Genomic DNA, 113,908 nt, shown 5'->3' with positions numbered 1-113,908 from the left:
CTGGCGCTGTCGGCCCTGATGTTCTTCACCGAGGGCTCCCGCGCCACCCGCTACGCCCTGATCGCCCGGATCGGCCCGGAGGGCGGGGTACGGCTGCGTGGCCGTTCGACCGTGGTGTCGAATGTGGCCGTGGCCGTGGGCGTGGGGGTCGGTGGCCTCCTGGTCGGGATCGGCGACCCGTGGCTGCTGCGCTGCGGCCTGTGGGTGAACGCGGCCACCTTCCTGGTCGCCGCCCTGATCCAGCAGCGCCTGGCTGAGCTCCCCGCCGCGCCCGGCGCGGGCGGCACGGCTCCGTCGGCGACGCGACCGACCGCGGGATCGCCGTTCCGGGACACGGAGTACCTGCGCGTGGTTCTCGTGAACGCGGTGCTCATGATCCAGGCGCAGATCCTCACCATCGGCTATCCGCTCTGGGTGGCGAGCTCCGGCCGGGTGCCGCTGTGGACCACCTCGGTGCTCTTCGTCCTCAACACCCTCCTGGTCGTCACCTTCCAGATGCGAGTGGTGGGGCGGATCGGATCGCACGGCGACGCCGCCGCCGGCTGGCGCCGGGCAGGCCTTCTCTTCCTGCTCGGTTGCACGGTGATGGGCGTGGTGGTCCGGTTTCCCGCGCTGCCGTGGGCGGTGGCGCCGGCCCTGGTTCTCGCCGCTGTGACGGTGCACACCTTCGGCGAGATATGGCACGGCAGCGGCCAGTTCTCCCTGGCGCTGGGGCTGGCCGAGCCGACGCAGCAGGGCCGCTACCAGGGCCTGTTCAATCTGGGTGAGGGCCTCGCGGGCTTCCTGGCACCGCTGTTCGTCGGCTACCTGTGCACCGGTGCCGGAGCTTGGGGCTGGATCGGCCTGGGCGTGGCGCTGGCGTCGGCGGGTCTGGCAGCCGGTCCGGCGGTGCGGTCGGCCGAGCGGACCCGGCCGTCCCCCGACGCAGAAGCCGGCTGACAGCAGGCGACCTGTCAGCTGGTCAGCTTCCACTGCTGTTCCGGGGCGGTCCACTCGGTGATGCAGGTCGACTGGATGGCCTGCGCGCCGTTGGCCGTGCTGCCGCCGCCTTCGATCGACAGGCACCTGGCGCTCTTGGCGTTCTTGAGCTGTCCGCCCGTGGCGCGGGCCCACCGCTGTTCGGGAGCGTCCCATTCGGTGACGCAGGTGGACTGGACGGCCTGGGCGCCGTTGGCTGTGCTGCCGTGGTTGGCGATGGACAGGCACTTACCGGTCTTGACGTTCTTGAGCATGTTGGACGAGGGGCCCGCCCAGTACCACCGCTGCTCGTCACCGCCGTTGCAGGCCCACTGGACGGCGTGGGTGCCGTTCGCTGCGCTGCCGCCGTTGTCGAGGGACAGACACTTCCCGCTCTTCGTGTTGATGAGCCGGTACGTGGTCCCGCTCCCCGTCGACCCGGAGGCCGATGCGCTCGGCGCTGCCTCCGTACCGTCGGGGGAGCCGGGGGAGCCGGGGGAAGCAGAGGGATCGGCCGCAGGTGCCTGGCTCTGCGCGGGGTCTGTTCCTGCCTCGCCTTGGCCTCCCGCCTCTTTCCCTTCCTTCCCTTCCTTCCCGTCCTTCCCTTCCTTTCCGTCCATGTCGCCGGGCTTGCTCGCACGCGCGCTGCCGGGCTGCTGCGACGCGGTGCCGTCGGCCCCTTGGGACGAAGCGCGTTCGTTCGCGGAGGCGGCGGCCGCGTCCTTGCCGCCGTTGTCGTCGGAGCCGGCGCCGATGGTCAGGTAGGTGACGCCGCCACCGATGAGGAGCATCGCGACCGCGGCCGCGGCGATCGTGAGTGAGCGGTGGCCGCGGCGCGATCGAGGAGCGGTGGAGGACCGTTGGTCGGCGTTCACCGTCTCGGGTTGTGCCGGGAACGGCACGGCATCTCGGTTCACGGCGGGCGGCGGGCCGAGGCGCATTGTGCCTGATGGTTCGGGCCGCACGGGGGCGGGGGCCTCGGGGGACGCGGGCGGCAGGGGCTGGTCCGTGGCGATCGCGGTGAGGAGCCGTGCCGCCTGGGCCGCGTCCGGGCGGGACATGGGGTCCTTGGCCAGCAGGGTGTGCAGGACGGGGGTGAGCGGGCCGGCCCGGCGTGGCTCGGGCAGCGGTTCGGTGACGATCGCGGTGATGGTCGACCAGGTGGAGGTGCGGCGGAAGGGGGTACCGCCCTCGACGGCGGCGTAGAGGGTGGCGCCCAGTGACCAGACGTCCGAAGGGGGGCCCGGCTGCTCACCGCGGGCCCGTTCGGGCGCGAGGTAGTCGAGGGAGCCGACGAGTTCACCGCTGCGCGTGAGTTGGGTGTCGGCGTCGTCGCCGGGATCGTCGAGGGCGGCGATGCCGAAGTCGGTCAGCACCACCCGCCCTCCGTTTTCGAGCAGGATGTTGGCGGGCTTCACATCGCGGTGGAGTACGCCGGCCCGGTGGGCGGCGGCCAGGGCATCGAGGACCTTGGCGCCGATCTCGGCCGCGTGCCGGGGGTCGAGGGTGCCTTGGCGGCGCATCACGTCGTCCAGCGAAGCACCCTCGATCAGCTCCATGACGATGACGGGGTGGCCCTCGTGATCGGTGACGTCGTGCACGGCCACCACTCCGGGGTGATGTATCCGGGCCGCCGCACGGGCCTCGCGCTGCATGCGCAGCCGTAGCCCGGTCAGTCTGTCTCCGTCGTGCTCGTCGGTGAAGTCACGGAGCTCCTTCACCGCGACCTGACGGCCGAGGGTTTCGTCGACGGCCCGCCATACGGTGCCCATGCCACCGCGTCCCAGCCGCTCCACTGTGCGGTACCGGCCGGCGATCAGCCTGCCGTCACCGTTCGCACGACTCTCCCCCGTCACTGCCACTGCCCGCCTCGAGGTTGGATTCCCTTGCGCGAATGGCAGCCTAACGGGCTGTCCGGGGCTGGTCGGTTGACGGGTCCCCGCGCTTCCGTGTGGTGCGCGATCAGGTCGTACATCTTGCGGGTCAGGGCGATGTAATTGATCAACTGCTGTACATCTCAGGGATGTTGACCCACAAGACGCGTAGCAGCAGAATGAGCGCGCATTCGTGAGAGCGCTCTCAAGGCTGAGGGAGACACATGACCGGCAAGCAAGGCCCGGCGCTGACCCGTCGCACGCTCATCGGTTCCGGTCTCGGTCTCGGCCTCGGTGTCGCGGGCTTCACGGCGGCCGGTTCCGGTGCCGCTCGGGCCGCCGCAGGCGACGCCTCCGCCGCCTCCGGCACCCCCGCCGTCTCCGCCGCCCCCGCCCAGCGCCGCGCCCACGCCTTCCTCGCCGCCGCCATGGACGCCTACCCCGACCACGGCAGCACCCGGCTCGCCCAGAGCTACGCCGACCAGGCCGGGCTGTTCAGCACAGCCTTCACCTACGACAACGCCCTCGCGATCCTCGCGCTCCTCGCCACCCGCAGCACCGACGGACGCGCCCGGGCCGGCGTGCTCGGGGACGGACTGCTGTATGCGCAGGAGCATGACCCGGTTCACGGCGACGGTCGGCTTCGGCAGGCCTACAACGTCGGGCCGTACACCTTCTACGACGGCTCGCGGCAGCCGGACGGGTTCGTGCGGGCGGACGGGACCGTCAACGTCGGGACGCAGTTCGGGTTCACGGGGACGGCCGTGGGTGACATGGCCTGGGCCGGGATCGCGCTCAGTGCCCTCGCGCGGCGGACCGGGGAGCGGCGGTTCCTCGACGGCGCCGTGCGGATCGGGGAGTGGATCGAGCGGAACGGGCGTACCGAGGAACCGCTCGGGGGGTACAAGTTCGGCGTCAACGGGGCCAACGAGAAGCTTCCCTTCACCTCCACCGAGCACAACACCGATCTCGTCTGTCTCTTCGGACGGCTCGCCCGGCTCACGGGAGACGTGGTGTGGCTGGAGCGGCGCGCTCGTGCCCGGGACTTCGTCGAGAAGATGTGGGACGTGGACGGTGGCTTCTTCTACACCGGGACCAACGACGGGGTGACGATCAACACGTCGCCCATCCCCGAGGACACCCAGACCTGGACCCACCTCGCCCTCGACTCCCGTGTCCACGCCCGGTCGTTGGACTGGGCCGCGCGTGAACTGGCCGTTGTCGACCATGCCGAGCGGCGCAACAGCACGGTGCCGGCGGGGCAGTCGTACGAAGGTGTCACCTTCAGTTCGGCCAGTCTCCTCGCGAACGAGGACGCCCCGATCGCCGACTCCCAGCCCAAGCCGGACCGCAACGGTGTGTGGTTCGAGGGGACCGCTCATCTCGCGCTCGCCCTGCGGGAGCGGCACGGGCGGGGTGACGAGGCGCGGGCAAGGCGGCTGATCGACTCCATCGAGCGGGCTCAGGCTCTGCTCGGGGGCGGCCAGACCGTCGGTGGGCGGGCGCTGCCCGAGCGGGCGGGGGTCGTGTCGGCCAGCAGTCCGCTCGACACCGGGTTCGGGTTCGGCTACTACCCCTATCGGCATACGGGGGCGACCGCCTGGTACCTGATGGCGGCGACGCGCTCCAATCCGCTCGGGGTCTGAAAGGTCGGGGGGTGTGCGGGCGACTTGACCCCACACCCCCCCGCGGTCAGCTCCGCGCACCCGCTGCGGTCAACCCCGCACACTCCCCGCGGTCAGCCCGCCGACGATGAAGCGCTGGAACAGGGCGAACACGCAGACCACCGGCACGCTGATGAGGGTGGCCGTCGCCATCAGGGCGCCCCACGCCGTGCCGTGCCGGCCGACGAAGGCGTTCAGCAGGACGGTGACGGGCTGGACGTCCGGGCCCTCGGCCAGCGTGAGGCCGAACAGGAACTCGCCCCAGCCGATCAGGAAGCACAGCGCGGCCGTGGCGACCAGGCTCGGCGCCATGATGGGCAGGACGACCCGCAGCAGTACGCCGGGCAGCCCGCAACCGTCGACCAGCGCCGCCTCCTCCAGCTCCGGCGGAACGGCCCGGAGCACCGGGCGCAGCACGATCACCGCGAAGGGGAGGGTGAGGGTCGTGTCGGCGGCGATCAGACCGAGGTAGGTGTCGTCGAGACCGGCCCGGCGTTCGAGGATGAACAGCGGCGCCGCCAGCACGATGGCGGGCGGCAGCTGGGCGACCAGCAGGGCCAGCACCATCGCGCCCGAGCCACGCATCCGGACGCGGGCGAGCGCGTAGGCGAGCGGAACACCGAGCAGCAGCGTGAGAGCCACGACTCCGCTGGAGATCACCACGCTGTTGAGCAGGGCTCGGGGCAGGCCTTCGTAGTCCAGCGCCGTCCGGTAGTTCTCGCCGGTGAGCGGGGTGGGCAGCCACTGCGGGGTCGGGGTGAGAATGCGGTCCGGGCGGGTGAGGCTGGTCTTGGCCATCCAGTACACCGGCAGCAGGAAGGCCGCGGTGAGCAGCGTGGCGACCGCGGTGAGCAGCCAGGGATGGCGGGGAGGTTTCACGTGGCTCCTCCCCTCGCGTCCTCGTGGCGCAGTCGTCGTACGTAGAACACACCCGTGAGCAGCGGTACGACGAGCAGCAGCAGGCCGGCCGCGGCGCCCTCGCCGAACCGGAAGAAGCGGAAGAAGACCTCGTAGACGTAGAGGGAGAGCACGCGGGTGGCGTCGACGGGGCCGCCGCCCGTCATCACGAAGACGAGGTCGAAGACCTTGAAGGTGTAGATGAGGCCGAGCAGGAGGACCGTCACGGAGACCGGGCGCATCAGGGGCAGGGTGATGCGGCGAAAGCGCTGCCAGGGGCTCGCGCCGTCGATCGCGGCGGCCTCGTGCAGTTCGGGGTCGATGGTGTGCAGTCCGACCAGGAGCAGCAGCATGTTGAAGGGCACGCCGACCCAGATGTTGGCGAGGACGACCCCGGCCAGGGAGGTGGACGGGTCGGTGAGCCAGTCGCGGGAGAGGGTGTCCAGGCCGACCGCCCGCAACAGGGCGTTGTAGGCGCCGGACTCCGCGTCCAGCAGCCAGCGGAAGAGGGTGCCGCTGACCACGGGAGGCAGCAGCCAGGCCACCAGGAGCAGGGACCGCAGGAGACCGTTCAGCGGGAACGGGCGGGCGAAGAGCAGGGCCAGGGCGAAGCCGAGCGCGAACTGGCAGGCCAGGGAGCCCAGGGTGAAGACCAGCGACAGGCGTACGGAGTGCCAGAACGCCGGGTCGTCCAGCACGGTGCGGTAGTTGGCGAGGCCGTTGAAGCGTTCGGCCCCGCCGAGCAGGCCGCTCAGCCGTACGTCGTGGACGGAGGTCCAGACGTTGTAGAAGAGCGGGTAGGCCAGGAAGAGGGCGAGGAAGGCCAGCCCCGGGAGGCAGAAGAGGTAGGCGGCGCGGCGGCGGCGTGCGGAGGGGGAGGCGGAAGGGGAGGTGGAAGGGGAGGGGTGGGTCGGCGGGCGGTGGCCCCTCCTCCGGCGCCCCTCCAGCTTCCGGTGGACTTCCTGCGCGAGGCCCTGACGTCCGCGCATCACCCGCCCAGCGCCTTGTCGATCTTGCCGGCCGCCGTCTTCGCAGCCGCCGACGGGGACGCCGAGCCGGTCAGTACGGCCTGTTCCGCCTCGGCGATGGCCTGCGAGGCGTCGGCGTAGTGCGCGCCGTACTGGCGTGGACGGGCCAGGGGCAGCTGGCTCAGGAAGAGCCGCAGGGCCGGGTCGGAGGCCCAAGTGCCCCGGTCGGCGAGGTCCTTGCGGGCGGGCAGGTTGCCGAAGGAGACGAGGTACGGCGTCAGGACCGACGGACGCTGGGTGTACTCCAGCACCTCCCACGCCTTGTCCAGATGGTCGCTGCTCGCCATCACCACCCAGTTCTCCCCGCCCAGACAGGTGGCCGCCTCCTTGTCGCGGGGCAGGGCGACGACGGCCCAGTCGAAGTCGGCCTCCTTCAGCGTGGGGATCTGCCAGGGGCCGTTGATCTGCATGGCGGCGCGCTGGTTGAGGAAGCGGGTGTTGACGTCCTGCTGGGTCCAGCCCACGCACTGCTCGGACAGGGAGCCCTTGGCGATCAGGTCGTCCAGGAACGACAGGGCGGTGGCGCCGTCCGTGGCGAAGGTGTCCAGGTCACCGCCCGCCTGCCACAGGAACGGCAGGAACTGGAAGACGCCCTCCTCCGTCCTGATCGCGCTCAGCGCCAGCCCGTACCGGTCCCCGCTGGTCAGCCGCTCGGCCGCGGAGGCCAGCTCGTCCCAGGTGGTGGGCGGTCGGGCGCCGGCGTCCTGGAGCATCCGGGTGTTGTAGTACAGGGCCAGGCAGTTGCTCTGGTTGGGGATGCCCAGGGCCCTGCCGTCGACCTGGCAGCCGTCCCAGGGGCCCTTGTAGTACTGGTCGGCCTGGCCCCACTGCTCGACCCGGTCGGTGAGGTCGGCGAGCAGGTCGCTGCCGCCGAGCGTGTTCATGGAGACGTTGTCGACGATCGCGATGTCGGGCAGGTCGCCGGAGATCGCGCCCAGGGTGATCTGCCGTTCGAGCTCCGCGAACGGGAACGTCCGCCGCTCGATCCGCACATCGGGCACCCCGGCCTCGATGTCCTTGATCAGACGGGTCATGCCGGGCTGGAAGTTGTCCAGCGTGAAGTAGTCCCACCAGGTGAGGGTGGTGGTGCTCGGCTCGTCGGAGCCGCAGGAGGCCAGGGCCCCACCGAGGCCGAGGGCAGCGGCTCCCGCACCGGCGGTACGCAGGAAGCCGCGGCGGTCGAGCGGGTACGGCATGCTCCCCTCCCGGGGGTTGTGATCAGGGGTTGTGACAGGGGTTGTGATCAGGGGACGTGCGGGAATCAGCGGACATGGCGGAAACCGGCGTATCAGAAATCCACGTCGAAATCGGGGAATTTCGGCTCGGGTTCCGAACCGGGCACCGGAAGGCACCGCCCCGTGCTGGAGCGCAGGGTGATCAGGGGCTTCAGCAGGACGTGCCGGGGTGTCGAGCCGGGTGAGCGCAGGCGTTCCACCATCAGCTCGACGGCGACCCGGCTCATCTCCTTGGCGGGGATCTCGGCGGCGGTGAGCTGCGGCGTCACCTGCTCGGCCCAGGGGCTCGCCGCCACGCCGACGACCGAGAAGTCGCGCGGCACGCTGCGCCCGTGGCGGGTCAGGCCGCGGTAGACGCCCTCCAGGGCCGCCTCGTTCATGGTGACCAGCGAGGTGGTGGCCGGCTCGTCCGCCAGGATCCGTGTCACGACCTCCTCGCCCGAGGCGAGGTCGTCGCCGCAGAGGTAGGTGTGCGGCTCCTGGCCCAGGTCCGCCATCGCGGTGACGTAGCCCTCGTGGCCGAGCCGGGCGAACCCGTAGCCGATTTTGTAGAGCTGCTCGGACCGGTTGACGAAGGCGATCCGGCGATGCCCCAGGTCGGCGAGGTGCCGTACGCAGCCGATCGCCAGCCCGGCGAAGTCCAGATCGACCCAGCCGGCCTCGTCGGCGCGGTGGTTGCGGCCGATTGCCACGAACGGGAAGCCCGCCTCGGCCAGATGCTCGACCCGGTCGTCCTCGCGGCGGATCTCCATCACGATCACACCGTCCACACGCGCCCGACCGCCCCCGCGCCCCTCGCCGTCCTCGCGTGGCTGTCCCTCCCCGGGCCGGTCGCCGCCCGCACGCGGCTGCCCCTCCCCGCGCCGGTGGCCGCCCGCCCGCGATTCGCCGGTCCCCCGCCATTCGCCGCCCGCACGCGATTCGCGGGCCCTCCGCCATTCGCCGTCCGCACCCAGCTCGCCGCCCCCGTGCCGCTCCCCATCCACCCGCCGCTCCCCGACCATCCGCCGGAACGAGGCGTCGGTGTCCGTGCCGGCGGGGGAGAGCAGCACGTCGTAGCCGTACGGCGTCGCGGCCTCGGCGACGCCGCCGATGAAGGCGAGCTGCATGGTGGTGTAGTTCCCGCCCCGACCGGACGGGGGATAGAGCAGTCCGAGCGTGTGTGTGGCGTCGCCGCCCCCGGCCGGCGGTGCCGTCGCCTCGCCCGTGCGCTCGGTCATGGTCAGCCGACGGGGAGGGGCTGTTCGGCCCAGATCGTCTTGCCGGTGGGGGTCTGGCGGGTGCCCCAGCCCTGTGTGAGCTGGGCGACCATGTGCAGCCCGCGGCCGCCCTCGTCGAAGGTGCGGGCCCGGCGCAGATGGGGGGCCGTGCTGCTGGCGTCGGACACCTCGCAGATCAGGGTGCGGTCCCGGATCAGGCGCAGTCCGATCGGTACGTCGCCGTAGCGGATGGCGTTGGTGACCAGCTCGCTCACCACCAGCTCGGTGACGAACGCCGCCTCCTGAAGGCCCCAGGCGGCGAGCTGCCGGGAGGCCTGTGCGCGGGCGTCGGCCACGATCGCGGGGTCGGAGGGCAGGGCCCAGGCAGCGACCTGGTCGGCGTGCAGCGCGCGGGTGCGGGCGAGCAGGAGGGCCACGTCGTCGGAGGGGCTCTCGGGGAGCAGGTCCTTGAGGATGGCGTCGCAGGTGATCTCCAGCGACGGCACCGGGGAGGCCAGGGCCGCGCAGAGCCGTTCCAGGCCGACGCCGATGTCCCGCTCGTGGGCGATCAGGCCGTCGGTGTAGAAGGCGAGCAGGCTGCCCTCGGGCAGCTCCAGTTCGGTCGGCTCGAAGGGCAGCCCGCCGACGCCGAGCAGCGGACCGGGCGTGAGGTGGACGATGCTGACCGAACCGTCGGGGAGCAGTACGGCGGGCGGGACGTGGCCGGCGCTGGCGAGGGTGCAGATCCGGGAGACCGGGTCGTAGACGGCGTACAGGCAGGTCGCGCCGACCCCGCCGGTGTACGGCAGCTCCCGGACGATGCTGTCGTCGTCCGAGGTGAGGTGGGAGACCAGGTCGTCGAGGTGGGTCAGCAGCTCGTCGGGGGGCAGGTCCACATCGGCCAGTGTCCGTACGGCGGTGCGCAGCCGCCCCATGGTGGCGGAGGCGTGGATGCCGTGCCCGACGACATCGCCGACCACCAGGGCCACGCGGGTGCCCGACAGCGGTACGACGTCGAACCAGTCGCCGCCCACGCCGGCGCCCGTGCCGGCCGGCAGATAGCGGTACGCCACCTCGACCGCCGCCTGTTTCGGCAGGTCACGGGGGAGCAGGCTGCGCTGGAGGGTGAGCGCGTTGGTGCGCTCGCGGGTGTAGCGGCGGGCGTTGTCCACGCCGACGGCCGCCCGGCCCGCGAGTTCCTCGGCGAGGATCAGGTCGTCCTGCTGGAAGGGCGGGGACCCCTTGCCGCGGACGAAGACCGCGACCCCGAGGGTGATGCCGCGGGCCCGCAGCGGGGTGGCCATCACGGAGTGGAATCCGTGCTCCCGGACGATCGCGGCCCGCGACTCGTGCTCGGCGACCCACCGGGCGAAGTCGGGGTCGTCCGCGCCGCTGAGCACCGGCCGACCGCTCGTGAGGGAGCGGGCGGGCGGCGAGAACGGGGGATAGGTGTCGATCCCGCCGAGGTCGACCGCGGCCTCGGGCACGTCCCCGCCCTCGGTGGTGGACTGGTGAGCGATCCGGCGCAGCACCACGGCGGCGTCGACCGGCCCCGGCACCGGCTCCTCCCCGCGGATCACCGAGTCGAGCAGGTCCACGCTGGCGAAGTCGGCGAGCCGCGGAACGGCCAGATCGGCGAGTTCCTGGGCGGTTCGGCCGACGTTCAGCGTGGTGCCGATGCGAGTGCCCGCCTCGTTCAGCAGGGCGAGCCGCTGCCGGGCGGCGTACTGCTCGCTGCTGTCGAAGGCGGCGGTGCCGACCCCGGCCACCTCGCCGGACTCGGGGTCTCGCACGGGCCACAGCTCGACGATCCAGGAGCGCTGCCGGGCAGCCGCGGCCGGCGCCGGGGCGAACCCCTCGTAGCGCATCGGCATGGCCTCCTCGGCGACCCGCCGGACACACCTGAGGAACCCCTCGTCGGAGCGGGCCTCCCCGAGCGGGTCGACCTCCGCGCCGGCGTTCAGCCGCCACGATCCCGACGCGGCGCTGTAGGTGGACAGGGCGATCGAGGACTGGGCGAAGGCCCACTCCACCATCCACCGGTCGCGCTGGGACGCGGGGGTTCCGGTGGTGGCGGTGACGACGAACGCCTGGGTCGCGCCGTCGCCGTCCAGGGAGGGCTGGGCGTGCAGGGTGAGTTCGACGCGGTGGCCGTCGCGGTGCCTCAGCGCCGCCGCGCCGCTCCATTCTTGGGAGCCGACGGGGGAGAAGCCGGTCGCCTCCCGATCCACGAGGAGGTCCGCGGCGGCCCGCCCCACGACCTCGGAGGCCCGGTAGCCCAGCAGCCGCCGGGCACCTTCGCTCCACCCCGTGACGATGCCCTCCAGGCTGATGGTGGCTGTCGCGGCATCCGGTGACCACCCGTAGTGACCGAGGTTCTGATCGAAAGTGGTCATTATTGCTCAATTCGCGCCGGTGATGTTACTCACGGTTCCAGCGTGCGCGTTGCGCGAGAATCGGACAAGTCGGATTCCTGTGCATGAATTTCGTGCTGGAGGATGGTGCGGGGACGACGCCGACACGGCACGTGGATGGTCCCTGGATGGCGCCTGGATGGGTGGAGGAGTTCGCGATGGGTTACTCCGGTACGCCGCTCGCGAGGAAGATCGGCATCAAGCCGGGCCACCGGGTCCGGCTCCGTCACGCGCCCGCACGCTGGGACATTCCCGGGCTGCCGGAGGGCTGCGACGTGGCCGAGGGGAGCCCGCGGGGCGCGGACGTCGCCGTCGCGTTCTATCGGTCCTACGGGGATCTCGTCGCCGAAGGCCCGGGGCTGGTCGGCGGCCTCGCCGACGACGCGATGCTCTGGATCGCCTGGCCCCGCCGGTCGGCCGGCCACATCAGCGACATCACCGAGAACGCGCTGCGGGACCGCTTCCTCCCGCTCGGCGTGGTCGACGTGAAGGTCGCTGCGCTGGGGGAGGACTGGTCGGGCCTGAAGTTCGTACGACGCAGGGAGAACCGCCGTACGTGACTTGCCCGGCAGAAGAGGGGGGAGGGGAAGGGACGCGGGTCCCGGTCGTTCACCTCCGCCGACCGGGACCCACATGCGTCCCCGGATCCGGCCGCGGCGGCGACACTCCCCCGAGTTGCGCGTCGTACGCGCGCACCGTCGGGCCAGATCCGATGAAGTGATCACATCAGGTCGCACCAACGGATCGCTAACATGTGGCCAACGGCGCTCCGTTTCGAGGCCCTTCGGTTGGCGTGAAGTCGACGGACGGTATCGGGAAACGGCCCGGAGGGGAACGGTTTTCCCGCCGAGCACGTCGAGAAGGGTGGCGGGAAACCGTCGTACAAGGGGCGGATCTCCGCCAGGCGCGGTGCTTTTCCGTGCCGTCTGGATGTTCGTTCGTCGTGGAGCGTGAGTGCGGGTGCGAGTGCGGGCCCGCCACGGGAAGGCAGTGGGCGGCGTGAAGCGGTGCGGGCTGCGGTTCGGACTGCTGGGGCCGCCGGTTGTGTACGAGGTCGAGAGCGAGTCCTGCGGCGGTCAGGACTCTGACGTCCGGGACCATGACGGCGGGGGCTCCGACGCCCGGGACTCCGACGGTGCCTCGTCGGCCGCGACCGACCGCGCTGTCCGGACCATCCGCAGCCCGAAGGTGCGTGCCCTGCTCGCCGCGCTGCTGCTCGAAGGCGGCCGGGTCGTCTCCGTGGAGTCGCTGACCGACGCGCTGTGGGGCGGGGCGCCGCCCGCGTCCGCGCGTGCCTCGCTGCACAACCATGTGGCCCGGCTGCGGCGGCTGCTCGACGACCCGGAACGGCTGCGTGCGGTGCCGCCCGGCTATGTGCTGCGCGTCGACGAGGGTGAGTTGGACGTCGACGTCTTCGTGAGCCGCGTCGCCGCAGCCCGCGCCGCGCATGTCGCGCGGGACTGGGAGCGCACGGTGCGCGAGTGCACGGCGGCGCTCGCGCTGTGGCGGGGCACGCCCCTGACCGGCCTGCCCGCCGAGGTGGGCGGCTACGCGCTCGTGCAGCGCCTGAAGGAGGCGCGGCTGCTGCTCCTGGAGTGGCGCTACGACGCCGAGCTGACCGTCGCCGGCCCACGACTCGACGCCCTCGTACCCGAACTGGCCGCACTCGCCGCCGAGCACCCCCTACGGGAGTCCTTCCACCGCCACCTGATGCTCGCCCTGCACCGCACGGGCCGGCGCGCCGAGGCCTTGGCCGTCCACCGCGATCTGCGCACCCGCCTGGTCGAGGAGCTTGGTGTGGAGCCGGGGGCGGGGGTGCGGGAGGCGCATATGGAGGTTTTGCGGGGGTCCGGGGATGTCGGTGGTACGGGGTGGGCAGTGGGGCCGGGGCCGGGCGCCGGGGACGAAGCCGATCGGGGGGCGCGTGGTGTAGCGGCAGGCTCGGGCGGGCACGGGGTGCGTGGTGTGGCCGCGAGCCCCGGTGGGCGCGAGGGGCGCGGGGCTGAGGAGGGTGCGGTCGATCGGGGGCCGCGACAGGCTGCGGGGGGTTCGGCCGACCTTGAGTTGCCGGGGCCCACGGCGGCTTCGGCCGACCTTGAGCTGCTGGCGCCCACGGAGGGCTCGGTCGGCGGTGACGATGACGCCCTCCGGGGCGCCGACGCCGCCACCTTCCACGAAGGCGACGTGCCCCACAGCGCCGCGACCCTTGCAGCTACGCGCGATGAGGATGCCCCCCGGCCCCCCGCGCCTGGCGACGGCTTCCGCGATACCGACGCGTCGGCCGCTCCGGCCCTTCGCGAGACGGACACGCCGGCCACCCCGCCCCGCCGGGAATCCGACGCGCCCGCCACCCCAGGCACCCCCGCCCCCCACCAAGCGGAGGACACGCCACCCACCCCACCCCACCAGCACACACCCCCACCCCCACCCCGCCCTGCCCAACTCCCCCCACCTCCGGCCTACTTCACCGGCCGCACCGCCGTACTCACCGACCTGCGCCGCACCCTCGCCCCCGCTCCCACGCGTCAGCCCACCGTCGCGGTCGCCGTGATCAGCGGCATGGCCGGCGTAGGCAAGAGCGCGCTCGCGGTGCAGGCCGCGCACGGGCTGGCGAACCGTTTCCCCGACGGCCAGCTCTACGTCAACCTGCACGGCGCCACCCCCGGCATGCCCCCGCTCACCCCCGGCCAGGCGCTCGCCGCACTGCTCCGCGACCTCGGTGCCGACCCCCGCTCCATCCCCGAACACCTGGACGCGGCAACCGCCTTGCTGCGCTCGCTGCTCGCTCCGACCCGCACGCTCATGGTCCTGGACGACGCCGCGAACGCCGCGCAGGTACGCCCGCTGCTCCCGGCCGGCCCCGGCTGCGCCGTGATCGTCACCAGCCGCTCCCCGCTGACGGCCCTGGACGGCGTCCGCCGCTTCCCGCTCACCCCCCTGACCGCGGAGGACAGCGCGGCCCTGCTGAGGGCGGCATCGGGGCGCGACGCGCGAGACGCGCAGGACGGGCACAGCACGAAGCACCGGCACGATGAACGTGACCGGCACGACGAAGGTGACCGTCATGCTGAAGGCAACCGGTACGACGAGGGCGACCGTCACGACGAAGGCGACCCGCACACAGCACCCCGCCCCCACGCCCATCACGACGGCCTCGACGCCGCCCACCCCCTCATCGAGCTCACCGGCCGCCTCCCCCTGGCCCTCCGCGTCGTCGCCGCCCGCCTGGCCGCCCGCCGCGCCCTCACACTCGACGTGCTCGCCGGTCAACTGGCCGCCGCGGAGAGCCGGTTGCACCACCTGGAGTACGACGATCTCAGCGTCCGCCGCTCCCTCGCCGTCGCCCACGACGCCCTCGCCGCCTCCGACCATGAGGTCGATCGCGACGCGGCCCTCGCCCTGCGCCGCATCGGTGCCGTCGACCTGCCCGCGTACGGCGCACCCCTGCTGGCCCGCCTGACCGGCACCGATGAGCGCCGGGCCGAGGCCGCCCTCGACCGACTCGTCGACGTGGCCCTCCTGGAGGAGATCGCGTACGGCCGTTACGCCCCGCACGACCTGGTGCGCGACTTCGCCCGTGAGCTCGCGGGAGCGGACGGCGAGGTGGACACCGCGGAAACCGCCCTGCGCTGGTACGCCGCCGTCGCCGAGCGCACCCTCACCGCCATCGTCGAACCCGGCCTCGACCAGGAGGACCGCTGCAGGCCGACGGCCGCACAGCCGCCGGAGCACACGGCCGATGTCCTCGCGGCCGCTCCCTTCGGCAGTTCCGAGGAGGCCTTCGCCTGGGGCGACCTGGAGCTGGAGAACGTCGTCGTGCTGGTCGAGCGGTATGCGAATGCCGCCGACGACGGCACCGCCGCCCACCTCTCCACCCTCATCCGTCTGCTCTTCCCGTGCGTCCAACGGGCCGGCCGCGTCGCCGAGATGGAGGTGCTCGGCCGGGCCGCCCTGCGTGTGGCGCGACGGCTCGGAGACGAGGCCGCCGAGGCGTACGCGCTCGGCGACCTCGCCGGCCTGCACTTCCTGACCGGCCGCAACAACGAGGCCCTCACCCTCAACGACCGTTCCCTGGCGATCTGGCGGCGGCTCGACGTGGCCTCCCGGATCTGGCGCTGCCTCAACAACCGGGGCCTGTTGCTCGAAAACCTCGGCCGGTACTCCGAGTCGGGGCAGGCGCTGTACCAGAGCCTGGAGTACTCACGGCAGTTGGACGACCCCTACGGCGAGGCGGTCACATACCAGCACCTCGGCAACCTCTACGAGCACACCGACCCCCGGGCCGCCATCGAGCAGCACCGGCGCTCCCTCGCGATCGGCGACCGGATCGGCAACGTCGTCGTGCGGCACTCCGCCCACTGCAACATCGGTTACGCCCACGTCACCCTCGGCGAACCGGCCGCCGCCGTACCCCACTTCGACGAGAGCCTGCGCATCCTCGGCGGCCACAGCGACTGGCACGGTGAGTCGCAGACCCGCCTCGGTCTGGTCCGCGCCCTGCGCCTCCTCGGCCGCAGCGAACGGGCCGACCGCGAGTGCGCCGAGTTGCTCCACCGCGCCGACGCCCGCGCCGACCGCTACACAGCCGGCCTCGCCCGCCACCAGCACGGCCTCCTGCTGCACGAACGCGGGCGTATCGAGGAGGCGTACCAGGCATGGCGCACGGCCCTGGACGCCCTGGACGGCACGGACGAGAAGACGGTCCTGGCGGAACTCAGGAAACTGCTCGCCGACGAGGGGCCCACCGACATCGAGTCCACCGACACCGAGCCCCGCGACCCCGAGCCCACCGACACCCAGTCCCGCGACACCGACCGGCATTGATCACTTGGCGTCCGCATAACACTCCACCACCGCCGTAGTGAACGGAAACCGCACCGGCGTCTGACCGAACGTCAGCCGCCCCGCCAGCTCCGCCGCCTCGCGGATCGCCGTCACGACCGCCTCGGCCTCCTCCTCGGGACAGTGCACGATCACCTCGTCGTGCTGGAAGAAGACCAGTTCCGCTGCCATGCCCGAGCAGGCCTGCCGCAGCGCGGCGAGCAGCAGCAGGGCCCAGTCGGCGGCGCTGCCCTGCACGACGAAGTTGCGGGCGAACCGGCCCCGGGCACGGGCGTCGGAGGAGGCGTAGCCCGGCACCCACTCCCGTGCCCCCTGCGCCCCCGAGCCCCCGGTCGTCTCGTCCTCCGCTTCCAGGACCGGGATCCCCGCCTCCTCGGCCGCATCGTCCGCCGCCCCGGCCGCCGGCGGACAGGTCCGCCCCAGCCACGTCCGCACGAGCCGCCCCTCCTCGCCGGCCCGCGCCGCCTCGTCGACGTACGCCACCGCCTTGGGGAAACGGCGTCTGAGTGCGGCGAGGTTCTTGAGTCCGTCGCCGGAGGTCTGGCCGTAGACGGCGCCCAGCACGGCGAGCTTGGCCTGCGCACGGTCGCCGGAGAAGGCCCGGTCGGAGACGGACTGGTAGAGGTCGCTCTCCCGCCCCGCCACCTCCATCAGCCCGGGGTCGCGGGAGATCGCCGCCAGCACCCGCGGCTCCATCTGGTCGGCGTCGGCCACCACGAGCCGCCAGCCGGGGTCGGCGACCACGGCACGCCGGATCACCTTCGGGATCTGCAGTCCGCCCCCGCCGTTGGTCACCCACCGCCCCGTGACCGTCCCGCCCGCGAGGAACTCCGGCCGGAACCGCCCCTCCCGCACCCAGTCCTGCAGCCAGGACCAGCCGTGGGCCACCCAGATCCGGTACAGCTTCTTGTACTCGACCAGTGGCTTCACGGCCGGATGGTCGAGGGACTCGATCTCCCAGCGCCGGGTCGATCTGATCTTGATCCCGGCCTGCGCGAAGGCCTTGATGACATCCGCGGGCAGATCGGGCCGCACCCGGCGCCCGAACGCGGCCGACACCTCGTCCGCCAGCTCGGCCAGCCGCCGCGGCTCCCCACCGCCCGCATACCGCTCGCCCAGCAGCTCGTGCAGCACCCGGCGGTGCACCTCGGCGCTCCACGGCAGCCCGGCCCGGTTCATCTCGGCGGCGACGAGCATGCCCGCCGACTCTGCCGCCGTCAGCAGCCGCATCCGCTCCGGGTGCGCGGCCCTGTCGTGCCGGCGCTGCTGGTCGGCGTAGACCTCGACGAGGTCGGCCAGCGGGACGTGCACGGCCTGCGGCTCGAAGAGCGAGGACTGTGAGCCCGGCTCGGCCGCCCGCTGAGGCGGATCGGGCGGTACGGGACCGCCGCGCAGCCGGGCGAGGGCCGCGGCGGCCGATCTGGGCTCCCCGTACCGCCCCTCGTGGCCGAGCAGGAGTGTCTCGGCGTCCTCGATGTCGTAGCACCGCTCCACTCGCACCCCCGTGGCGAGCAGCCGCGGGTAGACCTCGGCGGTGGACCGCCACACCCACCGCGCCACCTCCGGCCGCCCCCGCACGGCCTCACCCAGGTCCGCCTCCCGGCGCACCGGCCCCGTGGGCAGCCCGTCCGGACCGAGGGGGGCGATCTCCACGCCACCGTCCTCGGCCGGAGCGAGCGCCCACCGGTCGGTCATGCTGCGAGTGTGGCACCCGGGTCTGACAACGCCCTCAGCTCTGCGCCTCCCCCTCCTCGCGGGCCGCCTTGCTCGTCTGCTCACCGCTCTTCAGGAACTGGGAGAGCATCTCGACGACGTACTCCTCCACCGCCTGCTTGGTGAGGCCGAGGCCGGACAGGACGCCGGTGCCGTTCTCGAACTCCAGCAGGGCCAGCAGGATGTGCTCGGTGCCGATGTAGTTGTGGCCGAGGCGCAGCGCCTCGCGGAAGGTGAGCTCCAGCACCTTCTTGGCGTCGGAGGCATAGGGGACGAGGTCGGGGACCTCGTCGGCGGCGGGCGGCAGTGCGGCGGTGGCGGCCTGGCGTACGGCGTCCAGGAGGATGCCCTGCGCGGTGATCGCCTTCGCCGCCAGGCCGTTGGGCTCGGCCAGCAGCCCGAGGACCAGGTGCTCGGGGCGGCCCTCGGCGTTGCGGGCCGCGATGGCCTCGTTGTGGGCGGCCATCACCGTGTTGCGGGCGCGCGGTGTGTAGCGGCCGAAGCCCTGCTGCGGGTCGAGGTCGGTCGACTCCTTCGGCACGAACCGCTTCTGCGCGGCCTGCCGGGTGACGCCCATGCTCTTGCCGATGTCGGTCCAGGAGGCACCGGAGCGCCGGGCCTGGTCCACGAAGTGGCCGATCAGGTGGTCGGCCACCTCACCGAGGTGATCGGCAGCGATCACCGCGTCCTGGAGCTGGTCGAGGGGCTCTTCGTGGACCTTCTTGATGGCCGCGATGAGTTCGTCGAGACGTACGGATGACGTGATGGTCGGGTTCGTCGACATACGTCAACCGTAGGTTGACACTCCAGCGCCGTCAACCCGTGGTTGACAGTCGACCGCTCAGAGCGGCTTGGCGAAGCAGCGGCTGTCGGAATAGCCCCTGTAGGGACCGAAGTTGGCCGTCGGTTCGTACCCGCAGTCGGCGTACAGCGCCATGGCCTCGTGCAGCGGCGTCCCCGTCTCCAGCACCATGCGGACCCGTCCGGCGGCCCGCGCGCTGTCCTCCAGCGCCCGAAGAATGCCGCGGGCGAGCCCCCGCCCCCGCGCCTCGGGCACCACGAACATCCGCTTGATCTCGGCGTCCCCGTCCGCATACCCCTCGTCGCCCGCCACCTGGGCACGCCAGCCGCCGCAGGCCACGGGCTCGTCGTCGCGGTAGGCGATGAGGAAGAGGCCGTCCGGCGGGTCGAAGTGGGTCGGGTGCAGCGGGGTCATGTCGTCGTAGCCGTAGCGCCGCAGGTACTCGGCCTGCACGAGGGCGGAGAGCTGCACGGCGTCGGGATGGTCGAAACGTACGGGGCGAATCTCCTCCATGGGGCCGGAAGCTAGGCGCGGCCCACCCCGCGTCACAACGGAATTTCCCCGGCCGCCCCAGCCGGGCCGCGCTCGCCCCGTGGCACCATCGCCGGGTGAGCAGCACGAACAGTTCGAGCGATACGCCCGGCCCCGTCGACCGGGCCTTCGAGTACGCCCTCTACGCCGACACCGACACCGCCCTCGACACCGGCGCCTCCCTCCTCGCGGCCGACCCCGCCGCGGACGCCGAACTCGACCGGCGCGGGCAGGAGTTCCTCGCGGCGGCCTGGCGACGCGGCTGGCAGCCCGCCGACGTCGTACGGCTGGTACGCCGCGACCTGGACGACGTACACGTACGACTGCTCGCGGCGCTGATCCGCTCCCAGGCGCCGTACGACCGCCCCCGCGGCCCCCGGTGGACGGCGCAGCTCGACGACCTGCCCGCCGAAACCCCACCCCGAACCGACCGCTTCTCGCACGCGACGGCCGTCCTGGAGCTGTACCGCCTGCTGCTGCGTCTGCCCGCGCTCGAACCCCTGGATGAGCAGGCCGGGCCGCCGACCAGGCACCCCAAGCCCGCGTCCCGCATGCTCACCCGCATCCGCGCCCTGCTGGCGAAGGCGGAGGCGACCGGCTTCCCGCAGGAGGCGGAGGCGCTCACCGCCAAGGCGCAGGAGCTGATGGCACGGCACAGCATCGACGAGGCACTGCTGGACGCGCAGGCGCCGTCGCACGACGCGCCCGGGGCCTGCCGGATCGGGGTGGAACCGCCGTACGAGCAGGCGAAGGCCGTCCTGCTGGACGCGGTGGCGACCGTCAACCACTGCCGGGCCGTGTGGAACGAACCGTTCGGCTTCTCCACGGTCGTCGGTTTCGAGGCCGACCTGGAGGTGGTCGAACTCCTCTACACCTCGCTCCTCGTGCAGGCCACGACGGCGATGACGAAGGCGGAGGCGGCCCAGCGTGCGGGCGGCCGCAAGCGGACCAAGACCTTCCGGCAGTCGTTCCTGGCGGCCTACGCCCACCGCGTCGGAACCCGGCTGCGGGCCGCCGCCGAGACGCCGGTGACCGACGACCTGCTCCCGGTCCTCGCCTCCCGCGAAGTGGCGGTCACCGACCGGCTGGACCGCATGTTCCCGGAGACGACCACGACCCGCCTGCGCGGCGTCAGCGACGAGGCGGGCTGGGTCGAGGGCGCGGAGGCGGCCGACCGGGCGCAGATGGCCCACCGCCGGCCGCTCGACTGAACCGCGTCGGTCGCCTCAGTCGCCGGACTGCTGGAACCCGCTCACCGAGGCGTTCGGGGCCTGCCCGTCGCTCTTCAGCGCGACATCGCCGTACGACCACTTGAAGCTGTGCGGCTTGCTGGACCCGGGCAGATGGATCTCCACCTTCCCCACGGCGAGGCTCGTGCTGCCGCCCTTCTCGCCCCGGACATAGGTGAGGGTGAAGGACGTGGAGGCTTCCTTCACGAGGGTCGTCTTCTTCGCCCCCGCGGCCTTGTCGGTCGGGACGTCGGTCACGGTGTCGCCCGCGGAGAGCTCGACGGCGGGCAGCCCGTCCAGGGTGCACTCGGCGCCGCTGCGGTTGGTGATCGTGACGGGCACGTTGCCGGTGTCCCCGGCGGCGGGGGCGGCGTTGGCGGGCCCGAACTGCACGGCCACCTTGTCGGCGCAGGAGGAACCGGCCGTACTGTCCTTGCTGTCGGCCTCGCCCCCGCCGTCGTCGCAGCCGGTCAGGAGCAGGGCCGCGGCGAGGGCGGCGACGGTGAGGGAAGTGGCGCGCATGGGTCCTCTTGGAGTTACGCCGGTGACCGGACGGCAATCACCGAACTGATCGGGCGGACGTTCACTGATCAAACATCACGATCCCAGGCCGGCCGTAGGCAGCCCCGTAGGCAGCCCCGTAGGGAGTTTCCCGCCCTGCGCCTTGGTGTAGGTCTCCGCGCCGAGAGCGCCCTCCCAGGTCACCTTCAGCTGCGTCTTGCCGACGGAGTCGACCATCCCGACCGCCCGGTCCTTGTTGCCGTCCGGGCACTTGAGGCGGACCATCCGCATCCCGTCCTGCTCTCCGGCGCTCCCGCTGCACACGGTCCCGCCGGTGGTGAAGAGGGCGGCCTCCGTGCCGGTGACGACCAGCACGACCGCCTTGCCGTCGGTCGTGGCCAGCCAACTGCCCTCCAGGTCACCGGAGGCCGAGCCCGACCCCCCGGTCCCGCCGCCGGTGTCGGCACCGGCGGTCGCGGAAGCACTGGGGCTGGTGTCGTCCTTGGAGTCGGAGTCGCCATCGCCGCTGCACGCGGTCAGCGCGAGCGCGCCCGCCAGGGACGCGGCCACGACCGCGACCCGCATCCGTCGGCCCGACATCGTGCGCGTACGCGAGAAATTCGCCGAGGTCACTGGAGGCTCCCAAGCTGTAGCGGTCGGCATACGGCCGAGCCGGCCCACCGGGCCGAAACGACCGCAGCAAGTTACCAGGGAGTCGTAGCCGGATCTTCAGGACCTGCCGGACTTACCAGGACGCCTTGCGCACCCCCGGCAGATACCCGGCGTGAGCCTGCCCGCGCAGGCTCACGCGGGACAGCCCGAACGCACGGAAGTACCCGCGCGGCCGCCCGTCCACCTGGTCCCGGTTCCGCACCCGCGTGGCGCTCGCGTCCCTCGGCTGCCGCCGCAACTCCCGCTGCGCGGCGAGCCGTTCGGCGTCCGTGGACGACGGCCGACGGATGATCCCCTTCAGCTCGGCCCGCCGCTCGGCGTACCGTGCGACGACCTCCTGCCGCTGCTCGTTCTTGGCGATCTTGCTCTTCTTGGCCATCAGACCTTCACTCCCCGCGCGCGGATACGGGCGACGGCCGCCTCGACGCCGATGACGTCGACCGTCTTGATCCCCTTGGCGCTCAGCCGCAGCCGCACATGGCGGCCCTCGCTCGGCAGCCAGTAGCGCTTGGTCTGGATGTTGGGGTCGAAACGGCGGGAGGTCCGCCGATGTGAGTGGGAAATGGTGTTGCCGAAACCGGGCTGGGCGCCGGTCAGCATGCAGTGGGCGGACACGGTGACGAACCTCTCCTCAAGCGCAGCTGTTAATGGAATTCATTTTCAGTAAGATAGCAGCATGGCACGCAACGAACTCCGCCCGGTCATCAAGCTCCGGTCCACCGCCGGCACCGGCTTCACCTATGTGACCCGTAAGAACCGCCGCAACGACCCGGACCGCATGACCCTGCGCAAGTACGACCCGGTCGCCGGCCGCCACGTCGACTTCCGAGAGGAGCGCTGACCACCGCCATGCGCAACGGAATCCACCCGTCCTACGGCCCTGTCGTCTTCCGCGACCGCGCCGCGAACCACGCCTTCCTGACCCGCTCCACCCTGGCCGGTGTGCCCACCGGCAAGACGATCGAGTGGGAGGACGGCAACACCTACCCGGTCGTGGACGTCGAGATCTCGAACGTCAGCCACCCCTTCTACACAGGCACGGCTCGCGTCCTGGACACCGCCGGCCGCGTGGAGCGCTTCGAGCGCCGGTACGGGAAGCAGGGCTGAACCGTGCCCGACCTCTCCGTCGTCATCGTCGGCGGGCTGCACACCGACGCCCGCCGGGCGGCCGTGGCGCACCTGCTCGCCGACGTCCCCGACAGCGTCGTACTCCACCACGACCTGGCGACGGCCACCGCCGGCACGGTCGTACGCACGATCCGCGACGCCACCGGAATCGTGACCGCCGGCGAGACGCCGCTCGTCAACGACTGCGCATGCTGCGCCCTGCGCGAGGACCTGGTGCCGGAACTGATCCGGCTCCGGGACACCGGCGGCACCCGTATGGCGATCGTCGAACTGTGGGACTCGGTCGAACCCAAGGCCATGGCCGAGGTGGTCACGGCCGGCGGGCTCACGCTCACCGGCGTGATCACCGCGGTCGACCCGGCGCTGGTCCTGCCCTACCTGGGCAACGGCGACGACTTGGCCGAGCGGGGCCTGGCGGCCGCGCCGACCGACCAGCGCACGGTGGCCGACACCTTCGCGCGCCAGCTGGAGTACGCCCCCGTCCTCGCCATCGCCGACTCCGAGGAGGCCGACGAGGAGGACCGCGAGCTGCTCGCCCAACTCCACCCCACGGCGCGCCAGGTCCCGATCGCCCACAGCGACCCGGCGGACACACCCGCCCTCGGGTCACCCGCCGACCTGACGGTTCCGCCGCCTCGCCGCCGCCGACTCTCGCCCCTCTCTCAGGCAGCCCTGGCCGGCTTCGACGTCGAGTCGGCCGCCGCCGCCCAGCACCCGGCGTGCGCCCTGCTCCCCGCCGAGGCCGACGCGCACGGCGTCGCCACCCTCGTCTGGCACCGCCGCCGCCCCTTCCACCCCGAGCGGCTGTACGAGGCACTGGAGGACCTGACCTGCGCGGCAGCCCGCAGCCGGGGCCGATTCTGGCTCGCCGACAAGCCCGACGTCCTGCTCCACTGGGACGCCGCAGGGGGTGCCCTGTGCGTGGAGAGCGCGGGCCCCTGGCTCGCCTCGCTCCCCGACGCGGCCTGGGAGATGGTCCCGCCGGTACGCCGGGCCGCCGCCGCACTGGACTGGCACCCCGAGCACGGCGACTGCTGCCAGCACCTGGTCTTCACGTCCCCCGCCCTGGACCGCGACGGCCTGGAGCAACTCCTCGAATCCTGCCTCCTGACCGACGCCGAGTACGCCGCCGGCCGCGACGCCTGGAAACAACTCCCGCCCGCCTTCGACACCCTCCTGGAGGTCTGACTCCCGATGCCCCGCAAGCCCGACCGCAAGCCCACCAAAAACCGCCCCAACCCTCTGGACCAGGCCAAGATCACCTACATCGACTACAAGGACACCGACCTCCTGCGAAAGTTCATCTCCGACCGCGGCAAGATCCGCAGCCGCCGAGTCACCCGAGTCACGGCCCAGCAGCAGAAGCAGCTGGCCAGGGCCATCAAGAACGCGAGGGAAATGGCCCTCCTGCCCTACGCGACCCGCTGAGCCCACCCCGCGCCGCCAGCCACCGCCGACTGGCCAGCGCCAACGCGCGGCCCTCTGGGGGCCTGCGGCCCCCAGACCCCCGCTTCGGCCCTGAAGGGGCCTCGTCCTCAAACGCCGGACGGGCTGGATGATGCGGGCCTGCGCCGGGAAGTGACCGTCAGCGCCGCAGGGCAGATCAGACACCGGACGGGCTGGATGATGCGGGCCTGCGCCGGGAAGTGACCGTCAGCGCCGCAGGGCAGATCAGACACCGGACGGGCTGATTTGCCTGGGCCGGCACTGCGAAGGGGCCGCGAAGTCCCCCGGCCCTCGGCGGGCGTACCCCCACGGGCCCGCAGTCGCGTACGGCGGGAAGGGGACGTGTCGGGGGGTGTCCGCCCGCAGTGGCCGGCGTCAACACGCGGCACCTCTTGGCTTAAGGGGACCGCCGGTCCGAGGACGGACACCCCCCGGCGCGGCCCCGACCCACACCGCACCCGCAGGCGCTACGCGCACCCCCACCGGATGGCAACGGGCCGCCGCAGGCATCCCCATCTCACAGCCGGACAGCCGTAACCGCTTGAAGTGTGGAACAGAAAGGGCGCGGAACGCGTCTGTTCCTAATACACGGGGGATTTGAACCGGACGCATGTGATGCGCACCCTGGGGCATGCGCTGGAACGCATGAAGAGCCGCGTACGTCACAGGAGTAACCGCAGGAACACCCCGCGTGCACGTGCATCTGCTCATGCAGCTGCAAGTGAACAGAGCTATGATCCGGGAGCAGTTGACCACTGCATCACCACTGCACTCACTGCACTCACTGCACTCACTGCGCATCACTGCACCACCTCTCGCATCAATGGCCTCGAGCCACCGCACCACCGGGGAGCGACCTGTGGACCACGACGTGTACAACGGCATGGCAGCCACGGATCTGAACGGGGTGGCCTGGCAGAAGAGCAGGCACAGCAACTCGCAGGGCTCCTGCGTGGAGTTCGCGCGACTGCCCGGCGGCGACGTGGCGGTGCGCAACTCGCGCTTCCCGGACGGCCCGGCCCTCGTCTACACCCGCGCCGAGATCGAGGCGATGCTGCTGGGCATCAAGGACGGCGAGTTCGACCACTTGGTCGCGGGCTGAAGAAACATCCTGCAACCGGGGCACAATGCAGGGCATTCGGCGCCAATCGGAGCCGTAACGCGCGTAGAACCGCGACGCCATCGAGCGCCGCGCTTCATCAGTCCGTCGGCCCCGCTCCAGCCCCGGACCCCGCCACCGCGACCTGCCCCGCCTGCAGCCGGAACAACGCCCAGACCACCTTCCCGCTCAACGTCCCCGCAAGCGGATGCCAGCCCCAGCTGTCACTGAAGGAGTCGACAAGGAACAACCCCCGCCCGGACTCCGCCGAGAAGTCATCGGAATCGCGCGCGACCGGACTGTCGTGGCTGGGATCGCGCACCGCGCACACCAGCCGCTCGGTCCACCGCATCAGATGCAGCCGCACGGGCGGCGCCTGCTCGCACATTCGCTGCGCGCCCGCCGGCAGCGCATGCCGCAGCGCGTTGGTCACCAGCTCGGAGACCACGAGGCAGACGTCGTCGAAGCGATGGCCCAGTTCCCACTGGTCAAGGGTGCGACGCGTGAACTGCCGCGCCTCGCGCACCGCTTCGTAGCGGGCGGGCAGAGCACAGGAGGCGGCGTTGGAGACGGCTGCGGGATCCAGCGGCGGAAGGCCCTGCCGTAACGGCTCGAGCATGGTCGATCCATTCGTCCCCATGCGAGGCACTCCCGGGAGTTCGCGGTCGTTGCGATGCAGCGGTTGCGCGGGACCATGGTTTCCGATGCGCAGAGCAGATGCAAGGGCAGATGCACGTGCACGTGACCGAATTGGACGTTCCCGTACCGCTTGTTGGCCATTTTTTCCGCCAACTTCACTCCCTCTCCTTGTCTTCTGCTTGCTCCTCCCTGACAGGAATCCTTCTCTTCTTTCCATCTCTGTAATCGGACGAGTACTGCTCGAAGTGATTTAGTGGCAGACTGCGGGCCCTGAAGACGGTTGGGGAGGCTGGCGAACGTGAGCGCGGGAGAGCCCGGATCGGTGGTGCGGCGCATGCTGCTCGGCTCGCAACTGAGGCGACTGCGGGAAGCGCGCGGGATCACGCGCGAGGCGGCGGGTTACTCGATCCGCGCCTCCGAGTCGAAGATCAGCCGGATGGAGTTGGGCCGGGTGAGCTTCAAGACGCGAGACGTCGAAGACCTGTTGACGCTGTACGGCATCACGGACGAGGCGGAGCGCACCTCGCTTCTCTCCCTGGCCCGCGAGGCCAACGTCGCGGGCTGGTGGCACAGTTACTCGGACGTCCTGCCCAGCTGGTTCCCCACCTACGTCGGCCTGGAGGGCGCGGCCAGCCTCATCCGCGCGTACGAAGTGCAGTTCGTGCACGGCCTGTTGCAGACCGAGGCGTACGCGCGCGCGGTCGTGCGGCGCGGCATGCAGGGCGCGAGCCAGGCAGACGTCGAGAAGCGGGTCGCGCTGCGCCTGGAGCGGCAGAAGTACCTCGTCTCCGAGAACGCTCCCGAGTTCCACATCGTCCTGGACGAGGCGGCCCTGCGCCGCCCCTACGGCGACCGCGAGGTCATGCGCGGGCAGCTCCAGCATCTGATCGAGATCTCGCAGCATCCGAACGTGCGCCTGCAGATCATGCCGTTCAGCTTCGGCGGTCACTCCGGCGAGTCCGGCGCCTTCACCATCCTCAGCTTCCCCGAGTCCGACCTCTCGGACGTCGTCTACCTGGAACAGCTCACCAGCGCGCTCTACCTCGACAAGCACGAGGACGTCGCCCAGTACGAGAAGGCGCTGAAGGAGCTTCAGCAGGACAGCCCGGGTCCGGACGAGAGCCGGGATCTTCTCCGAGGTCTCCTTCAACTCTCTTGAAACACAAGTACGATGACGTGTGATCAGACCGTGGAGACGATCAAGGCCGGTCAAGCCCGATCAAGGCGATCAAGGCGTCCGTGATCAGTCGATCGGGTGTCCGCTAGGGATTGAGGGATCACATGTCGTCCTACTTCACCGACCTGGCTCAGCAGTACATCGACGGTGAGTGGCGCCCGGGCACAGGCTCCTGGGACATCATCGACTTCAATCCGTACGACGGCGAGAAGCTGGCGTCGATCACCATAGCCACGGTCGACGAGGTGGATCAGGCCTACCAGGCGGCCGCCCGCGCCCAGAAGCAGTGGGCTGCGACCAATCCGTACGCCCGTCGCGCCGTCTTCGAGAAGGCGCTGCGTCTGATAGAGGACCGCGAGCAGGAGATCGCCGAGGTGATCATCGCCGAGCTCGGCGGCACCCGGCTGAAGGCGGCCTTCGAACTCCACCTGGCCAAGGAGTTCCTGCGCGAGGCGATCCACCTGGCGCTGCGCCCCGAGGGCAAGATCATCCCGTCGCCGACGGACGGCAAGGAGAACCGCGTCTACCGCGTGCCGGTGGGCGTAGTGGGCGTGATCAGCCCCTTCAACTTCCCCTTCCTGCTCTCGATCAAGTCGGTCGCCCCGGCCCTCGCGCTCGGCAACGGCGTGGTCCTCAAGCCGCACCAGAACACCCCGATCTGCGGCGGCTCCCTGGTCGCGAAGATCTTCGAGGACGCGGGCCTGCCCGCAGGTCTCCTCAACGTCGTCATCACGGACATCGCGGAGATCGGCGACGCCTTCATCGAGCACCCGGTCCCGAAGGTCATCTCCTTCACCGGCTCCGACAAGGTCGGCCGCCACGTCGCCACCGTCTGCGCCTCGCTCTTCAAGCGCTCGGTCCTCGAACTCGGCGGCAACAGCGCGCTGGTGGTCCTCGACGACGCCGACATCGACTACGCGGTCGACGCGGCGGTCTTCAGCCGGTACGTCCACCAGGGCCAGGTCTGCATGGCCGCGAACCGGGTCCTCGTGGACCGCTCGGTCGCGGACGAGTTCACCGAGAAGTTCGTCGCCAAGGTGAAGACCCTCAAGGTCGGCGACCCGCGCGACCCCGAGACCGTCATCGGGCCGGTCATCAACTCCTCCCAGGCGGAGGCGATTTCGGCCACGGTCGAGCAGGCGATCGCCGAGGGTGCGACGGCCCTGGTGCACGGCACGACGACGGACAACCTGGTAGAGCCCTCCGTCCTCACGGACATCCCCGCCGACTCGGCCCTGCTCCAGCAGGAGGTCTTCGGCCCGGTCGCCTTCCTCGTCCCGTTCGACGGCGAGGAGGAGGCCGTACGCCTCGTCAACGACACCCCGTACGGCCTGAGCGGCGCCGTCCACACCGGGAACATCGAGCGGGGCGTGAACTTCGCCAAGCAGATCGACACCGGCATGTTCCACGTGAACGACGGCACGGTCCACGACGAGCCGATCGTCCCCTTCGGCGGCGAGAAGCACTCCGGCCTCGGCCGCCTGAACGGCGAGACGATGCTGGACGCGTTCACGACGATCAAGTGGATCTCGGTGCAGCACGGGCGGAGCGGGTTCCCGTTCTGAGGCGGTTGACGCCGGTACGTCCGGCAGGCATGCATCCAGGTGTTCACCAGGTGCATGTCTGCTACGTATCCCGTCGCTGAGGCGCGGGCCAAGCTCGACGAACTCGCCCGCCGAGCTGCCCAGTACGAGCGCATCACGCTGACGGACCACGGGGCCCCGGCGGCCGTTCTCATCTCCCCGGCCGAGCTGGAGGACCTCGAGGACGCCCTTGTGCTGGCTCACCTGGAGCGCGACCGGGCGCTCGGTCGGACCAAGCAGCCCGCCCGCACGCCGAGGCACGCCGCGCACTGCTCCAGGCCGCGGGGAGGGCGATCCCATGCGTGCCGGCGAGCTCCGCGGGCCCCTGACCAGCCCGCCGAGTCCCGGGCCCGAGAGGACCCGCGCCTGGGGTGGACCTCCACCCCGACCGGCCCCGGCTCTAACCTGGACCGCATGTCAGCGATCCGTCTCCTCGTGCTCGGCGCGGTCCGGCAGCACGGGCGGGCCCATGGGTACCAGGTGCGCAACGACCTGGAGTACTGGGGCGCGCACGAGTGGTCCAACGCCAAGCCCGGCTCGATCTACCACGCCCTGAAGCAGATGGCGAAGCAAGGGCTGCTGCACGCGCACGAGATCGCGCCGTCCACGGCGGGCGGACCGCCGCGCGTGGAGTACGAACTCACGGACGCGGGCACCGAGGAGTACTTCGCGCTCCTGCGGGAGGCGCTGGTCACGTACGACCAGCGGGGAGACGTGAAGACGGCGGCCCTCGGCTTCATGGTCGACCTGCCGAGGGCCGAGGCGGTGACGCTCCTGAAGGAGCGGACCCGGCGGATCGAGGAGTGGCGGGCCTCCGTAGTGGCCCACTACGTGCCCGAGGACGGGCCCGAGCAACTCGGCCACATCGGCGAGATCATGAACATGTGGGTCCACACGGCGGACTCCGAGGGTGAGTGGACCAGCGGGCTGATCGAGCGGCTCGAGCGAGGTGCCTACACGTTCACCGGCGAGGGCGACCCGTTCGTCGGCGTCCTGGCCGAGGATCAGGAGAACCCGTACGCGACGGGGGAGCGGCATCCGGAGGATGGGCGCTAATCAAGTTTGACCAATCGAGTGCGGGGTATTAGCTTCGAGCTGGTAGTCAAGTTTGACTAGCGAGGGAGTCTCAGTGGCCGACACGGCGATCACCGTCGAAAAGGCACGCAAGAAGTACGGCGGCACAGCCGACAGATACGCACTGGACGGGCTCGACCTCACGGTCGCGCGCGGCACGGTGCACGCAGTGCTCGGGCCGAACGGCGCGGGCAAGACGACCCTGGTCCGGATCCTGTCCACCCTCCTGCGGCCGGACAGCGGCCGGGTGGAAGTGGCGGGGCACGATGTCGTGCGCCAGGCGTATGACGTACGCCTGCGCATCGGGCTCCTCGGCCAGCACGCCGCCCTGGACGAGGAGTTGGGCGGCCACCAGAACCTGGAGATGTTCGGCCGCCTCTACCACCTGGGCGCCCGCCACGCGCGCGTGCGTGCCGCGGAGCTCCTGGAACGCTTCGGCCTCGCCGACACCGGCCGCAAGCCGGTGAAGCAGTACAGCGGCGGCATGCGGCGGCGCCTGGACCTGGCGGCCTCACTCATCACCGACCCGGAGGTGCTCTTCCTGGACGAACCCACCACCGGCCTCGACCCCCGGGGTCGCGCCGAGGTCTGGTCCGCCGTCCGCTCCCTGGTCGGCGGCGGCACGACGGTCCTGCTCACCACCCAGTACCTGGAGGAGGCCGACCAGCTCGCCGACCGCATCTCGGTCGTCGACGCCGGCCGCGTCATCGCCGACGGTACGGCGGACGAGCTGAAGGCGTTGACCGGCGGCGACCGCATCGACGTCGTCCTGCGCGACGCCGGCCACCTGGGCGCGGCCGTCGCCCTGTTGCCCGTACCGAAGGACGACGTGCGCGTCGACCCCGACCGCCGCCTGCTCAGCGCCCCGGTCACCGACCGGATGGCGGCGCTCTCCGGCGTCGTACGGGCCTTGGAGGAGGCCGGAATCGAGGCGGAGGACGTGGCGCTGCGCCGGCCGACGCTGGACGAGGTGTTCCTGCACCTCACGGGAGACGACCGCCGAGTGAAGGAGCCCGCATGAGCATGAGCACCTACGCCCTGACCGACTCCTGGACCATGACCCGCCGCGAACTCGCCCACTGGGCGCGGCAACCCGTGCAGGTCGTGGTCAACCTGGTCTTCCCCGTGATGCTGCTGCTGATGTTCGGCTACCTCATCGGCGGTGGCCGGGGCGTCCAGGGCTCCTACATCGACTATGTCGTCCCCGGCATGCTCGCGCTCACCATGGCCTTCGGCCTGGAGGGCACGATGATCGCCGTCACCCAGGACCTCAACAAGGGCGTGGTCGACCGTTTCCGGTCCATGCCGATGGCCAACGGGGCGGTACTGGTGGGCCGTTCGGTCGCCGACATGCTCCAGTCGGCGCTGGCCCTGTTCGTCCTCATGGGCGTCGGGTACGCGCTCGGCTGGCGCGCGGACGGCGGCCCGGGGGCCTTCCTGGGCGCCGTAGGGCTTCTTCTGTTCTTCCGGTTCGCCATGCTGTGGATCGGCATCCACCTGGCCCTGGTGGCCGGCAAGCCGGAGATGGTGCAGGCGGTGCAGATCCTGGTCTGGCCGATCGGTTTCCTGTCCAACGCCCTCGCGCTGCCCGAGACCATGCCCGGCTGGCTGGGCACGGTCGTCGAGTGGAACCCGATGTCGCACACAGCGACCGCCGTGCGGCACCTGTTCGGCGGTACGGGCACGGAGCACGTGGCGGCGGCGATCGTATGGCCGTCGGTGCTCCTGGCCGTGTTCTTCCCGTTGGCGGTGCGGCGGTTCGCGCGCCTGAGCCGTTAGCGGCCGTCGGTAGCCGTCCCGCAGCCGCCTAGTGGTGGAAGCCGGTGGCCGCCCCCTTGTCCTGCGTCAGGGGATGCGGCTGCCGGCGCAGCTCCGGCAGCAACAGGCCCAGGTCCTCCACGAACAGCTCGGCGAGGTCGGCGGAGAAGCCGTTGCGGCAGACGACCCGCAGGACGGACAGGTCCTCGCGGTTCGGCGGGAAGGTGTACGCCGGGACCAGCCAGCCCTTCTCGCGCAGCCGCCGGGAGACGTCGAAGACGTCGTAGGCCGTCACGTCCGGCCGGGTCGTGAAGGCGAACACCGGGAGTTCGTCGCCCCGGGTCAGCAGCCGGAAGTCGCCGAGGGCCTCGACGCGTTCGGCGATGCCTCGGGCGACGTCCCTGGTGGTCTGTTGCACGGCCCGGTAACCCTCGCGGCCGAGGCGCAGGAAGGTGTAGTACTGCGCGACGACCTGGGCGCCGGGCCGGGAGAAGTTGAGCGCGAAGGTCGGCATGTCGCCGCCCAGGTAGTTGACGTGGAAGACGAGTTCCTCGGGCAGGGCCGCCTTGTCGCGCCACAGCGCCCAGCCGACACCGGGGTAGACCAGCCCGTACTTGTGCCCCGAGGTGTTGATGGAGACCACCCTCGGCAGTCGGAAGTCCCAGACCAGGTCCTCGTCCAGGAAGGGCGCGACCATGGCGCCGGACGCGCCGTCGACGTGCACCGGGATGTCGAGACCGGTGCGTTCCTGGAGTTCGTCGAGGGCGGCGCACAGGTCGGCGATCGGCTCGTAGGAGCCGTCGAAGGTGGAGCCCAGGATGCCGACGACGCCGATGGTGTTCTCGTCGCACAGCGCGGCCGCCGCCTGCGGATCGAGGTGGAAGCGGTCGCCGTCCATGGGGACCTGCCGGGCCTCCACCTCCCAGAAGTTGCAGAACTTGTCCCAGCAGACCTGGACGTTGACACCCATGACCAGATTGGGGCGGACGTCATGGGCGGGATAGCGGTCGGCGTTGCGCTGCGCCCACCGCCGCTTGAGCGCCATCCCGGCGAGCATGCACGCCTCGCTCGACCCGGTCGTCGAACAGCCCACGGCGGCCGACGGGTCGGGTGCGTTCCACAGGTCGGCGAGCATCGCGACACAGCGCCGCTCCAGCTCTGCGGTGCGCGGGTACTCGTCCTTGTCGATCATGTTCTTGTCCCGGCACTCGCCCATCAGGACACCGGCCTGCGGCTCCATCCAGGTGGTGACGAACGTGGCCAGATTGAGCCGGGAGTTGCCGTCCAGCATCAGCTCGTCGTGGACGAGTTGGTACGCCGTCGTGGGCGACAGGGGAGTGTCCGGCAGCCGGTGCTTGGGCGGGGCCTGAGTCATGCCGCCGACCGGATTCGCCTCCCCGTAGAAGGGGTTGACGGACAATGGGCGCTCGTCGGGCTTTTCGGGGCCTTTGTGCAGCGGCATGGGCTTTCTCCTGAGTCTCCTGGAGGGGTTCGACGGGGGTCGGCGGGGGTCGGCGGGGTCAGCGGATCGGGGTTCCGTCGCCGCGCAGCTGCATCTGGGGGCGTCCGGTCACGAGCAACCAGGCAGGCAGCGAGGCCATGCACAGCAGGGCGATGACCGTCGGCGAGGACACCAGCACGGCGGCCGTGAACAGGCTCACCCAGCCCTGCCGGGTGATGGCGAGCAGCATGCCCAGCACGCCGCAGGCGACACCGACGGCGGGATGGACGTCGGGCACGAGGGCGTGGGCACACAGTCCGAGGGCGGCGCCGGCGAACACGGCCGGGAAGATCCGCCCGCCGCGAAAGCCGCAGGACGCGGCGACCAGCAGTGCGGCCAGCTTCACCACCGTCATCGTCGCGAACTCCCCGGCCGACCAGCGGTCGGGATCGGCCGCGATCTCCCCGACCTCGTCCAGCCCCTTGAAGAGCGTGAGATGGCCGCCCAGCGCGGCGAGCAGGCCCAGCACCAGCCCGCCGACCGGAAGCGCCACCATCGGATGCCCCAGCCGCGCGAACGCGCCGTGGACATACGGAAAGGCGCGGACGGCGCACATACCGAGCAGCGTGGCGACGGACGCGACCACCAGCGCCGCCAGCAGATCGCCCCAGCCGGGCCGGCCGAAAGCGGGCAGGTGCAGATCGAAGCTCGGATGCGCCACCAGGGTGGTCGTCAGTGCGCCCGCGGCGGCGGCGACGAGCGGCGCGAAGACGTTGTCCCACAGCGCCCCCTTCAGCTGCCGCCCGGCCAACGCCTCGGACAGGAGCAGCGCCGCCGCCACCGGCGTACCGAACAGGGCGCCGATCGTCGCCGCCTCCGCCAGCGCCGCCCACAGGCCGCCGGGCGCCCGGGGAACCAGCCGTCGACCCAGCCAGAAGGCGAGGCCCACGTTCACGGCGATGATCGGGTTCTCGGGGCCCAGACTCGGCCCGCCCGCGAGCATCAGCGCGGTCGCCAGCACCAGCCCCGGCAGTACGGCGGGCGGCAGCACGGGCGCGTCAAGGCCGGTCGTGGCCGGGTCAGGCCCGGCATGCCCCGGAACCTTCCACACCACCAGCCCGACCGCCACGCCGGTCGCGGTGAGCATGGCGACCATCCACAGCGCGGAGTACCGGCCCACCCCCAGCGCGTCGGGCAGGTTCCGCCACAGCACGTCCTGGAGCTCCTCGGCCGCCACGCTCACCCCGAGCAGGAGCAGACTCGCGCCCACACCCACCACGAGAGCGGGCAGGATCAACGGCAGCAGCGCGCGGGCCGGGGTCGCCGGGGCGGCGGCGGGTAACTGCTGCACGGTCTCCTGGGCCACGGGCTCACGATAAACGGGCAAAACGGGCACTACACCCTGAGGGAGGCGGGCACGACACCCGGAGGAAAACGGGCTTGCACCTCACGTGGCGTGAGGACTCACCGTGGAGTGCGTACCGAGAAAGGAGCGGAAGTGAGCTACTCCGTGGGACAGGTCGCCGGCTTCGCCGCAGTGACGGTGCGCACCTTGCACCACTACGACGACATCGGCCTGCTCGCGCCCAGCGAGCGCAGCCACGCGGGCCACCGGCGCTACAGCGACGCCGACCTCGACCGGCTGCAGCAGATCCTGTTCTACCGCGAACTCGGCTTCCCGCTCGAGGAGATCGCCGCCCTGCTCGACGACCCGGCCGCGGACCCGCGCGCACACCTGCGCCGGCAGCACGAGCTGCTGACCGCCCGGATCGAGAAGCTGCAGAAGATGGCGGCGGCCGTGGAGCACGCCATGGAGGCACGCAAGATGGGCATCAACCTCACGCCGGAGGAGAAGTTCGAGGTGTTCGGGGACTTCGACCCGGACCAGTACGAGGAGGAGGTGCAGGAGCGCTGGGGCGACACCGACGCCTATCGGCAGTCGCAGCAGCGGGCGGCCTCCTACACCAAGGAGGACTGGCTGCGGATCCAGCGCGAGGCCGACGAACTCACCCGGCGTTTTGTCGCGCTGATGGAGGCCGGTGAGCCGGCGGACTCCGAGGCGGCCATGGACGCCGCCGAGGAGCACCGCCAGGGGATCTCCCGCAACCACTACGACTGCGGGTACGAGATGCACACCTGTCTCGGCGAGATGTATGTCGCGGACGAGCGGTTCACCCGGAACATCGACAAGGCCAGGCCCGGTCTCGCGGTCTACCTGAAGGACGCGATCCTCGCCAACGCGGCCCGTCGCACCTCGTGATACCTGGCCCGGGAGCCCTATGGCCCTACGGCCTACTCCCGGGCCAGGACCACCGCGGTCCCGTAGGCGCACACCTCGGTGCCCACGTCTGCCGCCTCCGACACGTCGAAGCGGAACGCCAGTACGGCATTCGCTCCACGCGCGCGTGCCTGCTCGACCAGCCGCAGCATGGCCTGGTTGCGGGTCTCCACGAGGGTCTTGGTGAGCCCCTTGAGTTCACCGCCGACCAACGACTTCAGCCCGGCGCCGATCTGACTGCCGAGATGCCGTGAGCGCACCGTCAACCCGAAGACCTCGCCGAGAACCTCTGTGACCCGGTGGCCGGGAATGTCATTGGTGGTCACTACCAGAACGTCGGGCTGGGGCTCCTGCCCGCCGCCGTACTCATCGATGCCCATGAATCACAGCTTTGACCCAGCAGGGGCACAGTGCATCCTGAGGGGGTCCATGGAACCTGGGCGGCCAGTGCAGCGTTGATAATTTGACCAGCCAGCCCCAGCCCGCCCGTCCCCACCCAGCAGGAGCCACAATCCCGTGACCACGCTTGCGCTCGGCCCCGAGTGGCTCGACCCGAACTATCTGATCGAGACCTTCAGCCTCCCCGGCATCCTGCTGATCGTCTTCGCCGAGTCGGGCCTCTTCGCGTTCCTGCCCGGCGACTCCCTGCTCTTCACGGCGGGCCTCTTCGTGGCGCAGGGGCAGTACATCAGCCAGCCGCTGTGGCTCGTCTGCACGCTCATCGTCCTGGCCGCCGTCATCGGCGACCAGGTCGGCTACATGATCGGCAAGTTCCTCGGCCCGAAGCTCTTCAGCCGCCCCAATTCCAAGCTCTTCAAACAGGAGAACCTGGACAAAGCGCACGAGTTCATGGAGAAGTACGGCCCCAAGGCGATCGTCCTGGCCCGCTTCGTGCCCATCGTGCGCACCTTCGCCCCCATCGTGGCGGGCGCCGGCCGCATGCGGTACCGCACGTTCCTCACGTTCAACGTCATCGGTGGCATCGCCTGGGGCACCGGCGTCACCCTCGCGGGCTACTGGCTCGGCCAGATCGATTTCATCAACAAGAACGTCGAGGCGATCCTCGTCCTGATCGTCTTCGTCTCCGTGGTCCCGATCATCATCGAGTACCTGCGAGAGCGCGCCAAGAAGAAGCGCGCGGCCGCGGAGGCCCCCGCCGCACAGACCCAGCAGGCCCCCCGCATGGACGACGCGACGACCCAGCTCCGCCGCATCCCGTCCGACGACCAGCCCCAGCAGCAGTACGGCAACCAGCCCCAGCAGTACGGCAACCAGCCCCAGCAGCACGGCAACCAGCCCCAGCAGCACGGCAACCAGCCCCCGCAGCAGTACGGCAACCAGGAACAGCAGTACGGCAACCAGGGCCAGCAGTACGGCTATGACCAGCAGTACTACGACCAGCAGCCCCAGCAGCAGCCGTACGCCCAGCAGTACCCGCAGGGTTACGGCCAGCAGAACCAGCAGTACCCGCCGAATCAGGGCTACTGAAGCGCCCTCAAGGGGCGCGGGGAACTGCGCGACAAGCCACCAACAACCCGCAGCCGCCGTCGGAGAGAACCAACCGAGTTCATAGGCGTCCGGCGCTCAGAATCCCCGCGTCCGCTTGGCAGCCCGCCGCTTCTCAGGCGACCCGATCCGCAGGAACAACCGCGAGATCTCAGACCCGAGGTTGACCCCAATAGCAATGGCCATGGCCAAAGAAGCCGCCGTGGCCAGCGAGACAAGCCCCGAATCCACCTTGTTCTGCGCGATCGACAACAGCCCGAAATACGTGGCTGACCCTGGCAACAGGGGCCCGATCGCCGCCGTGGTGTACGGCAACGCCGACGCGAACCGATACCGCGCCATCAGCTGCCCGAACAACCCCACCAACCCCGCCGCGACAGCCGTAGAGGCAACCGGCGACAGCTCACCGGCGTAGTGCAGCGCGCCGTACACCACCCACGCGACACCGCCGTTGAGGGTCACGGCGAGCACGGTGGACCGTTCCTGCTGGAGCAGCACCGCGAAGGTCAGCGACAGCAGCATCGACGCGCCGATCTGCCAGTACGGCCGCTCCGAGATGTTCAGCGCCGCGTCGGGGTCGAGCTTGGCGCCCAGGTTCACGCCGAAGTACAGGATCACCAGCACACCGACGACGATGCCGACGAAGAAGTACATGACCTCCAGCAGGCGCGCGGACGCGGTGATGTAGAAGCCGGTCAGCCCGTCCTGCACGCCTGCCACCAGCGCCCGCCCGGGCAACAGCGCGAACAGCCCACCGGTGATGACCGCGGAGGCCTTCACGTCGACGTGTGCCAGCGTCAGCGCGACCCCGATCGCGGCCGGCGGCATCGCGGCCACCGTGAACTGGTAGAACTCCGGCAGCCCGCGCCCCGCGCACAGCCACGCCAGCCGGTCGCCGAGCATCGCGCCCAGCATGGCCGCGATGAAGACGATCACGTCACCGCCGACCAGCACGGAGGCCGCGCCCGCGAGCAGCCCGCTCGCTCCGGTGAGCACCCAGGTCGGGTACGGGTGCCGGTTGCGGCGGATCTCCGCGAGCCGACCGTAGGCCTCCTCCAGGGAGATGTGGCTCTCCGGGTCGCTGAGGTCGTCCACGAGCTGGTACACGGCGGCCAGGCGCGTGTAGTCGGTGCCGCGCCGCCGTACCGTGCGCGACGCCGACACCGGATCGTCCACCAGCGACGGCTGGTACGAGATCGACAGCAGGGTGAAGGTGACGTTCGGCTCGCAGCGGTCCAGGCCGTAGGACCGGCAGACCGCGAACATCGCCGCCTCGACGTCCTCCGCGCCCTCACCGCCCGCCAGCAGCAGCTCGCCGATACGCAGGGTCAGGTCGAGCACGCGCGGGACGGCCGGACCCTCCTCCTCCGCCTTCGGCATCCGCTCCGGCGCGGGCCGCTCGGCCACCGGCATGCGCAGCATCGTCCGCATCCGGTCCTGCCAGGGCAGGTCCTTGGTCAGGCTGATCTTCGGTATGCCGGTCGCGGGCGTGAACGCGGGTGAGGCGTCCTCGACGCTGTAGAGGCTCGGCGTGCTGAACGCCGAACCCTCGGGTTCCGGAGACGGCGACTGCGGTACGCCCAGCCCCTTGGGGAGGGCGAACTCGGACGTGGTCTCCGACTCGCTGTCGCCTACTACCTCCACACCGGCGGGTGGCGTGAAGGCCATCCTCGCCTCGTCCGACTGCGGCTTGCGATCCTCCACGTCCGTCACGTGCGTAGCACTCCCTGTACGACACCTCCTGCCGCACTCAGTATGCGCACAGACACGCGAACGGGCTGCACGCGCACGCGTGCAGCCCGTTCACATGGCCGGAAGCCAGTGGCGCCTCAGTGGCCGCCCTGGTCCTTGAAGCGCTTGTAGGACCGCTCGATCTCGGCCTCGGCCTCGGTGCGGCCCACCCAGTCGGCGCCCTCGACGGACTTGCCGGGCTCCAGGTCCTTGTAGACCTCGAAGAAGTGCTGGATCTCCAGGCGGTCGAACTCCGACACGTGGTGGATGTCACGCAGGTGCTCCACGCGCGGGTCCGTCGCCGGCACGCACAGCAGCTTGTCGTCGCCGCCGGCCTCGTCCGTCATCCGGAACATGCCGATCGCGCGGCACTTGATGAGGCAGCCCGGGAACGTCGGCTCGTCCAGGATGACCAGCGCGTCCAGCGGGTCGCCGTCCTCGCCGAGGGTGTTCTCGACGAAGCCGTAGTCGGTCGGGTAGGCGGTCGAGGTGAAGAGTCGACGGTCCAGGCGGATCCGACCGGTCTCGTGGTCCACCTCGTACTTGTTCCGCGAACCCTTCGGAATCTCGATCGTGACGTCGAACTCCACCGGTGGCTCCTCCATGATCAGCACATAGTTCTGGTGGTTAAGTGTCCCTCACGCAGGTGTGTGATCGCGAAAGGGGCTGGTGGTCGTGCCAGAGCTGAGGCCGTGGCGAGCCGCGAGACCGCATGTGACGCGGGTCGCGGGCGCCGTACGACCCCGTCTGACACGGGCCGCAGAGGCCGTACGCCCACGTCTCGCACGCGCCGCGACGGCCGCCAAACCACGGGTCGCACGGCTCGCTCGAGCCGTCTCCCCGCAGGCCGCGCGCATCGCGAGGCCGAAGACCTGGCAGTACACCGCGGGCGCCGCCACCGCCGGACTGGCGCTGGCCGCCGGAGTGGTGACCGCCGCCGGCCCCTGGGACTCCACCGGTCAGCGTACGGCCGAGCGGGACCGGGCGGTCGCCCTGGAGCGCACGGGTGGCACAGATCACGGCCGTAATGCTGATACGTCCGATACCTCCGACACGGCGGCCGAGGCGCCCCGTCCCGCCCCCAGCGCGGCCTCCGTCCTCACCGGCCTGGGCGGTGGCATCAGCACCGTGAAGCCGGCCCCGAACGCCAAGGCCCTCGCCGGCCTCCTGGGCCCGCTCCTGGACGTCCCGGAGCTCGGCGCCCACCGGACGGCGGCGATCGTGGACGTGGCCACCGGCAAGCGCCTCTACGGCGACGGAGCCTCCGAGGCCCTTACTCCCGCCTCGACGACGAAGATCGCCACCGCCGTGGCCGCCCTGGCCGCGCTGGGCCCCGACCACCGCCTCACCACCCGCACCGCCCTGGAAGCCGACACCAAGGAACTGGTCCTGGTCGGCGGCGGCGACCCCACGCTGACGGCCCGCAAGGAGCCCGAAGGCTGGGCGAGCCTGCGCGAGCTGGCCGACCGGACGGCCCAGGCGCTGAAGAAGCGGGACCTGCGCGAGGTCACCCTCTCGTATGACAAGACGCTCTACGCCGGCCCCGAACTGCACCCCATCGGAAAGAACGGCAACCTCGCCCCGGTCAGCGCCCTCACGGTCGACGAGGCCCGCACGGACGACTCCACCAGCGGCCCGGTGAAGCGGATGGACGACCCTGCGAAGGACGCGGCGGCCCAGTTCGCGGCGCTCCTCGCGGACCGCGGCATCAAGACCACCGCGCCCGGCCTGTCGAAGGCGACGAACCGAGCCGAGTCCCTCGCCGAGGTCACCTCGCCCCCGCTGTCCTCGCTGGTCGAGCGCATGCTCACCAACAGCGACAACGACCTCGCCGAGCACCTGGCCCGCCAGACCGCCGTGGCGAGCGGCGTGCGCGCCGACTTCGACGGCGCCGGCGACGCGATCGGCGCTCAGCTGAAGAAGCTCGGCCTGCCGGTGAAGGGCGCCGACTTCAAGGACGGCAGCGGCCTCAACCGCGACGACAAACTCACGGCGGACCTGCTCACGGCCCTCCTGGCCAAGGCGGCCGACCCGACCCACCCCGAACTCCGCCCGGCGCTGACCGGCCTCCCCGTGGCCGGCTTCACCGGCACCCTGACCAGCCGTTACACCGATGGCGCGGCCGGCATCGTCCGAGCGAAGACCGGCACCCTGAACGGCGTGAACTCCCTGGCCGGCACGGTCGTGGACCAGGACGGCCGCCTGCTCGCCTTCGCGTTCCTGTCCACGGGCGCGGACACGGAGGCGGCCCGAGCGGCACTGGACCGAACAGCAACAGCCCTGGCGTCGTGCGGCTGCGCCTAACCACCGGCACGGCCTGATCCCACCCCGCCACACCACAGCGGGCCCGCCACTGCCGCGGCAAGTCCGCTACTGCCGCACCGCAGCGGGGCCCGCGCTTCCGCCGCGCCGCAGCCGGCCCGCTTCCGCCGTGCCGTAGCGCGTCTGCCGCTGCCGTGCCGCAGCAGTCCGCTCCCGCGGTGGGCAGCGTTTCGCTCCCTCCGTGCGGCAGCTGGTCCGCTCCTGCCGTGTCGTAGCGGTCTGCCGCTGCCGTGCCGCAGCAGTCCGCTCCCGCGGTGGGCAGCGTTTCGTTCCCGCCGCGCTGCAGCGGGTCTGCCACTGCCGCGCTGCAGCGGGTCCGCTCCCGCCGTGGGCAGCTCGCTCCGGCCGCGCCGCAGCAGTCCCCTCCTGCCGTGGGCAGCTCGCTCCGGCCGCGCCGCAGCAGTCCCCTCCTGCCGTGGGCAGCACGCTCCTGACGCGCCGCAGCAATCCGCTCCCGCGTGGGCAGCGGCCCGCTCCCCGCCGTGCCGTAGCCGGCCCGCTCCCGCCGTGCCGCAGCCAGTCCGCCACCGTCGCGCGCTGCTGCCCACCGCAAGCAGTCCCGCCGCTGCCCACCACAGGCAGTCGCGCCGCTACCGCCGTGGGCAGTCGTTCCGCAGGGCGGAACGGGTGGGCACGGCCTGCAGCGCCGGGTGCCGGCCGAGCAGACGCCCACCCCTGCCGACCCATGTACGCCACCCACAACCCCGAGCACCTTCAAAGCGCACCGACGACCCCGCAAACCCCCACGGCCTGCCCCAAGTGGGAACGCTCACGTACGGTTGACACATGACGAGCATCGGTGGTGCCGAGATGGTCGACTGGAATCTCGCGGTGGCGACCGCGACCCGGCTCGTACGGCCGGGCCCCGAGGTGAGCCGCGACGAGGCCCGGGCCGTCGTCGCCGAGCTGCGCCGACATGCCAAGGCCTCGGAGGAACACGTCCGGGGCTTCACTCGTATGGGCACGGAAGTCACCCACGACACCCCCGTCCTCGTCGTCGACCGCCCCGGCTGGGTGCGGGCGAACGTCGCCGGGTTCCGCGAAATCCTCAAGCCCCTCCTCGACAAGATGCAGGAGCGCCGCGGCGGCAGCCCCGGCGGCGCGGTCCTCGGCGCCGTCGGCGGCAAGGTCACCGGCGTCGAACTCGGGATGCTGCTGTCCTTCCTGGCCTCCCGTGTCCTCGGCCAGTACGAGACCTTCGCCCCGGCCACCCGCGAACTCCCGGCCGGCGGCCCCCCTGATGCACCGAGCGGCGGCCGACTCCTGCTCGTCGCCCCGAACATCGTGCACGTGGAGCGCGAACTCGACGTACAGCCCCACGACTTCCGCCTGTGGGTGTGCCTGCACGAGGAGACGCACCGCACCCAGTTCAGTGCCGTGCCCTGGCTGCGGGACCATCTGGAGGGCGAAATCCAGTCTTTCTTGGGGGAGACGGACGTCGACCCCATGACCGTCCTGGAACGCATCCGCGAGGCCGCGCAGTCACTCGCCGGTGGCCGGCCCGAGGCCGAGGAGGACGACGGCGGACGGTCCTTCGTCGAACTGGTCCAGACCCCGGCCCAGCGGGAGATCCTCGGCCGCCTCACCGCCGTGATGTCGCTCCTGGAGGGCCACGCCGACTTCGTGATGGACGGAGTCGGACCGCAGGTCGTGCCGACCGTCGCCGAGATCCGCGAGAAGTTCCAGCAGCGACGCGCCAAGGGCGCCTCGCGACTGGACATGGCCCTGCGCAAGCTGCTCGGTCTGGATGCCAAACTCAGGCAGTACCGCGACGGCGAACGCTTCGTACGGGCCGTCCACGACCAGGTCGGCATGGACGGCTTCAACCGCGTGTGGACCTCCCCGAACACCCTCCCGACCAAGGCGGAGATCGCCAAACCGGCGGATTGGATCGCGCGGGTGCACCGCAAGGCCGAGTCGTGAATCGCGCGCCGCGTTGTGCATCTCATACGAACGTCGTGAACCGAATCCGGCCGACGGCAGGCGAACGCCCCTTCAATCACCCGTCCGAGGGACCGTGAGCCATGGGTAGGCGTGCAATGCTCGGGGAACGGCCCGGTTCTGTCACCATCTACACACTCTGAGTGACCGACCTCGGGCTCACCCCCCGACAATTTCATGAAGGGAACCGGACAATGGGTCCCCATCCTGCGGTCGCGGCGATACGCCTGGCGGTCCGCCGCGTCCTCCACGACATCCTCATCGAACACAACCGCACCGACGCTCCCGCGCCCAGCGCGTCACGCGCGACCTCGCACGAGATCCCGCACATGACGCCGCACATGACGCCGCCCGTGGCGCTGCCCGTGGCGCTGCCCGTGACCTCCACCGGCGCGTACGTCACGGCGCGCGAGCCGTCGTACGAGCTCCCCGGCCAGGCCCCGCAGGAGCCCCCGCGCGCTGCCCCGCACGAGCGACCCCCCTCCCCGCTCGTGCTCGTGGCATGCTCCGGCGGCGCCGACTCCATGGCCCTCGCCTCCGCGCTCGCCTTCGAAGCCCCCAAACTCGGCATCCGCGCCGGCGCCGTCACCGTCGACCACGGTCTGCAGCCCGGCTCCGACGTGCGCGCCGAGGAAGTCGTCCTGCGCATGCGCGAACTCGGCCTCGACCCGGTCGAGTCCATCGCCGTGACCGTCGGCCGCCAAGGCGGACCCGAGGCCGCAGCCCGTGACGCCCGCTATGCCGCCCTCGACGCCGCGGCCGTCCGCCACGGCGCCGTCGCCGTCCTGCTCGGCCACACCCGGGACGACCAGGCCGAAACCGTCCTGCTCGGCCTCGCCCGCGGCTCCGGCATCCGCTCCCTGTCCGGAATGGCCGCGGTCTCGGGGGCCGGCGGCCGCTACCGGCGCCCTTTCCTCCAACTCGACCGGCAGACCGCCCGCAAGGCGTGCATGGTCCAGTCCCTCCCGGTCTGGGACGACCCCCACAACTCCGATCCCGCGTACACGCGGTCGCGGTTGCGCCAGGAGGGCCTGCCCGCCCTGGAGAAGGCGCTCGGCAAGGGCGTCGTGGAGGCCCTCGCCCGCACCGCCCAGCTCTCCCGCGACGACGCCGACGCCCTCGACGCCTGGGCCGGCCAGGCCGAGGCCGCCGTACGCGACTCGGCCGGCCTCCTGGAGTGCGCCAAGCTGTACGCCCTCCCGCCCGCCGTGCGCCGCCGGATCCTGCGCCGCGCCGCCATCGAGGCCGGGGCCCCCGCCGGTGCGCTGTTCGCCCGCCACATCGAGGAAGTCGACCGCCTGATCACCGGCTGGCGCGGCCAGGGAGCCATCAATCTCCCCGGCAAAGTCGTCGCACAGCGCCAGGGTGGCAGACTGGTGATTCGGCAAGGCTGAAATCCGGACCCTCCCACCGGCCCTCGAGCGGGTCGTGAGAGCGGCACGGACCGGCCGGTGGGACGACCGAAAGTGATGCGGGTGGACGCGAAAGACATGGGTGCCGAGCTCCAGCAGGTGCTCATCACCAAGGAAGAGATCGACGCGAAGCTGGCCGAGCTGGCCGCGAAGATCGACGCGGAGTACGAGGGCAAGGACCTGCTCATCGTCGGCGTCCTCAAGGGCGCGGTGATGGTCATGGCCGACCTCGCCCGGGCGCTGTCCACCCCCGTCACCATGGACTGGATGGCCGTGTCGTCGTACGGCGCCGGCACCCAGTCCTCCGGTGTCGTGCGGATCCTCAAGGACCTCGACACCGACATCAAGGGCAAGCACGTCCTGATCGTCGAGGACATCATCGACTCCGGACTGACCCTGTCCTGGTTGATCAACAACCTCGGCTCCCGCGAGCCCGCCTCCCTGAAGGTGTGCACGCTGCTGCGCAAGCCGGACGCCGCCAAGGTCGCCATCGACGTGGAGTGGGTCGGCTTCGACATCCCCAACGAGTTCGTCGTCGGCTACGGCCTCGACTACGCCGAGAAGTACCGCAACCTCCCGTTCGTCGGTACGCTCGCGCCCCACGTCTACGGCGGCTGAGGCCGACGGTCCGCACCGCCGGACCCGAAGGGCCCAAGCGCCGTACGAAGATCGGGAACCCCGGCGGGCCTCGCGCCGTTGGAGCATGCAGACGGGCTTGCCAGCCGTCCCGTGCGGCTACGGTCGTCGAAGCTGGGGTACCGTCAGAAGAACTGTCTTATCAAACTCACTATGGCAGGAGGGACGGGGCGGCACCGCTCCGTATGGATGGACGTGAAGCGATACTTCCGTGGGCCGGTCATGTGGATCGTGCTGGCCGTCCTTGCCGTGGTCGTGTTGATGCAGGTCGTCGGCTCGTCCGGCGGCTACAAGACGGTGGACACCGGCCAGGTCGTCCAGGCGATCAACGACAACAAGGTCGAGTCGGCCAAGATCACCACCGGCGACGAGCAGATCATCAAGGTCCAGCTCAAGGACGGCGAAAAGGTCGAGGGCGCCACCAAGATCCAGGCGAGCTATATCGGCGACCAAGGCGTGACCATCGCCAGCACGCTGCAGAACAAGTACCAGGACAAGCAGATCCCGGACGGCTATACGGTCTCGCCGTCCAAGCAGAACCCGTTCGTCGGCATCCTGCTCTCCCTGCTGCCCTTCGTCCTCATCGTGGTTGTCTTCCTGTTCCTGATGAATCAGATGCAGGGCGGCGGCTCCCGGGTCATGAACTTCGGCAAGTCCAAGGCGAAGCTCATCACCAAGGACACCCCGAAGACGACGTTCTCGGACGTCGCCGGCTCGGACGAGGCGGTCGAGGAGCTCCAGGAGATCAAGGAATTCCTCCAGGAACCGGCGAAGTTCCAGGCCGTGGGCGCCAAGATCCCCAAGGGCGTACTGCTCTACGGGCCTCCTGGCACCGGTAAGACGCTCCTCGCGCGCGCCGTCGCCGGCGAGGCGGGCGTCCCCTTCTACTCGATCTCCGGTTCCGACTTCGTCGAGATGTTCGTCGGTGTCGGTGCCTCCCGAGTCCGTGACCTGTTCGAGCAGGCCAAGGCGAACGCCCCGGCGATCGTCTTCGTCGACGAGATCGACGCGGTCGGCCGCCACCGCGGCGCCGGCCTCGGCGGCGGTCACGACGAGCGCGAGCAGACCTTGAACCAGCTGCTCGTCGAGATGGACGGCTTCGACGTCAAGGGCGGCGTGATTCTCATCGCCGCGACGAACCGGCCCGACATCCTCGACCCGGCCCTCCTGCGCCCCGGCCGCTTCGACCGCCAGATCGCGGTCGACCGCCCGGACATGCAGGGCCGTCTGGAGATCCTCAAGGTCCACCAGAAGGGCAAGCCGGTCGCCCCGGACGTCGATCTGTCGGCGGTCGCCCGCCGCACGCCGGGCTTCACCGGCGCGGACCTGAGCAACGTCCTCAACGAGGCCGCGCTGCTCACGGCCCGCTCGGACAAGAAGCTGATCGACAACCACATGCTGGACGAGGCCATCGACCGCGTCGTGGCGGGCCCGCAGAAGCGGACCCGGATCATGTCGGACAAGGAAAAGAAGATCACCGCGTACCACGAGGGCGGCCACGCCCTGGTCGCGGCGGCTTCCCCCAACTCCGACCCGGTCCACAAGATCACGATCCTGTCGAGAGGCCGCGCGCTCGGCTACACGATGGTGCTCCCGGACGAGGACAAGTACTCGACCACGCGCAACGAAATGCTGGACCAGCTGGCCTACATGCTGGGCGGCCGCGCGGCCGAGGAACTGGTCTTCCACGACCCGACCACGGGTGCCGCGAACGACATCGAGAAGGCCACGGCCACCGCCCGCGCGATGGTCACGCAGTACGGCATGACCGAGCGTCTCGGCGCGATCAAGTTCGGCGGCGACAACACCGAGCCGTTCCTCGGACGTGAGATGGCTCACCAGCGCGACTACTCGGAAGAGGTCGCCGCGCTGGTGGACGAGGAAGTCAAGAAGCTCATCGAGAACGCGCACAACGAGGCCTGGGAGATCCTGGTCGAGAACCGCGACGTCCTCGACAACCTCGTGCTTCAGCTGCTGGAGCGGGAGACGCTGGGCAAGGAGGAGATCGCCGAGATCTTCGCCCCCATCGTCAAGCGTCCGCCCCGGCCCGCCTGGACCGGTTCCTCGCGGCGCACGCCGTCCACCCGTCCGCCGGTGCTCTCCCCGAAGGAGCTCGCACTGACGAACGGCGCCAACGGCGCGACGCCGGCGATCAGCACCGCGAAGTCGACGGCGACGGAGCCCGCGCCGGCGACCGAGCCGGCTCCCGAGGAGCGCCCGGAGAGCTGACACCCCGGCCCCGGTGACGCCACCGGCCCGGAATGGATGCCGCGCCCCCCTGGTTTTAGCCTGGGGGGCGCGGCATTTTGGTATGTCCGCAGATCAGACGCGCACGTGGCCCACACGCGCGCGACCCGCACAGGAACGAGGCACCACATGACTGACCCCGTGACGCTGGACGGCGAGGGCTTCATCGGCGAGTTCGACGAGAAGCGAGCCGAGAACGCCGTACGCGAACTGCTGATCGCGGTCGGCGAGGACCCGGACCGCGAGGGGCTGAAGGAGACGCCGGCGCGAGTGGCACGGGCTTATCGGGAGCTTTTGGCGGGGCATACGCAGGAGCCCGAGGATGTCCTGACTACTACGTTCGATATCGGGCATGACGAGATGGTCTTGGTCAAGGACATCGAAATCGTATCTTTGTGCGAACATCATATGTTGCCGTTCCATGGTGTGGCTCACATCGGGTATATCCCGGCGGAAAGTGGAAAGATCACGGGCCTGTCGAAGCTTGCGCGGCTGGTTGAGGTGTTTGCCCGCCGCCTGCAGGTGCAGGAACGACTTACCACACAGATCGCCGACTCCCTCATGAAGATCCTCGAGGCCCGGGGCGCGATCGTCGTCATCGAGGCCGAGCACATGTGCATGTCGGTGCGCGGTATTCGCAAGCCCGGCGCCAAGACCACGACGTCTGCGGTGCGCGGTCAGCTTCGGGATGCTACGACCCGGGCCGAGGCAATGAGCCTGATACTGGCGCGCTGACCTGATTGTCAGTGGCGCCCGATACCGTCCTTGATCAGTGGGAGTCGCTGATCAAGGGGGATTGCGGTGGGGTATGGGCTGCCCAGCAAGCAGACGGTGAATGGGGTTGGCGGGCGCTTGCAGGCGCGGAATGTCCGAGTGGGCTGTCGACTCTGGACGTTGGATGGGGTGCGCACAGTCCAGACGACAGTTACTGAGGTGGTGACGGTCAAGGTCCGTGAGGTCGTGGACGTTGTGACCGACCACCTGACGTTCACTGTGGCGCCCGATCAGATGCTGGGAACGCCTGATGGGTGGGTCCACGCGAGAGACACGGAAGGAACCGTTCTCGCCTGGACACACGCGCGGAAGTTGTGTCGCGAGCGGTTGACCATCAAACCGGGCTACGAGTTCGGTTACATGCTCGGGGCGAATTGCTCGGATGGGACAGTCGGCAAGAACTACGTATCGCTGGTGGTCAACGACGAGGGTTTCGCCTTGCGCTTTGCGGCGTGCCTAACCGCAGCAACCGGGTTGCCCGCTCGCCTGGAAGCAGTCACGCGTCCCTCCGGCTACCTTCAGCGGGACGCGCCTGGCTTCCGCGTGCGTGTCGTCTCGTCGTACTTGGCTGACCTGATGAGGCAGTACGTGGGTGGGGACGCGCATCATATGCGGCAACGGTTTCCTCGCGTTGTTCTCCGGGACAGCGAGACGTTCGAAGGCTTTCTCGACGGCTACACGGACGGGGACGGATTCCGTCCGAAGACCTGGGCCGCTCGCATGCTCGTCAGCTCCAATGCGGCGTTTCTGTCCGAGTTGGCACAAGTGGTTGGCGCAAAGTTCACGCCCCGGGGCAACGGGCTGGCCTCGCACCTGGTCGTAGCCGACAGTTGGCCGTCACGAGGAACGTTCAAACCCGAGCAGCATCCGCTGGGACTCGCCGAGGCGACGTGGGTCGAGGTGCGGGACGTACGGCTACGCAGGGCCGAAAGCCCGAAACCGTTCACCCTCTACAGCTACCGTCTGGATCCCTACCCGGGTTTCCTGGTCAATGGCCACCTAGCACGCCAGCCCTGGTAAACCCAGCAGCGTCACACCGTCGGCGCCGCCCCCGCCCCGTTGTGCTCGTCGTCCTCCGGGAGCTTGCACACGCGCTCCAGGAAGATGGCTGCCGCTATGACACCGATGCCGGCCACGACCGAGAAGCCGGCGTAGATGGCCTGGTCGCGGCGGGCGGGGATGTCGAGGAGTTCCAGGAGGAAGACGCCCGTGCCGCCGTACATGCCGGCGACGAGGGCGGCGACCAGGGCGCTGGCCTGACCGAAGACGACCGCGCGGGCGGCCATCAGGGGGTCGACGCCCTTGGCCTCGGGCCGGCGTTCGCGTTGGGCCTTGAGGCGGGCGCGGATCGACAGCGCCGTGGCGAGCAGGACCACGGCGATCACGGCGAGGACGATGGGGGCGGCCAGGGGGACGCTCGGAAGAGTCCCGATCGAGTTCCAGAGGCGGGCGCCCGCCCAGGACAGGACTCCGGCGACGAGGAAGATGCCCGCCAGCATCCTGATGCGCAGCTCTCTCACAGTGTCCCTTCAGCTCCCCCGGATCCCCACGGACTGTGGTCGATCGTCTTGACCTTAACGACTACTCGGGCAGCCGGAGTTCCAGGTCCCTGCGCGCTTCGACGCCATGGCGCGTGATGCCGGCCAGGAGGTCGGCCACCGGGCCGCGGCCCGGAAGCTGTGCCTGCGGCTCGACGTCGTGCCAGGGGGCGAGGACGAAAGCGCGTTCGTGGGCGCGCGGGTGGGGGAGGGTGAGGGTCGGGTCGTCGGAGACGACGTCGGCGTACGAGACGATGTCGACGTCGAGGGTGCGGGCCCCCCAGCGCTCGTCTCGTACCCGGTGGAAGGCCTCCTCGACCGCGTGCGCGCGCTCCAGCAGGGAGGACGGGGGGAGCGTGGTCTTGAGGACCACGACCGCGTTGAAGTAGGACGGCTGGCTTCCCGGCTCCACGCCCCACGGCTCCGTCTCGTACACCGGGGAGACCGCCTTGATGCGGACGCCGGGGGTGTCCTCGAGCGCGTCGATGGCGCCCTGGAGGGTCTCCAGGCGGTTGCCGAGGTTGGAGCCGAGGGAGATCACGGCCCGTTTCGGGTTGTGGAGGGTGGTGTCGGCGGCGTCGACCTTCTCGACGACGGAGGCGGGTACCGGCTGTACGGTCGGGTCGCTGTGACCCTCGGTGAAGAACGCGGTCATACTCGGCTCCGGGTGATGGTGACGGTCACGTCGTCGAAGGGGACCGTGATCGGCGCGTCCGGCTTGTGGACGGTGACTTCGACCTCCTGGACCCCTTCGTGCTTCAGGCAGGCCTGGGCGATGCGCGCGGCGAGTGTCTCGATGAGGTTGACCGGCTCGCCCTCGACGACGGCCACGACCTGCTCCGCCACGATGCCGTAGTGCACGGTCTTCGCCAGGTCGTCGTCGGCAGCGGCCGGCCGGGTGTCCAGGCCGAGGACGAGGTCCACGACGAAGGTCTGGCCCTCTCTGCGCTCCTCGGGGAACACACCGTGGTACCCGCGGGCCTTGAGGCCGCGCAGCGCGACACGATCCACGCGAATCACTCCTGCAATCGTCGGTGACGGCCGGTCCGTGTCGCGTGCGGGCTCCACACCGGCCTCGAACGAATCTACCTGCGGGCACTGACAGGGCCGGGCCACGGGGGCGTGGGTCCGGTCCGGGGCCAGGAGGATTCATCGAGTGTTTCCCCTGGGGAACCCGGCGGCTCACGGCTTGGTAGCCGCGCCTACCCGCAGGCGCGTGATTCCAACCACTCCTTGGTCCCGGCGGGGCCACGCAGGCCCTCTTGCGGGTGGCCCTGTGGGGTGCCTACCCGCTCAGGAGGGGGTGTCGTCGCTCTCTTCCTCGTCGTTTTCGGCCAGAACGGGCGAGGCGTGGTGCGACCAGATCTTCCAGCCGTCGGGTGTGCGGCGGAACACGTTCGTGGCGACCACCAATTGGCCCACGAGCGGGCCGAGCTCCTCCCCGCCCTCGGGGGCGGGGCCGCCGCTGAGGATGTTCTCGGTGCAGTTCACCAGGGCGGTGTCGCCGGTGACCGAGACGTGCACGTCGGTGAGGAAGAACTGGATGTAGTCGGTGTTCGCCATGATGAGCGCGTACGACCTGAGGACCTCGCCGCGTCCGGTGAGCACCGGCCAGCCGGGGTGCACGCAGGAGATCACGCCGGCGTCGGCCGGGTCGTGGTACGTCTCGTCGATGCCCAGGTCGGACGGGGTGAGCCAGAGCGAGGACAGCTTTTCGAAGTCGCCGCTCTCCAACGCCTCGTAGAAGGCGGTGTTGGCGGCCTCCACCTGCTCGACGTCGGTGTGGGGGGCGCTCACCGGGCTCCTTCAGAGTCGTGCGCGCGGCTGTGGTCGGCGTTCGCGCCGGGCGCGTTCTCGGCTTCACGCGCCTCCTCGATCGCGTGCGCGACGCGCACCGCGTCCGCCGTGGCGCGCACCTCGTGCACGCGCACCGCCCACGCGCCGGCCTGCGCCGCGAGCGCCGAGACGGCGGCCGTGGCGGCGTCGCGCTCACGGGCGGGCGGCGGTGCGCCCTCGGGCCCTGCGAGGACGCGGCCGAGGAACCGCTTGCGGGAGGCGGCGACGAGGAGGGGGTGGCCGAGGGCGAGGAGCCGGTCGAGGTGGGCGAGGAGGACGAGGTCGTGCTCGGCGTCCTTGGAGAAGCCGAGGCCGGGGTCGACGACGATGCGGTCGGGGGCGATGCCGCCGGCCAGCACGGCCTCCACGCGCGTGTGGAGCTCGTCGACGACTTCGGCGACGACGTCGTCGTACACGCCCTTGACGTTCCCGCCCTGCAGGAAGCCGCGCCAGTGCATGACGACGAAGGGGGCGCCGGCGTCCGCGACGACCGGGATCATCGCGGGGTCGGCGAGGCCGCCGCTGACGTCGTTGACGATGGCTGCGCCGGCGGCGAGGGCCTGTTCGGCGACGGAGGCGCGCATGGTGTCGACGGAGATCGTGACGCCCTCGGCGGCGAGGCCGCGGACGACGGGGACGACGCGGCGCAGTTCCTCGGCCTCGTCGACCCGGGTGGCGCCGGGGCGGGTGGACTCGCCGCCGACGTCGACCAGGTCGGCGCCTTCCTCGACCAGGGCGAGGCCGTGCTTGACGGCGGCCGTCGTGTCGAACCAGCGGCCGCCGTCGGAGAAGGAGTCCGGGGTCACGTTGACGACTCCCATGACCGCGCACCGGTCCCACTGCGGAAGGCCCGTGACGTGCCCGCGTCCGCTCTGCTTGCTCATATGTTCAGCGTAGGCCCATGGCAGTGCCGGGACGTGCGGTGGCCCGAGCGGGAGCCCTGGGGTGGGGGTGGGGTGGGCTGCCGCTCGGGCCGGTCCTGGAGGGCCGCGTCACGCCGCGCGGACGTCCCGTTCCGCCACCGAGTGGGGACACGGGCGCGGGGCGGTCGTACGGCGGCGCAGGAAGCGCGGCAGCGGCAGGGCGAGGTTGACGAAGCCCTCGGCCTGCATGGCGGCGAAGCCGAGCCGGGGCAGGTCGCCGGAGGCGCGGTAGACCACGAAGCGGGGCTCCCAGCGGGGCTGGAACTTGGCGTTGAACTTGTACAGGGACTCGATCTGGAACCAGCGGGAGAGGAAGACGAGCAGCCCGCGCCAGGCGCGCAGCACCGGACCGGCGCCGATCTTCTCGCCGCGTGCCAGCGCCGAGCGGAACATCGCGAAGTTGAGGGACACGCGCGCGATGCCGAACTTCGGGGCGGCTTGGAGTGCGGCCACGATGAGCAGTTCGTTCATGCCGGGGTCGGCCGCGCGGTCGCGGCGCATCAGGTCCAGGGAGACCCCGTCCGTGCCCCACGGCACGAAGTGGAGGATCGCCTTGAGGTCGCCGTACGGCCCCGGCTCCTCGTCGGCCTTGTGGGCGGTGGCGATGAGACAGTCGCCGTCGGCCGGGTCGCCGACGCGGCCGAGCGCCATGGAGAAGCCGCGCTCGGTGTCGGTGCCGCGCCAGTCCTCGGCGGCGCGGCGGATGCGGTCCAGCTCGGCCTCGCCGAGGTCACCGATGCGCCGTACCCGGGTCTCGTAACCGGCGCGCTCGATGCGCTTGACCATCTGGCGCACGTTGCGCATCGCGCGGCCGGCGAGCGAGAAATCCGGGACGTCCACCACCGCCTCGTCGCCCAGTTCGAGGGCGTCGAGTCCGGTCTCGCGGGTCCACACCTCGGCGCCGGTCTCGGAGCAGCCCATGACGGCCGGGGTCCAGGAGTGGGCCTTGGCCTCGTCCATGAAGCGCTCGATGGCGCCGGGCCAGGCCTCGACGTCGCCGATCGGGTCGCCGCTGGCGAGCATCACGCCGGAGACGACGCGGTACGTCACCGCCGCCTTGCCGCTGGGCGAGAAGACGACCGCCTTGTCGCGGCGCAGCGCGAAGTGGCCGAGGGAGTCGCGGCCGCCGTGCTTGACCAGCAGGGCACGCAGGCGTGCCTCGTCGTCCTCGGTGAGGCGTGCGGCGGGGTGTTCGGGGCGGAAGGCCAGGTAGATGGTGGTGACCGCCGTGATCCAGCCGAGGGCGCCCAGGGAGAAGGCGACCGTCCACGAGGTGTTGCCCTGGTAGTCGACGGGGCCCTCGAAGCCGAACAGGCCGTAGATGACGTGCGCGATGCGGTCGGCCAGGCTCGGGTCGCCGACCAGGGTCTCCGGATGGGCGCTGACGATGACCAGCCCGAGGGCGAGGGAACCGGCGCTCATGAGGACGAAGTTGGCCAGCGCCCGCCACCTGCTGCGCGGGTCGGGCAGCGCCGCGAACTGGTCGCGGTGGCGCAGCAGCGCCGCGAGCAGCACGAGCGAGATGACCACGCCCACGAAGGAGTGGCGGTACGTGAACTGCGCGACTGCTCCGGCCGGCAGCAGGACGACGGCTGCGCGCCACGCCCGCCGCTTGCCGCGCTTGAGGCCGTGCGCGAGCAGGAGCAGCAGCACGCCCGCGCTGAGCGACAGCGCGGCCGCGAACGGGCCCGTCGAGCCCGGCAGCACCTCGGCGATGGCGTGCATACGGCTGTGCCGGAAGCGCGGGAAGACGCCCGCGGCGATGTCCAGCAGGCCCACCAGGGCGCAGGCCCTGCCGACGAGAACGGGAACGGCTTCGGGGCGCGGGCCGCGCAGCACGTGCCGTACGCGGCTCGACAGATCCCTTACCTGGCTCGATCGTTGAGGAACCTTGCCCGACATTTCCACATCTGTCCTGACAGACATCGCATCCCATAGTTCTGCGAGAGACCTTGGATCCGGTGCCGATTCGGGCATCCGGCGACATTGCGCCCTCTAGGACGGTGTCTCGAGGGGAGAGGTTCACTCGGCTCCCCAAAACCGTTTCAAAGGCCAAGGAAAGTCCGGGGCAAGCCCTTGCGAAGGAGCGGGGGAGGCAGCGCACAGGAAGCGCGAACCGGGCGGAAAGTGCGGACAGGTAAACATCGATGGGTCTCACGAGCGGCAAGGTGCTGGCGCTGGCGGTCATGGCTGCCGTAGGGCTGTTCGTCGGCACGGTGTGGCTGTGGCCACGACTGGCACGGCGCGGCTGGCGGAACGTGAGCGGCCGCGTCGGGCTGCTGCTCTCCACACAGTTGATGCTCTTCGCGGCGGTCGGTCTCGTCGCCAACCAGGCATTCGGGTTCTACGCCAGCTGGGCCGACCTGTTCGGGCAGGAGACCGACCAGGGCGTCGTCGTGGACCACACGCCGACCGGCGGGCCGCTGGAGGTCGTCGACACGCGGCGGGTGCCCGGGGCGGCCAGTGCCCGGCCGGACATGGGCGGGCAGATCCAGAAGATCGGCATCGTGGGCCGTACGACGCACATCGCGACGCCCGCGTACGTCTATCTGCCGCCGGAGTATTTTCAGCCGCAGTACCGCACGCGTACGTTCCCGGCGGCCGTCGTTCTCACCGGTTATCCGGGTACGGCCCAGGCGCTGGTGGACAAGCTCGACTATCCGCGTACCGCCGCGAGGCTTGCGCAGGACGGCCGTATGCAGCCGATGATCCTGGTGATGATGCGGCCGACCGTGGCACCGCCGCGGGACACGGAATGCGTGGACATCCCGGGCGGCCCGCAGACCGAGACGTTCTTCGCCAAAGATCTGGTCGATGCCGTGAGCGGCCAGTACCGGGTGGGCAGGAAACCGGGCAGCTGGGGCATCATCGGTGACTCCACGGGCGGCTACTGCGCGTTGAAGCTCGCCATGCACCATCCCGGGGTGTACGCCGCCGGTGCGGGGCTTTCCGCCTACTACAAGGCGCCGATCGACCCGACGACGGGCGATCTCTTCCACGGCGACAAGGAACTGCGCAATCGCGCGAACCTGTGGTGGTACCTCAAGCACATGCCCGCGCCGGACACTTCACTGCTCGTCAGCAGCAGCAAAGTTGGAGAATCCAACTACAAGGCCACGTTGAAGTTCATTGAGCGCGTGAAGGCCACGAAGCTGACGCGGATCTCGTCGATCATCCTGGAAAGCGGAGGGCACAACTTCAACACCTGGCGGCGGGAGATTCCGGGGACCCTGGAGTGGATGAGCGGGCGGCTGAGCGGCAGGTGACTCGACCGGTGACGTGGCCGATGAAGTGGCGGGTGAAGTGGCCGTCGGGGCTTTGTGATCTTGGTTCTTGGCCAATTCGGTGTCGGATCTGATTCCTGATGCTGTGTGAACGACTGGGATGGCTGTGTTTTTGCGGGCCGGGGCAACAAGATTCGCCTACGCGCGGTAAGTTTCTGGCCATGCCACGTGGACGTCACCGTCATTCCCCGCCCCTGCACAGGCTGCTGCCCCCGTCGGCGATCGCAGGCGTCTCCGTCGTCTGCGCGCTCGCCCCCTGGGTGTTCACCGAGCCCGTGGTGCTGCGCGGCCTTGCCGCGGCCGCCGCGGCGACAGCGGTCGTCGGCGCGGTCGTCATGCGCCGCTGGGACACGCAGGCGGGCAAACGGGTCGCCGACCTCACGCGCGCGCGTGCGAGCGACGAGTGGCGGTACGAGGAGCGGGTCGCCGAGCTGGAGACCGACCTCGAGGAGTCGCGCGAGCTGCGCGTCAAGCTGGAGCAGCGGCTGCGGGCCAAGCGCACGGAGCTCGCGGGGCTGCGCAACGAGCACGCGGCGCTGCTGCGTCGGTACGCCACGGCGGAGGCCGACCGGGCGAGCGTCCTGGAGGAACGCCGGGTTCTGGAGATAGAGGCGGCCACGCCCGCGCGCGCGTTGCCGCCGGCGCCGGTCGCCGGTGCGGCTTCCGCCGCCGCGGAGGGGGCTGTGGCTGCCCCGGACGAGGCGGAGGACGTGGACACCGAGGCCGCGGAAGCGTCGGCGGAGACTCCGGCCATCTTCTCGCCGGAGGGCTCCCGGCTGTTCCTGCGGGCCGGAGCTGCGTTGGCGCGGTTCGACAGGGACGGGTTCCAGGGGACGCCGGAGGGAGACGGTCCGGACGGTCCCGGGAAGACCGGGGACGGCTCGGTGGAGGACAGCGAGTCCTCGAAGGACGAGTCTCACGGCAACGAGAACCCCGTCAACGAATCCCACGGCATCGAGACGTCGAAGAACGAGAACTCGAAGAGCGAGCGCTCGAAGAACGAGAACTCGAAGAGCGAGTCCTCGAAGAACGAGCCGCCGAAGAACGATCCCCCGAAGGGCGACGGTCCCTCCGACGACGAGTCGGTGGAGGCCGGTTCGGGCGCCGTCGAGGCAACGGTCACCGGCGGGTCCGAGACGGAGCCCGCGCTGGAGGACGAGGCGCAGGGGAAGCCCGAGGCGGTCGACGGGCACGAGCGCGCGGCCGCCACCCCCACGGCAGGCGCGGTCGCCGAGACCCAGCCGGCCCTGCCCCCGGCCCGGCAGCCCTCGGGGCACTTCATCGCGCCGACCGCGGTGGCCGTTGTACCGGCGACGCCCGTACGGCGTGCGGCGATCGAAGGTGGCTTCGACTTCTTCGGTACGAAGCAGGGGGCGGCGCCCTCCGCGTTGGAGTCCGTCCAGAACGAGGACCTCGCCGACGTCGTCGGCCAGGAGGCCCTCGCCCTCCACAAGGCCGAGTCCGAGGCCGACTTCAAGCCGGCCGACGAGGAGTCCCGGGGCATCGGGCAGGTCATCGACCTGACGGCTCATGACGAGACGGAACAGATCGACGTGCAGGGGTTGCGGAGCGCGGTTTCCTGACGATCACTCGGTCACGCACGCTGTCACGCAGGGACGCTCAGGCCATCCACCGATCCGGCCGGGCGTCCCTGCGCCCCGTGCGTGACCGCTCCGCCTGCCCCCGCAGCAGCTCCGCCGCCTCCCCGGTGTCCCGCAGACGGGCGGTCACCGTCTTGTTGGCCCCGGTGTCCACGCGTACGTCGGCGACGCCCCACAGCCGCTCCCAGGGGCCCTGAGCCAGCCGTACGCTCTGGACCTTCGCGTGCGGCACCAGGGCCAGGCTCCGCCGGAAGAGGCCGGTCCGGGCGGCGAACACCGCGTCCGTGACGGCCAGGCCGTATCCGCGCCACCACACCGGCACGCACCGACCCGCCCGCCGCGGCGGACGTGACAGCGACGCGCGCGGCGGCACCGTCACCCCGGGCAGCACGCGCGCGACGACCGATTCGGCGACCTCGCGCGGGGCGACCGGAAGCAGGACCGAGTTGGACGAGCCCGCCACGTCCAGTTCCACCCGCACCCAGCCGCGCCGCCGCCACAGCAGCGGCTCGACGATCCGTACGGTCTGGACGCGGCCTGGCGGCACCGTCTCGTGCGCCCGGTCGAGCAGGCCGTGGTCGAGGCGCAGCCCGTCCGGTGACTCGCCCACCGTCCAGTCGTACTCGGCGACGAACCGCCCCACGCTGCTCGCCCCCGCCGCGCCGAACAGCGGAACCGCGGTCGCGAGGACCGTCCACGGGCTTTCCGTGGCCAGCCAGAGGATGGTCGGTACGACGATCGCGGCGGCCAGCGTCGCCCAGGTGGCGCCGGTCAGGACGAGTGAGACGGCCAGCACGCCCGGTGGCACGCGCAGCAGCTCCTGGGACGGCGCCTCGCCGACCTCGTGCGCCGTCTCGGGCGCGAAACCGGCGGCGCGCGCGAGGAGTTCCGCGCGGAGCGCACGCGCCTCCTCCGCGCCCAGGAAGGCGAGTTCGTCCTTCTTGTCCGCGCCTATGACGTCGAGTTTGAGCTTGGCGACGCCCGCCACGCGCGCGAGCAGCGGCTGGGTGATGTCGACGGCCTGGATGCGTTCCAGCCGGATGTGCGCCGTGCGCCGGAACACCAGGCCGGTGCGGATGCGCAGTTCGGTGTCGGTCACCGCGAAGTGCGTGAACCACCAGGTGAGGAAGCCGTACAGGGCGGCCGCGGGGACGAGCACGGCGAGCGCGAGCAGAAGCGTGGTGGTCGTCAGCCTGGTCAGCTGGCGCTGAGCCTGGTCGGGGTCGTGCACCGCCCAGCCGATGAGCACGGCGACCGGCGCCCACGCGCGCCTGAGCGGCGTCACGGGGTGCAGCCGCCGGTCGGTCACGGGTCGCTGCTCGCGTATGGCGTCGTCGACGCCGGGCGTCGTCACAGCCCCGCCGAACGGGCCTCGCCCAGCTCGGTGAGCCGGTCGCGCAACCGTTCCGCCTCGGCCGGGTCGAGGCCGGGGATGGTCGCGTCGGTGGCCGCGGCGGCCGTGTGCAACTGCACGCTGGCCAGGCCGAAGTGCCGCTCCACGGGGCCGGAGGTGACCTCGACCAGCTGCATCCGGCCGTATGGCACGACCGTCTCCTCACGCCACAGCACGCCCCGGCTGATCAGCAGGTCGTCGGCGCGCTCGGCGTACCGCCACGAACGCCAGTTGCGGCCGAGCATCACCCAGCCCCATGCCATCAGGGCCAGCGGCAGCAGCGCGAAGGCGGCCCAGCCGGGTCCGACCAGCAGCCCGAGCAGCAGGGCCAGGCCGATCGTCAGCAGCCCCAGCCACACCACCAGCAACAGCCGCCGCATCTTCAGCAGCCCCGGGGGCAGCCCGGTCCACCCTGGCTCGGCCCCGGCCTGCTCGGCCTCCATTTGCTCGTCCCCCACCCGCTCGTCTCCCGCCGTCCCCGTGTGCTCCGGGCTCCCCGTCTCCATGGGGCCAGCGTACGTAGGGGAGACTGTGTCCATGACTCCTACGACGGAGACCATGGTCGGTATCGGCGGCGCCGCGGAGAGCACCGACATGGTGCTCAACATCGGGCCCCAGCACCCGTCCACGCACGGCGTGCTGCGCCTCAAGCTCGTCCTGGACGGCGAGCGCATCACGCACGCGGAGCCGGTGATCGGCTATATGCACCGCGGTGCGGAGAAGCTGTTCGAGGCCCGCGACTACCGCCAGATCATCATGCTCGCCAACCGCCACGACTGGCTGTCGGCCTTCTCCAACGAGCTGGGCGTCGTCCTCGCCGTGGAGCGCATGCTCGGCATGGAGGTGCCCGAGCGGGCGGTGTGGACGCGGACGCTGCTCGCGGAGCTGAACCGGGTGCTCAACCACCTGATGTTCCTGGGGTCGTACCCGCTGGAGCTGGGCGGGATCACGCCGATCTTCTACGCCTTCACCGAGCGCGAGGAACTCCAGCACGTCATGGAGGAGGTCTCCGGTGGGCGGATGCACTACATGTTCAACCGGGTCGGCGGCCTGAAGGAGGACTTGCCGGCCGGCTGGACCACGCGTGCGCGTGCCGCCGTCGCCGATGTGCGCTCGCGCATGGACCGGTTCGACGACCTGGTCCTCGGCAACGAGATCTTCCGCGGGCGCACGCGGGGCGTGGGTGTCCTCGCGCCGGAGACCGTGCACGCGTACGGCGCGAGCGGGCCGATCGCGCGCGCCTCGGGCGTCGACTTCGACCTGCGCCGTGACGAGCCGTATCTCGCCTACGGCGAGCTGCGGGACGTCCTGAAGGTGGTGACTCGCGAGGAGGGCGACTGCCTCGCCCGGTTCGAGTGCCTGCTGGAGCAGACCCACAACGCCCTCGACCTCGCCGACGCCTGCCTCGACCGGCTCGCCGGGCTGCCGCCCGGGCCGATCAACCAGCGGCTCCCCAAGGTCCTCAAGGCGCCCGAGGGCCACACGTACGCGTGGACCGAGAATCCGCTCGGCATCAACGGCTACTACCTCGTCAGCAAGGGCGAGAAGACCCCGTACCGGCTCAAGCTGCGCTCGGCGTCGTACAACAACATCCAGACGCTGGTCGAACTGCTGCCGGGGACGCTGGTCGCCGACATGGTGGCGATCTTGGGGTCGATGTTCTTCGTGGTGGGGGACATCGACAAGTAAGCCCACGTTCGACGGCTCAATCCGCCAGTACGTCCGGAATCCCGACCGGCTGCACCAGCCACCCGAAGTCCCCCAGCCCGCCCTTCGCGGTGAGCTCGGCGGCTTCGCCCGCGCTTGCGAGGGCTCGTACGTACTCGGCCGGCCGCGTGGAGGCCAACTCGAGCGGGGGGCGTGCGCCCGTGATGCCCAAGGCGCGCAACGCGTCACGTTGGGACAACAGGCGCGCGCCGGGTAGCGCACACGCCGTCGCGCACGCGTCCAGCGCGACATGCGCGGTGATGTCGCACGACCCGTCCGGCACGGGCGCCGTCTCGCGCCCCTCGCGGAAGCCGGTGAGCGTCCCGAAGGGCGGCCGGGCGTGCGCCGTGTGCGCGTAGTCCACGGCGACCGCGAGCCCCCGGTCCAGTGTCGCGACGGCGCCGGACCAGGCCTCGTCCCGCGGCAGCCCGATCTCGGCCCGCAGCCCTTCCACGCCCGGTGCATCCTCCACGCCCGGTGCATCCTCCACGCCCGGTGCGTCCTCCACGGCCCGCGCCCCCTCCGAGGCCCGTGCACCCTCCGCGCGCCCCGGCGGCCACCATCGCGCGAGCCACTCCGCCTCCGCCCCGGCGACCGGCTCCCCGAGGCGCTCGGTCCCGTCCCGTCGTACGAGAACCAGGCGCGGTACGCCCGTCGGGTCCACCTCCGCGACGTCGACGGGGACGTTGTCCAGCCACTCGTTCGCGAACAGCAGGCCCTGGAGCCGCTGAGGCGGCTCCGGCAGCCACTCGATCCGGTGATCCAGGGTCTCCGGCCGGTCGGCGATCTCGACGGCGTACGCACGCGTGCGTGCCGCCACCTCGGCGGGGAGGGCGGCCAGTACGCGGGTGACCAGCTCGCCCCGCCCCGCACCCATGTCGACGAAGCCGAGCGAGGCGGGCCGGCCCAGGGCCTCGTCGACCCGGCACAGCAGCCGGGCCACGGCACCGGCGAAGAGGGGCGACGCATGGACGGACGTACGGAAGTGGCCGGCCGGTCCCTCGGGGCGGCGGTAGAAGCCGTCCGGCCCGTAGAGGGCGGCTTCCGCTGCCGCGCGCCACCCGAGCCACTCGTCCGTCGCCTCTGCTGTCACCGGCCCAGGCTAAGCGCACAGGGGAACGCAGCCTCCACCTTGCGGAGTACGCGCGCGTGATGCGGATCGGCCCTCCGGTTGACCCCTGCACGCATCTCGCTTCCCTACGCTGGGTTACGTGCAGCGCCTCTATGACTTCCTCCGCCGGCACCCGACATGGGTCGACAGCTTCTGGGCCGTCCTCCTTCTCGGGATCTCCGCGATGGTCGAGGCCGTCCGGATGGAGGCGGCGGAGGCTCCGGGCACCGACTCCCCGGCGGCCATCGTTCCGGTCGTCGTCCTGCTGTGCCTGGTGATCGCGTTGCGCCGGCGCATGCCGGAGAAGATGCTGCTGCTGGCCATCGGCGTGGGAGTGGCGCAGCTGGCGCTCGACGTGGCGACGACGCCCGCCAACTTCGCCTTCCTGGTGATCACCTACACCGTGGCCGTGACCGGCGCCCGCTGGGCCTCCAGGCTCTCGCTGGCCGTGTCCCTGTTCGCGGCGCCCCTGGCGCAGGTGCGCTGGCCGGAGAGGGACTCGAGCGTCCTGGGCACGGTGGCCCTGATGATCTTCATGACGGTGCCGTTCGTGCTCGCCTGGGTGCTCGGCGACTCGATCCGCACCCGCCGCGCCTACTACGAGCAGCTCGAGGAGCGCGCGACCCGGCTCGAAAAGGAGCGGGAGGCGCAGGCCAAGGTCGCGGTCGCCGCCGAACGCGCCCGGATCGCGCGCGAGCTGCACGACGTCGTCGCGCACAACGTCTCGGTGATGGTGGTGCAGGCCGACGGCGCCGCCTACGTCCTCGACGCCGCCCCCGACCAGGCCAAGAAGGCTCTGGAGACCATCTCCTCCACCGGCCGCCAGGCCCTCGCCGAGATGCGCCGCCTGCTCGGGGTGCTGCGGACCGGCGAGCACCAGGAGGGCGGCGAGTACGTCCCGCAGCCCGACGTCGAGCAGATCGATGACCTCATCCAGCAGTGCCGCACTTCCGGCCTGCCGGTCGACTTCAAGGTCGAGGGCACTCCGCGCCCGCTGCCCAGCGGCGTCGAGCTGACGGCGTACCGCATCGTGCAGGAGGCGCTCACCAACACCCGTAAGCACGGCGGGCCGAACGCCGGCGCGAGCGTGCGCCTGGTCTACTTCGACGACGGTCTCGGTCTGCTCGTCGAGGACGACGGCAAGGGCGCCCCGCACGAGCTGTACGAGGAGGGCGGCGCCGACGGGCAAGGGCACGGCCTGATCGGTATGCGTGAGCGGGTCGGCATGGTCGGCGGCACCCTGGACGCGGGGCCGCGCCCGGGCGGAGGATTCCGCATCAGTGCGCTGCTGCCGCTCAAACCAGCACACTGACGCCTGAGCATGCCCATCGTTGACACCTGTAACGCACTCGTAGAACGCCTTGTACAACGCCCTGTAGACGGATACGGAAGACACGGAAGAGGACCCCGATGACGATCCGCGTGATGCTCGTCGACGACCAGGTGCTGCTGCGCACCGGGTTCCGGATGGTGCTTGCCGCCCAGCCGGACATGGAGGTCGTCGCGGAGGCGGGCGACGGCGTCGAGGCCCTCCAGGTGCTGCGCTCGACCCCCGTCGACGTCGTGCTGATGGACGTGCGCATGCCGAAGTTGGACGGTGTGGAGACCACCCGCCGCATCTGCTCGGAGCCCGAGCCGCCCAAGGTGCTGATCCTGACCACCTTCGACCTCGACGAGTACGCCTTCTCCGGGCTGAAGGCGGGCGCCTCCGGCTTCATGCTCAAGGACGTGCCGCCGGGCGAGCTCCTCGGCGCCATCCGCTCCGTGCACAGCGGCGACGCGGTGGTGGCCCCGTCGACGACCCGGCGCCTGCTGGACCGGTTCGCGCCCATGCTGCCCTCCAGCGGCAAGGAGGCCCAGCACAAGGAGCTGGAGCGGCTCACCGACCGCGAGCGCGAGGTCATGGTGCTCGTCGCGCAGGGCCTGTCCAACGGCGAGATCGCCGCCCGGCTGGTCCTGTCCGAGGCGACCGTGAAGACCCACGTCGGCCGCATCCTGACCAAGCTGGGCCTGCGCGACCGCGTACAGGTGGTGGTCCTGGCCTACGAGACGGGGCTGGTCCGGGCCGGCGGGCACGGTTGAGTCGAGCCTGGCGGGCACGGGCGAGTAAGCCTGGCGGGCACGGCTGATCACAGCCCGGCGGGCATGGCTGACCACGGCTGGCGGGTGCGTCGAGACCGGGGTGTCACGCGTGCGTGACCGGCGCGCACTAGGGTCTGCGCATGCTCCTGTGGATCAACGGCCCCTTCGGTGGCGGCAAGACACAGACCGCACACGAGATCCAGCGCCGTCTGCCCGGCAGCGTCATCTGCGATCCCGAACACCCGGGCTTCGGCTTGCGCCGTATGCTCCCGCCCGAACTGCGCGCAAACTTCCAGGACTTGACGTCCTGGCGGCAGGGCGTCGTCGAGGTCCTCGACCTCGCCCTCACCAAGCACGACGGCGTGGTCATCGCCCCGATGACGGTCACGAACTCCGACTACTTCGCGGAGACGGTCGGCCGGCTGCGTGAACTCGGCCACGACGTACGGCACTTCACGCTCCTCGCCGAGCGTGAGACGGTCATGAAGCGGCTGCGTGAGCGCGGTTTCGGGCACCTCCTCGGGTACGTCGGCGGGAAGAACGCCGGTCTGCGCCGCGAGACCTGGGCCGTCCAGCAGCTCGACCACTGTCTGGAGCGGCTGCGCGAGCCGGAGTTCGCCGAGCACCTGTGGACGGACCACTCGACCGTGCCGAAGACGGCGGATCGCATCGCCGTCCTGGCCGGGCTGAAACTCCGGCCGAACAACGAGGGCGCGCTGCGGACCCGGCTGCGGCAGGTGGGGGTCGGGATCAGGCACATCCGGTTCGACTGACGGCCCTGTGGGTCGGCGATCTACCGGAGCAACGCTTCCAGGAAGTCGCTGCCGAGCCGGGCCACCGCCGTGACGTCCAGCTGATGCAGGACATAGCGCCCCCGGCGGCGGGTGGTGATCAGGCCCGCCTTCTTGAGGACGCCCAGATGCCGGGATATCTCCGGGGCCGTCATGCCGTGGATCTGCACGAGCTCGCTCGTGGTGTACGTGCTGCGGGCGAGGTTGCGGCACAGCTGCATCCGCACCGGGTGGGACAGTGCGGTCATCCGCAGGGTCAGCTGCTCGACCGAGGGCGGTGACGCCAGCTCGGGGGAGCGGGCGGGGTAGTGCAGCACGGGCTGCCAGCCGTGCCGGTGCAGCACCATCAGATGCGGCCAGCCGAGGCTCGTCGGCACGAGCAGCAGACTGCCGTTCCTGATCAGGCTGTGGCCCTGGCGGAGCTTGTCGATGGTGATCCGTCCGGCGGCCTCGTCGAGCACCACCGCCGCGGAGATCGAGGTCAGCGCCTCGGTCAGCCCCTTGTGCCGGAGGAGGTCGGTCCTGTGGCGGGCGTCCGCCGCGAGCTGGTGGCGCAGCCGGGACCAGGTGTCGGCGAAGAACGCCTCGTCGCAGTCCTCCAGGAACTGCCGCAGCCAGGCCCGGATCCGCGGTGGGTCGTCGAGCAGCCGCTGGCTGAACCGCAACTGCTGCGGCCCGCGCGCGGCGGCCAGGTCCAGGGCGCGGCGGCGCAGCTCCTCGTCGGCCAGCACGTCCTGGCTCGGCGTGGCGTAGGGGAGGGCGCAGGTGAACTCCAGGGCCGCGTCCACGAACTGCTCGTCCGTCAGCTTGTCCAGCAGGTCCAGCTCCTCGGCGAGCGTCGCGCCGGGCAGTGCTCCGCCCGGGACGCCCGCGCAGGGCAGGAACAGATCCGAGAACGTCGTCCGCCACAGGAAGTCGGCCTCGCACATCCGGTCGGCCAGGTGCGGATCGAGCCGGGCGGTGACGCTCGTCGCCCAGCCCTGCAGGCCCGGATGATGCCCCGTCTCGGCCAGCGCGTGCAGCGCCATGCCGAGCTCGGCCAGGGGCGAGGGAACGACGGCGACCCTCTCCGGCCGCAGCCCCGCGATGTCGATGCTCACGCTCATGCCCTCATGGTGCACCCCGCCACTGACAACGCCCCCGTCGATTGACGGTCGCCGTCAATCGACGCGACGCGAGGGCCGGTTGGGCGCAACCTGGGATCACCGGGGCAGCCGCGGAGCCCGAACCCCAGACCTTCGACGTCCCTGATCTCTCCTACGCCCGAGGTCTCTGATCTCTCGTCGTGCCCGAGGTCCCTGATCCCTCGTTACGGCAGAGGTCTCCGATGTCCCCAACGTCCGAGAAGGCGATCCGCCATGAGCATCACCCAGCACCACCTCCTCGACATCTACCGCGCCCAGCGGCTCGGCGAGCCCGCCCCGCCCGCGCCCGGCCTCCACGACTGGCAGGTCGTGCGCGAGTGGCGCGACCACCGGCAGTTCCGCGCCGTCCTGGCGGAGCGTCCGGCCCATGGGCGGATACGGCAGGCCCTGGGCCGGTGGCTCCACCCGCGGCGGCGTTCTACCGGCTGACCTCGTCGCTGACGTTCTCGGTCAGCCGGGCCACGAACTCCGCGACCGCCGCCTTCACGTCATCGGCCGTCCACTCCAGGCCGGCGGCGCGGACGGAGACCTCCGTGAAGGACAGGCCCGGCCCGCCGCGGTCCCAGGCGGCGGCGAACAGATACGTGCCCGTCTCCTCTGCCTGCCGCACCGCCGCCTCCGTCAGCACATCGGCCTCGTACGGCAGCCAGACCTGGAACTCGTGGGTGTGCGGCTCCTCGGGGTGTACGCGCGCCCACGCCACGCCCGCCTCGGCGAACCCCTCGCGGAGCGCGGCGGCCACCACGCGCGCGTGGCGGACGTACTCCGGCAGCCGGGGCAGCTCCCGCTCCAGGCCGACGAGCGCCGACAGCACCGTGGGGAACTGCTGGAAGACCATGCCGCCGTATCGGTGCCGCCAGGTCTTCGCCTCCTCCACAAGCGTCTTCGGGCCGGCGAGCGCGGCGCCGCCGAAGCCGTCGAGGGACTTGTAGAACGACACGTAGACGCTGTCGGCCAGGGCTGCGATCTCGTCGAGGGGGCGGCCGAAGTGGGCGGTGGTCTCCCACAGGCGCGCGCCGTCGAAGTGCACCACCGCGTCACGCTCCCGCGCCGCCTCCACGACCTCGGTGAGTTCCTCCCAGGAGGGCAGGACGAAACCGGCGTCCCTGAGGGGCAGCTCCAGCATCAGCGCCCCGAAGGGCTCCTCGAAGTCGCGTATCTCATCAGCGGTGGGCAGCCGCGGCTCACGTGTCACCCGCACCGTTCGCAAGCCACTGACCTGACTGAACGCGCCGCGCTCCCACACTTCGGGGTGGGCCAGCGCATGCAGGGCGACGGTGGGGTTCCCGGTGCGGGACGCCCAGCAGCGCAGGGCCACCTGCTGGGCCATCGTGCCGGTCGGGAAGAACGCGGCGGCCTCCGTCCCCAGCAGCGCCGCGACCCGCTCCTCCAGGGCCGCCACGACCCCGTTGCCGTACATGTCAGACGGTTCGTCCAGGTCGTACACCTCGGGTGCCGCTTCCGTCAGCAACGCGAGCCGTCGGCGGATCGTGCCGCTGAAGCCCCCACGCGACAGCACGCGCCGCGCCTCCCGCAAGGCAGCCGACCGCCGCTTGCGCAACCGCTCCGGTGCCGACAGCTCTTCGCCCTGTTCCGCCGTATCGCTCATGCCCGGATCATGCCGTGCGCCCACGCACGCGAGCACCCGCATTTCCACCCACCCGCAGCCCCCAAACCGCCGTCCGAACGGCGTGCGATAACCCACAGCCTGTGGACAACCGGACGCCCCTCCAACCGATCGCGTTAACATGACGAGAAATCGTCCGGTACCCCGAGCGGACTGGAACGGGAAGGCCTCCGTCGCGTGAGTACAAGCCAACAGCCAGATCCCAAGGACCGCCCCGCGCGGCTCACCGTCGGTGTCGTCGGCGCAGGCCGCGTGGGCCCCGCGCTCGCCGCGTCCCTCCAGCTCGCCGGGCACCGCCCGGTGGCCGTCTCCGGGGTCTCCGACGCCTCCCGGCGACGGGCCGCGCAGCTCCTCCCCGACGTGCCGCTCGTACCGCCCGCCGAAGTCCTCGCCCGCGCCGAGCTGGTGCTGCTGACCGTCCCGGACGACGCGCTGCCCGGGCTGGTCGAGGGCCTCGCCGAGACGGGGGCCGTACGGCCGGGCCAGCTGCTGGTGCACACCTCCGGGCGGTACGGCGCGAAGGTCCTGGACCCCGCCCTGCGCGCGGGCGCGCTGCCTTTGGCCCTGCACCCGGCGATGACCTTCACCGGCACCCCGGTGGACGTCCAGCGCCTGGCCGGCTGCTCCTTCGGCGTCACCGCGCCCGAGGAGCTGCGGCTGGCCGCCGAGGCCCTCGTCATCGAGATGGGCGGCGAACCGGAGTGGATCGCCGAGGAGATGCGCCCGCTCTATCACGCGGCGCTCGCGCTGGGCGCCAACCACCTGGTGACGCTGGTCGCCCAGTCCATGGAGCTGCTGCGCGAGGCCGGCGTGGCGGCCCCCGACCGGATGCTCGGCCCGCTGCTCGGCGCCGCCCTCGACAACGCGCTGCGCTCCGGCGACGCGGCCTTGACCGGCCCCGTCGCGCGCGGGGACGCGGGCACCGTCGCCGCGCACGTGACGGAGCTGCGCCGGCACGCCCCGCAGACCGTCGCCGGCTATCTGGCGATGGCACGCGCGACCGCCGACCGGGCGCTCGCCCACGGACTGCTCAAGCCGGAACTCGCCGAGGACCTTCTCGGGGTACTCGCCACCGGGACCAACGGCGCCGAGGGAGATGCCCGATGACCACCGCCCTGCTGCGCACCGCCGACGAACTGCACGCGCGCGTGCGCAGCGGCCGCCGCGCCGTCGTGATGACCATGGGCGCCCTGCACGAGGGCCACGCCACCCTCATCCGCACCGCGCGCGGCATCGCCGGACCGGACGGCGAGGTCGTCGTCACCGTCTTCGTGAACCCGCTGCAGTTCGGCAAGGGCGAGGACCTCGACCGCTACCCGCGCACCCTGGAGGCCGACCTCAAGATCGCCGAACAGTCGGGCGCGGACGCCGTGTTCGCCCCTGCCGTCGACGAGGTCTACCCGGGCGGCGAGCCCCAGGTGCGCATCAGCGCCGGCCCCATGGGCGAGCGCCTGGAAGGCGGCTCCCGCCCCGGCCACTTCGACGGCATGCTCACCGTCGTCGCCAAGCTGCTCCACCTCACCCGCCCCGACGTCGCCCTGTACGGCCAGAAGGACGCCCAGCAGCTCGCCCTGATCCGCCGCATGGCGCGCGACCTGAACTTCGGCGTCGAGATCGTGGGCGTCCCGACCGTGCGCGAGGAGGACGGCCTCGCGCTCTCCAGCCGCAACCGCTACCTCTCGCCCAAGGAACGGCACACGGCACTCGCGCTCTCCCAGGCGCTGTTCGCCGGCCGCGACCGGCATGCGGCCCAGGAGGCGCTGCGCGCGCGTGCACGTGAAGTTCCCGCCACGCGCGCGCGTGCGGAAGCGCTCAGTGCCATAGGGGAGTCCCGCGCGGCGGCCGACGCACATGCCGTCGCCAAGGCCGTCCCCGGCGCCGCGGCGGCCGTCCGCGCCGCCGCCCGCCTGGTCATCGACGAGGCCGCCCGCCTCGACCCGCCGCTCGAACTGGACTACCTCGCGCTCGTCGACCCGTCCGACTTCACGGAGATCGAGGACGACTTCACCGGCGAGGCCGTCCTCGCCGTCGCCGCCCGGGTCGGGACGACCCGGCTGATCGACAACATCCCCCTCACCTTCGGAGCCGCCTCGTGACCAGCACAGGCATACGACTGCACGCGCCCGCGCCCGGGTGGTCCATCTCCGCGGACGTCGTGGTCGTCGGCTCCGGGGTCGCCGGCCTCACCGCAGCCCTGCGCTGCGAGGCCGCCGGCCTGACGACCGTCGTCGTCACCAAGGCCCGCCTCGACGACGGCTCCACCCGCTGGGCCCAGGGCGGCATCGCCGCGGCCCTCGGCGAGGGCGACACCCCCGAACAGCACCTCGACGACACCCTGGTCGCGGGCGCGGGCCTGTGCGACGAGGACGCGGTCCGCATCCTCGTCACCGAGGGCCCCGACGCCGTACGCCGCCTCATCGAGACCGGCGCGCACTTCGACGAGTCCGAGGAAGGCGGCCTGGAGCTCACCCGGGAGGGCGGCCACCACCGCCGCCGTATCGCCCACGCCGGCGGCGACGCGACCGGCGCGGAGATCTCCCGCGCCCTCGTCGAGGCGGTACGCGCGCGTGGCCTGCGCACCATCGAGAACGCGCTCGTCCTCGACCTCCTGACGGACGCAGAGGGCCGTACGGCGGGCGTCACCCTGCACGTCATGGGCGAGGGCCAGCACGACGGCGTAGGAGCGGTCCACGCCCCCGCCGTGGTCCTGGCGACCGGCGGCATGGGCCAGGTCTTCTCGGCCACGACGAACCCGTCCGTGTCGACGGGCGACGGAGTCGCTCTCGCCCTGCGCGCGGGCGCCGAGGTGAGCGACCTGGAATTCGTCCAGTTCCACCCCACCGTCCTGTTCCTCGGCCCGGACGCGGAGGGCCAGCAGCCCCTGGTCTCCGAAGCCGTACGCGGCGAAGGCGCCCACCTGGTCGACGCAGGCGGCGTCCGCTTCATGATCGGCCAGCACGAACTCGCCGAACTGGCGCCCCGCGACATCGTCGCCAAGGGCATCATGCGCCGCATGCAGGAGCAGGACGCCGAGCACATGTTCCTCGACGCCCGCCACTTCGGCGCCGACATGTGGGAACACCGCTTCCCGACGATCCTCGCCGCCTGCCGCGCCCACGGCATCGACCCGGTGCACGACCCCATCCCGATCGCCCCGGCCGCCCACTACGCCTCCGGGGGCGTCCGCACCGACTCCCAGGGCCGTACGACCGTCCCCGGCCTGTACGCGTGCGGCGAGGTGGCCTGCACGGGCGTGCACGGTGCCAACCGCCTGGCCTCCAACTCCCTCCTGGAGGGCCTGGTCTACGCCGAGCGCATCGTGGAGGACATCGCGGCGTCCCGGGCGGCCAACGGCCTCCACGCGCGCGTACCGCACCCGGTGCCGTACCCCGAGACCCCCGAGCACCCCCTGCTCGCGGCCGAGGCCCGCTTCGCGATCCAGCGGATCATGACGGAGGGCGCCGGTGTCCTGCGCTCCGCCGATTCCCTCGGCAAGGCCGCCGAGCAGATCCAGCAGCTGCACACCGACGCCCGGGACGCCCTCGTGGAGAACGGCAAGACCGCCGAGCCCGGCGTCGACACCTGGGAGGCCACCAACCTCATGTGCGTGGCCCGAGTCCTGGTCGCCGCCGCACAACTGCGCGAGGAGACACGAGGCTGCCACTGGCGTGAGGACGAGCCCGACCGCGACGACACGACCTGGCGCCGCCACATCGTCGTACGTCTGAACCCCGACCGCACACTGGCCGTGCACACCACCGACACCGCAGACTTCCCCCCGACCCGGCCCCAGGAGCAGTGACAGAAGTGACCACCCCCGACCTTCCCCTCGCCTCGACCGGCGGCTGCGGCGACGACTGCGCCTGCGGTGCCGACGAGGAGTACCTGGAGTGCGGCCTCGACCCCGCGCTCGCCCAGCTGCTGGCCGACGCGGGCCTCGACCCGGTCGAGATCGAGGACATCGCCAACGTCGCCATCCAGGAGGACCTGGCACACGGCGTGGACGTGACGACGGTCGCCACGATCCCCGAAGAGGCGACCGCCACCGCCGACTTCGTCGCACGTGAGGCGGGCGTGGTGGCGGGCCTCAGGGTCGCCGAAGCGGTCGTCTCGATCGTCTGCGAGGACGAGTTCGAGGTGGAGCGCCACGTGGAGGACGGCGACAAGGTGACGGCAGGCCAGAAGCTCCTGTCGATCACCACCCGCACCCGAGACCTCCTCACGGCCGAACGCAGCGCACTGAACATCCTCTGCCGCCTGTCGGGCATCGCGACGGCCACGCGCGCGTGGGCGGACGTACTGGAAGGCACGAAGGCGCGGGTCCGCGACACCCGCAAGACGACACCGGGCCTGCGCTCCCTGGAGAAGTACGCGGTGCGCTGCGGCGGCGGAGTCAACCACCGCATGTCCCTGTCGGACGCGGCCCTGGTGAAGGACAACCACGTAGTGGCCGCAGGCGGCGTGGCCCAGGCCTTCAAGGCGGTCCGCGAAGCCTTCCCCGACCTCCCCATCGAGGTCGAGGTGGACACCCTGCACCAGCTCCGCGAGGTGGTGGACGCGGGCGCGGACCTGATCCTCCTGGACAACTTCACGCCGGGCGAGTGCGAGGAGGCGGTGGCGATCGTGCACGGCCGGGCAGCACTCGAGGCATCGGGCCGCCTGACCCTCGCCAACGCCAAGGCGTACGCGGACACGGGCGTCGACTACCTGGCCGTAGGGGCCCTCACCCACTCCTCGCCGATCCTGGACATCGGCCTGGACCTGCGAGCGGCGGAGTAGGTAACGGGCATGCTCCTCACAATCGACGTAGGCAACACCCACACCGTCCTCGGCCTCTTCGACGGCGAGGACATCGTCGAGCACTGGCGCATCTCGACGGACGCCCGCCGCACGGCCGACGAACTGGCGGTCCTCCTCCAGGGCCTGATGGGCATGCACCCGCTCCTCGGCGAGGAACTGGGCGACGGCATCGACGGAATCGCCATCTGCGCCACCGTCCCCTCGGTCCTCCACGAACTACGCGAAGTGACCCGCCGCTACTACGGCGACGTCCCCGCGGTCCTGGTCGAACCGGGCGTCAAGACGGGCGTACCGATCCTGACGGACAACCCGAAGGAGGTCGGCGCCGACCGCATCATCAACGCGGTCGCGGCCGTGGAGCTCTACGGCGGCCCCGCGATCGTCGTCGACTTCGGTACGGCGACGACGTTCGACGCGGTGAGCGCGCGCGGCGAGTACGTCGGCGGTGTCATCGCCCCCGGCATCGAGATCTCGGTCGAGGCACTCGGCGTCAAGGGTGCCCAACTCCGCAAGATCGAGGTGGCCCGCCCGCGCAGCGTGATCGGCAAGAACACGGTCGAGGCGATGCAGGCCGGCATCATCTACGGCTTCGCAGGCCAGGTGGACGGCGTGGTCAGCCGCATGGCCCGCGAGCTGGCGGAGGACCCCGAGGACGTCACGGTCATCGCGACGGGCGGCCTGGCGCCGATGGTCCTGGGCGAGTCCTCGGTCATCGACGAACACGAGCCGTGGCTGACCCTGATCGGCCTACGCCTGGTCTACGAACGCAACGTCTCCCGCATGTGACTCCGTCGGTCGGGCCGCGCCTGCCAGTCACCCCCGACTGCCAGGCGCCCGGCGCCAACGCGCGGCCCTCTGGGGGCCTGCGGCCCCCAGACCCCCGCTTCGGCCCTGAAGGGGCCTCGTCCTCAAACTCCCCCAGAGGGGGCACCCCCAGACGGGCTGGATGATGCGGGCCTGCGCCGGGAAGTGACCGTCAGCGCCAGAGCCCTCGGCGGGCGTACCCCCACGGGCTCGCAGCCGCCCATGGTGGCAAGGGGACGTGTCGGGGGGTGTCCGCCCGCAGTGGCCGGCGTCAACACGCAGCATTTCTTGGCCTAAGGGGACCGCCGGTCCGAGGACGGACACCCCCCGGCGCGGCCCCGACCCACCCACCGACCGTTGGCGCTACGCGCACCCCCACCACCCGAGTGGCTCCCCACGCCACACCCACCCCCCTTATGCCGCGTTTGTCTGATTAGCGCGTATCGTCGGCGCATGCCCACGCCATACGGATCCCGCGGCGGCATGGCGTTCGGCGTGGAGGAGCTGCGTGTGCTCCGCCGCGCTCTCGCCCTCGCCCTCCACCCCAGCCCCGCCTCGGCCGAAGACGTCCAGGACTGTCTCCGCCTCGCCGAGTCGCTCGACGAGGCGATCCGCGAGGGCGCCCGGATGCGTGCCTTCCTGGTGGCCGACCTCGCCCGCTGCCGTGCCACCCTCCCCGGCACCGCAGCCGGCTACCTCACCCTCCTCGAGGAGGCCCTGGCCGCCGGGTACCACCCGACCCCCGACGATCTCGCAGCCCTTCGGGCCCTGCGCGGCAACCCCACCGCCGCAACCCTCCTGGGCCGCTGCCGGGCACTCGCCGAGCAGGACGTACAAGCCCGCCTCACGCGCGGTGTCACCCACCCGGCTCCCCGCGTCACGCCGACCATCCCCGGCTCCCGTACGCGCTTCCTGGCCCTCCCTGGAGGCCTTTCCGACGGTGCGCCCAGCCCCGCGGTACACCTCCCCGGCCAGGATGCCGGCCAGGAACCCGGCAAGCAGCCCCGGAAGAGGCCCGCCGAAAAGCCGGCAGCCCCCAGGCCCGCCCCCGGCCCCGAGCCCACCCCCGCCGCCCCGAAGCCGACGCGCCCCATCCCCACCCCCGGCGAGGTCTTCCCGCGCCGCAAACCGACCCCACCACCCACGAACCCGCCCCAGCAGCTCGCCGCAGGCTGACGGCGACCACAGGGCGGAGACCACTCGAACCACCCCCAACCCCCACCCCGCCCGAGCCCCACCCCCTGGCTACCCTGGACGCATGGACTACGTCTCCGCACTCCTCCCCCCGGCCGTCATGGCCGTGTTCTTCATCGGTCTGATCAGGGTGATCGTGAAGACCCAGGGCGGAGCCAACAAGGCCAAGGAGGACGCGGCCGTGGACGCCGCCCTCGCGCGCGTGGAGGCCACCCGCCAGGCCCCCGCGAACCCGGACGCCTGAGTCAGGGGCGCCGGCCCGCTCAACGGCGTACGACTCCAAGCCCCAGCGCTTTCCGAGTCGTACGCCCTTTTTCTTCCCGTTTGCCAGGTGAAGTGCCCGTTCGAGGCGCAAACATCCAGATCTCCCACTATTGTGCTGAACTGTGCCTCGCCCATTGGGAGAACTCGAAGACGCGGTCATGACGCGGGTGTGGAAGTGGAACCGCCCGGTGACCGTTCGAGAAGTCCTGGAAGATCTCCAGCAGGAACGGTCCATCGCGTACACCACGGTGATGACCGTTTTGGACAATCTCCATCAGAAGGGCTGGGTACGCCGCGAAGCGGAAGGCCGGGCCTATCGATATGAGGCGGTCTCCACACGAGCCGCCTACGCCGCCGCCCTGATGAACGACGCCTGGTCGCAGAGCGACAACCCCGCCGCCGCACTCGTCGCCTTCTTCGGCATGATGAGCGAGGAACAGCGCACAGCCCTGCGGGCCGCCGTACGCATGGTCCAGGGCCCGGAAACGCCCGAACCCGCGCAACCGCCCGATACACGCGTTACGAGCACCGATACCGGCGGCACCGATACAACCGGCACCGATACGGCGCCCCATACCAGCGGCGATACCAGCGCCGATACCAGCCCGGATACCCGTACCGATACCCGCAGTGAGAACCCCGGCTCGGCGCAGGAGCCCGACGGGCGATAGCGTCCGCTCATGTCAGCAGAGAGCCACTCGGCCGAGAGCTCCTCGGCGGAGAGCCCAGAAGTCACCGCAAAAGCCATCACCGTCCGGCGGGCCCGCACCAGCGATGTCGAGGCGGTGCGTCGTCTCCTTGACGAGTACGTCCAGCGTCGCATCCTGCTCGACAAAGCCACGGTGACGCTTTTCGAGGACATCCAGGAGTTCTGGGTCGCCGAACGTGACGACAACGGCGAGGTCGTCGGCTGCGGCGCCCTGCACGTGATGTGGGAAGACCTGGCGGAAGTCCGCACTCTGGCGGTGAAGCCCGGCCTGAAGGGGGCCGGCGTCGGTCATCAGTTGCTGGAGAAGTTGCTGCACACCGCTCGCTGGCTCGGCGTTCGCCGGGTTTTCTGCCTGACCTTCGAAGTGGACTTCTTCGCCAAGCACGGCTTCGTCGAGATCGGCGAGACTCCGGTGGACACCGATGTCTACGCGGAGCTGCTGCGTTCCTATGACGAGGGCGTGGCGGAGTTCCTCGGTCTCGAACGAGTGAAACCGAACACCTTGGGCAACAGCCGGATGCTTCTGCATCTGTGATCGCCGCCCTCTATTCCGGCGGGTGACCCTGCCCAGGTGCCCTATGTCCGAAACGCGCATGTTTCCGGACCGGGGTCGGACCATGGGTCTCTCCCGGGGGTTTGTGTTTTTCCAGCAAAAGCGGTTTGCTTTCCGACGTACTGCAGTACTGCATATAACAGGGGACGGCGAAACGGCGGACGCCGCAGACCCCCGGCCCTCAAGTTATCGATGAAAGGAAATCCGGTGGCACAGAAGGTTCAGGTCCTTCTTGTCGACGACCTCGACGGCGGCGAGGCGGACGAGACCGTGACGTTCGCGCTGGACGGCAAGACGTACGAGATCGATCTCACGACTGCCAATGCGGACAAGCTCCGCGGCCTTCTCGACCCTTACGTGAAGGGCGGTCGTCGTACCGGAGGCCGCGCTTCGGGTGGGCGTGGAAAGGCGCGCGCCGCTTCCGGTGGCAGCCAGGACACCGCGCAGATCCGCGCGTGGGCGAAGGAGAACGGTTACGAGGTCAATGACCGCGGCCGCGTTCCGGCGTCCATTCGCGAGGCTTACGAGAAGGCCAACGCCTGATCTACGGACAGGCCGAAGACTGGGCGCACCCGCGTCGCAGTCGCAGGCGGTGGCACTGCGTTGCCACCGTGTTCAGAAGACGCACCAGGTCGGGGGCGCCCCCACCGCCCCCCATGGCCGACAGTGTCGGCAGCGAGGCCTCGACCTCGCCCCCAGGCTCGGGGGGCCGCAGCCACACGGCGGCCCCCTGCACGGCATCGGAGCGGCTCAGGGGAAGCGGCCGCACCGCGCCGGGCTCTGGCACGCAAGGACGTCGTACGGCCTGCTTCGATCGCGTATCGAATCGCGTATCGAGAGGCCGTACGGTCATGACCGGCCCCTGCTCGGGTGGCAGGGGCGCCTCCATGAGGTCGCCCTCGCCGAGCGTCGTGAGGTCCAGGGGCAGCGTGCCCCACTCCAGCCAGTCCAGCACGCCCGGCACCTCCTCCGCGCTGCCCGCGGACATGAGCAGCCGCATCCGCTCGCCCCGGACGGCCACCGGGGAATGAGGCGTCAGATGGCGCAGTGCTGCGCGGCCCGCCTCCGCCGGGACGTCCAGGACGTCGAAGCGCAGACCCACGCGAAGGCTCAGGGGGATTCCCGGAGTGGCGGGCACCACCGGCCAGCCCAGTTCGTTCTCGTACCACCGGCGGACCTGATCGCTCGGATCGAGCGGCCGACGGGGAAGGGGGATCGTGGCGAAGTCCGTGGTGACCGCGGAGCGGGTGCCGACCATGCCAGGTGCAACCGCCGAATGGGCGTGCGGGTTACGCTGGGTGTTCTGGTGAATGCGCAGAGTGCTGAAAGAGGGGGCGCTCGGGGGTGTGGGGTGGCGCAAGGTTGTTCGCCCGTAGCGGAGGGAACCGGGGGGCGCGGCATGGAGTGTCAGTCCCAGCGGGTAAGACATCCCTAGTGGGAGGGGGCGACACGCAGGACAGTGGGTCTTACGTTCGCCATCGGCGTACTGATGGTGAGGGTAACCACCTGGCCTGCGGGAACATCGTCTCGCACCATCGGGTTGGAGCAGATGTCGGCGTTAGCGGGGTCAGGAGGCCATCGACGGTGTCGGCAGTTGGAATGAGCGGTCCCCGCTTGCGGGACTAAGCTGCGGAAGGACAGGGAGGGGAAGTTCCCCCCACTGCCTGACCGCTCTGAGGAGCGATTAACGATGTTCGAGAGGTTCACCGACCGCGCGCGGCGGGTTGTCGTCCTGGCTCAGGAAGAAGCCCGGATGCTCAACCACAACTACATCGGCACCGAGCACATCCTCCTGGGCCTGATCCACGAGGGTGAGGGTGTCGCCGCCAAGGCCCTTGAGAGCCTCGGGATTTCGCTCGAGGCGGTCCGCCAGCAGGTGGAGGAGATCATCGGGCAGGGGCAGCAGGCCCCGTCCGGGCACATCCCCTTCACCCCCCGTGCCAAGAAGGTCCTGGAGCTGTCGCTCCGCGAGGCCCTTCAGCTGGGCCACAACTACATCGGCACGGAGCACATCCTGCTCGGCCTGATCCGCGAGGGCGAGGGCGTGGCAGCCCAGGTCCTGGTCAAGCTGGGCGCAGATCTCAACCGGGTGCGGCAGCAGGTCATCCAGCTGCTCTCCGGTTACCAGGGCAAGGAGACCGCCACCGCCGGCGGGCCTGCCGAGGGCACCCCCTCGACGTCCCTGGTCCTCGACCAGTTCGGCCGGAACCTCACCCAGGCCGCTCGTGAGTCCAAGCTCGACCCGGTCATCGGGCGCGAGAAGGAGATCGAGCGGGTCATGCAGGTGCTGTCCCGCCGTACCAAGAACAACCCGGTCCTGATCGGTGAGCCCGGCGTCGGCAAGACCGCCGTCGTCGAGGGCCTCGCCCAGGCCATCGTCAAGGGCGAGGTGCCCGAGACCCTCAAGGACAAGCACCTCTACACCCTGGACCTCGGCGCGCTGGTCGCCGGCTCCCGCTACCGCGGTGACTTCGAGGAGCGCCTGAAGAAGGTGCTCAAGGAGATCCGCACCCGCGGCGACATCATCCTGTTCATCGACGAGCTCCACACGCTGGTCGGTGCGGGTGCCGCCGAGGGCGCCATCGACGCGGCTTCGATCCTGAAGCCGATGCTGGCCCGTGGAGAGCTGCAGACCATCGGTGCGACCACGCTGGACGAGTACCGCAAGCACCTGGAGAAGGACGCGGCCCTGGAGCGCCGCTTCCAGCCCATCCAGGTCGCGGAGCCGTCCCTGCCGCACACGATCGAGATCCTCAAGGGTCTGCGCGACCGTTACGAGGCCCACCACCGGGTCTCCATCACGGACGAGGCGCTGGTCCAGGCCGCCACCCTGGCCGACCGGTACATCTCGGACCGCTTCCTGCCGGACAAGGCGATCGACCTGATCGACGAGGCCGGTTCCCGGATGCGTATCCGCCGGATGACCGCGCCGCCGGACCTGCGCGAGTTCGACGAGAAGATCGCCGGTGTCCGCCGGGACAAGGAGTCCGCGATCGACTCGCAGGACTTCGAGAAGGCCGCCTCCCTGCGCGACAAGGAGAAGCAGCTCCTGGCCGCCAAGGCCAAGCGGGAGAAGGAGTGGAAGGCCGGCGACATGGACGTCGTCGCCGAGGTCGACGGCGAGCTGATCGCCGAGGTCCTCGCCACGGCCACCGGTATCCCGGTCTTCAAGCTGACCGAGGAGGAGTCCAGCCGCCTGCTCCGCATGGAGGACGAGCTCCACAAGCGGGTCATCGGCCAGGTCGACGCCGTCAAGGCGCTGTCGAAGGCGATCCGCCGTACGCGTGCCGGTCTGAAGGACCCGAAGCGCCCGGGTGGTTCGTTCATCTTCGCCGGCCCGTCCGGTGTCGGTAAGACCGAGCTGTCCAAGGCGCTCGCCGAGTTCCTCTTCGGTGACGAGGACGCGCTGATCTCCCTCGACATGTCGGAGTTCAGCGAGAAGCACACGGTCTCGCGTCTCTTCGGTTCGCCCCCCGGCTACGTGGGCTACGAAGAGGGTGGCCAGCTGACCGAGAAGGTCCGCCGCAAGCCGTTCTCCGTCGTCCTGTTCGACGAGGTCGAGAAGGCCCACCCGGACATCTTCAACTCGCTGCTGCAGATCCTGGAGGACGGTCGTCTGACCGACTCCCAGGGCCGGGTCGTGGACTTCAAGAACACGGTCATCATCATGACGACCAACCTCGGCACCCGGGACATCTCCAAGGGCTTCAACCTGGGCTTCGCGGCCTCGGGTGACACGAAGACCAACTACGAGCGCATGAAGAACAAGGTGTCGGACGAGCTCAAGCAGCACTTCCGCCCCGAGTTCCTCAACCGCGTCGACGACGTGGTCGTCTTCCCGCAGCTGACCCAGGACGACATCCTGCGGATCGTCGACCTGATGATCGGCAAGGTGGACGAGCGCCTGAAGGACCGGGACATGGGCATCGAGCTCTCCCAGTCCGCCAAGGAGCTGCTGTCCAAGAAGGGTTACGACCCCGTGCTGGGCGCCCGGCCGCTGCGCCGTACGATCCAGCGCGAGATCGAGGACTCGCTGTCGGAGAAGATCCTCTTCGGCGAGCTGCGCCCCGGTCACATCGTGGTCGTGGACACCGAGGGCGAGGGCGAGACCAAGACCTTCACCTTCCGTGGTGAGGAGAAGTCGGCGCTGCCGGACGTCCCGCCGATCGAGCAGGCGGCCGGTGGAACCGGGCCGAACCTGAGCAAGGACGCCTGACCCTCCTAGGGTTGAGCCGAAGAAAGGGGCCGGTGCTTTCCAGCACCGGCCCCTTTCGCATGCCCGGGACGGGCCAAGGCCGGCCAAGACGGGCCCAGACGGGCCAAGACGGGGTGGCTTACGACAACTGCCCGTCGTAGTCCGGCAGCTTGTACGTCTTCTCGGCGTGGCCGCCCGACAGATCGGTGGCGCTGTTGCCGACGTTCGCGATGATCGTGTAGCCCTTCGACTCGATGGCGGCGCGCTGGGCCGTCTTGTAGTCGGCGACGTTCTTGAAGAGGTCGATGAAGTTGCGCACGTAGAGGCCCGAGACCTTGTAGCCGACGTACTTGAGGTTGTAGTCGGTCGCCGAGTAGATGATGCCGGGGCGGGCGGTCACGAAGAACAGGGAGACGCCGTGCTCCTGGGCGTACTTGGCGACCTCCAGGACCGGCGCGTTGGCCGGCTGCGGGTAGCTGAAGCCGAAGTCCGTCTCCAGGGTGGTGTTGTCGATGTCGAAGACGATCGCCTGCTTCTCACCCGGCTTGGTGTTCGCGATCCGCTGCTTCAGGTACGGCAGCGCCTGGTCCATCACCGCCTGGCAGTCCTTCTGCCAGGTGTCGTAGTCGACATCCGCCGCGGAGGCCGTCGCTGCCGTGCTGGTGGCGGTGGCAGTGGCGGCGGTCGAGGTGCTGGTCACGGTCGTCGCGGCTTCGGCGGGGACCGCGAGTGCCACGAGGGCTGCCGCGGAGACGGTGCTGACCGTTATTCGGCGAGCCCAGGGGCGAAGCGTCATGTGGGGGGGTCCTCTCACGTCATGTGCGCTGGGTTGTCGCGTGCATGTTCGTGGGCGTGGGTGGCTGGTGGGGAACCAGCGGGTTACCGGACGGTAGCTCAACTTGAGGCGTCGCTCACATAGTTGGGTGCGGATTTGTTGCGGAAAGGCGGAGGGGGAGGCGTAGCGCCCGTCACATTCCGAGGTCTCGCGATTGCGCTCGGCGGTGACATGCCGCACAGGCGATTTGTCCGTTACTAGCGGGAATAGTGGAAACGGGATTACGGACAAAAGGGACGTTCCCCTTGAAGCTCGGCGGCCAAATTCGGCGTCAGTACCGGTTCGTCCGTATTGACTGCTCTGTCAAGATCCGGGGATTTTTGTTATGGAGTACTAGCGTCCGTCGTAGATCAGGGGTTTTGGGGTTCGAGGGGAGCCGGGTTACCAAGGGATGGCCATTCGGCGAGGACTTGTGCGCCGGGTGGTTTTCTCTGTCGTCGTCCCCATGAGGTTTCGAATGTCCCCGCGCTTCTCGTTCCGTTCGTCCCGTACGTCCTCGATCCGCAACCGTGCCGCTGTGCTGGCCGCCGGCCTGGGGGCCTCGGTCGTGCTGGGCGCCGGAGGCGCGGTCGCCGCCGAGATGACCTCCGCCACCGGTGTCTCCACCGCCGTACAGGCTCAGGCCGCCGCGAAGAAGGCTCCCGCGAAGAAGGCCGTCTCCTGGGTGAGCCCGGTGAAGAAGTACACGAAGTCCGCCAGCTTCGCCCAGGCGGGCGGCATGTGGCAGTCCACCCACAGCGGGCAGGACTTCGCCGTCGCCAGCGGTACCCAGGTCGTGGCCGCGCACGGTGGCACCGTCGTCAAGGCCGGCGGCAACGGCGCCGGTGACGGTCCCGCGTACGGCAACGCCGTCGTCATCAAGCACGGCAACGGGTCTTACTCCCAGTACGCCCACCTGTCGCGCATCGACGTGAAGGTCGGCCAGGTCGTCAAGACCGGACAGCAGATAGCCAAGTCCGGCAACACCGGTAACTCCAGCGGGCCGCACCTGCACTTCGAGATCCGTACGACCGCCAACTACGGCACCGCGGTCGACCCGGTGGCCTTCCTGCGGGCCAAGGGTCTGAAGATCTGAGTCGCTGAGCCGCTCAGGAGCCCTTGTGCGCCTGGGTGATCAGATCCGTGGCGACCTCGAGGACGGCCTTGCGCTTCTCCTCGGGGTCGCCTTCGAGGTCCTTCAGGACGAACATCCCGGCGTGCATCGTGAACAGGGCGCTGATGCAGCGGACCTGGTCGACGAGGTCGGCGTCCGGGTCGATGATGATGTCCCGCATGCCGAGCATGCGGTTCTTGAACATCTCGCCGATGCTCAGCTCACGGACCGTCGCCTGGTTCTCCTGCATGAAGCGGAAGAGTGGGGCGGCGTCGGTCAGGACCTCGCTGTAGCGGCGGACGATGTCGTGCTTCGTCTCGAGTGTGTGCGGCTGCTGCCTGCCCCACTCGATCAGGTCCTCGATCGGCTGTGTCAGGTCCTCGAAGAGGCTGACGATGATCTCTTCCTTGGTCTTGAAGTGGTAGTACAGGGCCGCCTTCGTGACCTCCAGGCGCTCGGCGATCTCGCGCAGGGAGGTCTTCTCGTAGCCCTGCTCGGCGAAGAGTTCGATGGCCACGTCCTGGATGCGCTGGCGGGTGTTCCCGCGGCGCCGCTGCTTGGTGCCGTCCATGGTGCCACCCATCCTCGTACTCCTCGGCTTTCCATAAAACTTACTTGACGCCCGGCTAGTTACGCGCCTACCTTCCCTGAGTGTAGACAACTAGCCGGGCGGCAAGTAAGTGCAGCAAGTGGCCGGGGGAGTGGGAATCATGGCGGACACAAAGTCAGTTGAGTCGGAGTCGGCGGAGCCGGGCGGGAAACAGCCGAAGAGCGTACGGGTCGTGCTGCTCGCGCTGATGATCACGATGATGCTCGCGATGCTCGACAACATGATCGTGGGCACCGCGATGCCGACGATCGTGGGTGATCTGGGCGGTCTGGAGCATCTTTCGTGGGTCGTGACGGCGTACACGCTGGCGACCGCCGCCTCCACTCCGCTGTGGGGCAAGCTCGGCGACATGTACGGGCGCAAGGGCGTCTTCATGTTGTCGATCGTGCTGTTCCTGATCGGGTCCGCGCTGAGCGGCATGGCCCAGGACATGGGGCAGCTGATCGCGTTCCGGGCGGTGCAGGGGCTCGGTGCCGGTGGTCTGATGGTCGGCGTCATGGCGATCATCGGTGATCTGATTCCGCCGCGGGAGCGGGGCAAGTACCAGGGCATGATGGCCGGCGTGATGGCGCTCGCGATGATCGGCGGGCCGCTGGTCGGGGGCACCATCACCGACCACTGGGGCTGGCGCTGGGCCTTCTACATCAACCTGCCGCTCGGCGTCGTCGCGCTCGCCGCGATCAGTGCCGTGCTGCATCTGCCGAAGAAGCGGACGCAGGCGCGGATCGACTATCTGGGGGCGGCGCTGCTGACCGTGGGGATCACCGCGATCGTGCTGGTCACCACGTGGGGCGGTACGGAGTACGCCTGGACGTCCGCGGTGATCATGGAGCTCATCGGGATCGGGGTCGCGGCGCTCGTCGGGTTCGTGTTCTGGCAGACCAAGGCGGCGGAGCCGGTGGTACCGCTGCACATCTTCCGCAGCCGGAACTTCACGCTGATGTCGGTGATCGGGTTCATCACCGGGTTCGTGATGTTCGGGGCGACGTTGTTCCTGCCGCTGTACCAGCAGTCGGTGCAGGGCGCCACCGCCACCAACTCCGGGCTGCTGTTGCTGCCGATGCTCGGGGCGATGCTGGTCACCTCGATGGTCGCGGGGCGGGTGACCACGAACACTGGGCGGTACAAGGCATTCCCCGTCGTCGGCAGTGTGCTGATGATCGTCGGGCTGTATCTGCTGTCGCTGATGGACACCGGGACCAGTCAGTTCACGTCCGGTGTGTACATGGCCGTGGTCGGGCTCGGCATGGGCTGTCTGATGCAGATCACGATGCTGGTCGCGCAGAACAGTGTCGAGATGAAGGACATGGGTGTCGCGTCCTCCTCCACCACGCTCTTCCGTACGCTCGGGTCGTCGTTCGGTGTCGCGATCATGGGGGCGCTGTTCAACAGCCGGGTGCAGGACGTCATGGCCGAGCGGGGCGGGGCGTTGGGGGCGAAGGTGACCGAGCAGTCGGCGCAGCTGGATGCGGCGGGTCTGGAGAGGTTGCCGGTCGCTGTGAAGGAGGCGTATCAGCATGCGGTGTCGGCTGGGACGCATTCGGCGTTTCTGCTGGGGGCCGTGGTTGCTGTGGTGGCTTTGCTGGCGGCTGTGTTTGTGAAGGAGGTGCCGCTCAAGGGGGCGGGGCCTAAGGGGGATGCTGGGGCTGCGGACGATTCTGCGGCCAAGGTTGCGGTGGTGGAGGCCGTCTGAGTTGGGCGGTGTGTGCGGGGCCCTCGGGTGTGTTCTGTCCCCGGGGGCCTTGCCTTTTTGTTCGCCCCCGCCGCCCCTACCCTTCCCGTCCTTGAATGGGCTCCGCCCCTTCGACCCCGCCAGGGGGCTCCGCCCCCTGGACCCCCGTCGGCCTGAACGGCCTCGTCCTCAAACGCCGGACGGGCTGGAATGCCTGGACCGGCGCCAGGAAGCGACCGCCGCCGTGAGGCTCTCAGGCGAAGCCCGTGGCGTTGTCAGTGGGGCCTGTCACCATCGGGTGCATGGGCAAGGTGCGGCAGTTGCGGCTGGCTAAGGACGCCATGGATCGGGACTGGGCCGATCCCGGGCTCGACCTGGATGCCGTTGCCGCGCATGCCGGGTACTCGCGGTATCACTTTGTGCGGGCCTTCAAGGCGGCGTATGGGCAGACGCCGGGGCAGTATCTGACGCATCGGCGGATCGAGCGGGCCGAGGAGTATCTGCGGGGCGCCAATCTGACCGTGACGGAGATCTGCCATCTGGTCGGGTTCAGCAGCCTCGGTACGTTCTCGGCGAAGTTCAAGGCGCGGACCGGGATGACGCCGACCGAGTACCGGGAGAAGCACGTCGGGCGCGGGGCCGCGTTGATACCGGGGTGCTACGCGATGTTGTGGGCCGGGGGTTTTCGGCGGCGCGAGGGTGGGGGAGAGGCGCACGCGCAGGAGAGCAACTCTGGAGAAGCGTGCTGACCGCGCCCCTGCCTACCGTGACGGAGAGGAACGACAAGCAAGCCAGAGCACGGGAGAGCAGCGTCATGATCAAGGGCCTCGGCATCACCACCGTATGGACGTTTGACCAGCAGCGCACCAAGGCGTTCTTCACCGAGAAGATCGGCTTCGAGGTGCGGAACGACCTCTCCATGGGCGAGATGCGGTGGGTCACCGTGGGCGCCAAGGACCAGCCCGATGTCGAGCTCGCGCTGATGAGTCTGGATGGGCCGGGGCTCGACCCCGAGTCCTCCGCGGCGCTGAAGACGCTGGTGGGGAAGGGGGTCATCGGGGCGGGGGCGTTCCGGACCGATGACTGCCGGGGGGACTACGAGACCTTCAGGGCGCGCGGGGTGGAGTTCATCCAGGAGCCCCAGGAGCGGCCGTACGGCATCGAGGCGATCTTCCGCGACGACAACGGCAACTGGTACTCGCTGACCGAGCGGAGTGAGGAGCTCGACTTCTCGAAGTCGTTCGGGTGAGCCCCTCGGCAGACCCGTGAGGGGCTCACGGCAGCATCGGGTAGCTCCCGGTGTTCGTGGGCGCGTGCTCCGGGAGCCAGAGGACGGCCACCGCGCCCTCCGCCGGAACATGCTCCGGGGCGCCCGCCGGGCGGATGTTGCGGAAGGTCAGGCGGGCGCCGAGGACCCGGGCCTGACCTGCCGCGATCGTCAGGCCGAGGCCGTGGCCGTGGCCCGAGCGGTCACTGCTGCCGGTGCGGAAGCGGCTGGGACCGTCGGCGAGCAGGTCCTCGGGGAAACCGGGGCCGTGGTCGCGGACCCGGATGACCCGGCCCTCGACGGTGACCTCGATCGGCGGCCTGGCGTGCCGCGCAGCGTTCGCCAGCAGGTTGAACAGCACCCGCTCCAGGCGCCGCGGGTCGGTCGTGACCGCCGACTCGTGGACGACCCGCACCTCGATGGCGGGGTCCTTCGCCGCGACCCGCCGGCTGACGAACTCGCCCAGCATGATGTCCTGCAACTCGGCCCGCTCCGAGGCACTGTCCAGGCGGGCCACCTCCAGGACGTCCTCGACGAGCGTACGCATGGCCTTCGCCCGGTCCAGGACCAGTTCGGTGGGTCGGCCGGGGGGCAGGAGTTCGGCCGCCGTCAGGAGTCCCGTCACCGGGGTGCGCAGTTCGTGCGCGATGTCCGCCGTGACCCGGCGTTCCGCCTCCAGCCGCTGCTGCAGCGCGTCCGCCATGGCGTCCACCGCGCTCGCCAGATCGTCGGTCTCGTCCCGTACGACACCCCCGATGGCGTCCCGCACCCGCACGTCCGGCTCGCCGCTCGCGACCTGGTTCGCCGCGGCCGCGGCCTTGCGCAGCCGGCGCGACAGCTGCCCGCCGATGAGCACGCCGAGCGCGCTGCCGCCGAGGACGACCGAGATGGAGCCGATGATCATGGCCTGGTCGAGGCGGTTGAGGATGTGATCGCTGCGATCGGTGAAGCCGCTGCGCAGCGACAGCACATGCCCGTTGTTGAGTGGCACGGCCGCCCAGATGTCCGGCGCACCGCTCGGTGTGTCGGTCACGTACGTCGCCCGCCGACCCTCCTCGACCCTCTCCCGCAGCGCCGCCGGCAGCTCCGGGTCGTCGATCGTGGCGTTGGGGAAGTTCAGCCGCTTGGACTGCTCGTAGCTGCGCTGGGCGATCTGGATGCGCTCGTCGGCGAGGTCGCGCGCGCTGTCCAGCATCGATACCCGGGCCTGGTTGTGCACGACCAGGCTCAGCACGATCGCCACGAGCGCACCGACCAGCGCGATCGCCGCGCTCAGCTTCCATCTCAGACCCGTACGAATGGCGACCCGGCTGCCCATGCGTCTGCTCGCGCGCGTGCCCGTACGGCCGATCACGGCCTGGCCCGCGATGTCCGTCGAGTCAGTGAGGCCCGAGTGCCCGGCGCCTGACGCGGCCGGCTGTCGAAACGTCCCCCTCATGCCCGCCCCGCTCAGGCCTTCAACTTGTAGCCGAAGCCGCGGACCGTCTCGACGCGGTCCTGGCCGATCTTCTGCCGCAGCCGCTGCACATGGACGTCGACGACACGGGTGTCCCCGCCCCAGCCGTAGTCCCACACGCGCTCCAGCAGCTTGTCCCGCGACAGCACCGTGCCCGGCGCGGAGGAGAACTCCAGCAGCAGTCGCATCTCGGTCGGCGTGAGCGCCACCGGCTGCCCGGCCCTGCGCACCTCCATGCCCTCGGTGTCGATCTCCAGATCGCCGAAGGTCAGCACCCCGCCGGTGGCCGCCGATCCGGCGTCGTCCGCCCGGTCGTCGCGGCCGGCGTGCCCGAAGCGGCGCAGCACGGCGCGGATCCGCGCGACCAGCACGGCACCGTCGAACGGCTTGGTCACGTAGTCGTCCGCGCCCGCCTCCAGGCCCAGCACCACGTCGATCGAGTCCGCGCGCGCCGAGAGCATGATCACCGGCACGGTCGACTCGTCACGGATACGGCGGCACAGGCTGACGCCGTCCAGTCCCGGGACCATGACGTCCAGCAACGCGATGTCCGGCCGGTCCGCCCGGAACGCCTCCAGGCCCGACAGCCCGTCGGGCATGGCGGTGACCGCGAAGCCGTCCCGCTCCAGGGCGAGCTGGGTGGCCTCGCGGATGACGTCGTCGTCCTCGACGAACAGAACGTGGGTCTGGTCTGCCATCCCGGTGCTCTCAGTCCTCGTATGCCGTGTGTCGTGTGCGGTATGCCGTATGCCGTGTGTACTCGGGGGTGCGTCGTGCGTGTCCACTTGGGGGACGCGTGGACCGGCCGATGCGTTCACCGCTGTCGCGGACGGCCCTCAGCTGTCGGGCGCCGCCGACTCGTCACCGCCACCGAGGGTGCCGTAGTCGGTGCGCCAGCGGTGCTTCTGGACGAAGCGGTCGGAGGTCCACAGGTATTGGATCACGTACTCGCTGGACGGGTTCGACAGCGCGTCGTCCTTGGCGTACACCTGCTTGGTCACCACCAGCAGACCGCGGTCGATCTCCGCGTAGACCGGCGGCTCCTCGGCCTTGAAGACATTGCGGTAGGCGCCGCGCTGCTCGCGGTACACGTACGAGGCGACGCTGATCTCGTCGCCGCAGGACAGGACGTTGATCACGATGTCGTCCGCCGGGCCGCCGGTCAGATCGCCGTAGGACACGTCGACGGGATAGTCGTCGGACACGCACGGCTTCAGCTCGCGCTTGACCTCCGCCGAGACCTTGGGGTCCGCCTTGACCAGGCGGACGGCCTCCGCCGGGTCCGGGGCGGCCGAGGCGGAGGGAGATGCCGCGAGCGACGCCGAGACGGCCGAGCCGCCCGCCGCGTCGTGCGCCGGCCCCTCGTCGCGGGCGCCGGTGCCGCCGGTGGCGCACGCGGAGGCGAAAAGGGCGAGGGCGACGACCACGGCCACCGCCGTGAACGCCGCCTGCAAGGTCCCCCGGGCGGGTGCGGGCCCGGGGCGGGCGGGGCCGACGTCCTCGGAATCCCCGTCCGTGCCTCTGTCACCGTTGTCCGTGTGCCCGGTCCTGCCCGGGCGCCCGGTGCCGCCCGCTGTCGTGCCTAGGCCGCGCAACGCTCCCGCTCCTCACGCTCCAGCGCGCGTGCGTCCAGATCGCGGCTCTCCAGCTCCTCGCGGAGCCGGGCGAGCGCCCGGTGCAGCGTGCTCTTGACCGTTCCGGCCGACATGCCGAGGGCGGCGGCCGTCTCCTCCGTGGACATCTGCTCCCAGTGTCGCAGCACTACGACACTGCGCTGCTTCGGTGCCAGAACCTTCATGATGTCCATCAGTAGGGCGCGGTCGGCATGCTGCTCGGTGGAGTCGTCGACCGAGGCGTCCGGGAGCTGCTCGGTCGGCACCTCCTCCAGCTTGCGGGCCCGCCACCACTCGGTGCGCGTGTTGATCATGACGCGGCGCAGGTAGGCGTCCGCGAGCCGCTTGTCCGCGATGCCGTCCCAGCGGTGGTACGTCCGCACCAGCGCCGTCTGCAGCAGGTCCTGGGCGTCCACCGGGTCCGGGACCAGTCGGCGGGCGCTGCGCAGCAGCGCGTCCTGCCGGGTACGGACGTACTCCTCGAACTCGAGCACCTCTCCCTGCGCCATGTTGACCGCCTCCGATTCCCCGTGTCCGGCCGGCCCGTTCGCCGTCGGTCTCACTGCCTGTGGTTCGTAGTCGTGCCCGTCTGTCGGGTACGGAAATGAAGCTACGGAGGCGTTGTCACGGCGCTGTGCGAAGCAGCCTGCGGCTAGCGCTCGGCTGTCCGTCGGTTGTGTAACGGAATCAGGAAAGGGGTAAAACGGCCGATCGGTTGGAGTCGGTATGGGGTGATTTGGTGGGGTAATAGCCGCGCGGCGGCCCTGCGACTGCCGCGTGTTGTGTGTTGCAGAGGCCCCACGGCTGTGATGTGACTGTGCGTCAGGCCGGCTTGCCGGCCAGGGCGTGCATCAGGTCAGCGGCAGTCGGTACATCCCGTCCGGCAGCGGCTCCACCAGACCGTCCGCGACAAGGCCGTCCAGCGCACGGGCGCGCTGCACCCGCTCGTGCCACACGCGGTCGAGCGCCGCCTGCGGGACGGGCACGTGGGCCTCGCGGAGTACGGCGAGCAGCTTGCCGCGCACCTGGCGGTCGGTGCCGGCGTACGTCTGGCCGCGGCGCGGCGGACCGTCGTGCTCGGGTTTGCCCGCGAGCCGCCAGGCGCACTGCGCGGTGATCGGGCAGCGGTGGCATGCCTCGTTCTTCGCCGTGCACACCAGCGCGCCGAGTTCCATGGAGGCGGCGGCCCAGCGGGCGGCGGTGCGCTCGTCGTCGGGGAGCAGGGTGCGGGCGAGCTTGCGCTCGGCGGCGGTGGTGGCGTTCGGCGGGTACTGCACGCCGGTGACGGCACGGGCGAAGACCCGGCGGACGTTGGTGTCCAGTACGGGGTGCCGCTGCCCGTACGCGAAGGAGGCCACCGCGGCCGCCGTGTACTCGCCGATGCCGGGCAGCGCGAGGAGCTGGGCGTGGTCGGTCGGTACGTCCCCGCCGTGCCGTTCCGCTATGGCGACGGCGGCGCCGTGCAGCCGCAGCGCGCGGCGCGGGTAGCCGAGCCGGCCCCAGGCGCGCACGGCCTCGCCGGGGGCCTCCTTGGCCAGGTCGGCGGGGCGGGGCCAGCGGGCGAGCCACTGTTCGTAGATGGGCAGGACGCGGTTCACGGGCGTCTGCTGCAGCATGAACTCACTGACCATCACCCCCCAGGGGCCGGCCTCGGGGCGCCGCCAGGGGAGGTCGCGGGCGTTCTCGTCGAACCAGTCGATGACGGTTTCTTGCAGAGGCTGAGCGAGGGGGACGTCCGAGCCGGCGTCGGCGCGGTGGCTGTGCGGGGGTTTCGTGGGCGCAGTCATGGCCTTCCGATCCTGCCATGTCGGTGGCGGTCGGGTGGGTAGGTGGTGGTGCCGGTGCGTTGGTGGCTGCGGGGTGTGGTGGCTGCGCGGTGTGGTGGTTGCGGGGTGCGGTGGTCGCCACCTGACATCAGAGGGTCGTTCCGCACCTGACGATCGGCAGCAGTGGCTCCCCGCCGGCCGCTTGTAGCGTCGGGCGGATGGAACGTCCTCGAATACGGCGGGCCTGCCTCCTCTGGGCCGCCCTCGCGCTGCCCGCGCTCACGGCCGACCGTCTCGGGCTGAACGAGCCGCGTGCCGTGTGGCAGCAGGTGGCGGGGCTGGTCGTGCTGACCGCCGCCGTCGCCGTGGCCCGGCGGTGCCCCTTGGTGGCCTTCGGGCTGACGGCCGTACTGAGTCTGGCCGCCGCCCCTGCGCTGTTCACCGTCTCCTACGGCCCGGCGCTCGGCGTCTTCGCGCTCCTGCTCGGGCTGCGTGCGGAGCGGGTGCGCCCGGCGGCGGTCGTCTTCGCGGGCGTCGGCTGTCTCGGTACGGCGAGGATCGCGCTCCTCGGGGTCGATCCGGCGCCGGAATGGGTGGTGCTGACGGGCACGTTGCTCTTCGGCTGCGTGTTCCCCTGGCTCGGTGGCCGCTACTGGCGGCAGAGCCGTCAGCTGGCCGAGGCGGGCTGGACGCGGGCCGCGCGGCTGGAGGGCGAGCAGCGCATCGCCGAGGAGCGGGCCAGGCTGCGCGAACGCGCCCGCATCGCCCAGGACATGCACGACTCCCTGGGCCACGAGCTGAGCCTGATCGCCCTGCGCGCGGGCGCCCTCCAGGTCGCCCCCGACCTCCCGGACCACCACCGCACCGCCGCCGCCGACCTGCGCGCGGCCGCCGCCGACGCCACCGACCGGCTGCACCGCATCATCGGCGTCCTGCGCGAGGAGGAGGACGAGCCGCTCTCACTGACTCCGCCGGGGGAGACCGTCGAGCAACTCGTGGCACGCGCCGCCGAGTCGGGGCTGCCGGTGCGGTGGGAGACGGTCCACTCCCCGCCGGAACCGGGCGGGGTCGCCGAGCGAGTCCTGTACCGGGTGGTCCGCGAGGCGCTGACCAACGCGGCCCGGCATGCGCCGGGTGCCGAGGTCACCGTGGCAGCGGCCAAGGAAAGGGAAGCCGACGGTACGACGGTCACGGTGACGAGCGGACGGGGCTCGTCGGTTGGCGGCGTGATGGCCGAGGGCGTGATGGCCGACGGTGTGATGGCCGACGGTGTGATGGTCGCCGAGGGGGCGCCGGTCACGCCGACCCGCTCCGGCGGCACCGGCCTGCAATCCCTCCGCGCCGCCGTCACCGCCGTCGACGGCGACTTCGAGGCCGGTCCGTACGGGGACGGCTTCCGGGTGCGGGCGTACGTCCCCGAGCAGGCTGTCGCTACGACGGTACGGCCGACGCCGACGCCGACGCCGAGCCCGGCCCCGTATGCCGCGCCCTTCACCCAGGCTCGCCGTCGCATCGCCCTCGCCCTCGTGGGTGCGGTCGGTGCGGGCGTCGTGCTCGTGGGCGGGGGGTTCGCCTGGTACGCGTACACGGAGACGCACTCGGTGCTGCCGCCCGCGGCCTACGCCGAGCTGCAGCTCGGGACGTCGGTCCGTGACCTCGCTCATGTCCTGCCGGACCGCACCGTGCGCGACGCGCCCGTGGAGCGCGCGCCCGTGCCTCCCCCGAAGGACAGCGACTGCCGCTACTACCGCGCGAGCGGCGAACTCCTCGTCTCCGTCGACCACTTCAGACTCTGTTTCGACGACGAGGAACGGCTGGTCGCCAAGGACGTGATCCCGAGGGCCGGCCTGTCTCAACGCCCTTCCGCAGATGAGGAGTTCGCACGGTGATCCGCGTACTGCTGGCCGACGACGAGGCGATGGTGCGGGCCGGTGTGCGCGCCATCCTGGCGAGTGGCGGTGAGACCGAGGTCGTCGCGGAGGCGGGGGACGGGCGCGAGGCGGTCGAGCTGACCCGGGCGCACCGGCCGGACGTGGCCCTGCTGGACATCCGCATGCCCCGCCTGGACGGGCTCGCGGCGGCCGAGGAGATCGTACGGACCGTCCCCGGCACGGCCGTGGCGATGCTCACCACCTTCTCCGAACAGGCCTACGTGGCCCGGGCACTCGGCGGCGGCGCCACCGGCTTCCTGCTGAAGTCGGGGGACCCGTACGAACTGATCGCGGGTGTACGGGCGGTGGCGGGCGGCGCCGCCTTCCTCTCGCCGAAGGTGGCGCGGTACGTCATCGACGGCTTGGGCGGCAGCGACGGGCGACTCGGCCGCGAGGCCGCCGCACGCGCGCGCGTGGCCGGGCTCAGTCCGCGCGAGCGAGAGGTGCTCGGGCTCGTCGGCGCGGGCCTGTCCAACCCGGAGATCGCCGCCCGGCTGCACCTCGTCGAGGGCACGGTGAAGGCGTATGTGAGCGCGGTACTGGACCGGTTGGGCGTACGCAACCGCGTGCAGGCGGCGATCGTGGCGTACGAGGCGGGGATGGTGGAGCAGCTGTGAGGAAGGGCTGTGAGGCAGAGCCGTGAAATTCAGCGGCGATACGACAGCCCGGACCGCTCCCGCCCGGTCAACCACCGTACGAACGCCGGTGCGGACGCCGCGCGCATCGCTTCCGCCAGCCGTGTCGCCGGGCGTGTGGTCAGTCGTACGACCGCCATCGCGACCAGCGCGCCGAAGACGAGGCCCGCGGCGACGTCGTGCGGGTAGTGCACGCCGACGAAGACGCGGGAGAAGGCCATGAGAAGGGCGAGGGGTGCCGTCAGCCACAGGAGTGCGCGCCCGGTCAGGGCCAGGGTGACGGCGGCGGCGCCGGCGATGGCGGCGTGATTGCTGGGGAAGGACCAGTCGCCGGGCGGCGGACAGGTACTGAGAGGGGTGACTGCTTCCGGAATCGCCCGGCACGGACGCTCCTGCGTGACAACGGACTTGAGGACCTCACTGCAGACGTACGCCACAGCCGTGGCCAGAGGTGCAAGGGCCGCGATCGCGAACGCCCGGGTGCTGTCGCGCCTGGCTCGCCACCAGGTGGTGACGAACAGCGTGGCGAACAGCAGCAGTCCGGCCTCCGTCCATATCTCGGCGGTGTGTTGTACCCACGTTGGGGTGTCGCGGGCGAAGTCGGTGATGTCCCCGTAGAGCTCGGCGTCCTCGAAGTCCATGGTCACGGACCGTAGGCGGCGGGGCGATACCGTCACATCCTGCGATCGTCAGGTGCCGCACCTGACGGAAGACAGGGGTGGCGGGGTGGTCGTCGCAGAGTAGGTGCCGAGTGGCTTCCGGAATGATGATCCGGAAAAGTTGGGGCCTTCGGCGGCGGGTGGAGCAGGCTGACGCACCGATCTCTCGTACAGTTTGCGCCGTGGGATCTCTGCGCAATCCTGTCGGGCCGCTTCCCTCCTCCATCTACTGGCGACGGAGGGTTGTCATGCTGTCCGTGGTCGCCGTGTTGGCGCTGCTGACCACCTGGGTGTTGACCTCGGGCGGCGGAGGCGGCAAGAACAACGCGGGCGGGTCCGACGGCAAGAACCCCGGGCCCTCGACGATCACGCCGGGACCGACGGGTTCGGGGCCGGCGATCAGTCAAGCGCCGGGCGGGCGGGACGAGTCGCCCGGCGGCGGGGACTCCGGCGGGTCGGGCTCCGGTGACGGCTCCGGCACGGGTACCGGGGGTGACGGTTCCGAGGGCTCCGCCGGGTCGGACGGCTCGGGCAGCGGATCGGCGGGTGGCGGCTCGGGGACCGGCGTCGGCGTGGACGACACGGTCGCTGCGGGCTCCACGCTGACCGACTGCATCGCGGGCGCGGTGAAGTTGACGGTGAGCAGCCTCCACAACGCGTACGAGCCCGGCCGGACGCCCGCCCTGCTGCTGACCGCGACCAACACCTCCAGCTACGACTGCAAGATCGATCTCGGCCCGAAGAACTCGGTGGTGACGATCACCCAGGCGGGAGCCGAGGACGACTTCTGGTCCTCCGCCGACTGCCCGAAGGTCTCCGGCAGCCTGGTGTTCCGGGTGCCCGCGGGTTCGCACATCACGTACACGGTGAAGTGGGACCGCCAGGCGAGCGCTCCGCAGTGCGCGACGCCCGCCGCGGGGTCGGCCGGGGCGGGGACGTATCTGGTCGAGGCGAAGACGCCCGGGTTCGGGACGGCGCAGACGTCGTTCGTGCTGGAGAACGACTGAGCGCTCCGCGGGGAGGGGCCGCGACGGGCCGTCGGTCTACAGAGGTACTGGCCTGTAGACGCACCGGCCTACTAGACGTACCGCTCCAGGATCGAGCTCTCTGCCAGCCGCGACAGCCCCTCCCGCACGCTGCGCGCCCGGGCCTCGCCCACGCCGTCCACGGTCTGCAGGTCGTCCACGCTCGCGGCGAGCAGCTTCTGCAGGCCGCCGAAGTGCTCCACCAGGCGGTCGATGATCGCGCCGGGCAGTCTCGGCACCTTGGCCAGGAGGCGGAAGCCGCGCGGGGAGACCGCCGAGTCCAGCGCCTCCGGAGAACCGGTGTAGCCCAACGCTCTTGCCACGGTGGCCAGTTCCAGGAGCTCGGCGTGAGTGAGGGCGTCCAGCTCGTACAGGGCCTCGTCGACCGTGCGGGAACGCTTGGCGGTCGGCTCCGGGACGTAGTCGCGCACCACGAGTTCGCGCTCGGGCTCCACGCCCGCGATCAACTCGTCCAACTGGAGGGCGAGGAGGCGTCCGTCGGTGCCCAGTTCCACCACGTACTCGGCGATCTCGGTCGCGATACGGCGCACCATCTCCAGTCGCTGGGCGACCGCGGAGACGTCGCGGACCGTCACCAGGTCCTCGATCTCCAGCGCTGACAACGTTCCCGCGACCTCGTCGAGGCGGAGCTTGTAACGCTCCAGGGTCGCAAGGGCCTGGTTGGCGCGGGAGAGGATCGCCGCCGAGTCCTCCAGGACGCGGCGCTGACCGTCGACGTACAGCGCGATGAGCCGCATCGACTGGGATACCGACACCACCGGGAAGCCGACCTGCTTGCTGACCCGGTCCGCCGTGCGGTGCCGGGTGCCCGTCTCCTCCGTCGGGATCGTCGCGTCGGGCACGAACTGCACGCCCGCCCGCAGGATCTTCGACAGGTCCGACGACAGCACGATGCCGCCGTCGAGCTTGCACAGCTCCCGCAGCCGCGTCGCCGCGAACTCGACATCCAGGACGAATCCGCCCGTACACATCGTCTCGACGGTCTTGTCGAAGCCGAGCACGATGAGCCCGCCGGTGTTGCCGCGGAGCACTCGCTCCAGTCCGTCGCGCAGGGCTGTGCCGGGAGCCACCGCGCTCAGCGAGGCGCGCATCAGGCCATCGGAACCGGCACTCCCACCGGACTTTCCGGGAGCTGCTCCCCGGTCGTTGGCTGCCACTGCACTCCTCCGGTCGCAGGTTCTGGGGCGCTCCCGTTTCGCACACTTGGTTCGTACGGACGGGCGAGACCAGGGCAAAGTCTACCGGCGGTCCTCCTCGTCCCGTGGGGCCTCTCGACGACGCGAGCGCGGAAGGACCCGGAGGGCGTCCCCTATGTCGGCCACTTCCAGCACCTTCATGCCCGCAGGGATCTTGCCCGGGTCGCCCGGCACGAGCGCGTGCGTGAAGCCCAGGCGGTGGGCTTCGGCGAGCCTGCGCTGCACGCCGGTGACCCGTCTGACCTCGCCCGCGAGGCCCACCTCACCGATCGCGACGAGGTTCTTGGGGAGAGGTGTGTCACTGGCGGCGGACGCCAGCGCGAGGGCGACGGCGAGGTCGGCCGCGGGCTCGGAGAGCTTCACTCCGCCGACCGTCGCGGAGTAGATGTCCCGCTTGCCGAGCGCGCTGATCCGGCCGCGCTGTTCGAGTACGGCCAGCATCATCGAGACCCGGGAGGTCTCCAGGCCGGACGTCGTACGGCGGGGCGAGGGGATCTGCGAGTCGACCGTGAGCGCCTGGACCTCGGCCACCAGGGGGCGGCGGCCCTCCAGGGTGACCGTCAGGCAGGTGCCGGGGACCGGTTCGGCCCGACGGGTCAGGAAAAGTCCGCTCGGGTCGGTAAGACCCGTGATGCCCTCATCGTGCAGTTCGAAGCAGCCGACCTCGTCCGTCGCGCCGTAGCGGTTCTTGACGCCCCGTACGAGACGCAGGCGCGCGTGCCGGTCGCCCTCGAAGTGGAGCACCACGTCCACGAGGTGTTCGAGGAGGCGGGGTCCGGCGATGGCGCCGTCCTTGGTGACGTGTCCCACAAGGAGCGTGGACATCCCGCGGTCCTTGGAGGCCCGGATCAGGGCGCCGGCCACCTCGCGGACCTGGGCCATGCCGCCGGGTGCGCCGTCGATCTCCGGGGAGGCCACGGTCTGTACGGAGTCGAGGATGAGCAGCGACGGCTTCACCGCGTCCAAGTGGCCGAGCACGGCGGCCAGATCGGTCTCGGCGGCGAGATACAGATGGTCGTCGATGGCGCCGATGCGGTCGGCGCGCAGCCGCACCTGGCTCGCCGACTCCTCACCGGTGACATAGAGCGTGGGGTGCGCGTCGCTCGCCGACTTGGCCGCCACGTCGAGCAGCAGCGTGGACTTGCCGACGCCGGGTTCGCCCGCGAGGAGGACGACGGCTCCGGGCACCAGTCCACCGCCGAGGACGCGGTCCAGCTCGGGCACGCCGGTGGAGCGCGCCGTGGCCTGCCGCCCGTCGACCTGCCCGATGGGCACCGCGGACGTCGTCACCCGCCCCGGCGTCGTCGTGCGGACCGCGGGCGCGCCGTACTCCTCGACCGTCCCCCATGCCTGGCACTCGGGGCAGCGGCCGAGCCACTTGGCCGTCTGCCAGCCGCACTCCGTGCAGCGGTAGGACGGGCGGTCCTTCGTGGTCTTGGTACGGGCAGCCATGCGAAGAACCGTAACCGAGCCCACTGACAACGCCGTACGGCTGCGTGGACAGAGCCGCTCCGGACTGCCGCGGCGCCGCTTCGTCATGCACAGACCATGGAATTCGGCGTTCCTGTCCTCTATTGAGGGATCGTTTCACCCGTATGGATTAAAAGAGCTCAAGCAGGGAGAAGGCGCCGCTCGCGGCCCCCTACGGTCCACCAATGATGAGCAGCAGTCCGGAGACCTCGACCCGCACCGCCGGCGCCCATCGAGCGCACCGGGAGGCGCGTGATCGTGGGGCGGCGCGTACGTTGGCGCAGCGGCCGCCCGCGCGCTACGAGCCGTATCTGGACGGGCTGTTCACCTACTGCCTGTCCGTCCTGTGCGACCACGACACCGCGACCGCCGCCCTCGGCGACGCCCTCGCGCTCGCCGAGCGGCGCGGGCAGCGGGCACCGGAGGCTGCTGCGGACCGGCGGCCCTGGCTGTACGCACTGGCCCGCTGGGCGTGTCTGCGCAAGCTGGCCGAGGCCAAGCAGAAACGTCTGGGCAGCCATGCGGCCGGCCGGTCCGCCGCCCATCGGCAGACGGGGCCGAAGGCCGCCTCCCCGCCCGTCTCCGACGAGGTCCAGGAGCAGCGGCGCCGCGAACTCGCCCTGCTCGCCTGGCCGGAGGCCGCCGGCACCACCCCGGAGCAGCGCGAGGCCCTCGAACTCGCCGTACGCCACCACCTCGCCGCCCAGGAGGTCGCCGCCGTCCTCGGCCTGGACCTGGCCGCCGCCCGCGAGCTGCTCGCCTCCGCCGCCTGCGAGGTCGAGCGCACACGCGCGGCCCTCGCCGTAGTCGAGACCGGCGCCTGTCCGAGCGTGGCCCGCCTCACCGGCGACAACCAGCTCGTGCTCGGCACCGCCCTGCGCCGCGAGCTCGTCCGGCACGTCGACGACTGTCCGCGCTGTCGCCGTACCGCCGAGCGCGCGGTGCCAGGCCGCTGGCCCGGCGCGGCCGTCACCCCCGCCGAACTGCCCGTCCTGGAGGCACCCCGCGCGGCCCTGCACATGGCCCTGGCGCACCACCCACGCGCGCGGGGCGCCGCCGTGCCGCGCTTCGACCGGCGTGGCTTCCCGATGGACCCGAAGGATCGCGCCGCCCGCAGGGACCGGCTACGCGCGCGTGCCGTCACCACGACGGTCGTCGCCACCGTCGTCGCCGCCCCGGTCCTCGCCCTGTGGGCCGCCTACCGGTCCACCCCGACCGGCGAGGGCGTCGACGGCCACTCGGCCAGCGCGAGCGAGGCGCACGGTCCCGGCAGCCTCGACGGGGAGGCCGCGGACGGCGGCTACGAGAACGCCGGCAACGCGAGCGCCAAGCGCGGTGACCGCTTCGACGATCGAGACAGCCCCGACGTCTCCGTGGAGGTCATCAGCGTCAGCGGCGCGCGCGGGGCGGGCGCCGGACACCTGGAGGTGTCGGCCGACAACAGCGGCGACACCACGCTCGTCACCCTGAGGGCGACGGGGCGCGCGCCGGTGCGCTGGTCTGCGAGCACCGGGGCGCACTGGCTCTATCTGAGTCAGTCGACGGGAACGCTGGCGCCCGGCGAGTCGTTGACGATCAAGGTGTACATCGACCATCTGCGCGAGCCGTCCGGGTACTGGAGCGCGCGCCTGGCGATCTCACCCGCCGGCGCCCTCGTCTCCATCGCGGGCTACGGCACCGCCCCCAGCCCGTCCGACCCAGGCCCCGGCCCGGACCCGTATCCCACCGACCCCACCCATCCCGGCGATCCGACCGACCCCGGGACGCCCGGCAGCCCGCCACCCTCGTCCTCCGGGCCCGATCCGACGCCGACGACCTCGGCTCCGCCCGACCCCATGCCCAGCGAGCCGCCGCCCTCGTCGCCCGATCCGACGCCCACGGCCGGCGATCCCTCGCCGTCGGGTCCATCGGGGCCGTCCGACCCGGGGGGCTCGACGCCGCCGCCCAGTGGCAATGGCGATCCGAGCCCGTCGACGTCGTAGAGCGGCGGGCGCTGCGGTCGCGGTCGGGTCGCGGGTCGGGTCGCGGTCGGGTCATGGCCGGCGACCTCGGCCGGCGACCTTGGTCGGCGACCTGGGCCGACGACTCCGTCCAGGGACCTTGGCCGGCCTTCTGGCCGACCTCCTAGTCGACGGGATCCGCCGGATGCGGTGCCAGCAACGGCAGCTGGGACGCCAGCCGTGCCTCGCACAGTTCGACCAGGCGGTCGTAGCCCGCCTTGCCCATCAGCTCGATCAGCTCGGGCCGGTAGGACACGTACACCGGGTCGCCCGCGCCGTGCGCCGAGGTCGCCGAGGTGCACCACCAGTGCAGGTCGTGGCCGCCGGGGCCCCAGCCGCGGCGGTCGTACTCACCGATCGACACCTGCAGCACGCGCGTGTCGTCGGGCCGGTCGATCCAGTCGTACGTCCGCCGCACCGGCAGCTGCCAGCAGACGTCCGGCTTGGTCTCCAGCGGCTCGCGGCCTTCCTTCAGCGCGAGGATGTGCAGCGAGCAGCCCGCGCCGCCCGCGAAACCGGGGCGGTTCTGGAAGATGCACGAGCCGTTGTAGGGGCGAGTCTGGCGGTCGCCGTCCTCGTCCTCCGAGACCCAGCCGTGCTCCATGCCCTCGTCGTGGTGCTGCCAGATGTCGGGCGTGAGCCTTGCCACATGCTCGGCGACGCGCTTCTCGTCGTCCTCGTCCGAGAAGTGCGCGCCCAGCGTGCAGCAGCCGTCGTCCGCGCGGCCCGCCTGGATGCCCTGGCAGCCGCTGCCGAAGATGCAGTTCCAACGGGAGGTCAGCCATGTCAGATCGCAGCGGAAGACCTGCTCGTCGTCCGCCGGATCAGGGAACTCCACCCATGCGCGAGCGAAGTCGAGCCCCTTCTCGTCCGGTTCAGGGGAGCCGTTCTTCGGCTTCTTGGGCTTGGTTGCTGCCTTCGCCTGCGAAGAACCCCGGGAGGAACCCTTCGAGGAATCCTTGGGAGATTTGTCCATCTTTTCGTTCTTCGCCTTTTTCGTCTTTGGCACGGGACCAGGGTACGGCGTCCGAGGCTGCGGCTTCGAGGACGGAGGATCGCCCAGGTGGCAGTAGCGTTCCGTACATGAGACTCGGTGTCCTCGACGTGGGATCGAACACGGTGCATCTGCTGGTGGTGGATGCACACCCTGGCGCGCGCCCGTTGCCCGCGCACTCACACAAGGCGGAGCTGCGCCTTGCCCAACTCCTCGACGACAGCGGGGCCATCGGTCCCGAGGGCATCGACAAACTGGTCGGCGTCGTCCATGAGGCGTTGCAGGCCGCCGAGGACAAGGGTGTCGAGGAAGTGCTGCCGTTCGCGACGTCGGCGGTGCGGGAGGCCAGCAACGCGGATGACGTTCTCGCGCGCGTGAAGGTTGAGACCGGGGTTGAGCTGCAGGTTCTCAGCGGGGCGGAGGAGGCTCGGCTGACGTTTCTCGCCGCGCGGCGGTGGTTCGGGTGGTCGGCCGGGAAACTGTTGGTGCTGGACATCGGGGGCGGCAGCCTGGAGATCGCGTACGGCATCGACGAGGAGCCGGATGCGGCGGTGTCGTTGCCGTTGGGCGCGGGGCGTCTTACGGCCGGCTGGCTGCCGGGGGATCCACCCGATCCTGAGGACATACGGGCGCTGCGGCGGCATGTCCGCGCCCAGATCGCCCGTACGGTCGGCGAATTCAGCCGCTTCGGGGCTCCTGATCACGTGGTCGCCACGTCGAAGACGTTCAAGCAACTTGCCCGCCTCGCCGGCGCGGCCCGCTCCGCGGAGGGCGTGTACGTCCAGCGCGAGCTGAAGCGGGAGTCCTTGGAGGGCTGGGTTCCGCAGCTGGCGGGCATGACGGTCGCCGAGCGCGCGGAACTGCCGGGCGTCTCGGAGGGGCGCGCGGGGCAGCTGCTTGCGGGGGCGCTGGTGGCTGAGGGGGCGATGGATCTGTTCGGGGTGGAGACGTTGGAGATCTGCCCTTGGGCGTTGCGGGAAGGCGTGATCTTGCGGAAGTTGGATCACTTGTCGGTGGGGTAGCGGGGGCCTCCGGCGGTTGAGATGGGGATGCCTGCGGCGGCCCGTTGCCATCCGGTGGGCGTGCGCGTGGCGCCTGCGGGTGCGTTGTGGGTCGGGGCCGCGCCGGGGGGTGTCCGTCCTCGGACCGGCGGTCACCTTAGGCCAAGAGGTGCCGCGTGTTGACGCCGGCCACTGCGGGCGGACACCCCCCGGCACGTCCCCTTCCCGCCGTGGGCGGGTGCGGGCCCGTGGGGGTACGCGGGCCGGGGGCCGGGGGACTTCGCGGCCACTTCGCAGTGCTGGCCCAGGCACTTCAGCCCAGGCAATTTCAGCCCGTCCGGCGTTTGAGGACGAGGCCCGTTCAGGGCCGAAGCGGGGGTCTGGGGGCCGCAGGCCCCCAGGACGGCGGGGTCGAAGGGGCGGCAGCCCGCCGCCCCAGCCGCGGGCAGTCGTGCCGCTGGGGCGGCACGGGTGGGCGCTGGCGGCACCCGGCCAGCGCCGGGCCGAGCGACCCACCCCCGCCCAGCCCCCACGCCGGGCGCCCCCAAGCCGACGCAACCGTCCAGGCCCCGCGCCCTACGCCCCCGCAACCGCGTGAACCCCGCCACACCCCCCACCCGCGCCCCCGCTCCAGCCGCCCGGCATATGACCAGTTCGCGCCCCTGGCCGATTGCAGACCCCCGTGGCGGTCGGGCTGCCATCGGTTCCCCGGCGTTCGTTGGCGCCCCGTACTCTGTCCCTCGTGGCAGAACCAGTGGTGCGCATCCCGGATGCGAAGGTCGCCCTGTCGACGGCCTCCGTCTATCCGGAGTCGACGGCGACGGCCTTCGAGATCGCCGCGCGCCTCGGGTACGACGGTGTCGAGGTCATGGTGTGGACCGACCCGGTCAGCCAGGACATGGAAGCGCTGCGTCGGCTCAGTGACTACCACCAGATCCCGATCCTCGCCGTACACGCCCCCTGTCTGCTGATCACCCAGCGCGTGTGGTCCACCGACCCCTGGACCAAGCTCCAGCGAGCCCAGGCGGCCGCCGAGAAGCTGGGGGCCTCGACGGTCGTCGTACATCCGCCGTTCCGCTGGCAGCGCCAGTACGCCCGAGACTTCGTCGCCGGAATCTGGCGGATGGCGAACGAGACGGATGTGCGGTTCGCCGTCGAGAACATGTACCCCTGGCGCTACCGCGACCGCGAGATGCTTGCGTACGCCCCCGACTGGGATGTGACGAAGGACGACTACCGGCACTTCACGATCGACCTCAGCCACACCGCTACGGCCCGTAGCGACGCGCTGCAGATGATCGATCGCATGGGGGACCGGCTGGGGCATGTTCATCTCGCGGACGGGAGAGGGTCGGCCAAGGACGAGCACCTCGTTCCGGGGCGCGGCAACCAGCCCTGCGCCGAGGTGCTGGAGCGTCTCGCCCTGTCCGGCTTCGACGGGCACGTAGTCATCGAGGTCAACACCCGCCGCGCGATGTCCAGCGCCGAACGCGAGGCCGATCTCGCCGAGGCCCTCGCCTTCACGCGGCTGCATCTGGCCTCGTCGGTGAAGGTGCCCCGACCGTGACCGACGCCACCTCGGGGCGGGGCGGGGTGGCCTCCCGACGCCGGGGCCGGCCCCCTCGTACGGAATCCGCCGACACCCGGGACCGCATCCTGGACGCGGCCCGCGAGGAGTTCTCCGAGCGGGGGTACGAGAAGACGTCCGTGCGCGGTATCGCCAAGGCGGCCGGGGTGGACTCGGCCCTCGTGCATCACTACTTCGGCACCAAGGAGCAGGTCTTCGAGGCGGCGGTGGAGGTCGCCTTCGCGCCCGCCCTCAAGGTGCGGGACGCGGTGCTGGAGGGGCCGCTCGATGGCGTGGGCGAGCGCATGACGCGCACCATCTTCGGGCTCTGGGAGAACCCCGTGACCCGCAAGCCGCTGCTCGCGATCGTTCGGTCGGCGGTCAACAACGAGGCCGCCGCCTCCGTTTTCCGGCGGCTCGTCTCCGCTCAGCTGCTGCGGCGCATCGCCGGGGAGATCGACGCCCCGGACGCGGAACTGCGTGCCGAGCTCGCGGCCGCGCAGCTGGTGGGTATCGCGATGATGAGATACGTCATCAAGATCGAGCCGATCGCGTCGGCGGACCCGGAGCAGATCATCGCGCGCGTGGCGCCGGTGGTGCAGGGGCATCTCACCGGGCGCTACGCCGCCGACGAGTGAGTCACCTGCCGCCGAGTGAGTCACCGCCTGCTCCACGAGACATGCATCCCGTATTCCGGACACCTCGTCCCGACCTCTGGATGACCGGCGTACGCTCGTTAGCAGTCAGAAGTCTCTGATCGCAGTCTCTGCAGTCCCGAAGGAGCGAGCGACGATGCCCGAGCTGAGGTCCCGCACAGTCACCCACGGTCGCAACATGGCGGGCGCCCGCGCCCTTATGCGCGCCTCCGGTGTACCCGGTGCGGACATCGGCCGGAAGCCGATCATCGCGGTGGCGAACTCCTTCACCGAGTTCGTGCCCGGCCACACCCACCTCCAGCCCGTCGGCCGGATCGTCAGCGAGGCGATCCGGGAGGCCGGCGGCATCCCGCGCGAGTTCAACACGATCGCGGTGGACGACGGCATCGCGATGGGCCACGGCGGCATGCTGTACAGCCTGCCCTCCCGCGACCTGATCGCCGACTCGGTCGAGTACATGGTCGAGGCCCACTGCGCCGACGCCCTGATCTGCATCTCCAACTGCGACAAGATCACCCCGGGCATGCTGAACGCCGCTCTGCGGCTCAACATCCCGACCGTCTTCGTCTCCGGCGGCCCGATGGAGTCCGGCCGCGCGACTCTCGTGGACGGTACGGTCCGCACGCTCGACCTGGTCGATGCGATCTCCGACGCCGTGAACGACAAGATCTCGGACGAGGACATCCTCCGTATCGAGGAGAACGCCTGTCCGACCTGCGGTTCCTGCTCCGGCATGTTCACCGCCAACTCGATGAACTGCCTGACCGAGGCCATCGGCCTGTCCCTGCCCGGCAACGGCTCGGTGCTGGCCACGCACACGGCCCGTAAGCAGCTGTACGTCGCGGCGGCGCAGACGGTCATGGACATCACCCGCCGCTACTACGAGCAGGACGACGACACGGTCCTGCCGCGCAACGTCGCCACCTTCGCGGCCTTCGAGAACGCCATGGCCCTCGACATCGCGATGGGCGGCTCCACCAACACGATCCTGCACCTGCTGGCCGCCGCCCAGGAGGCGGACGTTCCGTTCGGACTGGAGCAGATCGACGCGGTCAGCCGCAGGGTCCCGTGCCTGGCCAAGGTCGCTCCCAACGTCGCCAAGGACCGCACGTACTACATGGAGGACGTGCACCGCGCCGGCGGCATCCCGGCCCTGCTGGGCGAGCTGCACCGCGCCGGCCTGCTGAACGAGGACGTGCACGCCGTTCACAGCCCGTCCCTGTCGGACTGGCTGAAGACCTGGGACGTGCGGGGCGGGTCGCCTTCTCCCGAGGCCGTCGAGCTGTGGCACGCCGCTCCTGGATGCGTCCGGTCGGCCGAGGCCTTCTCGCAGTCCGAGCGCTGGGAGGCGCTCGACGAGGACGCCGAGGGCGGTTGCATCCGCAGCGCCGAGCACGCGTACTCCAAGGACGGCGGCCTGGCGGTCCTCAGGGGCAACCTCGCCGTGGACGGCTGCGTGGTGAAGACCGCGGGCGTGGACGAGTCCATCTGGACCTTCGAGGGTCCGGCGGTCGTCTGCGAGTCGCAGGAAGAGGCCGTCGAGAAGATCCTCAACAAGCAGGTGACGGATGGTGATGTCGTCGTCATCCGATACGAGGGTCCCAAGGGCGGCCCCGGCATGCAGGAGATGCTCTACCCGACGTCCTTCCTCAAGGGCCGCGGCCTCGGCAAGACCTGCGCCCTGATCACCGACGGCCGTTTCTCCGGCGGTACGTCCGGCCTGTCCATCGGCCACGCCTCCCCGGAGGCTGCGTCCGGCGGCACGATCGCCCTCGTCGAGGACGGCGACCGTATCCGCATCGACATCCCGAATCGCTCGATCGAGTTGCTCGTCGACGATGCGGAACTCGCCCGCCGTGAGCAGGCGTTGAACGGGGCGTACGCCCCGAAGAACCGCGAACGCAAGGTGTCGGCGGCACTGCGGGCCTACGCCGCGATGGCGACCAGCGCCGACAAGGGCGCGGTGCGGGACGTCAGCAAACTGGGCTGACCCTCACGTCGAAGGGCCGCCTCCTGCTGGTTGCGGGGGCGGCCCTTTCGCGTGTGCGGCGTCAACAGGCGGCCGGGGCGCGGCCGGGCGTCACCCGGCGGGCGGAGGCGCGGCGGGCGTCACCAGTCAGCGGGGTCGCGGGCGTCGACGGCGAAGACGGTGCCGTCGGGGGCGCTCGCGTAGACGCGGCCGTCGGCCAGCACCGGCTCGGGCAGGTCGGCCGTCACCCGGTCCGAGTTCGGGCCCAGCCGGGGCGGCGTCTGGCCCAGGAGCCGGCCCTCGCGGGCATCCACGGCGAGCAGCCGGCCGTCGGGGGCGGTGACGTACACATGCCGGCCGTCGGCGACGGGCGACGACGTGCGCAGCACGGCCGTCTCCAGGCTCCACAGCTGCCTGCGCGCCTCCATGTCGACGGCGACCAGCGTCCCGTCGCTGCCCACGAGATGGACGACGTCCCCGCGTACGGTGCCGCGCGCCTGCCGGAGGGCGAGGGGCAGAGCCACGCGCCGCGACGTCCGGTCGGCGGGGGAGTAGCGGACCACAGCCTTCGTATCGCTGTAGATCCCCTCGAAGGAGACGAAGTAGGCCGACCCGTCCGACGTACCGACGAGCTTCAGCGTCCCCTTCAGCCGGGCGTCCCAGCGCACGTCACCCGTGGCCGGGTCCACCGCGGTGACCCGGGTGCTCGAATCGTCGTCGGAGGTCGTCGTCGTGTACGCCAGCGGATCTCCGGCGAAGGAGACGAAGTACGGCGCCTGGTGACCCGGTACGGTGCCGCTCCACTTAGTGTCGCCCGAAGCGCCGTCCATGCCGGTGACCGTGCCGTCGGCGCCGGTGAGCAGCAGCATGCCGCCCGCGGTCGACGCTGCGCCGAACGCGGGCACGTTCTGCTGCCAACGGCCCTTGCCCGTAGCGGGATCGAGCGCCTCCAGTCGGCGGCCCAGCCAGGACGACGGGTGCACGAGGCCGCCCGCCACGGTCGGCGGTCCGTCCACGTGCGACGTGTCGACGGGGTGGCGCCACAGCAGCCGGCCGTCCAGCGGGTCGAGCGCGAAGACGAGCCCGGTCTGGGCGCACAGCACCTTCCCCGCACCGTACGAACACTGGGGCGTGCCCTTCCTGGGCGCCGGTGCCTTCGCCCACGCGCCGAAAGCGGCCGACGCGGTCCGCGGGCTCTCGTGCTCCGGCGTCGGTTCCACACCGCCGAGAAGCTGCACGGAGGCCAGCGCGACCACCGCGGCGAGCCCGACAGCCCCGGCTCCGAGGGCCAGCAGTCTGCCCCGGCGTCTTCCGGGCGGCCGCCCCGGCTGCTTCTCCTGCTCCCCGACGCGCCGCCCTCGCCCCGCCCCCAGCACCGGATCGAGCTCCGCCTCCGGCTCCCGCTCCCGCTCCGGCTTGGGCGGCGTCTCGCCGGCCCGCTGCGCCGGAATGAACGCCTGCGTGTCGTACGACGCCGCCACCGACCGCAGTTCCCGCATCAACTCGTCGGGCGTGGGCCGGTCCTCGGGCTCCTTGGCCAGACAGCGCGCCACGAGCGGAGCGAGATTCTCCGGTACGCCGGTCAGGTCCGGCTCGTCATGGACGACCTGGTAGGCGACGACGTACGGACTGTCGGAGTCGAACGGCCCCCGCCCCGTCGCCGCGTGCACCAACACGGACCCGAGCGCGAAGATGTCGGCGGCCGGCCCGACCTCCCGTGGCCGCCGGAACTGCTCGGGCGCCATGAACGGCGGCGTACCGATCAACTTCCCCGTCTCGGTGCGCAGTTCGCTGTCCTTTGGCCGAGAGATGCCGAAGTCGATGACCTTCGGCCCGTCATCGGCGAGCAGCACATTGCTCGGCTTCAGGTCCCGGTGAACGACGCCGACCCGGTGTATGTCGCGCAGCGCCTCCGCCAGCCCGGCCATCAGCCGCCGCAGCTGCGCCTGGTCCATCGGCCCGTTCCGCTTCACATGGTCGGCGAGCGTCGGGCCGGGGATGAACAGCGTGGCCATCCAGGGCCGTTCGGCCTCCGGATCGGCGTCGACCACGGGCGCGGTGAACGCACCACTCACCCGGCGCGCCGCACCCACCTCCTGCCGGAACCGCCCCCTGAACTCGGGATCCCTCGCGAACTCGGCATGCACGACCTTCACCGCGAGCTGCATACCCGAAGTGCTCCGCGCCAGATGTACGACGCCCATGCCCCCGGACCCCAGGCGCGACTGCAGACGGTAGTGACCGGCGTACTCCGGAAGTTCCGCTTCCGCGCCCGCTCCGGCGTCCTGCTGTGGCGCCATGGGACCACCCCCGTGCTGTTCGTCCGCGCGCGCGACGCTCGGAGCCTAGTCGATGACTCGTGCGAGACAGAGGCGGCTTGCTAGCCTCCGTGTTCCAAACGCGCACATGTGTGCGTGGCGTGATTTAGGGGAATCAACGGGGCCCCATGGCTGTCATGGGGATCAACGGGGGAGGTTTTCTCATGTCTACAGACCGTGCTGAAGAGGTCAGACGAACCGAAGAGATCGGCGGCGGCGAGGAAGAGGCGGTCACGACGATGGCGGCCACGACGACGCTGGCTACGACCACAGCGTTGCGCTACTACTCGGTCGCACCTGGCGTCCGCCTGAACGTCCGCCGGGGCCCCGGCACCAGCTACGCCATCGTCCGCGTGCTGCCCGAGGACGCCAGGATCCCGATCTTCTGCCAGACACCGGGCACCACGGTGACGGGCCCCTACGGCACAACGAACATCTGGGACAACATCGACGACGGCGAGTTCGTCTCGGACGCCTACGTCAACACCGGCAGCGACGGCTACGTCCGCCCACGCTGCTCCTTCTGACCCGACGTCGGATCCCAGGTCCGATCCGATCTCCGATCAGCCCTCTTGTCCGGTTCACCGGAACCCGTACGGAGCCCGCGGCCAGGCCGGAGCCATAATCGACGCGTGAGCGAGAAGAACGGCACCCCGGCCACCCCCGCGGGCTCCACGGGCCCCCGCCCCGAGCCCCTGCGCTTCTTCGGCACGACCTGGGTCGACCACGACAACGGCTACACCGCCCGCCGCATCGCGGTAGCCGTCGGCTCCCTCGCCACCGCAGCGGCCTCCTGTCTGGTCCTGCGCTTCGCCTACCAGGGGCTCCAGATCGCCGAGGTCGGCAGCTTCGTCGCCGTCCTGGTGGTCGTGATGTTCGCGGTGTGCAGCGCCCTCGCCTTCCGCCACACCTGGGACGCCTTCACCAAGCGCCCCGACCCCGACCGCCAGGCCTCCCTCCGCGGCCTGCTGGCCATCGGCTTCGTCGGCTCACTCCTCGCCTATTTCTTCCGCTCCCTCACCGAGGCCCCCGGCGAGAAACTCCACCGCCAGGAGTACGAGGCGGCACGCAAACAGCACGAGACCCGCTCGACCCGCCGCACAGGCAACCCGGCAAAGAAGCGCCGCCGCGCCTAGCCGGAGACACACCGACGGCAACGCCCTACGCCTCCCAAGCCCGACGAGCCACACAGCCCGACCTCCTCCAGGCCCGCCCCCCCCCGTGACCTGGCCGCCCTGCACTCAAGGCCGCCGCCCACGCGTCGCAGCCGGCCCGGTTACTTACGCGCCTGGAGCCGCCCCCACCTTCCACGCCCGGACCCGCCACCTCCGCGCTCTCTCCCCCCAGACCCACCTCTCGGCAAACTCGGTGCACGCCACACCAACCACCGCCACCATGGCCGTATGACGGCCCCTTCGCACACCGACCGAGCCCGTTCCTTCGACGCCGCCGCAGCCCAGTACGCCGCAAACCGCCCCTCCTACCCACCCGCCCTCTTCGACGCGATCGAGGAACTCGCCGGCCGCCCCCTCACCGGCGCGCGCGTCATCGACGTCGGCGCGGGCACCGGCATCGCCACCGCCCTCCTCCGCGCGCGCGGCGCCGACGTCCTGGCCGTGGAACCCGGCGACGGCATGGCAGCCCAGTTCCGCGACACCAACCCCGACATACCGATCGTCCGTGGCAACGGCAACGCACTCCCCGTCGCCACCGCCTCCGCCGACTTCGTCACCTACGCCCAGGCCTGGCACTGGACCGACCCCGCCCACTCGGCCCCGGAAGCCCTCCGCGTACTGCGCCCGGGCGGCGCGCTGGCGCTGTGGTGGAACACCACGCCCCTCGACATCCCGTGGCACGCGGAGCAGGCGGTCCGTATCGAGCGCCGCTTCGGCGCCCACCCCGCCGTCGAGCAGAACGGCAGCGGCGCCCGAGCCGCCCTGACCGACCCCACCGGCAGACTCGCCTTCACCGCCTGCAGGGTCCGCTGGAGCCGCCGCGTCCCCATCGACACGCATCTGGCGAACATCGGCAGCCACTCGATCTTCCTGGTCCACGGCACAGAGGCGAGCACTGCCTTCCTCACCGAGGAGAAGCAACTCCTCCTCACCGCCTTCCCGGACGGAATCATCGAAGAGACCTACGACGTCGACCTCCTCGTAGCCACCACCTCCTGACACCCCTCGCCCCTCCGCGCACCCGGCACATCACCGCCGCCCTTCCTCCCGCCCGCCCGCCCTCCCCATACGGCCCGGACAGCCAGCACAGCGCCAAGCGCAGCACCGAGCCGAGGAGGACGGGCGAACTATTTGCCGCCCCACGTGCCGCACCACGCCCCCAACTCCGTGCCCTGCGTGCACCTCCACGGCGCGGGGCGCAATCCCAACCCCCAAGGCGTCGTCGGGCGCGGCACCCGGCGCGCCCGGACCCGCCCAGGCCGTCGCACGCGGCACCGCACACCCCGCCGCCCCCTCCGCACACCCGCCCTCCTCGACGCTTGACGCCGTAGTCCCACCGGAGGATTATTCATCGCATGATGAATTATCCCTCCGCCCGATCAGATCCCCCCGACGACCCCGCCATCCGAGCCGAGACCCTGAACGTCGTACGCGGCACCCGCCAAGTACTCCGCGACCTCGACTTCACCGTCCCTCGTGGCCAGATCACCGGCCTGCTCGGCCCGTCCGGCTGCGGCAAAAGCACCCTGATGCGGGCCGTCGTCGGCACCCAGGCCAAGGTCACAGGCACCCTGGACGTCCTGGGCCGCCCCGCCGGTCACCCCACCCTGCGCGCCCGCATCGGCTACGTCACCCAAGCTCCCTCCGTCTACGACGACCTGACGATCCGCCAGAACCTCGCCTACTTCGCCGCGATCCTCGACCCGGGCCACGCGGCCACCGACCGCCGCCAAGAGAACGTCACCCGCGCCATCACCGACGTCGACCTCACCAGCCACGCCGACGCCCTGGCCGGCAACCTCTCCGGCGGCCAGCGCAGCCGCGTCTCCCTGGCTGTCGCCCTCCTCGGCACCCCCGAACTCCTCGTCCTGGACGAACCGACGGTCGGCCTCGACCCCGTCCTGCGCCGCGACCTCTGGGGCCTCTTCCACGACATCGCCGCCTCCCGCGGCGCCACCCTCCTCATCTCCTCCCACGTCATGGACGAGGCCGAGCGCTGCCACCGCCTCCTCCTCATGCGCGAGGGCCGGATCCTCGCCGACGACACCCCGGACGCCCTCCGTACCCGTACGCAGTCCGAGACGGTCGAGGCGGCTTTCCTGCACCTGGTCGACGAGGCGACCGCGGCCGCCCGCGCGAAGGAGACCACGCGATGACCACGACGACGAGCCCGACCACCACGCTCCGGCCCGCCCCCACCCGCGCCCTGAACCTGGCCCGCACGACCGCCACCGCCGCCCGGGTCCTGCGCCAGCTCCGCCACGACCCGCGCACCATCGCGCTGATGCTCCTCGTCCCCTGCGTGATGCTGTTCCTGCTGCGCTATGTCTTCGACGGCAGCCCGCGCACCTTCGACAACATCGGCGCCTCCCTCCTCGGGATCTTCCCGCTGATCACGATGTTCCTGGTCACCTCCATCGCCACCCTCCGCGAACGCACCTCGGGCACCCTCGAACGCCTCCTCGCCATGCCCCTCGGCAAGGGCGACCTGATCGCCGGCTACGCCCTCGCCTTCGGCACCCTCGCGATCCTCCAGTCCGCCCTGGCGACCGGACTCGCGCTCTGGTTCCTCGACCTGGATGTCATCGGCAGCCCCTGGCTGCTCCTGCTCGTGGCCCTGCTCGACGCCCTGCTCGGCACCGCGCTCGGTCTCTTCGTCTCGGCCTTCGCGGCCTCCGAATTCCAGGCCGTCCAGTTCATGCCGGCCGTGATCTTCCCCCAACTGCTCCTCTGCGGTCTCTTCACTCCCCGCGACAACATGCACCCCGCCCTCGAGGCCATCTCCAACGTCCTCCCCATGTCCTACGCCGTCGACGGCATGAACGAGGTCCTCAAGCACACCGACATGACCGCCGACTTCGTACGCGACGCCCTGATCGTGGCTGGCTGCGCCCTGCTGGTCCTGGGCCTGGGCGCGGCGACCCTGCGACGCAGGACGGAGTGACCGCTGCGGGGCTACGCCCGGCGCCCCGCCCGTCCGCCCACCGGACACGCCACGTCGAAAGCAGCCCCCCGGTGCGAGGATGAACCCGGACGACGCAACCTCCGGAGGACACCCCAGCCATGACCCAGAAAGTCGCAGTCCTCGGCACCGGCAAGATCGGCGAAGCCCTGCTCAGCGGAATGATCCGCGGCGGCTGGGCCCCGGCCGACCTCCTGGTGACGGCCCGCCGCGCGGAACGAGCCGAAGAACTCCGCACCCGCTACGGAGTCACGCCGGTCACCAACGCGGAAGCCGCCAAGACCGCCGACACCCTGATCCTCACGGTCAAGCCGCAGGACATGGGCACCCTCCTGGACGAACTCGCCCCGCACGTCCCCGCCGACCGCCTGGTCATCAGCGGAGCCGCCGGTATCCCCACCTCCTTCTTCGAGGCCCGCCTCGCCGCCGGCACCCCAGTCGTCCGAGTCATGACGAACACTCCTGCCCTCGTCGACGAGGCCATGTCCGTCATCTCCGCCGGCAGCCACGCCACCGAAGCCGACCTCGCCCACGCCGAGGAGATCTTCGGCGCCGTAGGCAAGACGCTCCGCGTCCCCGAGGGCCAGCAGGACGCCTGCACCGCGCTGTCCGGCTCCGGTCCGGCGTACTTCTTCTACCTGGTCGAAGCCATGACCGACGCCGGCATCCTCCTCGGCCTGCCCCGCGACAAGGCCCACGACCTGATCGTCCAGTCCGCGATCGGCGCCGCCACGATGCTCCGCGACAGCGGCGAACACCCCGTCAAGCTCCGCGAGAACGTGACATCCCCCGCCGGCACCACCATCAACGCCATCCGCGAACTCGAGAACCACGGCGTACGAGCCGCCCTCATCGCCGCCCTGGAGGCCGCCCGCGACCGCAGCCGCCAACTGGCCTCGGGCAACAACTGACACCCGGGCCGCCCCTGCACAGGGGGCGGCCCAGCGCGCGCCCCTAAGCAGTCACCGCGATATCCGCAGCCGCAGCCGCCGGCAGCAACCCGATCGCCCGATACGCGGCATCCACGGTCGGCCGGGCCATCGCCCGAGCTCGCTCCGCGCCATCCCGCAGCACCCCCTCCACATAGCCAGGATCCGCGCACAGCTCCCTGTGCCTCTCCTGTACGGGCCTGAGGACCTCGACCACGGCCTCCGCGGTGGCTGACTTCAAAGCGCCGTACGATTCATATACACCGCTCAGCTCCGATGGGTTCCCACCCGTACAGGCAGCCAGAATCTCCAGCAGATTCGCCAACCCCGGCTGCGCGGCCCGGTCGTACACGACCTCGCGCCCGCTGTCGGTCACGGCCCGCATGACCTTCTTCCGCACCACATCCGGCTCATCGAGCAGATAGACGATCCCCGGCCCGGCGTCATCGCTCTTGCCCATCTTCGACGTCGGATCCTGCAGATTCATCACCCGAGCCGCCACCTGCGGATGCGTGGCCCGAGGCACCACGAACGTATGCCCGTACCGCTGGTTGAACCGCACAGCGAGATCCCGCGTGAGCTCCACATGCTGCGCCTGGTCGTCCCCGACCGGCACTTCGTCGGTCCCGTACGCCAGGATGTCCGCCGCCATCAGCACGGGATACGTCAGCAACGACAGCCGAACACTCCCGCCCCGCGCCCGCTCACGCGCGGCCTTCTCCTTGTACTGGATCATCCGCCGCATCTCGCCGTCCGTGGCCACGCACTCCAGCACATACGACAGCCGCGCGTGCTCATCCACATGACTCTGTACGAACACGGTGCACAGCCCCGGATCCAGCCCCGCCGCCAGCAGCAACGTCGCCGCCTGCCGACTCAGCCTGCGCACCCGCGCGGGATCGTGGTCCACGGTCAGCGCATGCAGATCGACGATGCAGAACAGCGCTTCAGCCTCGTGCTGATCGACGGCAGCCCATTGCCGCATGGCTCCCAGGTAGTTCCCCAGCGTCAGATGCCCGGTCGGCTTGACCCCACTGAAGACCCGCGTCATCTCTTCTCCATCTCCTGGTCGAGGCCGCCGTCCCGGCCGCCGACCCTCAGGAGCTCTGGAGGGAGATACAAGAACGGCCGCCGAGGCGGCGGCCGTTGAGTGCATACGTGAGTACGGCCGCCAGTCAGGCGGCCCACCACAGCTGGGTGTACGTACGCGTCGTCATGCCGCCCAGAGTACGCCCCTGGGGTGTCACTCGGAGCGAAGTTGACACGCCCCGAGCCGATCCGTACTGTTCTCCGAGTTGTCCGACGTGAGCGCCGACTCCGGTCGGTCCCCGGACAGCCATTCCGCAAGTACCAACCAGCATTCGACGACAGTCGGTCTGTCTGCCGTCGTGTCATTGGCATGCGTATTTGCGTAATGAGGAATCCGCGTTCGAAAGAGCGCAGCCCCCGATTAGCTCGGGGGTCAGGAATCCGCTAAAGTCTCACTCGTCGGAACGGCCCAACAGCCGCGAAGACAAGCCCCGCTGACTGGGGATCAGGCCCGAAAGGATCTGATAGAGTCGGAACCGCCGGAAAGGGAAACGCGAGAGCGGGAACCTGGAAAGCACCGAGGAAATCGGATCGGAAAAAGATCTGATAGAGTCGGAAACGCAAGACCGAAGGGAAGCGCCCGGAGGAAAGCCCGAGAGGGTGAGTACAAAGGAAGCGTCCGTTCCTTGAGAACTCAACAGCGTGCCAAAAATCAACGCCAGATATGTTGATACCCCGTCTCCGGCCATCAG

Annotated in this window: 105 protein-coding genes and 1 pseudogene (1 of these 106 cut by a window edge); 61 read left to right on the top strand and 45 right to left on the bottom strand. The window is 70.7% G+C overall.

Annotated features, from left to right (window positions below):
- Positions 1-939, top strand: partial view of an MFS transporter gene (locus EHO50_RS25940; RefSeq protein WP_128433622.1) — the 3' portion only. Its footprint begins 345 nt before the window's first position; the window shows 939 of its 1,284 coding nt (coding positions 346-1,284); the start codon falls outside the window, past its left edge; its stop codon occupies positions 937-939.
- 14 nt (positions 940-953) lie between these two features.
- On the opposite strand, the gene EHO50_RS25935 is transcribed toward EHO50_RS25940, so the two are convergent.
- The gene (locus EHO50_RS25935; RefSeq protein WP_128433621.1) at positions 954-2,729 is read right to left on the bottom strand and encodes a serine/threonine protein kinase; all 1,776 of its coding nucleotides are present in this window, start codon (positions 2,727-2,729) and stop codon (positions 954-956) included.
- Between the two features lie 326 nt (positions 2,730-3,055).
- On the opposite strand from EHO50_RS25935, the gene EHO50_RS25930 reads away from it, so the two are divergent.
- On the top strand, positions 3,056-4,477 hold the full coding sequence (locus EHO50_RS25930; protein ID WP_128433620.1) for a Tat pathway signal sequence domain protein: 1,422 nt from the start codon (positions 3,056-3,058) through the stop codon (positions 4,475-4,477).
- A gap of 69 nt (positions 4,478-4,546) precedes the next feature.
- Here the strand turns inward: EHO50_RS25930 and EHO50_RS25925 are convergent, their stop codons facing one another.
- The 5 genes from EHO50_RS25925 to EHO50_RS25905 all read right to left on the bottom strand — a co-directional run bounded on the left by EHO50_RS25925 (position 4,547) and on the right by EHO50_RS25905 (position 11,250).
- A complete protein-coding gene (locus tag EHO50_RS25925) occupies positions 4,547-5,374 on the bottom strand; it encodes a carbohydrate ABC transporter permease (RefSeq protein ID WP_128433619.1) in 828 nt (275 codons plus the stop codon).
- Positions 5,371-6,381, bottom strand: coding sequence for a carbohydrate ABC transporter permease (locus EHO50_RS25920; RefSeq protein ID WP_128433618.1), 1,011 nt, complete (start codon positions 6,379-6,381; stop codon positions 5,371-5,373). Before EHO50_RS25920 ends, EHO50_RS25925 begins: the two co-directional genes overlap by 4 nt.
- Positions 6,381-7,616, bottom strand: coding sequence for an ABC transporter substrate-binding protein (locus EHO50_RS25915; RefSeq protein ID WP_128433617.1), 1,236 nt, complete (start codon positions 7,614-7,616; stop codon positions 6,381-6,383). Before EHO50_RS25915 ends, EHO50_RS25920 begins: the two co-directional genes overlap by 1 nt.
- Positions 7,617-7,708: 92 nt before the next feature.
- Positions 7,709-8,875 (bottom strand): LacI family DNA-binding transcriptional regulator, encoded by a 1,167-nt coding sequence (locus tag EHO50_RS25910; protein ID WP_246101443.1) that lies wholly within the window; start codon positions 8,873-8,875, stop codon positions 7,709-7,711.
- Between the two features lie 2 nt (positions 8,876-8,877).
- The gene (locus tag EHO50_RS25905; protein ID WP_246101441.1) at positions 8,878-11,250 is read right to left on the bottom strand and encodes an ATP-binding SpoIIE family protein phosphatase; all 2,373 of its coding nucleotides are present in this window, start codon (positions 11,248-11,250) and stop codon (positions 8,878-8,880) included.
- A 146-nt stretch (positions 11,251-11,396) separates the two neighbouring features.
- Between EHO50_RS25905 and EHO50_RS25900 the strand changes: the two genes are divergently transcribed.
- Complete coding sequence (locus EHO50_RS25900) at positions 11,397-11,828, top strand: DUF3052 domain-containing protein (RefSeq protein WP_128433615.1); 432 nt, start codon at positions 11,397-11,399, stop codon at positions 11,826-11,828.
- Between the two features lie 394 nt (positions 11,829-12,222).
- Positions 12,223-16,092 carry an AfsR/SARP family transcriptional regulator gene (locus EHO50_RS25895; RefSeq protein ID WP_425472260.1) on the top strand — a complete coding sequence of 1,290 codons (3,870 nt, stop codon included), beginning with the start codon at positions 12,223-12,225 and terminating at the stop codon, positions 16,090-16,092.
- Here the strand turns inward: EHO50_RS25895 and EHO50_RS25890 are convergent, their stop codons facing one another.
- From EHO50_RS25890 to EHO50_RS25880, 3 genes are read right to left on the bottom strand one after another with little or no spacing between them, the layout of a single operon-like run.
- The gene (locus tag EHO50_RS25890; protein ID WP_128433614.1) at positions 16,093-17,805 is read right to left on the bottom strand and encodes a bifunctional 3'-5' exonuclease/DNA polymerase; all 1,713 of its coding nucleotides are present in this window, start codon (positions 17,803-17,805) and stop codon (positions 16,093-16,095) included. It abuts the gene before it with no gap.
- 34 nt (positions 17,806-17,839) lie between these two features.
- Positions 17,840-18,607 (bottom strand): Clp protease N-terminal domain-containing protein, encoded by a 768-nt coding sequence (locus tag EHO50_RS25885; protein WP_128433613.1) that lies wholly within the window; start codon positions 18,605-18,607, stop codon positions 17,840-17,842.
- A 57-nt stretch (positions 18,608-18,664) separates the two neighbouring features.
- A complete protein-coding gene (locus tag EHO50_RS25880; protein WP_128433612.1) occupies positions 18,665-19,138 on the bottom strand; it encodes a GNAT family N-acetyltransferase in 474 nt (157 codons plus the stop codon).
- A gap of 95 nt (positions 19,139-19,233) precedes the next feature.
- Between EHO50_RS25880 and EHO50_RS25875 the strand changes: the two genes are divergently transcribed.
- Positions 19,234-20,367 (top strand): DUF2786 domain-containing protein, encoded by a 1,134-nt coding sequence (locus tag EHO50_RS25875; protein ID WP_128433611.1) that lies wholly within the window; start codon positions 19,234-19,236, stop codon positions 20,365-20,367.
- Between the two features lie 15 nt (positions 20,368-20,382).
- On the opposite strand, the gene EHO50_RS25870 is transcribed toward EHO50_RS25875, so the two are convergent.
- The 4 genes from EHO50_RS25870 to rpmB form a co-directional block, all read right to left on the bottom strand.
- Complete coding sequence (locus EHO50_RS25870; RefSeq protein WP_128433610.1) at positions 20,383-20,907, bottom strand: DUF4232 domain-containing protein; 525 nt, start codon at positions 20,905-20,907, stop codon at positions 20,383-20,385.
- Between the two features lie 75 nt (positions 20,908-20,982).
- Positions 20,983-21,471 carry a hypothetical protein gene (locus EHO50_RS25865; RefSeq protein WP_425472272.1) on the bottom strand — a complete coding sequence of 163 codons (489 nt, stop codon included), beginning with the start codon at positions 21,469-21,471 and terminating at the stop codon, positions 20,983-20,985.
- Positions 21,472-21,631: 160 nt separating this feature from the next.
- Positions 21,632-21,937, bottom strand: coding sequence for a 30S ribosomal protein S14 (gene rpsN, locus EHO50_RS25860; protein WP_128433609.1), 306 nt, complete (start codon positions 21,935-21,937; stop codon positions 21,632-21,634).
- Entirely contained in the window at positions 21,937-22,173 is a 237-nt protein-coding gene (rpmB, locus tag EHO50_RS25855; protein ID WP_126393989.1) for a 50S ribosomal protein L28, read from the bottom strand. Before rpmB ends, rpsN begins: the two co-directional genes overlap by 1 nt.
- A 61-nt stretch (positions 22,174-22,234) precedes the next feature.
- Between rpmB and rpmG the strand changes: the two genes are divergently transcribed.
- The 5 genes from rpmG (at position 22,235) to EHO50_RS25830 (ending at position 25,234) form a co-directional block, all read left to right on the top strand.
- Positions 22,235-22,399, top strand: a complete 165-nt coding sequence (gene rpmG / locus EHO50_RS25850; protein ID WP_015658813.1) for a 50S ribosomal protein L33 — start codon at positions 22,235-22,237, stop codon at positions 22,397-22,399.
- A gap of 8 nt (positions 22,400-22,407) precedes the next feature.
- Positions 22,408-22,665: a type B 50S ribosomal protein L31 gene (locus EHO50_RS25845; RefSeq protein ID WP_128433608.1), complete on the top strand. Its 258-nt coding sequence runs from the start codon at positions 22,408-22,410 to the stop codon at positions 22,663-22,665.
- A 3-nt stretch (positions 22,666-22,668) separates the two neighbouring features.
- Positions 22,669-23,874 carry a CobW family GTP-binding protein gene (locus tag EHO50_RS25840; RefSeq protein ID WP_128433607.1) on the top strand — a complete coding sequence of 402 codons (1,206 nt, stop codon included), beginning with the start codon at positions 22,669-22,671 and terminating at the stop codon, positions 23,872-23,874.
- Positions 23,875-23,880: 6 nt separating this feature from the next.
- Positions 23,881-24,114 (top strand): 30S ribosomal protein S18, encoded by a 234-nt coding sequence (gene rpsR / locus EHO50_RS25835; RefSeq protein ID WP_128433606.1) that lies wholly within the window; start codon positions 23,881-23,883, stop codon positions 24,112-24,114.
- Positions 24,115-25,015: 901 nt separating this feature from the next.
- Positions 25,016-25,234, top strand: coding sequence for a DUF397 domain-containing protein (locus EHO50_RS25830; RefSeq protein ID WP_217207196.1), 219 nt, complete (start codon positions 25,016-25,018; stop codon positions 25,232-25,234).
- A gap of 97 nt (positions 25,235-25,331) precedes the next feature.
- Here EHO50_RS25830 and EHO50_RS25825 read toward each other — a convergent pair whose 3' ends face one another.
- Positions 25,332-25,850: an ATP-binding protein gene (locus EHO50_RS25825; RefSeq protein ID WP_128433604.1), complete on the bottom strand. Its 519-nt coding sequence runs from the start codon at positions 25,848-25,850 to the stop codon at positions 25,332-25,334.
- A 354-nt stretch (positions 25,851-26,204) separates the two neighbouring features.
- Between EHO50_RS25825 and EHO50_RS25820 the strand changes: the two genes are divergently transcribed.
- From EHO50_RS25820 to EHO50_RS25800, 6 genes and pseudogenes are all read left to right on the top strand, one after another.
- A complete protein-coding gene (locus EHO50_RS25820) occupies positions 26,205-27,029 on the top strand; it encodes a helix-turn-helix domain-containing protein (RefSeq protein WP_128434018.1) in 825 nt (274 codons plus the stop codon).
- A 122-nt stretch (positions 27,030-27,151) separates the two neighbouring features.
- The gene (locus EHO50_RS25815; RefSeq protein ID WP_128433603.1) at positions 27,152-28,612 is read left to right on the top strand and encodes an aldehyde dehydrogenase family protein; all 1,461 of its coding nucleotides are present in this window, start codon (positions 27,152-27,154) and stop codon (positions 28,610-28,612) included.
- A gap of 54 nt (positions 28,613-28,666) precedes the next feature.
- Positions 28,667-28,840, top strand: a pseudogene (locus EHO50_RS45210) (type II toxin-antitoxin system prevent-host-death family antitoxin); the annotation flags it as partial.
- Between the two features lie 204 nt (positions 28,841-29,044).
- Positions 29,045-29,686, top strand: coding sequence for a PadR family transcriptional regulator (locus tag EHO50_RS45205; RefSeq protein ID WP_167517978.1), 642 nt, complete (start codon positions 29,045-29,047; stop codon positions 29,684-29,686).
- 73 nt (positions 29,687-29,759) lie between these two features.
- On the top strand, positions 29,760-30,725 hold the full coding sequence (locus tag EHO50_RS25805; RefSeq protein WP_164904940.1) for an ATP-binding cassette domain-containing protein: 966 nt from the start codon (positions 29,760-29,762) through the stop codon (positions 30,723-30,725).
- A gap of 2 nt (positions 30,726-30,727) precedes the next feature.
- On the top strand, positions 30,728-31,483 hold the full coding sequence (locus EHO50_RS25800; protein WP_128434017.1) for an ABC transporter permease: 756 nt from the start codon (positions 30,728-30,730) through the stop codon (positions 31,481-31,483).
- A 28-nt stretch (positions 31,484-31,511) separates the two neighbouring features.
- Here the strand turns inward: EHO50_RS25800 and gad are convergent, their stop codons facing one another.
- Both gad and EHO50_RS25790 read right to left on the bottom strand, forming a co-directional pair.
- On the bottom strand, positions 31,512-32,924 hold the full coding sequence (gene gad, locus EHO50_RS25795; RefSeq protein WP_128433600.1) for a glutamate decarboxylase: 1,413 nt from the start codon (positions 32,922-32,924) through the stop codon (positions 31,512-31,514).
- Positions 32,925-32,982: 58 nt separating this feature from the next.
- Positions 32,983-34,269 (bottom strand): ion channel protein, encoded by a 1,287-nt coding sequence (locus tag EHO50_RS25790; RefSeq protein WP_128433599.1) that lies wholly within the window; start codon positions 34,267-34,269, stop codon positions 32,983-32,985.
- A gap of 132 nt (positions 34,270-34,401) precedes the next feature.
- Here EHO50_RS25790 and EHO50_RS25785 point away from each other — a divergent pair, with 132 nt between their 5' ends.
- Positions 34,402-35,163, top strand: a complete 762-nt coding sequence (locus EHO50_RS25785; RefSeq protein WP_128433598.1) for a MerR family transcriptional regulator — start codon at positions 34,402-34,404, stop codon at positions 35,161-35,163.
- 32 nt (positions 35,164-35,195) lie between these two features.
- Here the strand turns inward: EHO50_RS25785 and EHO50_RS25780 are convergent, their stop codons facing one another.
- Entirely contained in the window at positions 35,196-35,561 is a 366-nt protein-coding gene (locus EHO50_RS25780; protein WP_128433597.1) for a YbjQ family protein, read from the bottom strand.
- Between the two features lie 136 nt (positions 35,562-35,697).
- Here EHO50_RS25780 and EHO50_RS25775 point away from each other — a divergent pair, with 136 nt between their 5' ends.
- Complete coding sequence (locus EHO50_RS25775) at positions 35,698-36,669, top strand: DedA family protein (RefSeq protein ID WP_128433596.1); 972 nt, start codon at positions 35,698-35,700, stop codon at positions 36,667-36,669.
- A 96-nt stretch (positions 36,670-36,765) separates the two neighbouring features.
- Here the strand turns inward: EHO50_RS25775 and EHO50_RS25770 are convergent, their stop codons facing one another.
- Both EHO50_RS25770 and EHO50_RS25765 read right to left on the bottom strand, forming a co-directional pair.
- Entirely contained in the window at positions 36,766-38,400 is a 1,635-nt protein-coding gene (locus EHO50_RS25770; protein WP_128433595.1) for a threonine/serine exporter family protein, read from the bottom strand.
- A gap of 116 nt (positions 38,401-38,516) precedes the next feature.
- Complete coding sequence (locus tag EHO50_RS25765; RefSeq protein WP_031487466.1) at positions 38,517-39,008, bottom strand: inorganic diphosphatase; 492 nt, start codon at positions 39,006-39,008, stop codon at positions 38,517-38,519.
- A 79-nt stretch (positions 39,009-39,087) separates the two neighbouring features.
- Here EHO50_RS25765 and dacB point away from each other — a divergent pair, with 79 nt between their 5' ends.
- The 7 genes from dacB to EHO50_RS25730 all read left to right on the top strand — a co-directional run bounded on the left by dacB (position 39,088) and on the right by EHO50_RS25730 (position 48,770).
- The gene (dacB, locus tag EHO50_RS25760; RefSeq protein WP_246101438.1) at positions 39,088-40,722 is read left to right on the top strand and encodes a D-alanyl-D-alanine carboxypeptidase/D-alanyl-D-alanine endopeptidase; all 1,635 of its coding nucleotides are present in this window, start codon (positions 39,088-39,090) and stop codon (positions 40,720-40,722) included.
- A gap of 804 nt (positions 40,723-41,526) precedes the next feature.
- Positions 41,527-42,663: a zinc-dependent metalloprotease gene (locus EHO50_RS25755; protein WP_128433594.1), complete on the top strand. Its 1,137-nt coding sequence runs from the start codon at positions 41,527-41,529 to the stop codon at positions 42,661-42,663.
- Positions 42,664-42,875: 212 nt separating this feature from the next.
- Positions 42,876-44,075, top strand: a complete 1,200-nt coding sequence (gene tilS / locus EHO50_RS25750; RefSeq protein WP_128433593.1) for a tRNA lysidine(34) synthetase TilS — start codon at positions 42,876-42,878, stop codon at positions 44,073-44,075.
- A 75-nt stretch (positions 44,076-44,150) separates the two neighbouring features.
- Positions 44,151-44,711: a hypoxanthine phosphoribosyltransferase gene (hpt, locus tag EHO50_RS25745; protein WP_128434015.1), complete on the top strand. Its 561-nt coding sequence runs from the start codon at positions 44,151-44,153 to the stop codon at positions 44,709-44,711.
- Positions 44,712-44,918: 207 nt separating this feature from the next.
- A complete protein-coding gene (gene ftsH, locus EHO50_RS25740) occupies positions 44,919-46,958 on the top strand; it encodes an ATP-dependent zinc metalloprotease FtsH (protein WP_128433592.1) in 2,040 nt (679 codons plus the stop codon).
- Positions 46,959-47,105: 147 nt separating this feature from the next.
- On the top strand, positions 47,106-47,711 hold the full coding sequence (folE, locus tag EHO50_RS25735) for a GTP cyclohydrolase I FolE (RefSeq protein WP_128433591.1): 606 nt from the start codon (positions 47,106-47,108) through the stop codon (positions 47,709-47,711).
- A 198-nt stretch (positions 47,712-47,909) separates the two neighbouring features.
- Positions 47,910-48,770 (top strand): hypothetical protein, encoded by an 861-nt coding sequence (locus EHO50_RS25730; protein ID WP_246101437.1) that lies wholly within the window; start codon positions 47,910-47,912, stop codon positions 48,768-48,770.
- A gap of 11 nt (positions 48,771-48,781) precedes the next feature.
- Here EHO50_RS25730 and EHO50_RS25725 read toward each other — a convergent pair whose 3' ends face one another.
- The 6 genes from EHO50_RS25725 to EHO50_RS25700 all read right to left on the bottom strand — a co-directional run bounded on the left by EHO50_RS25725 (position 48,782) and on the right by EHO50_RS25700 (position 53,949).
- Positions 48,782-49,270, bottom strand: a complete 489-nt coding sequence (locus EHO50_RS25725) for a DUF3180 domain-containing protein (RefSeq protein ID WP_128433590.1) — start codon at positions 49,268-49,270, stop codon at positions 48,782-48,784.
- 61 nt (positions 49,271-49,331) lie between these two features.
- A complete protein-coding gene (gene folK / locus EHO50_RS25720) occupies positions 49,332-49,943 on the bottom strand; it encodes a 2-amino-4-hydroxy-6-hydroxymethyldihydropteridine diphosphokinase (RefSeq protein WP_128433589.1) in 612 nt (203 codons plus the stop codon).
- Positions 49,940-50,299: a dihydroneopterin aldolase gene (gene folB / locus EHO50_RS25715; protein WP_128433588.1), complete on the bottom strand. Its 360-nt coding sequence runs from the start codon at positions 50,297-50,299 to the stop codon at positions 49,940-49,942. Before folB ends, folK begins: the two co-directional genes overlap by 4 nt.
- A gap of 282 nt (positions 50,300-50,581) precedes the next feature.
- Positions 50,582-51,085, bottom strand: a complete 504-nt coding sequence (locus tag EHO50_RS25710; protein WP_128433587.1) for a nuclear transport factor 2 family protein — start codon at positions 51,083-51,085, stop codon at positions 50,582-50,584.
- Entirely contained in the window at positions 51,082-52,008 is a 927-nt protein-coding gene (folP, locus tag EHO50_RS25705) for a dihydropteroate synthase (protein WP_128433586.1), read from the bottom strand. Before folP ends, EHO50_RS25710 begins: the two co-directional genes overlap by 4 nt.
- Before the next feature lie 108 nt (positions 52,009-52,116).
- Entirely contained in the window at positions 52,117-53,949 is a 1,833-nt protein-coding gene (locus EHO50_RS25700; protein ID WP_128433585.1) for a phosphatidylglycerol lysyltransferase domain-containing protein, read from the bottom strand.
- Positions 53,950-54,194: 245 nt separating this feature from the next.
- Here EHO50_RS25700 and EHO50_RS25695 point away from each other — a divergent pair, with 245 nt between their 5' ends.
- Together EHO50_RS25695 and EHO50_RS25690 are read left to right on the top strand one after the other, a co-directional pair.
- Positions 54,195-55,313, top strand: a complete 1,119-nt coding sequence (locus EHO50_RS25695; protein WP_128433584.1) for an alpha/beta hydrolase — start codon at positions 54,195-54,197, stop codon at positions 55,311-55,313.
- A gap of 179 nt (positions 55,314-55,492) precedes the next feature.
- On the top strand, positions 55,493-56,914 hold the full coding sequence (locus tag EHO50_RS25690; protein ID WP_164904939.1) for a hypothetical protein: 1,422 nt from the start codon (positions 55,493-55,495) through the stop codon (positions 56,912-56,914).
- Positions 56,915-56,951: 37 nt separating this feature from the next.
- Here the strand turns inward: EHO50_RS25690 and EHO50_RS25685 are convergent, their stop codons facing one another.
- Together EHO50_RS25685 and EHO50_RS25680 are read right to left on the bottom strand one after the other, a co-directional pair.
- Complete coding sequence (locus EHO50_RS25685) at positions 56,952-58,286, bottom strand: PH domain-containing protein (RefSeq protein WP_128433583.1); 1,335 nt, start codon at positions 58,284-58,286, stop codon at positions 56,952-56,954.
- Entirely contained in the window at positions 58,283-58,831 is a 549-nt protein-coding gene (locus EHO50_RS25680; protein WP_128433582.1) for a PH domain-containing protein, read from the bottom strand. Before EHO50_RS25680 ends, EHO50_RS25685 begins: the two co-directional genes overlap by 4 nt.
- 31 nt (positions 58,832-58,862) lie before the next feature.
- On the opposite strand from EHO50_RS25680, the gene EHO50_RS25675 reads away from it, so the two are divergent.
- Positions 58,863-60,014: an NADH-quinone oxidoreductase subunit D gene (locus tag EHO50_RS25675; protein WP_128433581.1), complete on the top strand. Its 1,152-nt coding sequence runs from the start codon at positions 58,863-58,865 to the stop codon at positions 60,012-60,014.
- A 16-nt stretch (positions 60,015-60,030) separates the two neighbouring features.
- Here the strand turns inward: EHO50_RS25675 and EHO50_RS25670 are convergent, their stop codons facing one another.
- On the bottom strand, positions 60,031-61,125 hold the full coding sequence (locus EHO50_RS25670) for an SAM-dependent methyltransferase (RefSeq protein WP_128433580.1): 1,095 nt from the start codon (positions 61,123-61,125) through the stop codon (positions 60,031-60,033).
- 118 nt (positions 61,126-61,243) lie between these two features.
- Between EHO50_RS25670 and EHO50_RS25665 the strand changes: the two genes are divergently transcribed.
- The 3 genes from EHO50_RS25665 (at position 61,244) to EHO50_RS25655 (ending at position 63,998) form a co-directional block, all read left to right on the top strand.
- Entirely contained in the window at positions 61,244-62,455 is a 1,212-nt protein-coding gene (locus tag EHO50_RS25665) for a sensor histidine kinase (RefSeq protein ID WP_128433579.1), read from the top strand.
- Between the two features lie 98 nt (positions 62,456-62,553).
- The gene (locus EHO50_RS25660) at positions 62,554-63,225 is read left to right on the top strand and encodes a response regulator transcription factor (RefSeq protein WP_128433578.1); all 672 of its coding nucleotides are present in this window, start codon (positions 62,554-62,556) and stop codon (positions 63,223-63,225) included.
- Positions 63,226-63,365: 140 nt separating this feature from the next.
- Complete coding sequence (locus EHO50_RS25655) at positions 63,366-63,998, top strand: AAA family ATPase (protein WP_128433577.1); 633 nt, start codon at positions 63,366-63,368, stop codon at positions 63,996-63,998.
- A 20-nt stretch (positions 63,999-64,018) separates the two neighbouring features.
- Here the strand turns inward: EHO50_RS25655 and EHO50_RS25650 are convergent, their stop codons facing one another.
- Positions 64,019-65,122 carry a DUF5937 family protein gene (locus EHO50_RS25650; protein ID WP_128433576.1) on the bottom strand — a complete coding sequence of 368 codons (1,104 nt, stop codon included), beginning with the start codon at positions 65,120-65,122 and terminating at the stop codon, positions 64,019-64,021.
- Positions 65,123-65,374: 252 nt separating this feature from the next.
- Here EHO50_RS25650 and EHO50_RS25645 point away from each other — a divergent pair, with 252 nt between their 5' ends.
- On the top strand, positions 65,375-65,590 hold the full coding sequence (locus EHO50_RS25645; RefSeq protein ID WP_128433575.1) for a hypothetical protein: 216 nt from the start codon (positions 65,375-65,377) through the stop codon (positions 65,588-65,590).
- Here EHO50_RS25645 and EHO50_RS25640 read toward each other — a convergent pair.
- Positions 65,580-66,770 (bottom strand): threonine aldolase family protein, encoded by a 1,191-nt coding sequence (locus EHO50_RS25640; protein ID WP_181449697.1) that lies wholly within the window; start codon positions 66,768-66,770, stop codon positions 65,580-65,582. The two genes, EHO50_RS25645 and EHO50_RS25640, sit on opposite strands and share 11 nt — an antisense overlap.
- Positions 66,771-66,965: 195 nt before the next feature.
- Between EHO50_RS25640 and EHO50_RS25635 the strand changes: the two genes are divergently transcribed.
- From EHO50_RS25635 to EHO50_RS25590, 10 genes are all read left to right on the top strand, one after another.
- Entirely contained in the window at positions 66,966-67,895 is a 930-nt protein-coding gene (locus EHO50_RS25635; protein ID WP_128433573.1) for a Rossmann-like and DUF2520 domain-containing protein, read from the top strand.
- Entirely contained in the window at positions 67,892-68,884 is a 993-nt protein-coding gene (gene panC / locus EHO50_RS25630) for a pantoate--beta-alanine ligase (protein ID WP_128433572.1), read from the top strand. Before EHO50_RS25635 ends, panC begins: the two co-directional genes overlap by 4 nt.
- Entirely contained in the window at positions 68,881-70,590 is a 1,710-nt protein-coding gene (locus EHO50_RS25625; RefSeq protein WP_128433571.1) for an L-aspartate oxidase, read from the top strand. Before panC ends, EHO50_RS25625 begins: the two co-directional genes overlap by 4 nt.
- Before the next feature lie 5 nt (positions 70,591-70,595).
- Entirely contained in the window at positions 70,596-71,567 is a 972-nt protein-coding gene (gene nadC, locus EHO50_RS25620; RefSeq protein ID WP_128433570.1) for a carboxylating nicotinate-nucleotide diphosphorylase, read from the top strand.
- A gap of 9 nt (positions 71,568-71,576) precedes the next feature.
- On the top strand, positions 71,577-72,374 hold the full coding sequence (locus EHO50_RS25615) for a type III pantothenate kinase (protein WP_128433569.1): 798 nt from the start codon (positions 71,577-71,579) through the stop codon (positions 72,372-72,374).
- A 501-nt stretch (positions 72,375-72,875) separates the two neighbouring features.
- On the top strand, positions 72,876-73,568 hold the full coding sequence (locus EHO50_RS25610) for a hypothetical protein (protein WP_128434012.1): 693 nt from the start codon (positions 72,876-72,878) through the stop codon (positions 73,566-73,568).
- Between the two features lie 82 nt (positions 73,569-73,650).
- Positions 73,651-73,830: a hypothetical protein gene (locus EHO50_RS25605; RefSeq protein ID WP_128433568.1), complete on the top strand. Its 180-nt coding sequence runs from the start codon at positions 73,651-73,653 to the stop codon at positions 73,828-73,830.
- Positions 73,831-74,008: 178 nt separating this feature from the next.
- The gene (locus tag EHO50_RS25600; protein ID WP_246101434.1) at positions 74,009-74,521 is read left to right on the top strand and encodes a BlaI/MecI/CopY family transcriptional regulator; all 513 of its coding nucleotides are present in this window, start codon (positions 74,009-74,011) and stop codon (positions 74,519-74,521) included.
- 9 nt (positions 74,522-74,530) lie between these two features.
- The gene (locus tag EHO50_RS25595) at positions 74,531-75,094 is read left to right on the top strand and encodes an amino-acid N-acetyltransferase (protein WP_128433566.1); all 564 of its coding nucleotides are present in this window, start codon (positions 74,531-74,533) and stop codon (positions 75,092-75,094) included.
- Between the two features lie 225 nt (positions 75,095-75,319).
- Positions 75,320-75,655 carry a histone-like nucleoid-structuring protein Lsr2 gene (locus EHO50_RS25590; protein ID WP_030959275.1) on the top strand — a complete coding sequence of 112 codons (336 nt, stop codon included), beginning with the start codon at positions 75,320-75,322 and terminating at the stop codon, positions 75,653-75,655.
- Between the two features lies 1 nt (position 75,656).
- Here the strand turns inward: EHO50_RS25590 and EHO50_RS25585 are convergent, their stop codons facing one another.
- Positions 75,657-76,370: an SCO3374 family protein gene (locus tag EHO50_RS25585; protein ID WP_128433565.1), complete on the bottom strand. Its 714-nt coding sequence runs from the start codon at positions 76,368-76,370 to the stop codon at positions 75,657-75,659.
- A gap of 432 nt (positions 76,371-76,802) precedes the next feature.
- Between EHO50_RS25585 and EHO50_RS25575 the strand changes: the two genes are divergently transcribed.
- Positions 76,803-79,328, top strand: a complete 2,526-nt coding sequence (locus EHO50_RS25575; protein ID WP_128433564.1) for an ATP-dependent Clp protease ATP-binding subunit — start codon at positions 76,803-76,805, stop codon at positions 79,326-79,328.
- A gap of 118 nt (positions 79,329-79,446) precedes the next feature.
- Here EHO50_RS25575 and EHO50_RS25570 read toward each other — a convergent pair whose 3' ends face one another.
- A complete protein-coding gene (locus tag EHO50_RS25570) occupies positions 79,447-80,103 on the bottom strand; it encodes an HAD family acid phosphatase (protein ID WP_128433563.1) in 657 nt (218 codons plus the stop codon).
- 496 nt (positions 80,104-80,599) lie between these two features.
- Between EHO50_RS25570 and EHO50_RS25565 the strand changes: the two genes are divergently transcribed.
- Positions 80,600-81,217 carry a M23 family metallopeptidase gene (locus EHO50_RS25565; RefSeq protein ID WP_128433562.1) on the top strand — a complete coding sequence of 206 codons (618 nt, stop codon included), beginning with the start codon at positions 80,600-80,602 and terminating at the stop codon, positions 81,215-81,217.
- A gap of 13 nt (positions 81,218-81,230) precedes the next feature.
- On the opposite strand, the gene EHO50_RS25560 is transcribed toward EHO50_RS25565, so the two are convergent.
- Positions 81,231-81,818 carry a TetR/AcrR family transcriptional regulator gene (locus EHO50_RS25560; protein WP_128433561.1) on the bottom strand — a complete coding sequence of 196 codons (588 nt, stop codon included), beginning with the start codon at positions 81,816-81,818 and terminating at the stop codon, positions 81,231-81,233.
- Between the two features lie 127 nt (positions 81,819-81,945).
- Between EHO50_RS25560 and EHO50_RS25555 the strand changes: the two genes are divergently transcribed.
- The 3 genes from EHO50_RS25555 to EHO50_RS25545 all read left to right on the top strand — a co-directional run bounded on the left by EHO50_RS25555 (position 81,946) and on the right by EHO50_RS25545 (position 84,766).
- Positions 81,946-83,538, top strand: coding sequence for an MDR family MFS transporter (locus EHO50_RS25555; protein WP_128433560.1), 1,593 nt, complete (start codon positions 81,946-81,948; stop codon positions 83,536-83,538).
- A gap of 281 nt (positions 83,539-83,819) precedes the next feature.
- The gene (locus EHO50_RS25550; protein ID WP_128433559.1) at positions 83,820-84,266 is read left to right on the top strand and encodes a helix-turn-helix transcriptional regulator; all 447 of its coding nucleotides are present in this window, start codon (positions 83,820-83,822) and stop codon (positions 84,264-84,266) included.
- 65 nt (positions 84,267-84,331) lie between these two features.
- Complete coding sequence (locus tag EHO50_RS25545; protein WP_128434011.1) at positions 84,332-84,766, top strand: VOC family protein; 435 nt, start codon at positions 84,332-84,334, stop codon at positions 84,764-84,766.
- A 25-nt stretch (positions 84,767-84,791) separates the two neighbouring features.
- Here EHO50_RS25545 and cseC read toward each other — a convergent pair whose 3' ends face one another.
- From cseC to EHO50_RS25520, 5 genes are all read right to left on the bottom strand, one after another.
- A complete protein-coding gene (gene cseC, locus EHO50_RS25540) occupies positions 84,792-86,345 on the bottom strand; it encodes a two-component system sensor histidine kinase CseC (RefSeq protein WP_425472271.1) in 1,554 nt (517 codons plus the stop codon).
- On the bottom strand, positions 86,234-86,938 hold the full coding sequence (gene cseB / locus EHO50_RS25535) for a two-component system response regulator CseB (RefSeq protein WP_128433558.1): 705 nt from the start codon (positions 86,936-86,938) through the stop codon (positions 86,234-86,236). Before cseB ends, cseC begins: the two co-directional genes overlap by 112 nt.
- A 138-nt stretch (positions 86,939-87,076) precedes the next feature.
- Positions 87,077-87,694, bottom strand: coding sequence for a hypothetical protein (locus EHO50_RS25530; RefSeq protein WP_128434009.1), 618 nt, complete (start codon positions 87,692-87,694; stop codon positions 87,077-87,079).
- Between the two features lie 128 nt (positions 87,695-87,822).
- The gene (locus tag EHO50_RS25525; RefSeq protein WP_003999062.1) at positions 87,823-88,362 is read right to left on the bottom strand and encodes a SigE family RNA polymerase sigma factor; all 540 of its coding nucleotides are present in this window, start codon (positions 88,360-88,362) and stop codon (positions 87,823-87,825) included.
- A gap of 342 nt (positions 88,363-88,704) precedes the next feature.
- A complete protein-coding gene (locus EHO50_RS25520) occupies positions 88,705-89,640 on the bottom strand; it encodes an HhH-GPD family protein (RefSeq protein ID WP_128433557.1) in 936 nt (311 codons plus the stop codon).
- Between the two features lie 197 nt (positions 89,641-89,837).
- Between EHO50_RS25520 and EHO50_RS25515 the strand changes: the two genes are divergently transcribed.
- Positions 89,838-91,508 carry a sensor histidine kinase gene (locus EHO50_RS25515; RefSeq protein WP_128433556.1) on the top strand — a complete coding sequence of 557 codons (1,671 nt, stop codon included), beginning with the start codon at positions 89,838-89,840 and terminating at the stop codon, positions 91,506-91,508.
- Complete coding sequence (locus EHO50_RS25510; RefSeq protein WP_128433555.1) at positions 91,505-92,167, top strand: response regulator transcription factor; 663 nt, start codon at positions 91,505-91,507, stop codon at positions 92,165-92,167. The genes EHO50_RS25515 and EHO50_RS25510 overlap by 4 nt, the downstream gene beginning before the upstream one ends.
- A gap of 29 nt (positions 92,168-92,196) precedes the next feature.
- Here EHO50_RS25510 and EHO50_RS25505 read toward each other — a convergent pair whose 3' ends face one another.
- Positions 92,197-92,826 (bottom strand): phosphatase PAP2 family protein, encoded by a 630-nt coding sequence (locus EHO50_RS25505; RefSeq protein WP_181449696.1) that lies wholly within the window; start codon positions 92,824-92,826, stop codon positions 92,197-92,199.
- Positions 92,827-93,026: 200 nt separating this feature from the next.
- On the opposite strand from EHO50_RS25505, the gene EHO50_RS25500 reads away from it, so the two are divergent.
- Positions 93,027-93,851 carry a hypothetical protein gene (locus EHO50_RS25500; protein WP_128433553.1) on the top strand — a complete coding sequence of 275 codons (825 nt, stop codon included), beginning with the start codon at positions 93,027-93,029 and terminating at the stop codon, positions 93,849-93,851.
- Between the two features lie 71 nt (positions 93,852-93,922).
- On the opposite strand, the gene disA is transcribed toward EHO50_RS25500, so the two are convergent.
- Both disA and radA read right to left on the bottom strand, forming a co-directional pair.
- Positions 93,923-95,047 carry a DNA integrity scanning diadenylate cyclase DisA gene (gene disA / locus EHO50_RS25495; RefSeq protein ID WP_128433552.1) on the bottom strand — a complete coding sequence of 375 codons (1,125 nt, stop codon included), beginning with the start codon at positions 95,045-95,047 and terminating at the stop codon, positions 93,923-93,925.
- 81 nt (positions 95,048-95,128) lie between these two features.
- Positions 95,129-96,538, bottom strand: coding sequence for a DNA repair protein RadA (gene radA, locus EHO50_RS25490; RefSeq protein WP_128433551.1), 1,410 nt, complete (start codon positions 96,536-96,538; stop codon positions 95,129-95,131).
- Between the two features lie 203 nt (positions 96,539-96,741).
- Between radA and EHO50_RS25485 the strand changes: the two genes are divergently transcribed.
- Complete coding sequence (locus EHO50_RS25485) at positions 96,742-98,538, top strand: BACON domain-containing protein (protein ID WP_128433550.1); 1,797 nt, start codon at positions 96,742-96,744, stop codon at positions 98,536-98,538.
- 142 nt (positions 98,539-98,680) lie between these two features.
- Here EHO50_RS25485 and EHO50_RS25480 read toward each other — a convergent pair whose 3' ends face one another.
- The gene (locus EHO50_RS25480) at positions 98,681-99,565 is read right to left on the bottom strand and encodes a DUF3109 family protein (protein WP_128433549.1); all 885 of its coding nucleotides are present in this window, start codon (positions 99,563-99,565) and stop codon (positions 98,681-98,683) included.
- Between the two features lie 74 nt (positions 99,566-99,639).
- On the opposite strand from EHO50_RS25480, the gene EHO50_RS25475 reads away from it, so the two are divergent.
- From EHO50_RS25475 to ilvD, 4 genes are all read left to right on the top strand, one after another.
- Complete coding sequence (locus EHO50_RS25475; RefSeq protein ID WP_128433548.1) at positions 99,640-100,572, top strand: Ppx/GppA family phosphatase; 933 nt, start codon at positions 99,640-99,642, stop codon at positions 100,570-100,572.
- A 721-nt stretch (positions 100,573-101,293) separates the two neighbouring features.
- Positions 101,294-102,118 (top strand): sugar phosphate isomerase/epimerase family protein, encoded by an 825-nt coding sequence (locus EHO50_RS25470; protein ID WP_128433547.1) that lies wholly within the window; start codon positions 101,294-101,296, stop codon positions 102,116-102,118.
- Entirely contained in the window at positions 102,115-102,756 is a 642-nt protein-coding gene (locus EHO50_RS25465; RefSeq protein ID WP_128433546.1) for a TetR/AcrR family transcriptional regulator, read from the top strand. Before EHO50_RS25470 ends, EHO50_RS25465 begins: the two co-directional genes overlap by 4 nt.
- Positions 102,757-102,910: 154 nt before the next feature.
- On the top strand, positions 102,911-104,764 hold the full coding sequence (ilvD, locus tag EHO50_RS25460; protein WP_128433545.1) for a dihydroxy-acid dehydratase: 1,854 nt from the start codon (positions 102,911-102,913) through the stop codon (positions 104,762-104,764).
- 119 nt (positions 104,765-104,883) lie between these two features.
- On the opposite strand, the gene EHO50_RS25455 is transcribed toward ilvD, so the two are convergent.
- Entirely contained in the window at positions 104,884-107,043 is a 2,160-nt protein-coding gene (locus EHO50_RS25455; RefSeq protein WP_128433544.1) for a serine/threonine-protein kinase, read from the bottom strand.
- A 182-nt stretch (positions 107,044-107,225) separates the two neighbouring features.
- Between EHO50_RS25455 and EHO50_RS25450 the strand changes: the two genes are divergently transcribed.
- The 6 genes from EHO50_RS25450 (at position 107,226) to proC (ending at position 112,109) form a co-directional block, all read left to right on the top strand.
- A complete protein-coding gene (locus tag EHO50_RS25450; protein ID WP_128433543.1) occupies positions 107,226-107,588 on the top strand; it encodes an SH3 domain-containing protein in 363 nt (120 codons plus the stop codon).
- Between the two features lie 105 nt (positions 107,589-107,693).
- The gene (locus EHO50_RS25445; RefSeq protein WP_128433542.1) at positions 107,694-108,197 is read left to right on the top strand and encodes an EamA/RhaT family transporter; all 504 of its coding nucleotides are present in this window, start codon (positions 107,694-107,696) and stop codon (positions 108,195-108,197) included.
- A gap of 267 nt (positions 108,198-108,464) precedes the next feature.
- Complete coding sequence (locus EHO50_RS25440) at positions 108,465-109,235, top strand: class I SAM-dependent methyltransferase (RefSeq protein ID WP_128433541.1); 771 nt, start codon at positions 108,465-108,467, stop codon at positions 109,233-109,235.
- A gap of 356 nt (positions 109,236-109,591) precedes the next feature.
- Positions 109,592-110,392, top strand: a complete 801-nt coding sequence (locus tag EHO50_RS25435) for an ABC transporter ATP-binding protein (protein ID WP_128433540.1) — start codon at positions 109,592-109,594, stop codon at positions 110,390-110,392.
- Positions 110,389-111,180 (top strand): ABC transporter permease, encoded by a 792-nt coding sequence (locus EHO50_RS25430; RefSeq protein ID WP_128433539.1) that lies wholly within the window; start codon positions 110,389-110,391, stop codon positions 111,178-111,180. The genes EHO50_RS25435 and EHO50_RS25430 overlap by 4 nt, the downstream gene beginning before the upstream one ends.
- Positions 111,181-111,299: 119 nt before the next feature.
- Entirely contained in the window at positions 111,300-112,109 is an 810-nt protein-coding gene (gene proC / locus EHO50_RS25425) for a pyrroline-5-carboxylate reductase (RefSeq protein ID WP_128433538.1), read from the top strand.
- A gap of 43 nt (positions 112,110-112,152) precedes the next feature.
- Here the strand turns inward: proC and trpS are convergent, their stop codons facing one another.
- Both trpS and EHO50_RS44675 read right to left on the bottom strand, forming a co-directional pair.
- The gene (trpS, locus tag EHO50_RS25420) at positions 112,153-113,178 is read right to left on the bottom strand and encodes a tryptophan--tRNA ligase (RefSeq protein ID WP_128433537.1); all 1,026 of its coding nucleotides are present in this window, start codon (positions 113,176-113,178) and stop codon (positions 112,153-112,155) included.
- A gap of 430 nt (positions 113,179-113,608) precedes the next feature.
- On the bottom strand, positions 113,609-113,908 hold a 300-nt coding region (locus tag EHO50_RS44675; RefSeq protein ID WP_128433536.1), incomplete at its 5' end, for a hypothetical protein.

The organism is Streptomyces cyaneus (assembly GCF_004028635.1).
Lineage (GTDB): Bacteria > Actinomycetota > Actinomycetes > Streptomycetales > Streptomycetaceae > Streptomyces > Streptomyces cyaneus.
This window is presented reverse-complemented; position numbering and strand designations above follow the sequence as displayed.

Excerpts from the sequence above, each read along its gene's own strand:
- EHO50_RS25935 (WP_128433621.1), bottom strand. The coding sequence starts at position 2,729 with ATGGGCACCGTATGGCGGGCCGTCGACGAAACCCTCGGCCGTCAGGTC.
- EHO50_RS25930 (WP_128433620.1), top strand. The coding sequence starts at position 3,056 with ATGACCGGCAAGCAAGGCCCGGCGCTGACCCGTCGCACGCTCATCGGT.
- EHO50_RS25920 (WP_128433618.1), bottom strand. The coding sequence starts at position 6,381 with ATGCGCGGACGTCAGGGCCTCGCGCAGGAAGTCCACCGGAAGCTGGAG.
- EHO50_RS25915 (WP_128433617.1), bottom strand. The coding sequence starts at position 7,616 with ATGCCGTACCCGCTCGACCGCCGCGGCTTCCTGCGTACCGCCGGTGCG.
- EHO50_RS25910 (WP_246101443.1), bottom strand. The coding sequence starts at position 8,875 with ATGACCGAGCGCACGGGCGAGGCGACGGCACCGCCGGCCGGGGGCGGC.
- EHO50_RS25905 (WP_246101441.1), bottom strand. The coding sequence starts at position 11,250 with ATGACCACTTTCGATCAGAACCTCGGTCACTACGGGTGGTCACCGGAT.
- EHO50_RS25900 (WP_128433615.1), top strand. The coding sequence starts at position 11,397 with ATGGCGCCTGGATGGGTGGAGGAGTTCGCGATGGGTTACTCCGGTACG.
- EHO50_RS25890 (WP_128433614.1), bottom strand. The coding sequence starts at position 17,805 with ATGACCGACCGGTGGGCGCTCGCTCCGGCCGAGGACGGTGGCGTGGAG.
- EHO50_RS25885 (WP_128433613.1), bottom strand. The coding sequence starts at position 18,607 with ATGTCGACGAACCCGACCATCACGTCATCCGTACGTCTCGACGAACTC.
- EHO50_RS25880 (WP_128433612.1), bottom strand. The coding sequence starts at position 19,138 with ATGGAGGAGATTCGCCCCGTACGTTTCGACCATCCCGACGCCGTGCAG.
- EHO50_RS25870 (WP_128433610.1), bottom strand. The coding sequence starts at position 20,907 with ATGCGCGCCACTTCCCTCACCGTCGCCGCCCTCGCCGCGGCCCTGCTC.
- EHO50_RS25865 (WP_425472272.1), bottom strand. The coding sequence starts at position 21,471 with ATGCGGGTCGCGGTCGTGGCCGCGTCCCTGGCGGGCGCGCTCGCGCTG.
- rpsN (WP_128433609.1), bottom strand. The coding sequence starts at position 21,937 with ATGGCCAAGAAGAGCAAGATCGCCAAGAACGAGCAGCGGCAGGAGGTC.
- rpmG (WP_015658813.1), top strand. The coding sequence starts at position 22,235 with ATGGCACGCAACGAACTCCGCCCGGTCATCAAGCTCCGGTCCACCGCC.
- EHO50_RS25845 (WP_128433608.1), top strand. The coding sequence starts at position 22,408 with ATGCGCAACGGAATCCACCCGTCCTACGGCCCTGTCGTCTTCCGCGAC.
- rpsR (WP_128433606.1), top strand. The coding sequence starts at position 23,881 with ATGCCCCGCAAGCCCGACCGCAAGCCCACCAAAAACCGCCCCAACCCT.
- EHO50_RS25830 (WP_217207196.1), top strand. The coding sequence starts at position 25,016 with ATGGCAGCCACGGATCTGAACGGGGTGGCCTGGCAGAAGAGCAGGCAC.
- EHO50_RS25825 (WP_128433604.1), bottom strand. The coding sequence starts at position 25,850 with ATGCTCGAGCCGTTACGGCAGGGCCTTCCGCCGCTGGATCCCGCAGCC.
- EHO50_RS25820 (WP_128434018.1), top strand. The coding sequence starts at position 26,205 with ATGCTGCTCGGCTCGCAACTGAGGCGACTGCGGGAAGCGCGCGGGATC.
- EHO50_RS25815 (WP_128433603.1), top strand. The coding sequence starts at position 27,152 with ATGTCGTCCTACTTCACCGACCTGGCTCAGCAGTACATCGACGGTGAG.
- EHO50_RS45205 (WP_167517978.1), top strand. The coding sequence starts at position 29,045 with ATGTCAGCGATCCGTCTCCTCGTGCTCGGCGCGGTCCGGCAGCACGGG.
- EHO50_RS25800 (WP_128434017.1), top strand. The coding sequence starts at position 30,728 with ATGAGCACCTACGCCCTGACCGACTCCTGGACCATGACCCGCCGCGAA.
- gad (WP_128433600.1), bottom strand. The coding sequence starts at position 32,924 with ATGCCGCTGCACAAAGGCCCCGAAAAGCCCGACGAGCGCCCATTGTCC.
- EHO50_RS25780 (WP_128433597.1), bottom strand. The coding sequence starts at position 35,561 with ATGGGCATCGATGAGTACGGCGGCGGGCAGGAGCCCCAGCCCGACGTT.
- EHO50_RS25755 (WP_128433594.1), top strand. The coding sequence starts at position 41,527 with ATGACGAGCATCGGTGGTGCCGAGATGGTCGACTGGAATCTCGCGGTG.
- tilS (WP_128433593.1), top strand. The coding sequence starts at position 42,876 with ATGGGTCCCCATCCTGCGGTCGCGGCGATACGCCTGGCGGTCCGCCGC.
- hpt (WP_128434015.1), top strand. The coding sequence starts at position 44,151 with ATGCGGGTGGACGCGAAAGACATGGGTGCCGAGCTCCAGCAGGTGCTC.
- ftsH (WP_128433592.1), top strand. The coding sequence starts at position 44,919 with ATGGACGTGAAGCGATACTTCCGTGGGCCGGTCATGTGGATCGTGCTG.
- folE (WP_128433591.1), top strand. The coding sequence starts at position 47,106 with ATGACTGACCCCGTGACGCTGGACGGCGAGGGCTTCATCGGCGAGTTC.
- folK (WP_128433589.1), bottom strand. The coding sequence starts at position 49,943 with ATGACCGCGTTCTTCACCGAGGGTCACAGCGACCCGACCGTACAGCCG.
- folP (WP_128433586.1), bottom strand. The coding sequence starts at position 52,008 with ATGAGCAAGCAGAGCGGACGCGGGCACGTCACGGGCCTTCCGCAGTGG.
- EHO50_RS25700 (WP_128433585.1), bottom strand. The coding sequence starts at position 53,949 with ATGTCGGGCAAGGTTCCTCAACGATCGAGCCAGGTAAGGGATCTGTCG.
- EHO50_RS25695 (WP_128433584.1), top strand. The coding sequence starts at position 54,195 with ATGGGTCTCACGAGCGGCAAGGTGCTGGCGCTGGCGGTCATGGCTGCC.
- EHO50_RS25690 (WP_164904939.1), top strand. The coding sequence starts at position 55,493 with ATGCCACGTGGACGTCACCGTCATTCCCCGCCCCTGCACAGGCTGCTG.
- EHO50_RS25680 (WP_128433582.1), bottom strand. The coding sequence starts at position 58,831 with ATGGAGACGGGGAGCCCGGAGCACACGGGGACGGCGGGAGACGAGCGG.
- EHO50_RS25675 (WP_128433581.1), top strand. The coding sequence starts at position 58,863 with ATGACTCCTACGACGGAGACCATGGTCGGTATCGGCGGCGCCGCGGAG.
- EHO50_RS25660 (WP_128433578.1), top strand. The coding sequence starts at position 62,554 with ATGACGATCCGCGTGATGCTCGTCGACGACCAGGTGCTGCTGCGCACC.
- EHO50_RS25655 (WP_128433577.1), top strand. The coding sequence starts at position 63,366 with ATGCTCCTGTGGATCAACGGCCCCTTCGGTGGCGGCAAGACACAGACC.
- EHO50_RS25650 (WP_128433576.1), bottom strand. The coding sequence starts at position 65,122 with ATGAGCGTGAGCATCGACATCGCGGGGCTGCGGCCGGAGAGGGTCGCC.
- EHO50_RS25645 (WP_128433575.1), top strand. The coding sequence starts at position 65,375 with ATGAGCATCACCCAGCACCACCTCCTCGACATCTACCGCGCCCAGCGG.
- EHO50_RS25640 (WP_181449697.1), bottom strand. The coding sequence starts at position 66,770 with ATGAGCGATACGGCGGAACAGGGCGAAGAGCTGTCGGCACCGGAGCGG.
- panC (WP_128433572.1), top strand. The coding sequence starts at position 67,892 with ATGACCACCGCCCTGCTGCGCACCGCCGACGAACTGCACGCGCGCGTG.
- EHO50_RS25615 (WP_128433569.1), top strand. The coding sequence starts at position 71,577 with ATGCTCCTCACAATCGACGTAGGCAACACCCACACCGTCCTCGGCCTC.
- EHO50_RS25610 (WP_128434012.1), top strand. The coding sequence starts at position 72,876 with ATGGCGTTCGGCGTGGAGGAGCTGCGTGTGCTCCGCCGCGCTCTCGCC.
- EHO50_RS25605 (WP_128433568.1), top strand. The coding sequence starts at position 73,651 with ATGGACTACGTCTCCGCACTCCTCCCCCCGGCCGTCATGGCCGTGTTC.
- EHO50_RS25600 (WP_246101434.1), top strand. The coding sequence starts at position 74,009 with ATGACGCGGGTGTGGAAGTGGAACCGCCCGGTGACCGTTCGAGAAGTC.
- EHO50_RS25595 (WP_128433566.1), top strand. The coding sequence starts at position 74,531 with ATGTCAGCAGAGAGCCACTCGGCCGAGAGCTCCTCGGCGGAGAGCCCA.
- EHO50_RS25585 (WP_128433565.1), bottom strand. The coding sequence starts at position 76,370 with ATGGTCGGCACCCGCTCCGCGGTCACCACGGACTTCGCCACGATCCCC.
- EHO50_RS25575 (WP_128433564.1), top strand. The coding sequence starts at position 76,803 with ATGTTCGAGAGGTTCACCGACCGCGCGCGGCGGGTTGTCGTCCTGGCT.
- EHO50_RS25570 (WP_128433563.1), bottom strand. The coding sequence starts at position 80,103 with ATGACGCTTCGCCCCTGGGCTCGCCGAATAACGGTCAGCACCGTCTCC.
- EHO50_RS25565 (WP_128433562.1), top strand. The coding sequence starts at position 80,600 with ATGTCCCCGCGCTTCTCGTTCCGTTCGTCCCGTACGTCCTCGATCCGC.
- EHO50_RS25560 (WP_128433561.1), bottom strand. The coding sequence starts at position 81,818 with ATGGGTGGCACCATGGACGGCACCAAGCAGCGGCGCCGCGGGAACACC.
- EHO50_RS25555 (WP_128433560.1), top strand. The coding sequence starts at position 81,946 with ATGGCGGACACAAAGTCAGTTGAGTCGGAGTCGGCGGAGCCGGGCGGG.
- EHO50_RS25550 (WP_128433559.1), top strand. The coding sequence starts at position 83,820 with ATGGGCAAGGTGCGGCAGTTGCGGCTGGCTAAGGACGCCATGGATCGG.
- EHO50_RS25545 (WP_128434011.1), top strand. The coding sequence starts at position 84,332 with ATGATCAAGGGCCTCGGCATCACCACCGTATGGACGTTTGACCAGCAG.
- cseB (WP_128433558.1), bottom strand. The coding sequence starts at position 86,938 with ATGGCAGACCAGACCCACGTTCTGTTCGTCGAGGACGACGACGTCATC.
- EHO50_RS25525 (WP_003999062.1), bottom strand. The coding sequence starts at position 88,362 with ATGGCGCAGGGAGAGGTGCTCGAGTTCGAGGAGTACGTCCGTACCCGG.
- EHO50_RS25520 (WP_128433557.1), bottom strand. The coding sequence starts at position 89,640 with ATGACTGCGCCCACGAAACCCCCGCACAGCCACCGCGCCGACGCCGGC.
- EHO50_RS25515 (WP_128433556.1), top strand. The coding sequence starts at position 89,838 with ATGGAACGTCCTCGAATACGGCGGGCCTGCCTCCTCTGGGCCGCCCTC.
- EHO50_RS25505 (WP_181449696.1), bottom strand. The coding sequence starts at position 92,826 with ATGGACTTCGAGGACGCCGAGCTCTACGGGGACATCACCGACTTCGCC.
- radA (WP_128433551.1), bottom strand. The coding sequence starts at position 96,538 with ATGGCTGCCCGTACCAAGACCACGAAGGACCGCCCGTCCTACCGCTGC.
- EHO50_RS25485 (WP_128433550.1), top strand. The coding sequence starts at position 96,742 with ATGATGAGCAGCAGTCCGGAGACCTCGACCCGCACCGCCGGCGCCCAT.
- EHO50_RS25475 (WP_128433548.1), top strand. The coding sequence starts at position 99,640 with ATGAGACTCGGTGTCCTCGACGTGGGATCGAACACGGTGCATCTGCTG.
- ilvD (WP_128433545.1), top strand. The coding sequence starts at position 102,911 with ATGCCCGAGCTGAGGTCCCGCACAGTCACCCACGGTCGCAACATGGCG.
- EHO50_RS25455 (WP_128433544.1), bottom strand. The coding sequence starts at position 107,043 with ATGGCGCCACAGCAGGACGCCGGAGCGGGCGCGGAAGCGGAACTTCCG.
- EHO50_RS25450 (WP_128433543.1), top strand. The coding sequence starts at position 107,226 with ATGTCTACAGACCGTGCTGAAGAGGTCAGACGAACCGAAGAGATCGGC.
- EHO50_RS25440 (WP_128433541.1), top strand. The coding sequence starts at position 108,465 with ATGACGGCCCCTTCGCACACCGACCGAGCCCGTTCCTTCGACGCCGCC.
- EHO50_RS25435 (WP_128433540.1), top strand. The coding sequence starts at position 109,592 with ATGATGAATTATCCCTCCGCCCGATCAGATCCCCCCGACGACCCCGCC.
- EHO50_RS25430 (WP_128433539.1), top strand. The coding sequence starts at position 110,389 with ATGACCACGACGACGAGCCCGACCACCACGCTCCGGCCCGCCCCCACC.
- proC (WP_128433538.1), top strand. The coding sequence starts at position 111,300 with ATGACCCAGAAAGTCGCAGTCCTCGGCACCGGCAAGATCGGCGAAGCC.
- trpS (WP_128433537.1), bottom strand. The coding sequence starts at position 113,178 with ATGACGCGGGTCTTCAGTGGGGTCAAGCCGACCGGGCATCTGACGCTG.